Below are 90,072 nucleotides of genomic sequence, written 5' to 3'. Positions count from 1 at the left end.
TATATAGCATGACTACTTCTGTTATAACTCTCCATACTTATCACCTCTAGCTAAAGTATGGACATTTTACAATAATAATAAGGCTAAAAGCGTATACCGTCTAAAGACGGTGGAGTTAGACCACGCCCCTGTAATTTAAAAATATTATATATTATTTTACAATACTAATATACCGCAATATTCGACATTATAAAAATTAATTATTCATTTATAATATTAGCTTTTAACAGCATTACAGATATTATTGCGGTAACAGGAACAGTCAAGACAATCCCAATACTCCCTGACAAACCTTGGATAATCTCAGTGCCTATAAAAGGAATGTTCATGAATTGTCTTCTTCCCATTTGATATCCCCATATAAGCATGATACTATTAAGTGAGCTACCAGCAAAAGCCAGAATAAGTGTGTTGGACATGGTTCCCATAACATCCTTACCAATATTCATTCCTGATTTGAATAATTGTTTCTTTGATAATCCTTTATTCGTTTGATGTATCTCAAAAATTGATGATGTGATAGACATAGCTACATCCATAACTGCTCCCAGAGAAGCAATTAATATAGCTGAAAACATTAATCCCCTTACCTGTATTTTATAATCCTGAGCTACATATACCAATTCCTTACCTTTATCCATAGTAATTCCCGATAGATGTGCCAGATTACCAGATACATAAGAGATAACCCCTGCAATAACTACTCCTATAATCGTACCTATAATAACAGTCAATGTCTTTAGATTAAATCCACTTATCAATAAAAATGATACTATTATTATAATTGATGCAGTCAGTATGGTCACTACGATAGGATTATTTCCTTGAAAAATTAGGGGAAGCATGAAAAATATTATCATGATGCCTGTAAATATCAGGGAAATAATTGAATATACTCCTTGCATGCCTCCAAGTAGTATTAACAGAATGAACAGCAAAGCAATCAGAATATATAGTATGTTTTCCCTTTTGTAATTATAAATCCAAACATTAGCCTCTTCCAGTGAATCATCAATACTTGCAATTACCTTGTCATCAGCTTGTGCATAAACGTTATGGCTCCTGCTAAGGGGATTTTTAACCTCAAATATTTTACCTTTATATTTACCTGTCAATATTTCTATCTTAACTACTTGAGTACCTAGATATCTTCCCTCAAAGGTAGGGTCTTCATCAATTTCTTCACTTACAACTTCAACTACTTTAGCATCTTCAAAATCCTGTTTAAAGTAATTAGGTTGTTTTATATTCATTTTAAATATTGGAGATAAGATTATAATTAATGCTGTTAATAATATAAATGAAATAATAGGTAAGTACTTTTTCATAAGCTTGTCCTTTCTTGTATATTATACTAATTAAGATGGTTAAAAGAGGCTGCGTGGCAGCCCCTTGATTTTTACTTATTATGATGCTTTTGGTAACTCCTTGGCTTTATTTTCTTCTAATTTACCTTCTTCAATCAGTTTATTAACATTGATTGATTTTACATTAGGTGTTCTTCCATCTTCGGATCTTGGAATAGTAAGATCACCACTTTTTATCATTTCATATACAGTATCTTTATAAGGACTTTCTAGGTCTATGCCTATTATTTTCCAGTTATTATCAACTATTGGTACAGCTTTACCTTCTTTTTCTTCTTTTATATATTTGACTATTAAAGCACGTATTCTACCAGCGTCTTGCATAGTTTCATAAGAATCGTAGTATACATCTTCATCCGTAACAAGCTCTAATCCCTTTAATGTACCGAATCGATAATTATTAACAGCCAATTTGTATGTTTCATCATCCTTAACTGGCTCACCATTAAATGTCAGGTTTGTAATTCTGTTATTAGGTTCTTTTGAGATATCAATATCATAGTTCACTCCAGCGAACATATCATAATTATATCCTCTGATATCAGGGTTGAAGCTTACTGTTACATCACCTTCTGTATATGTATTATAATATCTGGCTGACCATTCCATATATTTTTTCAAATTCTCACCAGTAATATTTACACCCATCAAAGTATTGGAATATTTATAGATGTTAGCTACATCTTTTTTCTTGAAATCACCTTTTACTAAGTTCATATCATTCTTAAATGCTGCAGCTGAACTTATCTGTGCATCAGTATAGAATAACTGCACCTCATTGATTAAATCCATTAAAGGTGTATCTTCTATTTGAGCAGTAGGCATTGTTGTAACTTTTGCTTCTCCAGTAATATAGTCTACATTTTCTACGTAATCATCTTCAATGTGTCCAACAACAATATTTGCATCTTCTACAGATTTTTTATGTACAAATTCAAACTCAGATAATATTTCTTTATCTTCTTCAATCTCTCTTGTTTCTATATTTTCTACTGTAACATCCTTAACAACATATCCATCTTGTGATTCATCTAAAGTAATTTCAGCTTTTGCAAGCGCCCATCCATAACATCCAGGTTCAATTAATTTTACTCCATTAGCTTCTTTATCAGAAAATCTTGAATGAGCATGTCCACAGAAAATAACATCAAATTCAGGAACGGCTTCAGCAATCTCTAATGCACCTTGACTGCCATACTCGCCATCTGGACCTATATGGAATGCTCCAACTAGAACATCATATTTTCCTTCTAGTTCTTTTACAACTTTCTTAGCTTCTTCCAAAGGTTGTGTAAAACTTAATCCTTCAAAATGTTGTGGTGAACTAGCTTCCCATCTAGGAATATGAGGTGGTAATAATCCAACTACTGCTATACGAATACCATCTTTTTCAAAGATTTTGTAAGGCTCTACAAAACGTGTATCATCTGTTTTATAAATATTTGCAGCCAATACAGTATTATTGAATGCTTCAATATTTCTATCTAGGAATGATTTATCAAAATTAAACTCATGATTTCCTAGTGTCCATACATCATAACCCATAGTATTCATGGCTTGTACCATTGGATGTATTGGTAAATCATTGAATAGTTCAGCGCTATTATCTTGTACTGTATCACCACAGTCTAATAATATCGCATCTGGTGCTTCTGCTTTTTCTTTATTAATAAGTGTTTGAAGCTTAGCAAACCCTGCATCAGCATCTTTGCTATCAGTTGCATATTCATATGCATATATACGTCCATGTACGTCACTAGTTCCAAGTATTGTTACTTTTTTAACTTCAACTGCTAAATCTTCTTCCTCATTTTTTGTAACTGTCTCAGCTTTACCAGGTATTTCTAATTCCTGTTCTGGATAAATCATATGTGGATTAGATAATTGATTAACTTCTGCAAGTTCTTCCCATGTTGTGTCATATTTTTCAGCAATCTTCCATAAAACATCTCCTGGTTTCACAGTATACACTTCATTAGCTAATGCAGATGTTGCCAAAATGCTTACTAGCATTAATACAACCAGTAGAAGTGTAAAGGGCTTTTTGATTTTCATTAAAAATCATCTCCTTCAATATTTATTGATTACATAAACCTTTATACTTTTTTGATAGTTTTCGCTATCATTCTAATTATAGTACTAATTTTAATATATATCAATGTTTTGTTGTTTTATCTGACGATATTTTTGTATATATTTCATCTTATTTTGTTATATTTCGACTTTTTAACTTTAAGTTATATTCTTTTCGACTTAATTTCTTTTTAATTTCAAAAGACGAATATATTATTATATTAATATATTCGTCTTCTAATTATTATAATTTTACATCTACACTTTTCCCTATAATATGTTTATTTTGTTTCTCTTCTACATTTTTCTCAGGATTAGTGTAATTTATTTTTTCTTGTTTTTCATCTTCTTCTACCTGACTATTAATCTCTTCATTCTTCTCTTTGACTTTTTCTAATTTTTCACCTGCTTTTTTGATTAATTTATTAACTTTTCCCAAAGTTTCTATTGCTTCTTTTTCTATTCGGTCTGCTTTTGTCTTAAATGATATTGATTGTTTAATCCTAAAATCACTTACATCAACATCTTGACCTCTACCTCTATCAGCTTCAATCTGCTTATCTAGTATCTTCGCATCTTGTCTCATCTTTCTTGCTGTATTAAATCTATTATTTGCAATATCTAATGCTCTAGAAGCTTTTATCATTGATTTTGAAGATATTTCTATTCCTAATTCAGCTTTTATTTCATCTAAAGGAGTAGGAGGCTTTTCTGCTTTTTCTTTTTTCTTAGCTTCAATTTCTTCTGTCTTTTCAATTTTTTTCTCTACTTCATTCATTTTTTCTTTTATTTTCTCTTCATAGATTTTTTGTAGTATTTCTTGTTTTTGCTCTTCTAGTTCTTGTATTTTCACTTGTTTCTCTTTAGCAGTCAATTTTTTGTTTTCTCTTATATCTGCGATGTTCTTATCAACTCTTACTATCTGCTTCTGCAATCTAGTAATGGGAGTTTCCTTTTTCTCATTATTCCTAATAGCGTTATTATATACATTAAATCCACTATTAGTATTTGTATTGATATTCATATTTTTCACCTCTTAATAAATTACATTCATCTTAGTAACAATACACTTCATATATATATATCGTCAATTGTTAAAAAAACTTAAGCTTCTAGCTTAAATAATAAGATTTAAATTATGAAATCCTCATCAAAAAAACAGTCAATATATAAAATTTATCCAAATAACATTGATATAAACAGTTAATTATGTTATTATTTATTTAAAATTATTATATATATAGTTTTTTCTAATAATCGAACTATATATTATAAAGAAGTAGTGTTATTATAAGAAAGATATTTGGTATATTATTAATTTCAGTATTAATAATGTCAAATGTAACTATTTCCAGAGCTGATACAGGACCTATTGTAGTTAATAATTTAATTAATATTGGTAATGGCTATGAAGATGAAGCTTTTTGTGTAACAACAACTATCTATAATGATAGTGTAGGTTATAGAAACGTGCCTATATCGTTACTTGGGATCCAGTAGATCATGCTATACATTACTATCTAAAATCCCTACAATTTAATACTGATGGTGAATGTAAATGTGTAAAACAAAAATTAGTATCTACTAACAAAGCTGAATTTGAAATGGATAATCCAGATGTTGGATTCGTATTAAGACTACAGGCTAATGGTAAAAATTATTTATCTAATAATGATTGCGTAGCCTATCTGCAGCGACAAAGTGGAAGAAGAGGTTACAAAACTGTAACAACAAGTTATGATAAGTTTATAGAAGAGCATATTAACAGACGTCATGTTACTCATAGAGATAGTAGAAGACGTGATTATACTAGACGTAATAGAAATTAGTGATTTGAAATAAGCCCAAAATGGTATTATCAACCACTAAATAAATAAGTATTATTTATGTATAATAGGTAGAGCGTAGAACGCTAGATAATTAATAGATAATTATAAGTGGCTATTTGATAGTTGTTAACATTTTTCTATAAACATTTAATTTATCTTTCTGTTTTATGCGTTCTCTTTTGGGAATACTTATTTCTATTTCTTTTTTGATTTTAACTGGTCTGCCATCTAATATGTATATCTTGTCTGATAATAATAAAGCTTCATCTAAATCGTGGGTTACAAATATAACAGTTCTATTATCCTCTTCCCATAATTCTAGAAAAGCATTAATCAATTCAATCTTCAGATCATAATCCAACCCTTGAAATGGTTCATCCATAAGTAGTATTTGTGAACCATAAGCAAAAGCTCTTGCTATAGAAACTCTTTGTTTCATACCACCACTTAATTGTTTTGGATAATAATCACTGAACTTACTTAACTTAACAATATCTATATACTTCTTAGTTAATTGATCAACATTTATATTCTTATTACTTTTTAGTACAAACTTTATATTATTCTCTATTGTTGCCCATGGTAGCAGCCTAGTATCTTGAAAAATATAGGATACATTACTATCAATACCTTCAATAGATCCCCTATCATATTCAAGAGTTCCTGAAATAATATTAAGAAGTGTAGTTTTACCACACCCTGAAGCACCTAAAAAACATACTATTTTATCTTCATCAATAGAAAGATTAAAATCTTTCAGTATAGTCAAATCATCAAATGTCTTATTAATATTGTTAAGTTTAATCATTATTATTACACCTACTTTTGTATGCGTACTGGCAGCATTTTTCTAAGTAAATACTTGAATAAATATTCTAACATTAAGCTCAAAATAATAACAACTATTGTGAGGGCAAATAGCTGTTCTGACTCTATATATACTTTTGCGTTATATAGGTTTGTACCTATAGAAAACTTAGGACTACTAAGTACTTCAGCAGCAACTGTTACTTTCCACCCTAGACCAAGAGATGTTATCATAGCAGTTGTTATATATGGAATGATTGAAGGTACATAGATATCTTTTATTATATATCTTTTATCAACCTTATATACATATGCCATTTCTATCAATCTTCTATCAATATGTTTGATTCCCCCAACAACCGAAGTCCATATAATAGGAAAGCACATCAAAAAGCATATAAAAATAGGTACATTCTCTGATTTGAACCATACCAATGCAATAAGTATAAAAGACATAACGGGTGTTGATTTTACTGCAACTATTATCAGATTAAGAATTTCATACATGAAGTGGTTAATTCCACATATTATTCCTACCAATATTCCCACAATACATGCTATTATAAAACCCACAGCAACTCTGAATATTGTTGCAAAGATTGTCTGCCAAAACATAACTGTTTTGATTTCTTCCAATAATACCTTAAAAGTATTATAAGGAGTAGGAAGATATATTTCCTTATTAATAACTACGGCAATAATCTCCCATACTATTATCCAAAATATTAAAGCTATTATTTTATATACTCGTCGTCTATTTTTGGTAATAGAAGTCTCCATCAGGTAATTTTCCTCCTAATGACTTTGGATTGAAGTCAAATAGTATTTCATATAAGTTCTGTAATGTATCTTTTGCATCAGTAGCACTCATATAAACTATATTACAATTAGGTATAGCTTTTTGTGCAATAGCAGCACTAGGTAAGATTCCATGTTTTTCAATTAACTTACCAGCTTCTTCATTATTAGTATTAACAAAGTCTACTGATTCTTTATATTCTTGTAGAAATTTATCTACTAGTTCTTTATTATTAGTGGCAAATTCTGCATCTACTATGATACACCCCATTGCAAGCGGACTATCTTCACCTTGTATCTTTTCCCACTCTTTTGTAATATCAAGTGCAATTCTAGCATCTTTGTTTTTCATTAATACAGTAGTTACAAATGGTTGTGGTAATAAAGCTATTTTGTTATCTCCTGATATTACAGTCGTAGCAACTTCTGCATGTTGCATAGAAAAATTAATATCTACATCTTTTTCAGGGTCTATAGAGTTTTCCTTCAATACATATTGTAATATATAATCTGGAACTGATCCTTTTCCACTTGCATAGATTTCTTTCCCCTTAAGGTCATTGATATTATTAATCTCATTACCTACTTCCATAATGTATAGTACACCAAGTGTATTAACTGCTGCAAGTTTCATACCACCTTTTGTTTTATTATATAAAACAGAAGCTAAGTTTGTTGGTAAGCATGCAAAATCTACTTCTTTATTAACAATTTTACCTACCAATTCGTCTGGTGCACCAGTTATAGTAAATTCGCAATTAACATCTGATTCACCTGTAGTTATATCTTCCATTAGTTTTACCATACCCATTCCTGTAGGTCCTTTTAAGGTAGCAACTCTTATAGTTGTATCTTTTAAACTTGTTTCATCTGAGGATTCAGCTTCGTTTTCTTCTTTATTATCTACTGATTCTTTATCTTCATTAGCTTCTTCATTATTTTCTTGTCCCTGTGTATATACATCATCCTCAACGTCTTTCTTCTTATTGGATTTACACCCCGCAAATAAAGCAGTAACTAGTACTAGTGTCAGCATCAAACACAATATTTTACTCAAATTCTTCATTATTATTTATCCTTTCTTATCTCTTATCAATTTTTTAATTAGTAGCTATTATATGATTAATTATTATAACATAAATTTACTCTTTACAATATTAATTTTAAAAATTTTTCTGTTTTATCATTAACATAATAAAATAATTAACTATATTATTTTACAGCAAAAAAATATAGCTCATCTTATTATTATAAGGTAAGCTATATTTTCTATTATATTATTGTCTACCCATAGTTTGACCGCTTGATCTCAAAACGTTACAAGCTTCAATAACTCTTTCAGCCATACCTGTTTGAGCTTTCTTTAAATATGCTCTTGGGTCATATGCTTTTTTATTCCCTACTTCACCCTCAACCTTAAGTACTTCATCATAATGCTTAAACATATGTTCAACTACAGGTCTAGTAAATGCATATTGAGTATCTGTATCAATATTCATTTTGATTACACCATATTCAAGTGTTTCTTCGATTTCTTCTTTTGTTGATCCTGAACCACCGTGGAATACTAAATAGTAGTTAGCATCTTCTCCATGTTTAGCTTTTAATGCATCTTGACCTTCTTTTAATATGATTGGCTTTAACTTAACATTACCTGGCTTGTATACACCATGTACGTTACCAAATGTTGCAGCTAACATATAACGATCACCAACATCTTTTAACGCTTCTTCAAACATAAGCATATCTTCTGGAGTTGTAAATAATTTATCTGCTGCTACATCTTCGTTATTAACTCCATCTTCTTCTCCACCAACTACACCAGCTTCAACTTCTAATATAATCTCATTCTCTGCACATAGAGCCATAAGTTCTTTAGATATTTTGATATTTTCTTCTAGTGGGATATCAGAACCATCAAACATATGGCTATTAAATAGATTAGGTAACCCTTGTGCTCTTCTTCTCTTAGTCTCTTCAATAAGAGGTTTCATAAATGGCTCAACATTAGCCGCTGTACAATGGTCTGTGTGTAAAGCAATGTTAATATCATATTTTTCAGCCATGAGATGAATATGATTAGCAAGTGATATAGCACCAATTGCACTATTGGCAACCATACCTGATGCATGCTTTCCTCCACCTATGGATACCTGAATAATCCCATCTGATTTCGCCTTAGCGAACGCCTCTAAAACTGCGTTAGCTGTTTCAACATTTGAAACATTTACTGCTGGATAAGCAAACTTATTTTCTAAGGCCCTATCAAGCATTTTACAATAATTTTTGTAATCAACTACTGGCATGAAATTTCACTCCTCATATATTTATTAATACTTTGCCAATTCAAAGTATTCTTCTATTGTTGTGTTACACATTCATAATAAGATATTATTTATAATCCGTCAATGATAATGACAAAAATATTTTATTTTATCATCCATATAATATTACAGATAGTAAATTTTTATTATATTTTTTCAAAATAAGTTAATTTATATTGTTTAGGTGTCATATTATACTTATCTTTAAAAAGCCTTATAAAATATGAAATATTAGCATATCCCAGATTAAAAGCTACATCTGTTACACTTTCATTTCTTAGAAATTCTAATGCTAACTCTAATTTTTTATTCTTAATGTATTCAACTGGTTTAATACCAACGACTTTCTTGAATAGATGTGAGAAATTTGATTCTGACATATGCAAATCTTTTGCTAGCTCTTTTATATTAATCATTTCTTCAATATTCTCATTAATATACTTTACCGCAATATTTATTGGATGAGAGCTGTTTTTATTAAGTATTTGATATGTGGACTTATTCTTTATCAAATCAAATACTAATTTTTGAGCATATAAGTCAATCAAAAATTCATTATTGCTATCTTTACTCTTAGATGCAGCAAATATATTATTAATGTCTTCTAATATATTATATTTATTTTGCCCTAAGAAATAGTTGTTATCTGTTTTGACCTCTTCCTTTATATTATCTTCTATATTCACCTTATTTAGTACATTGTTTACTAGTTCATCATTTAATTCGAATACCAATGCTTTTGTATCTGTATGTATATCCATATGCACTTTTGAATTAGAAGGTAATAATAGATAGTTATCATTTGTATACATGAATTTTCTATTATTATTTAATGTTACATGCTTTCTTCCACTTAGAATTGTACAAAAGCGAGAATAATTATATGTTTTATATTCACCAGAAAAATTCTTTGGTAAATCATAATATAGTATTTTTACATAATCTGTCTCAAAACCATCAAGTTTTTCTAGTTTTTTATCAAAGAGATTCAACATATCTTCACCTACCTTTGTTAATATTTTGTCAATATCAGTCAAAAAAGTACTACTTTTTAAAATTTAATGTTAGTTTTTTTTAAAATTTCATATTATAATGTTTCTCATAAGTGCATTAAGTACATGATAACTAAAACTTAGAAGAATGTCAATGCTAGTATCCCGCCATTTTTTTGAAGTAATTTAGAAGGAATGAAAACTAAATGTCTAATTATTAACAATCACAATATTATAACGAGGTGTCAGAATGTACAAAATCTTAGCTAAAAGTAAGTTAAATGATTTAGTTGAACTTATGGAAATCCATGCACCATATGTCGCAAGAAAATGCGAACCTGGTCAATTCATCATTCTAAGGGTTGATGAAGAAGGTGAACGAATTCCTCTAACTATAGCCGATTATGATAGAAAAAAAGAAACAGTAACTATTGTATATCAAGTTGTAGGATATTCAACTAAGAAATTAAGTCTAAAAAAAGAAGGAGATTCTATAGAAGACTTTGTTGGTCCTCTAGGTCAAGAAGCACCTCTTCATAAAGTAAAAAGAGTTTTAGGTATTGGTGGCGGTGTTGGTATTGCTCCACTTTATCCTCAGTTGAAAAAAATGAAGGAATTAGGTGTAAAAGTAGATACTATACTTGGTGGCAGAAGTGAAGAATTCATAATTCTAGAAAATGAAATGGAATACATAAGTGATAACGTTTATTATGCTACAAACGATGGTTCAAAAGGAATCAAGGGTTTTGTAACAGATAAACTTAATGAACTAATAGAAAATGGCGAAAAATATGATTTGGTTATTTCAATTGGACCTTTAATCATGATGAAAGCCGTTTGTGAAATAACAAAGAAACATGATATCAAAACAAATGTTTCCTTGAATCCTATTATGATTGATGGTACAGGTATGTGTGGCGGATGTCGTGTAACTGTAGGTGGCGAAACAAAATTTGCATGTGTTGATGGTCCTGATTTTGATGGTCACCAAGTTGATTTTGATGAGGCCATGAGACGTCAAGGTATATATAAAGAAGAAGAAAAAGAGCACGTATGTAGACTAGGATTGGAGGACTAGAAATGATTAATAAATCACTAACAAAAACACCCATTAGTGAACAAGAACCTTTAGTCAGAAATAAAAACTTCAAAGAAGTAGTTCTCGGTTACACAGAAGAAGAAGCAATCCAAGAAGCAAGAAGATGTTTACAATGCAAACACAAACCATGTGTAAGCGGATGTCCTGTTAATGTACCAATTCCAGAATTCATTAATGCGGTAAGCCGTGGTGAATTCGAAGAAGCTTATAAAATAATCACTACTGAAAACTCACTACCTGCTATCTGCGGAAGAGTCTGTCCACAAGAAAATCAATGTGAAGGTAAATGCATAAGAGGTATAAAAGGTGAACCAGTAGCAATTGGTCGTTTAGAAAGATTTGTAGCAGATTATCATATGCAAAATACAACCGCTAATGAATCTGTAGACATTGAAAAAAGCAACATCAAAGTAGCTGTTGTAGGTGCTGGTCCTTCTGGACTTTCATGTGCATCCGATTTAGCTAAAAAGGGTTATGACATTACATTATTTGAAGCTCTACACAAAACAGGAGGAGTATTATCTTACGGTATTCCTGAATTCAGACTTCCTAAAAAATTAGTTAGTAATGAAATTGAAACTATAAAAAAATTAGGTGTAAATATTAAGACTAATGTACTTGTTGGTCGTTCTATCACAATAGATGAATTACTTGAAGAAGATTACAAAGCTGTTTTTATCGGTAGTGGTGCTGGTCTACCAAGATTCATGAATATTGAAGGTGAAAATCTTAATGGAGTCTACTCTGCCAATGAATATCTAACTAGAGTTAATCTGATGAAAGCCTATGAAAAAGATTCTCCAACACCTATCAAAGTTGGTAATAGTGTTGCAGTCATTGGTGGCGGTAATGTTGCTATGGATGCAGCTAGAACAGCAAAAAGACTAGGTGCAGAGAATGTATATATAATCTATAGAAGAAGTGAAAACGAACTTCCTGCAAGATTAGAAGAAGTTCATCACGCAAAAGAAGAAGAAATCATATTCAAGCTTTTAACAAATCCAACTAAGATAATTGGTGAAAATGGGTATGTTACTGGTATTAATTGTATAGAGATGGAACTTGGTGAGCCAGATGCGTCTGGAAGAAGAAGACCATGTCCAATAGAAAATAGTGATTTTGTAATTGATGTTGAAACAGTTATAGTAGCAATAGGTCAAACCCCTAACCCACTTATCAGACAAACAACTGAAGGACTTGATACTCAGTCTTGGGGCGGATTAATTGTTGAAGAAGAAACAATGGAAACCAGTAAAGAAAATGTTTATGCTGGTGGTGATGCTGTTACAGGTGCAGCAACAGTTATACTAGCCATGGGTGCTGGAAAAAAAGCTGCTGCTGCAATAGATAATAAATTAAAAAACAATTAAATATAAGGAGGAAATTATAATGAGTTTACAATGGTTCAGAGTTCCAAAAGATATCGTATTTGGTGAAGGTGCATTAGAATATTTATCAACTTTAGAAGGTAAAAAAGCTACACTTGTTACAGGTGGTAGTTCAATGAAAAGATTTGGTTTCTTAGATGAAGCTAAAAAGCAATTAGAAAAAGCTGGTATGGAAGTATCTATAGTTGATGGTGTTGAACCTAATCCATCTATTGATACTGTAGTTAGAGGTGGAAAAGAAATGGCTGAATTCAAACCAGATTGGATTATTGCAATCGGTGGTGGTTCTGCTCTTGACGCTGCAAAGATTATGTGGGTTTACTATGAATATCCAGAAACAAAATTCGAAGACTTAGTTGCAGGTAAATTCCCAAGACTTAGAACACAAGCTAAATTTTTAGCTATTCCTTCAACTAGTGGTACTGCTTCAGAAATTACTGCTTTCTCAGTAATTACTGATACAGAAAATCATATTAAATATCCATTAGTATCTTATGAAATAACACCTGATATTGCATTATTAGATGCAGCACTTCCTGCAAAAATGCCTGCTCATATTACAGCTAATACAGGTATGGATGTTATGACACATGCAATTGAAGCTTATGTCTCAACAGCTGCAACTAGCTATACAGATCCACTTGCTATGGAAGCAATTAAATTAGTGTTCAAACAAATTCCAGTAGCTTATGCTGATGGTAGTAACATGAAAGCAAGAGAAGATATGCACAATGCTTCTACTCTAGCTGGTATGGCATTTACAAACGCTTCACTAGGACTTGTTCATAGTTTAGCTCACAAAATTGGTGGAGAACTTGGTATTACTCATGGTTTAGCTAACGCTATCTTATTACCATACATTGTAGAATACAATATGAAAGCTACAGATAAATTTGCTGAGATTGAAAAACAACTTGAAATTAAGGACTTAGTAACTGAATTAAAAGAATTAAACAAAAAAGTTGGTATCCCAACTACTCTAAAAGAAGTTACAGAAGTTGAAATAACAGAAGAAAAATTCAATGAAGTTTTAGATAGAATGAGTAAAAACGCTTTTGCTGACCCATGTACCCTTACTAACCCAAGACAATCAAGTGCAGAAGATGTAAAAGAAATATATAAAGCAGCATTCTATGGTACAACTGCCAAAAATATTTAATCAATTTATTAACTAGCTTACAACCTTATATATAATGTAAAACCTCTCTTGAGAGCGAAAATCAAGAGGGGTTTTTCTGATAAATTAAAATTTGATATTGACAATCATTATCATTTTTAGTATAATATAAGAAAATAAGTTAAAAAGGTGATTATTATGAGTATAGTATTAATTGGTGGCCACGACCGTATGCATAGAGAATATAAAACAGTCTGTAAGAATGCTGGACACAAGTTAAAAGTATTTACCCAAATGTCAGGTGGATTAAGTAAGAGTATTGGAACTCCAGATGCTTTACTTATATTTACTAGTACAGTTTCACATAAAATGGTTAAGATTGCTAACAAAGAAGCTAAAAAGAAAAACATCCCCGTTTTAAGATGTCATTCCAGTAGTATTGATGCCCTACATAACTCTATAAAAAACTTAGAATCTGTTGTTTAATAGATTCTAATAATAAAAAGGCTGTATAATAGCCTTTTTATTATTGCTTAAATATCTATCGCATTAAACCCTATATCTTTTCTTTTCACCCATACCAAAGAACTTATCAAGTATAATTTTATTACCATTTTTATCCTTGATGTATCCTCGAAATGTTCCCATAGGACCTTCATAATCTGAATAAATGATACCATAATTAAATTTCAGCTTAAGTTTGGCTAATGGATAAAATAATATATTTACCATACCATACTCATCCCTTATTTTCCACACTTCTTTATCATCTTTAACTAATCTTTTAAATTTGATTGGTGGTAGTACCTGCATATTACCATTCATCCACAAACAATTCTCATTATATTTTTCATGATCCTTGATTTGATTATCTGTTAGATTAAACCCTATAAGTCCTGTATCTTTGTTATTAATACATCCTGTAACCCAGTCATATTTTACACTATTTGGATAATATCCTTTGTGGTCATCAATGATAGTAAAAGCTGTATTCTTATCAAAGAGTATTTTCTCCTTTCCAAGATAGAGAGTTCCCTCCATATTCATTAGTGCTTTATGAGAATATAGCCCTCTATTAGTATCAAAAGGTTGACAAATAACAATAGGTTCTGTTAAATGAAAAGCGGTGATATTAAGTTTTATATTTGGCAATTCATTCTTACTTCTTATTTTCACAATTATGTTAATCTTACCTTCTTCAAGATTGTTATATATTGCCATCATAAAATATTTTGATATATATTTACTTTCACTCTGATACATGCTTGTACTTAATATTTGTTTCCATGGAATACAGTATTTTCTATAATTATAGAGTTTATTATTTCTTTTATCATAGATAGATAATTGATTAAGAGCAGAAGTTTTAGTATTATAAACAGCTCCAAGCATAAAAACATCCTGATTCCCTGCTTGAAATGCTTCCCATTCCTTTAATCTTAGATTTTTGAAATGCTTACCAAATGGAAATCCTAATGGTTTCTTAGCATCTAACATATTTAATTTTTTGATTGGTTTATTGTATGTTCCAAATTGAAATTTTCCATCTTGATCCACTAAACTACTGATTTGATTTTTTACTTCCCTTGTATAACCTTCCATAATAGAACCTCCCAAAGAATATATTATCTTTACGTAATACTCTATTGATGTCATAAATTATAGCAAATACAAGTCAGTGTTTTATAATGATATTATAAAAGTCATCATGAAATTTATCAAATTCACAACAAATCACATAATAGTCCTTAACTTTAATTATATTATATAATTATTTCATCTTTTAAACAAGCAAATTATTTACATACGAAAAACAATACGTATACTATCTTACTTTCAACTCATATATTAGTTATGAGTATAATTCTATGGAGGATATATGGATAATAAGGATATATACTATAACGAAATGCCTTTCAAGAAAATCATGGATAAAATGAATCTTAAGAATTACCAAGATAAAATGGTCATGATAAAATCAAAGATGGGGTTCACTCATATGTTTCGTCTCAAAGAATGTAAAAAAGATTGTATTACTGGTGTAATGTATACTGGCAAAGAGTTTGAACCTGTTAAAATCCCCCTTAAAAATATTGATTGTTTTTATGCTGCCAGATCAGATTATAATAATATTAAATAAATCCATTATTCTACAAGAAAAGAGGCTACGCCTGATTTCTGTATAAGATAAAAAAAGCTTTGTATATAAAATATGGCCTATGGTTTTATATGCAAAGCTTAATATATATTAATTCTTAGCTAGTTCCTTCAATGTCTCCAAAATGATATTATAAGCCTCTTCAATATCCTCAATGTTAGAAACTGCATTCTCAATTGGACAAGTACCTGTACCTGTACGGTTAATTATTCCTGGAACAACGTCCTTATATTCTACATAAACATTATATTTATTGGCTAATTCTAATGCTTTTTTACTGATTATAGGAGTAATTATTTTCTTAGCTTTACTTTTTATAGCTAAACACATGGCACCTTTACCTATAATCCTATCAATAACCGTAATATCCATATATTCATGATTTTCATCAATATAATCTAATAAAGGTTTCACTCCTCTTTCAGTTGAAGTAAATACCACTTCATCACTATTTTTCACAATACATGTGTAATTGTTTTCATTTAATGTATTACTATTAAGCTGTTGCATATTGATATCCTACTTTCTTCATTATAAGCATCACTGATGGAATAACAACTATCTGTAAGGCTATGCCTGGTAAACCTGCTATTGTCATCCCAACTACATTAATAAATGGTGGAAGGGTTATACCAAATAAACTTGTTGCACATATAATCATTATTCCAACAACTATTCTACCTGCTACCATTGCTAAAATCAATGATAATATCATGTTCAATCTGAATTTATTAAATAATAGACCTGCCATCAATCCATATACAGGTAACTCCGCAATCATAAAAAATAAAATTGGTACAGGTGGCATTCCTGTGAAAACATGACTGACCAGTACAGATATTAATCCAACAAGCAACCCGCTGATAGGTCCACATACGAATCCAGCTAATAAAACAGGTATATGCATAGGTAACAAAACTCTACCAGAAACACTTCCAAAAACATGAAACATCTGAGGTAATATAACCCCTAAAGCTGCAAATAATGCTGTATAAACTAATTGTTTGCTCTTCATAAAAATTCTCCTTCCAAGTTATATGTGATATTTATCATTACTCTCTATTAAACAAAAATAAACACCAAAAAAGTATAACAACCTTCTTGGTGTTTAAATATATCTTAGTACTTCTTGCACTAATTCTTCAATAATTTTATTTAATTTTTTACCTTGTACTCCTGCAATAACCATATTGCACTTATTAAAGGGTAAAAGTATTTTTTTTGCTTCGCTGGATGAAATTGATAAGGCAATTTCAGTTGTTATTTCACCCATCATAGAATCAGGCACCATGATTGCAAGTGGTCCTAAAATAATATCAACTCTTTTACTCATTACTTTTATAGCATTTTCACCAGTAGCACCGGAGTTCGCTCCAGCTTTTATCATACCAGTAGTTGCAGTTGAATTCGTTCCAAGTGCAATTAATTCATGAGTTTTATCAATATTATTTTTTAACTTATCAATAATAATCTTCCCAATGCCGCCGCCCTGTCCATCAACTACAGCTATCTTCAATTAACCACCTCTTCTCCTATTAAGACTCTTAGTAAATTCTTTATAGGTAATTTCTTTTTACCTGAACCATAACCAATCTTTCTAATGGTCATTTTAGGCATTGAAATAAAATCTTCTGCTATGGTTTTAATAATAGCAGCACCAGTTGGTGTTACTAATTCAGTTTTTATATTAGTCTGATACACTGGCACATCTCTCAATACTTCCATTGTAGCTGGGGCAGGTATTGGTATAATACCATTTGCACATTCTATGAATCCAGTACCTAAATGAATAGGAGATGCATATATTTTATTAATATCAAGTAAATCAATACAAATTGAAGCTCCAATTATATCTACCATAGAATCCAATGCACCTATTTCATGGAAGAAAATATCTCCTATAGGCTGCCCATGAACCTTTGCTTCACTCTCAGCAACTAAGATAAATATTGATTTACTGATTTCTTTCGCTCTTACACTAATTGAACTATCATTTATAATATTAATAATATCATTTAAATTCCTTTTTGGATAGACTATATTTTCATCAATATGTACATAAACATCTGTCGCACTAATTCCATCTTTTCTTTTTTTATTAATATCAAGGCTGAATCCCTCAACACCAAGCTTATTCAATTCTCCAATTAGAATATCTTTATCAACACCCAAATCAACAAGTGCTCCTAATGTCATATCGCCGCTTAGACCACCTAAACAATCAAAATAAAGTACTTTGTTCATGTCTATCACCTCCGTTGTCCAAATTTGTACCAAACGTTTGGAACAACTATACTTTATCATATGATACTAATTTAGTCAACCTTTTCTAACATAAATTTAACCATTTTACTATAAATAAGTGAAATGGTTAAATAATATTACTAAGAATTATTTTTTGTATATTTTATTTTAGATACCCTTTTTCCTTAGCCCACTTTTCTTTTGAATCCAATATATCTTGGTATTCCTGTGGCGCTTCTCCATATATCTTTTTCAGATAGTATTCTGCCCTTTTAAGATCATTATATGTCACTAAGGGATAATCATCTATCTTATACTTACCCTCTTCTGTAATACAATAATATAAATCTCCATTATTCTTTATCCAACCATCTTTTGTATTCAATATACTCTGTAAGAATTTCTCTGCCAACTCCAACATTTCTTTATCATCATATAATAAATAATATCGATATAATACCGTCATTTCTGAAAGCATGTGGTTCAATGAGCAATGAGGCATCTTAATGTTACCATTATAATCCATATAGTCAGCTACAAAAATATTTTCATCAACATAAAAACTATTAGCATCAACAAAATCAGTATAAAACTTAAAATAATTATCTAATACTCTCTTGATTTCTTCATCAGGATATACTTCCTGCATATGTAAAAAACTACTTACAGTATCTGTATTGAATCTTGTATCATAAAAGTACTCGTTTATACCATATTCTTCATATATCCAATTTGACCTTGGTTCAGTAGGAATGTAATTCTTATCATTATATAACTTGGCATAACTATACATTAGACTTATTCCATAAGTTGTAAAAATACTTCCTTGATCCAATACCCAATAACAAGCTCTCATATGTGTTGCACAAGGTGCTCTAAAAAAATCATTTTTAGCAGTAGGTCTATAAGTACTAGGATTATCATAATATACACCATCAGTCCATATATATTTTATATTAGCCAAATCCATTGCAATCAATGTGTCAATATTAAATTTGACTTTCTTATCAATAATTAGCTTCTTTAATGATAGAACTCCTTCTACTTTTGTTGAATAACCTTTTTTAACAGGTAATTCATATCTATAGGTTGTTTCATCATCAATGACCATATTGATATTTTGTTCTATTTCACTAACAGTTTTTACACTTCTTCCCAGCTTTTTCTCATGAAATACTCTTCCCAGTTTAATATGACTATTCTCTCCATCAATAAAATTAATTATATTTGAAAGAACTGTACTTGATATCACATCTTTATCATCAAACTTTAAAGTCTTATCTTCATAATATCCTTCAAAAATATTATAGCTATCTGACTTACCTGCTTCTACACTAAAAGATAGTGCTTTACTTGAACTACTGTTAGGAATATACTCTACATAATATATCATCCCACTATCAAATACTTCATGGAAAGTTAATAATACCTTACCATAATCACTGGATAAATTTACTTCATATTCATACTCATTCATATACTTATGCTCTATACACTTTCCACTAGAAACAGTAGGTTCTATCTTATCTCCACTACCACCATCAAACATAAGAACATAATCAATATTGTCATCATTATCTAAATCCAAATCCAATTTTAATGATGTTTCACTTAACTCTTTTTTAACTGTATTAGTTAAAATCTTGCCAATATTTTCATCAACACTTTCATCAATTAATGACTTATCATTTAATTCATTATTCTCTCTTATATTATTACTAACAGCACTAGTATCATTACCAAAACCATGAATAACCAATACAACTGCCCCAGCAATTATACCCATAATTAATATAACTCCAATAATCTTACTAAAAACATTTCTTATCATTTATAACTCCCCTCTTGTCATATAACGTTATAACATATTAATCATCCTTATAATTATACATATTTACTAGAAAAGTTACAATACTATCAAACCATATAGCACTTTATTTATAAGTAGCTGGCGTAACATACTATATAAGAACCTAAACCCGCTGAAAACATCACTGACAAGGCTATAATAAAAATTACTAATGGCATGATAAGTGCTATTGAAGCAAGTACAACAGAACTGATAAAAGCCACAGCTATAATATCATTACAAATCTTATTTAGTATTTGTAGATTATCACAAATTGATTCTGTAAGTTAGAGGCATAAAATAAAAGGTACAAGTCATAAAATCTGTTTTTATGACTTGTACCTTTTACAACTTTTCATTAGATATGTATATGATAACATCATCTTTTTTTATTTTCCTGTCTTTATCTGGATTTAAAGATACTTTTTCATTAGCGATACCAACTACAATTGTATTATAGTCATTAATATATTTCATTGATAATTCTTTGAACGATATTCCGATATCATCTTCTTTAACTTTACATTCATACAATTCATTACCGTAAGAGTTAGTCAATAATTCTTTTAATACAGAACTTACATTCTTATAGACTGCACTCCTAACCATAACTCGGCTGCTCATTTGGTTACTGACAATAATATCATTTACATTAGCTCTTTCAAAATGAGGTATATTCTCTTCATTAAGGACTTCTGCTATTAGATGAATATTTGTATTGAATTTATCAACAGCTAGACATACAAGAACTGATTTGGCATCTGCCATTCCATCATTAATCATCAAATTCTCATCAGCTACAACCATAACAATATCTGCATAAGCAATATTTGCTCTTATAAGTGTCTCATCTATAGTAGGATCTCCATGAACAAAATAGGTGTTTTTATATGGGAGATTCAATCTTTCAACATCAGAAACTATAACTATTTTACGTTCTTGACTATCTTCAACTAATTCCTTTAACATAGTTTCACTTTTTTTATTCCAACCAATGAGTACGATATGATTTTCAAACTTGATGTCCATAAGTCCCATACCTTCTTTCATTTTATTATCTATAAAAATCGATGCAATAGCTGCTGTTACAAAACCAAATGTACTAATACCTATTAACATTAAAGCTATGCCGAATAAACGTCCAAGAACAGTTATAGGAAAGTAATCACCATATCCAACCGTTGTGGTTGTAACAAATCCCCACCATAAAGAATCACCATAGCTTAAATTAGCATTAGCCTTACTTTCAAAAATATAAAATGCCGTTGAACAAACAAATAATGCGACTAAAAAAATTCCTATCAATTTATATATCTTGCTTTTTTCCATTGATATATGAAGAACCTTAATTGCATTTATTAATACTGATATCATTTCATCGTCTCCTATATCTTATTAATAACTGTCCCATGCTTTTTGATAATATCCAAATAAAACAGGATTGGTGAGGCTGTTTATCTCTACTTTATCTTTAGATTTTTTCTCATCATCCCCAAAAACAAATAAAGCTTTTACCATATCATCATTTAGATACTTAGTTGGGACTGATAGATTAATATCATCTTTATCAAATTCCTGATTCGAAGCTAAAGTAAATCCCCAATCTCCAAAAGAAGGAACATACAAATGATATCCAGTAGTATATAATCCTTCAGACTCAACAGTTTTACGAATGCACCAATAAGCTTCTTCAGCATAATAAGGACTTGTTGACTGAATAGCAATCATACCTCCATCATCTAATCTACTATATATTAGTCTGTAGAATAGATTAGTATATAATTTATTTAAAGCTTCATTGTTAGGATCTGGTAGATCCACAATGACAACATCATATTTATTGTTTGTTGTTTCAAGAAACTTGTAAGCATCCTGATTAATGACATTTACTTTATCATTATCCAATGATTTATTGTTCAATGATTTTACTAAGGGATTGGTCTTACAAAAATCTACTACTTCTTTATCTAAATCAACTAGAGTAATTCTTTTAACACCATTATATTTCAGAATCTCCCTAGCAGCTAAACCATCACCGCCACCAAGGATCAAGATTTCTTTACGTTCTTTTGCAAGGCTCATTGCAGGATGAATTAGAGATTCATGGTATCTATATTCATCCTGTGAACTGAATTGCACATTTCCATTGAGAAACAAACGTAGGTCCTCACGATGTTTTGTTACAACTATTCTCTGATGCTTGGTTTGCTTTCTATATATGATTTGATCTCTATAAAAACTATCTTCAATTCTATTTGCAGTCGAATCAGCTGTTATAAACCCTACAATAATAATTAGTACAAATAATCCAGCTATAACTTTAAGTATATCAATTCTCTTAATATGCTCGCTATACTTATATATAATAATATTAGCTACTACTATATTGATAAAACCTACTAGAAAAGCAGTTTTTATATACCCTAGATGTGGTAATAGAACCAAGGGAAATGCAACGGAACCTATTAGTGCACCAATATAATCAAAACTAAGTACATTAGCAAGTGTCATTCTAAGATTGTTTTCTTTTTCTTCAATGATACGGGTTAGTATAGGGATCTCTAATCCTACTAAAATACCAATTGTAATTATTGTCATATACATAACAGGCATATATACTTTGGTATACCCATATGCAGCAAATAACAACACTGCCGATATACCACCTACTAGACCTATTGTTAACTCAATGATTACAAAAACATCAAATAAGTTACGCTTGAACTTCTTAGTTATATATGATCCTATACCCATAGCACTCATATATAATCCTATAGTAATAGAATACTGCTTAACACTATCTCCCAATAAATATGAACTGATTGCACCAATAATCAGTTCATATATTATTCCACATATAGCTATAATAAAAACAGCAAACATTAGAGGGGCAGCATTAATTTTTCCATTACTCATATTTTTTTTAATGCTATTTTCCTTTGCCATATTAACCTCCATAACTTTTCACAAAGCTATAAAACCTTATATTATTGCAGCACTTACAACTATTGCCACTCCAATAAATATTCCTGCTACAGCTAAACCTGCAGCAACATTGTGATCATCAATCTCTTTATTCAAATCAAATGGTGTAATTATATCAAACACTTTATATCCTATTGCACAGAAAAACATACCTATTGCAAAATATATAATACTAGAAATGATAGGATTCATTTTTCATACCTCCTTTAATTATTAATTAAAAATTCATATTGTTCTATATGTATTAGATAACTTATGCTATAGCAGCTTTTATGATTATTGCTACTGCAATAAAAATTCCAGCTATTACTGCTCCCACAGCAGGATTTTTTTCCTTAATCTCTTCAGCGAAATTATAAGGTGTAATCATATCAAATACTTTATATCCTACAAACATTAATACTAGTGCTAGAATAGCATAAATAATAGTCGCTACAAATTCATTATTTAAGAAATCCATTATTGTCTCTCCTTTCTTCACATGTTTAATTTATTTACCGAAACTTGTTCCTCCACCTAATCTTGATTTGGAACCTACACTTCCTGAACGGACAGATTTTGTTCTTGATGAACTACTATTACTAGTTGAGCTACTTGTTGAAGAGCTTTTACTAGTTGAACTACTTTTTGATGTTGTATTACTATTTGTTGTCTTACTGGATGAATTTGGTTTAGAATTATTTGTCCTAATTTTACTAGATGCATTTTTATCTGTTTTGATCTTGGTTGAACTAGGATCAGTTTTATTAGTGGTAGTTTGACTTTTAGTTGATGTAGTATTCACATTATTAGCTGGTTTACTATATCCATTTCCATAACGATGATTATCCTTAGTATAATATCTACTTGAAGTATAACCAGTATCGTAGAATAATATAATGTTATTTCTATATGGTCTATACAGCCCGTAATATCCATTATTATGTATGTACTTTCTTGATGATATCTGTGTATATGTCTTTCCATCTTCACTTTGATAGATTAATATATAATAATCATCATATGTTAATTGTATAGCTTCTTCATTATCTAAATCAGTATAATCTTCAGGTCTGTCTTCATTAATTAGATACAACGCAGTTTCTTTTACACTCATATCCGATGAATAAACCTTTGCTTTATCTGATTTATCATAATTACTTGTTAAGCTAGTGGAATACTCAAAATTAGAATTATTATCTAGCTTTTTCGTTATAGATTTATGGGAACCCAATGAACTGATTGTCCCAATAATCAATATACACACAAGAATACCCAGAAATATCTTTATACCTTTGCTCATGCAATCTCCCTCCTTCCTATACTATTAACAAGACTAACTTCTTGGATAAATTACAACATTGTAATCTTCAATTTCTCTACCAACTGCCATTTCTACTTCACCATTCCATATCTCTAGAGAAAGAAGATTTTCTCCATCTTCATCACAATACTCATAGTAATCAACTTCTTCACCTTTTACAGCATTTACTTTACCTTCTACATATTCAACTTTGGCATCGCTACCTTCTTGCATATAATATGTAACTCCCTTATATTCGTATACTCTTGGAGCGTCAGTGATTATAGCAACTACTTCCTTATAAAAACATATTTCCACACCGTCATCTTCTTCTACACTTAACCAGTAGTTTTTTCTAGAATCTTTTAATTTGTACTCTGTCCATCTCCATCCATGATCATTGAACTTCAATATACCTTTTACTTCATAATCAACTTCTTCAATAGAAACTATATCACCAACCCTCATATTAAAAACTGTGATTTCAGTACTTTCCTTTTCCATCTTGGCAGTTTTGTTGGCTCGTGATATATTTTTAATTCTATCAATAAATCCCATTAATATTCACCTCCTTAATTACATCTAGTCTATATTATCACATATTTTATTATTATAAAAGTTATATTGCAAAACTTGTATTATTTTGCTTAAAATATGTCTTTATTGATAAGTTACTATTGAAATTTATATGTTATAATGTATATAATATATAGAGTTAACTTATTTATAATATTTAATGAGTATACTACTTAATATTTAGAACCAATAATACATAAGGAGGTTATTACAATGGATATAAAACAAAGAATTGAAAGTTTCATGCTAGACATGAATTTAGTTTTTGAAGAGTTAGATGAAAGCACATGGAAATTAGAAGATGATTTATCTCATATAGATAATATCGTAGTAAAATTAGTAGAACCAATAGTTTTATTTAGAGTAAAAATCATGGAGTTACCAAAGACGAATAAAGAAGAATTCTACAGAACAGTCTTAGAATTGAATGCTAATGATTTAGTTCACGGAGCTTACGCTATTGAAAATGACAGCCTAGTAATAATAGATACTTTACAGGCAGAAAATCTTGACCAGAATGAATTTCAATCAACAATAGACAGTATAGGTCTAGCTCTAATACAACACTATGATTTATTAGCTAAATTTTCAAATTAATGACTATAACACTATAACCTAAAAATATCTAAAGGAGGTAACTTATAATGGGTATATTTAATCGTATAAGTACAGTATTTAAATCAAATGTTAATGATCTTATTTCAAAAGCTGAAGATCCTGAAAAAATGTTGAATCAATTGATTATTGATATGGGTGAACAGTATAACAAATCAAAAGGAGCTGTTGCGTCAGCTATAGCTGATGAGAAAAAACTCAAGAAATCTTTAGATGAAGAAGTTGCAAAAGCTGCTCAATGGGCTAAAAAAGCTGAATTAGCTGTTGCTAATGGTAATGATGCTCTAGCATTACAAGCTCTTAACAGAAAGCAAGAATATGATAACCTTGCTGAACAATATCGCCAACAATGGCAGGCTCAAAAAAATGCAACTGATAATTTGAAAGCAGGACTTAGAGACCTTAGTAATAAAATAGAAGAAGCAAAACGTAAAAAAGGCTTATTGATCGCCAGAACAAAACGAGCTGAAGCTCAAAAATCTATCCAAAAAACTATGTCAAGTGTTAATGATACAAGTGTATTTGATACTTTTTCTAGAATCAGTGAAAAAGTAGATACAATTGAAAGTGAAGCTGAAGCAGCTACAGAATTAAATAGCTATATGGCTAATGATGATTTAGACAGTCAATTTGCAGAACTTGAAAATTCAGATTCTGAGGTAATGGATGAACTTGCTGCACTAAAAGCTAAACTTGGTAAATAGTAATATATAATCTTAATGAATGAATATGGGGCTTGGGGATAATACATCTAAAAATGTATTATCCCCCAAGCCCCATTAATATTATTTTTGTCCATAAAATATAGAATTCAATTCATTTTTAATTTTCTCTATTATACATTTGACTTTTTTATCTTGTAGATCTTGTTCTTTTAAGTTAAATAAATGTTTATCTATTTCAAAATCATCATTTCTCATTTTGGTATAATATATATTTTCTTTTGGTAAATTAAAATCAACCAACTCACAAAATAACTTATTATCATCTGAAATAAACTCTTGTATAGACTTTATATTATTATCATTGTAACGTTTTCTTCCGTTAATATCTCTGTTAAATCCTCTAACCCTAAAATCTAGGGTTATAATATCTGAACCAAATTCTTCAATTAAGTAATTGATAGCCTCTAAAGGTGATATTTCACCACAAGTACTAACTTCAATATCTATTCTTACTACAGATATATCACTATTATTATTTTCTGGATAAGTATGTACAGTAACATGACTCTTATCTAAATGTCCTACTACATGCCCATTATTAGGTATGACATTTCCTCTGTTACATGAATCATCAATCTTAACAACTGGTATCTGACCTTCTGAAATCAGTAAATTGACACTAGCTCCTTGTGGGTCATAATCTTGCTTTGCAATATTTAATATATTAGCACCAATCATTTTAGTAACTTTTCTAAGTACTTTTGTTAAATTATCAGCACTATAGTTACAATTAATATAATCTATATATTTTTCTTTTAACTCATTACCATCTATATAATAAATATTATAAAAATTCATATTGAGAGTTTTAGTCAGGTTATTAAAACCATATAATTTATATTTTTTACTCAATTAAATGCCTTCTCTCTAATGTAAAACTAACATATTAAATAATTTGTTTCTTCTTATTTTTTTGTACTATGTATATATATACCATCCCTACAAGAGCACCTAATATATGACCTAATTCTGAAATATTATTAGTTACAAATAGTCCATTATATATTTCTTTAGCCAAGAATAATATAGCTATAAAAATAAATGTTAGGGGAACTTTTCCATCTTTCATATTAGTGAAGGAAGTTAATATTATCATCATGAATACAATACCACTAGCTCCTAATATTCCACCACCTAAAATAATTGCTTGAAAAAATCCTATCACTACTGTTGCTATAATAATTAGTATTAAAACTGTTTTTGAAGAATATTTCTCTTCAAGCATTGGTCCTATCAATAGAATTAAAGTAATATTTCCTAGCAAATGATCTATAGAAGCATGTCCCAAAGGCCATAAAATCATCTGAATCAAACTTATTAAAGAAAATCCACCTCTATAAACAAATAAGGAATTTATAATATTAAGAGGTATAATTTTATCAATAAAGAAAATTGCTGTTGCTAATAAAGAAAATGTGAGAACCACTGGTGAGTTATATTCTATTTTGTTTAATATGTTTTTCAAGTTACTCCTCCTCGCTATTTCATATACCATTGTTATTATTATAAACATTTATGTAGGTTCCTGCAAGATATTCTTGATTTATGGTAATTAAAATTTTCTAATAATAACTTTAAACCTAAATATATGATAATTGTATACCAAAGCTTATAATTACAAATGAAATATTTCATAAATTATATTATTCTAATATTAAAATATGTATTGTAAATATTACCAATTTATGAATTAGTTTTTATATTTAAAATAACTAAAAATAAAATTGTCTATAACCTTTTAGATATAATGAATCTTATATAATAATATTTATATATAAAAATATACTGAAAATAAAATTTTTGATTGATAAAATGTATATCAATGGTATAATATCTATTGTCAGATCTGATAAAAATTATAATATTAAAAAGAATCATGAAACTATGAAAAAAATAATTTTATCATTAACACTAGTTTTTGCTTTACTTGTACTACCTGTTAATGCTCATGCTCAACAAAAAACAATCAAATCAGAAAAAACTCCAGACGAACTAGGATACAATTAATATTATTAATTCTAATAAATATAGGAATAACCTAGTCAATACAATTACTATTGATGTAAAATAATAAAATAACACTCACATCTAATCTTCATTCTGCAAAAAAACGAGCTAAATTTAAACGTCAAAAAATAGAAGCTGGAAAAAACGTGATGAAGGATTAGATAAAGATTCTAAAGGGTATAATTCTATTGTACCTAAAAACTAAAAAACTAGGTGAACTTATAATTATAACTAGTTTCAGACTATCGACAAAGCCTATTATTCACTAATGGAATAATGGGCTTATTTTCATTTATTAAGCTAACTGATAAATTATCATCAAAATTTACTTATATTAAAATAATAACCTCTTATCTTTTTGCCAGTTTTTTGAGACTCATACAAGCATGGATTATCACTATATATGGTTTCAATATTCGACTGTTGTCTGTTTTTAGCTTAATACTTTGTCGACAGTCTGAAACTAGGTTCATTTACAATTATTAGTTCCCCTAGTTTTATAAAGATCTTCAATACAGCCTTTTTATAAATTTATTGAGCTACAATCTCTTCATAACTTCTGACAGTATACTCCCTTCCTTCATCAGTCAGTTTAAAAATTCCATTAGTCTCAATAATGTAATTATTATTTTTTAATCTCATTACAATACGTTCCAAGAAATCTTTCTGCCAATTCAAGTGATTACATATACTTACTATACCATTTTCTATATATTCATTTTCATTACCTTCGTGATTATAAACATGGAATAACATTGTTTTTGCAGCAAAATCAATCTCTTGGTACTTACGCCTTCTCATTATAGTTATTATTCCACGTTTTGGTGCAAAAACAAATACTAACATGAAAGTTAAACCAGTAACAGCTGCCATACATCCTGCAATAGATACATCAAAAAACTCAGCTATCTGATACCCTACAACAGCATTAACAGCACCTATTATACCACTTAATACCAACATTTTCTTAAGATTATCAGTTATCAAATATGCCGATATAGGTGGACCTACCATAAATGCAATCACCAATATTGATCCTACTGCTTCAAAAGCTCCTACTGCCGTAACTGAAACGGAAGTCATCAATCCGTAGTGAACCAGAAAGGGTGAAAAACCTAGAACTGCTGCCAACCCTTTATCAAAAGTAGCCAACTTTAATTCCTTAAAAAATACAATTACCAATACTAGATTTATCAACAATATTGTTCCCATAGAATAGATTGCTTTTGCTCCAATGTCAACTGAGCCAATAACCATTCTGTTAAATGGTGCAAAAGCCAACTCTCCTAATAGTACTGAATCCGTATCTAAGTGAACTGAACTAGCATATTTTGAAATAATGATTATTGCAATGCTGAAAAGTAATGGAAATACAACACCTATTGCCGAATCCTCTGATAATAATTTAGTTGAATTAAGAAGTTCCACCAAATACACTGTTAGTAATCCAACTATTGCTGCACCTATTATTAAAACAGGTGAACTCAAATCAAATACTATAAAATATGCTCCTACTATTCCTAATAATATTGTATGGGTTATAGCATCTGACATCATAGCCATACTTCTAAGAACTAAAAATACCCCTGGAATAGAACAAGCTATTGCAACTATTACTGCTATTATTTGAATCTCTAATTGTGGTGTCATATCTACTGCCCCCTAACAACTAAACAATTTTTTCTATTGTTATGGTCTTTTATCTTTTTCCATATTAATCCTCTGTTAGGTGCAATTAAAATACTGACTATTACTATTATACTTATGACTAGTACTATAGATGGTCCTGTAGGCATATTGGAGGTAGATGAACTGATAATAGTTCCAAGTATACCACTTACTGCACCAAAGATAGATGCAAGTATAATCATAATAGACAGTTTATTAGTCCATTGCCTTGCAGCTACACCTGGTGCTACTAACATAGCACTCATTAAAATTACTCCTACTGTTTGCAGTCCTATGATTATTGTAGTAACTATCATACTAGCTAACAGAAAATCTAATTTTTTTGTTGAGAAACCAATACTTCTTGCAAACTCATAATCAAATGAGATTATTTTAAGCTCCTTCCAAAAAATAATTACCAATGTAATAACAACAATACCAGCAATAAATATTATCTTAACATCTCTACTAAGTAATGTTGAAGCCTGCCCGAATATAAAATTTTCCAGTCCTGCTTGATTTGCATTTGGTATTTTCTGAATATATGTCAATAAAGTTAGTCCAATACCAAAAAATACTGATAATATAAGTGCTAGAGCTGAATCAAATTTTATTCTAGAATGCTTATCAATTAATCCCACTAGCCATGTAGCTAATAACCCTGTTATTAATGCTCCAATCAAAAGAATCAATGTATTTTTACTTCCACTGAAAATAAATGCAAGAGTAATTCCTGGTAATGCCGCATGTGATACTGCATCCCCTAACAAACTCTGCTTTTTTAGAACAGCAAAACTTCCAACTACTCCGCTTATTATTCCAAGAAGTGCAGAACCTAATGAAACTATTTGTAATGTGTAATCTGTAAATATCATTCTAAAATCAACCATAACATTACCTACCTTTTAACAATGTGCCAGTACTATGATATGTTTTAACTAAATTCTCTTCTGTAAATACTTGCGAAATGGGACCACATGCTATAAGCTGAATATTAAGTAGAGTTACCCAATCAAAATATTCTTTTACTGTTTGCAAATCATGATGGACAACTATCACAGTTTTCCCTTGTTTTCTCATTTCTTTCAATATGTCAACTATTGCTCTTTCTGTCTTAGCATCTACTCCTTGAAATGGTTCATCCATAAAATATATATCTGCATCTTGGACTAAGGCTCTTGCCAAAAAGACACGTTGCTGTTGTCCACCAGATAATTCGCTTATTTGCCTATGTGCAAAATCCTCCATCCCTACTTTGATTAAAGCTTCCTCAGCTAATTCTCTTTCTTTTCTTCTAGGTCTCTTTATCCATCCAATATGGCCATATCTTCCCATTAGAACTACATCTAACACAGTGGTAGGAAAATCCCAATCTACACTACCTCTCTGAGGTACATACCCTATATTCTTTCTCTGCTGTCTATAAGAGAGTCCATTAAAAAGTGTACTACCTGAAATAGGTTTTATTAACTCTAGCATAGCCTTAATCAAAGTAGATTTCCCTGCACCATTAGGTCCAACTATAGCCATTAAAACTCCTCTTGGAATTCTTAAATCAATATCCCAAAGCACAGGTTTTACCCTATATGCAACTGTCATATCTTCAACTTCTATTACATAATTATCTGTTTTAACCATATAATTACCCTCTTTTTTTTGGTGTATATTGCTTAACTTTCCCACCTTTAATTTACATCTATATTATTATTCTTCAAATCATTTTATTATGACTCATAGTTTTTTATAGTGAGAAAGTAAATATATTATTTTAGTGCATCAACTATAGTATTTACATTACTTTTAACAGTTCCTATATAGGTTTCTGCTTCTGTTCCTTCACTTCCTAGTGAATCAGAGAATAGTTCTCCACCTATTTCAACTTCAAAACCTCTTGCTTTTACTGCCTCTTGTAGAGCTTCAACATTTTTCTTAGGAACTGATGACTCAATGAATATAGCTCCTATCTTATGCTTGACAATAAACTCTGCCAATTCCCTTACATCTGCTGTACCAGCTTCAGAAGCTGTTGAAATTCCTTGCAATCCTTTAACCTTAAACCCGTAAGTACTTCCAAAGTATTCAAAAGCATCATGAGCAGTAATCAATATCCTCTTGCTTTCTGGTAATTCTTCTACTCTTGATTTTACATATTCATGTAGTTCATCTAATTCTTTTATATAAGCTTCATAATTATCATTATATGTGCTCTCATTTTCTTTATCAAAATCTATAAGACCATCTCTGACTACTTTCGCTGCATCTTTCCATAGTAGAACATTGAACCAAATATGTGGGTCATGCAAATCATCTTCACTTACTATTAAATCCTCCTCATCAATACCAGATGCTATTTCAATAACTAACTTTCCATTTCCGTTTAGATTCTCAAAAACTTCACCCATCTTACCTTCAAGATGTATACCGTTATAGAAAACCATGTCTGCATTCTGCATCAATGATACATCTCCAGCACTAGCTTTATATAAGTGTGGGTCAACCCCTGGTCCCATAAGACCTTTAACATCTACATTATCTCCACCGATAATATTTACTAAGTCAGCAATCATAGTAGTCGTTGCAACTATATTATATTTTCCATCAACCTTTGATACTTTTTTGCTATTATTACAAGCAGTAACTCCTATTGATAATACTAAAACCAAAAACATAATAAACAAATTTTTTTTCATTAATTTGACCTCCTAATTATTATTTGTTCCCGACTAATCACTAAGGATAGGTATATAACTACCATGGGGACATTGCTCAGGTTTACCTAAAAATTCATAGAGTCGTTCTTCTAATAAAAATGAAGTTACATGTTCTAATTTTTCTGCTTCTTCATGTACTTGATCCCAAGTATATCCTAACTTTTCATATAAAAAATACTCCCATATCCTATGAATTCTGATTAATCTTATGCCTATCTCTCTGCCTTCTTTCGTTAATTTACAGCCTTTATACGGTACATATTCTACTAAATTTTTATTGACTAATTTTTTAATTGTTTCATTAACAGTTTGTGGTGTATGACCAAATTTTTTTACAAGTTCTTTGCTACTAAGATATTCTTCTGTGTTTTTATCTTCTAGGACTATTATTACTTTTATATAATCCTGTTCTGCTCTGTTTAACATTTCATCACCCCTTGATTGTTAAGGTTAACCTTAACATTTGTTAATACTATTATATACTTAATGATAATGATTGTCAATATCATTTTGTTAATAAACTAATAATTTTTTTATATTATTATTATCATAATTAATACGATATATGTTTCATTTTACAATCCTTGACATAATATAATAGCTGGTCCTGTCTTTTGTAGAAACTTTTCTATAAATAAAAAAAGCTCTCAACAATATTGTCAAGAGCATTATCTTTTTGGTTATTCTCCTGCTACAGACAAACTACTGATTTTTAAGGATGGTGAACCAACATATCCTCTACTAGGCATTGCGAATTCCAAATCATTTCCTATGTCTTCAATGTTCTTCATCATCTCTATATAATTACCGGATATGGTAATCTGATTAACTGGTCTATTAATTTTACCTTGTTTAATTTCATAACCATAAGCAGAAACAGAAAAATCTCCTGAAATAGTATTCAATCCTGAATGCAAACCTTGCACATTAATAATTAACAAACCTTCTTCTACACTTCCAATCAACTCATCTAAGTTCTTCTTACCTATTTCAATATACATGTTAGTAGGTGCAATATCAATAATGGAATTGTAAGCTGCTTTATATGCATTACCTGTAGACTCCACACCATCTATGGCAGCCGTCTTAAGATTATGAAAATAAGTTTTTAAAATACCCTTACTAACCAGTTTCTTATACTTACTAGCAACTCCTTCTGCATCAAATGGCTTAGTATATGCTCCACATTTCATAAAAGGATCATCTACAATAGTAATTGATGAATTAGCTATCTTTTCCCCTATCTTTCCTTTTAATAATGATAAATCTTTATGTATATTATCAGCTGAAAAAATTGGTGAAAATGCTCTTAGAATTTGTGCTGATACATCAGCTCTAAGGATAATTGGATATTTTCCTGATTTTATTTGAGTGGCTCCAAGCATTGATATTGCTTCATCTACCATTTCTGTAGCTATACTCTTACCATCTATTTTGTTTAGATTATCAGCAACTTTATATCTATATGCTGCTTTTACATCTTCATTTTCTTTTACATCAATGAATGCATATGTTTCTACACGGTTAGATTTATATTCAAGATCCAGTCCTCTAGTATTACTGATTATTGTACGATTAGTAGTCTCCTCAAGTATATTATAAGGCATGGCAATTACTCTATTATCTTTTTTGAATATTTCTTTTTCTAACTGAATCAAATAATCAATCTTTTGCTCATTACTAATTTTTTCTGAATCCCTATTATAAGTAATTATATGTTTATATTCCTTTGAACCTTCAAATATGATATCAACATCATCGTTATCAATTATCTTAGCATTTTCCATGGCTTCAGCTATAAGCATGTCAATACAGCTTTCATCTAATTTTTCTGTATACGAGTAACCCATTTTATTATTATACAATCCTCTAAATGAAAGTCCTTCTTCAACGGAATTTTCAAAGGTATCAACATCGCCTTTGAATACCTTTATACTAAGCCCTTTTTTATTAAAAATGTATACTTCCATTTCCTTGAATCCAGCTTTTTTACCTTTATGAAATAACATTTTAATCATTTTCTTATTATCCATTATTTATCACCATCCCTTCCACCAACAGTCATTTTACTTACTCTAATTGTAGGCTGCCCTACATTGACTGGTATACTACCACTTATTGAACCACACATACCTTGACCATGATCTACATTATTTCCAACCATATCAATTTTTCCAAGAACTTCTATTCCAGTTCCGATCAAAGTAGCTCCACGAACAGGTCTATCAATCTTACCATTTTTAATAATATAACCCTCAGTTACAGCAAAATTAAACTCACCTGTCGATGTATTTACTGAACCTCCGCCCAGATTTTTAGCGAATAATCCATATTCGGTATTGGCTATTATCTCTTTTCTTGTTGACTTACCTGCTGCAATGTATGTATTAGTCATTCTTGAAGTTGGAGCAAAGCGATAGGATTCTCTTCTTCCAGAACCTGTAGACTCCATATTCATACGACGTCCATTAAATTTGTCTATCATATAACCTTTTAGAATGCCATCTTCTATTAATACGTTTTTCCTAGCCTTTGTACCTTCATCATCTACATTTATTGAGCCCCAAGCATTAGGAATAGTTCCATCGTCAATAGCAGTAACTAATTTTGATGCAACCTGTTCACCAAGTCTGTCAGCGAATACTGATGATTTTTTAGCTACACTTGTAGCTTCTAATCCATGACCACAAGATTCATGGAATAATACTCCTCCAAAACAATTATTAATTATAACTGGTATTTTACCGCTAGGACAATAATCAGCTAATAACATTGTTTTTGCCATCCTAGCTGAATCTTCTGCGTATGCATTCACATTAGTCTTATCAAAAAATTCATAGCCCATTTGTGCTCCAGGACCATGTATCCCCGTTTGCATTTCTCCATTTCTAGACGCTATAGATTGAATCATAATTCTAGAACGAATTCTGTTATCTTCTACAAAAGTACCTTCTGTGTTAGCAATAAGAACCTTTTGCTGATGGTCTAGATACTGTACTTTTACTTGTGAGATAAGAGGGTCATATCCTTTTGCAGCTTCATATGCTGATCTCATTAAATCTACTTTATGGAATTTTGATATTGAACTTGGATTAATTTTTATAGAATGGATATTATCAAATTCACCTCTATTAAAGTTAAGTACCAAATTATATTTCGCACCCTTAATAGCAGATGCTGCTTCTTTAGCTACTTTTATCAGATTATCTCTAGTAGAGTTATTAGTATAAGCATAAACACAATTTAGTCCATTGAATATTCTTATCCCTATACCATATATCTTACCCGAAACACTTTTTTCAAGTTTTCCCCCTACTAAGGTTAATTGTGTATCATTCCTGTCCTCTGTAAATATCTCTGCGAAGTCTCCTCCAGTAGAAACTGCTGCTGTCAATACGTCCTCAATTAACGTTTTACTTAACACTTAATTCCCTCCTCATATTAAATCTAATATTATAATTAATTATTATATACCATATATATGGTGAAATTAAAAAAATTATATATTTTATATTATCATATTTATTAAATTAGTGGAAATATAAGTACATTATTCTAATTCAACTAAACTATTCTCGCATTTTACTTTTATTAATATTGACATGATAATTAACTAGTGTTACCTATTATTTATTATACCTGCAAATTCATTGATGCTTTCTATAATCATACCGTTATTTCTATGAGTGCTGGAACTATCAGTTTTTGATACCATCTTTACAATTAGTCTATGAAAAAATCCAGCTTTTTCCTTATTGATTTCTCCTCCAAAACACCCTTTTACAATAGTTTTTCTACATAACTCATTAGGGAAAGCATCATTCAATTGCTTAATCGCTATATCCCCACCTACAGAACACGTTACAAACAATCCAATTTTTTTATCTAACAGAATCTGCAGATTATCCAAACAAAATCTCCGTAGTTTTTTCTGGAGTCTTCCTACATATATAGGTCCTCCAATAATAATCTTATCATAGCAGCTTATGTCTTTAATTATTTCCTGTTGAATATTAACTATCTTCACTTTACCTTGCAAATCATTACGTAAAACTTTAATACATTTTTCTGTAAAACCATATTTGGTACTAAAGACTATTAAAACACTCATATATGTATCTCCCACTCATAAAAATTTTAATATATATATTATATCTTAATATTACAGATTAGATTCTATCTATTTGATACACAGCCATTTGATTATAACACAAAAAAATTAATGGTAAAAGAAGTTGTGAATAAATAGTTCTTCTTTCACCATTAAATATAATTACTATATACTATTAACAATTATTTATAGCATCTGCAAATCTTTTTACGTTATCTATACATATTCCATTATTCCTATTTGAGGTATTATCATCAGATTTTGATACCATCTTAATGATTAGGCGATCAAAAAAACGTGCCTTTTCTAGATTGACTTCTCCACCAAGATAGTCTTTAATTACTGCTCTATTATACAGCGTCTCTGGAAAAGCGTTTTTTATTTGTTTTCTTGCGTCATCACCTGTCATTGAACATGATATATATAATCCTATTTTTTTACTCAATAACATGTTAAGGTTATCTACACAGAATTGCTTAACATTTTTACGAAGCTGACCCGCATATATAGGACCTCCAATAATGATTTTTTCATAATCAGATAAGTCCTTTATACTTTCATTCTGTAAATTGATAATATCAACTTTACCATTTAATTCATTCTCTAGAGCTTTTGCACATTTTCCTGTAAATCTGTATTTTGTTCCATAAACTATTAAAGTACTCATAACAAACCTCCCTAATTATATTTATTGTTGGTCTTTACTCAATGCATCTTCTATGGCTTTTTTTATAGTATTACTACTAACTGTAGCTCCAGTTATACCATCCACCTGTAACGATTGTTTTTCAATAATCTTATCTGTCATAGCTTCAGCTTTTTTCCCTAGACCTGTTTGATGTTCATCAATAACGATAGTTTTGATAGTATGATTTTCAACTTCCACACTAACCCGTACCTTGACTAATGTAGAATCATGACTTCCTTTATATATACCATCTTCCAATGTATTAAGGTCAATATTACTAACCTCAATCTCCTTTACCTGAATTGATTTTACTGCGAAAAATGCTATAACAAGAATGCCTAATATTATCAATAAAATTTTACTGCGTTTTTTTAGCTTCTTCATCAAATCACCTCTTATTATTTTTTGATTCCACTTATTAGAATATCTAATTGCTGATTGATTAATTTTTCTTTTTGCTCTATATCAATCTCCCCTTCAATAATCAATCGCACAGTTAATCCAAAAATGGAAACCCATAAAGCTTGAGCTGTAAGTTCAACGTTACATTCTTTGAACTGATTTAATCGTATCCCCTTTCTAATGCTGTTACATAATATCTTAATTGATTTTCTGTCTTCACTGACCCCTTTATGAAGTATACTTGTATATTGCAATATAGATGCCTTGTCACTTAGGACTATTGCTAAGTAGTAATCGGAAAACTTGAGAACAGCATTAATATAACTTATAAATCTCTCTCTTATTTCTTTCTCTGGCTCCTTTTCAGAGTCTTTTACATCCCTAAGACTGTTTAAGATTTCTCCATAGCCTTCTTTTAATAGTATTTCTGTAATCTCATCTTTATCCTTGAAATAGTGATAGACAATACCTGGAGAATAATCTAATGTATTGGTAATCTTTCTTATGGATATTTTATCAATTCCCTCTTCTACCATTATTTCTCTTGCAACATTCAATATTAATTGTTTTATTTCTTCTTTTTTATTTATTTGCCTTTGTCTACTCATAATTACCTAACTCTTCCAAATTATATTAAACAATATTTAATTATTAAACACTGTTTAATTTTATTATATATTTTTATACCCCTGTAGTCAATAGGAAGAGGTATAAATTTTATAATATTAATATCTATTATTTAATTTGAACTTTTTTTGCCACAAATAGATTGACAAGGGATAAGGTAGCAGCAAAAAAGAATATGTACTGTGGTCCCCATGCACTCCATATTATACCACCAATATAAGCGCATAATATAGAAACAACATGGTCCATACTAATTCCCATTGATAAGGTGGGTGTTATATCTGACATATCAACTGCTATTGAGCGTAAATATACAGTCTTTACCATTCCCATTTGCATGGACATCTTATCTATTATTATTAGGCTATAAGCTAGGATAACTGGCAAACCAATAAGCGGAAGTTTTCCTGTATCAAACCCAGTAGTAATCAAACCATACGCAACATATACACCAATAAATGATAATGCATCAGCATATAATAATTTTTTCACTCCAAAACGGTCCAGCCATCTACCAACTGCTGGTATAAAGAAAATTCCAATGAAGCTGCCTATCATCATGAGAATAGCTAATGTATCCGCTTTTTTATTGAGAATGTCTATAAGAACCCATGGACCATAAACTACCATTATTTGTTTCTGAACCCCGTGCATAATAGCTAATATATAATAATATTTATATTCTCTACGAAATACGAATTTTAAATTTTTCTTTTTCACCAAAGGTCTTTTCAATAATTTCAATAGATATACGAATAAAACAATTATCACAAGAAATATTACAGCATCAATAACAAATATGTACTTTATCTTAGTAGTAAAACTAAAAACATTGGTTCTAAAGCCTACAAACACCATAATAGCTGCAACCATACTGAAAGCAGTAAATACCCCTTTATACTGCCCCATTCTTTTACCTATCTTTTCATCATCAATCAAAGAGATTCCAATACTGTCTTGTAAAGGAAAGAATAAATGCATCCCCATAGAATTGATGAATAGAAATATTAACATCACAGAAAATGTTGGTGTAATGAATCCTAACACTGTAATACCTATAAAGCTCAATATCTGTGCAATGATAGAAAGTCTTATATCTCCCATGAAAGATAATGCAGTAACAACAAAAATACATAACATTCCAGGCAATTCTCTAGGAAATTCTATTATACCACGTTGATAAGCTGTAATATTATACGCATCCTTAAAATAATTAGAAAAAATATCATTGGACAATCCTAAACCAAGTGCAGTGAGTGCTAAAATAATAAAATATAGAGCCATTTCTTTTTTTATTGTAAAAAGTTTCGTCATAACTTATCTCTCTTCCTTTAATTTAGTTTAGATATGTTCATAAATAATAGTATCGTACTTTTATATAAATATTTTCAATGATTATATCATAAATCTGTATAATAATAAACATAAATAAGTTATAAGGATTCAACATAATAATTTAACATAATCCATCATGTTAATTGATAAACTTTTTAACAGTAATGTCTATTTTAGATTATGCCAAATTACTTAGCAGAATCTATACCATTTTATTTCATACTTGACTTAAAAAACCTATTAATTTATAATAATACCTAATTAATAATAATTATTATTTATTCTCATGAATAATATATTAATATTTACTTAACTATAATATAAGAGGTGATAGATATGTTGAAAATAGCATTTTTTGATACTAAACCATATGACAAAGAAATATTTGATGTTTTAAATAAAGATTATGGTTTTGAAATAACATTCTTTGAAGAACGTTTAAGTGATAAAACAGTAAAACTTACTGAGGGTTTTGATGTAGTTTCTATATTCGTACAAGACAAAGCTTCTTCCTTTGTTGTAAATAAACTACATGAATATGAAGTTAAATTGATTGCACTTCGTTGTGCCGGTTATAACAATGTTAATTTTAAAGCAGCAAAAGGAAAAGTACATGTGGTTCATGTTCCAGCTTATTCACCCCATGCAATAGCTGAATTCACAATCTCTATGATGCTGACATTAAATAGGAAAATACACAAATCACACAATAGGACAAAAGATCTTAACTTCTCACTAAGTGGTTTATTAGGATTTGATATGTACCAAAAAACAGTAGGTGTCATTGGTACAGGTAAAATAGCTAAGATTCTAATTAAGATCCTAAAAGGCTTTGAGTGTAATGTTATCGCTTATGACATATATCCTGATAATAATTCAGCAGAAGAGTTAGGTTTTAGTTATGTTCCTCTTGATACTCTATTTAAAGAAAGTGATATCATTACTTTACATTGTCCTTTAACAAAAGATACTGAATATATTATTAGTGACAAAAGCATTAATAAGATGAAGGATGGGGTTATGATTGTTAATACTGGTAGAGGTAAATTAATTAATTCCAAAGATTTGATTGAAGGTCTTAAAGAACATAAAATAGGTAGTGCTGCCTTAGATGTCTATGAAGAAGAAGATAAATATTTTTATGAAGATTTCTCTGTAGAAGGGGTTAATGATGATATATTGTCAAGACTTATAACATTCCCTAACGTATTGGTTACATCACATCAAGCCTACTTCACAAAAGAAGCTCTAAATAACATAGCCACAACTACTTTTAATAGTATTAAACAGTTTAATGAAGGCAAATCATTAGAAAATGAGATAGCCTATATATGCGATGAAAATGGTTGTGTAATTAAAAAAGTTAACTAGAAGTAAGAGGGGCTGCTAAGCCCCTCTAGGTTATTCTACTACTTGTACTTTCATCAAGTTAGTTTTACTTCCTTCTGCAAGAGGAACACCTGCTGTTATTACCACCAAGTCTTTTGAATTAACTATGCCTAGTTCTCTTGCCATGATTACTGATTTGTAAAATAATATGTCTGTAGATGTTTCCTGTTTTAAATATAACGGTGTAACACCCCATAATAACTGCATCTGTCTTCTAACTTTTTCATCACTTGTCACAGCAATTATCTGCACATTAGGTCTGTACATAGAAATCATTCTAGCAGTATTACCACTATAAGTAGGACATATTATTGCTTTTGCTTTTAGATGTATTGCAGTAGTATAAGCCGAATAACTAACAGCATGTGTAATACTTGTCTTACTTTTTTGGCAGATATTTCTCTGTTCGTGGTCAGTCATGCTTTCAGAAGCATATGCAATCTTACTCATAACTTTTACTGCTTCAACTGGGTATAGTCCAGCAGCTGTTTCCCCTGACAACATAATAGCATCTGTTCCATCAATAATAGCATTAGCAACATCAGAAACTTCAGCTCTTGTTGGTCTTGGATTTTTTATCATAGAATCAAGCATCTGAGTAGCTGTAATTACAGGTAACTCATTTTGATTACATTTATCTATTATCATTTTTTGTACAATAGGTATTAATTCAGTTGGTGTTTCCACACCTAGATCACCACGAGCTATCATAATCGCATCAGATACTTTTATGATTGAATCAATATTGTCTACTCCTTGCTGGTTTTCAATCTTAGATATTATCTTAACATCCTTACCACCATTATCATCAATAAATTTTCTGATTTTTAGAACATCTTCCTCTTTTCTAATAAATGAAGCGGCTATAAAATCAATATCATGTTCAAGACCGTAAAGAATTTCCTCTTTGTCTTTTTCCGTAATAGCAGGTAGATTAACATTTACATTAGGAACATTAATACCTTTTTTATTTTTTACTATACCACCATTTTTTACAATACATTTAATAGTTTTCTCTTTGGCATCAACTTGTAGTACTTCAAGTTCAATTAAACCATCGTCAATTAATACTTTACTACCTTTTTTGACATCCTTATATAGTGTAGGATATGTTATACAAAAACCTTCTTTGGTACCATCAAAATCCCCATTGCATATTGATATTTGTTGACCTACTTCAAGCTTCAATTGTCCGTCAACAAAATTTTTAGTTCTTATTTCAGGACCTCTTGTATCCATTAAAATAGCTACTGGAATATCTAACTCTTTTCTTACTTCTTTTATTATATTAATAATCTTCTTATAATACTCTTTTGTTCCATGAGATAGATTAAGTCTAGCGATACTAAGTCCATTCTTTACAAGCTCAGTAATAGTTTCTCTATTATCACTGGCAGGTCCTATCGTACAAATAATCTTTGTTTTTGCTTTATACAATATTAAACCTCCTAAATTTATATTAATATTATTGTTCTATATAATCATGTAAATTTGCAAAAAAAATTTGTAAAAATATATTTGTGGAACAATATTTATTAACTACTATATATTTTGTTATATACAAAAGTTTTTCCCATTATATTATACGCACAAAAGTTCCATTTGTAAAGCGATTATTTTTCTATAATAATATTAATTATAGTTTTTCTATTGCGAGGTCCATCAAATTCGCAAAAATATATTCCCTGCCAATTATCTTAGTTATCATATAATCACCTATATTCTATTATTTTTTATTTATTTCAGTTTAAACCAATCATTAGAAATAATCAATAAAAAGAGAATAATACATCAACCAATTAAAGGTACGCATTAAAAAAAGAGATCTAATTAAACTCCCTGTTTTAGATACCATTCTTTATAAAAAATATTAAATTAAATTGTTCCAAAAATAAATAGCCAAAGAAAAAAACACACTAATTAATAATATATGTATAATGATATCTGTTATAAAAATCCCTAGGAAAACCCAGTTATAAATAATAAATCTTTTTTTCATTATTGCACTGTTGCAATTTCAGATCCTAAACAGATTACCCAGATGATAATTAGTACTATTGCACATGCATTAAGCACTATTCCTGCAATACCCATACCTTTTGATTCATTGTTTTTTGCTCTTCTTAACTGTTTCAACTATCCCTAAGACTATTATGTTACTATGTTATAATTACTCATTAACCATTGAATGTTTTTAATTCTATCTTTATCTAAATCTTTTATAAAATCATCATAATATATTTCCCATTCTTTTTCCCTATCACCTATATCAATCAACAACAGGTCAATTCCTTCTCTATATCTTAATTCTTCATCATAGACTACCTTACCTAAAATAGCTAATTCCATATCATTCAATATATTAAATATACTATAAAACGTTTCTTCACCAAAAAGACAATCCGCTTTTAAAATATCTATAAAATCAATTAACGATTTTACATTATTCTTAATAATATTAATAATATCTTGTGTATCATTACATTCTTGAATTGTATTAACCAATTCTTTGAATGAATCATCATCCATCCTATCATCTGTGTCCAATAAATTTATCTCTTGCAGTTTTTGTGTATCATCAACTATAACCATATATTTTAAGCTACCATGCTTGATATTACTAATCAGCCTGTCACTAAAAACGCTCTTATACTCCTTAATATAATGTATAAGCGCCTTATCTTTAATATCTAAATTAACAGCTATCTCCTTAAAAATATTATCCAACAGCTTATTAAGATCTTCACTTTCTAAATTACTGATTTTACTTACTATCATTTCATAATCAACCTTGGATATATGGATACTAATTCCTTCATTTTCAGCTATTAAGAAAAATATATAATTATTGATTACTATTTCAAACACATTTATTAACGCTTCTCTATAATTCAACTTGTATAACTCTCCATAACAACTTAACACTTCATCTATATCATTAATAAAATAATTGCAGAATTTATTTTCTAACATAATTGTCTCTAGATACTTTCTAATATAAAAAACTCCCTGTATATCCATATCATCAATTGCTAATGGATAATCAATACAGCAAATAGTTTCATGAGCATTATACAAACAATTATAATCCCTTAAAAAATATGGTATAGCTGTGTGTAAAGTATCGTTATAAGCTTGTATATTTATTTGTAGCTTATTATCAATGACATTTTTGTATAGCTCTTTACATTCCTCTAAAAATAATTTTACTATATTTAATCCTTTTTCATATATTTCTGTAATTCCTTCACTTTGTAAGGTAATTAATCCCTCTTTCTGTGAACATTCACTTACATAAGCATCAATTGAGTAATGAATAGACTGTAAAAGATTCTCCGCAACTTCTACTTTCACCGACGAACTTTCACCAAAAGTGTATTTCGCTATTAATTTCTTTAATATAACTAATGTCTCTATATTATTTTTATTAATTAGCTGTAAAGACAAATCATTATTCATTAAAATGTCACCCCCTTCAAAAAATCAGACTCTTGATACTTGATTCGCTGATTCCTTGCAAAATTCTCAATTTCCCTTCCTTGCAACAACTCAATAGACCCCTTACAATAATCCTCAAAAAACTCTCTTAAGATCTCTATAATCTCATCATCACTCAGATTATCTTCTGTCTCATTCTTCATATAATAAAAAACTTCTTGTAATTCCATTAGAGTCGACATATACATATCTTGTTGTATATAAGAAGAATTATAAAAACTCTTAATTAATTTATTAATAACTTCTGTACCTAATTCAATACGTCCATATCCTCTTAACAAATCATTCCTAACATCAATAATCTGCATAATCTCATGCTTAGAAAGTGTAAGACCATATTTTACAGTCTCTTCATTAAGTCTAATAATCTCATTGACCTGCTGCTCCGTTGAACTATTAATAATCATAATCGGTAATTTCATAACGACCTCCTAAATAAATTCATCCAAAAACCTTGACAAAAAAACCAAAATATGATATAGTAAAGTTGATTTATTATGTCTTTTTGTATAATTAAGCTTTAAATTTTATTATATATCATTCTTTAATTCTTGTCAACATAAAATATTTACCCATAATAATTAAAATTTGATACAGCCAAGAGTTATGAACACAGAAGAAAAAGGATTTTGTGATTCGTATTGAACGTCACTACGCGCAAAATAGTATATGTATATGTGAAGTAGTGAGGCAGGACGCCGAACCCAGCTTTTAATCTGACAGCTCTACTGGACTGTCAGAAATAATAATGGACTCGATGTCCATTATTATTTGTTGAGCTCAGGACGAGCAAGTAGCTGGCGAAACATATACATATACTATTTTGCAAATACCACGTTAGAACAAAACACTTTTTCTGACTTACTTACCATAGAACTTCATACAATTTCCCAATAAAAAAAAAGGCATATACCTATACCTTTTTTATTTTTTATATCAAATCATATTTTATTCTTCATCAATACAATCACTATTCACTATTCTAATAACTAAATAACTCAAGAACAATAGAAAACATGAAAGAAATCCATATTTAATTAGTTTTTTAATCATGTCCATTCCCCCTTTGGTAATAACATATTTATATTATACCAAACACCAACCTATAAAAACATTCATTTTCCTTACAAAATTTATGTACAACCTTACAAGTATGTAAGATTCCATATCTAATAGGTTTACTCAGTTATTGTAACATGTTCCTTCTCAACATCAGATAAAGCTTTGAAGATTTTTTTGATACTATCTGGAACCTTATCAAAATAACGATCATAAAATGCAATTGCATGTTTCTCTCTTTTATTAGCTTCCATCAATAATAATTCATCAGTATTATGCTTTGTATAATCCATTTTTCTAAGACTTGGTAATGCAGCAAAACCTCCAAAATTTTTATGAACTCTTGCATGCATCATCTCAATATTACTCAAGTCCTTAAACATTTTTTTCAATTTCTCATCCTTTGCTTGTTTACTAGCTTCAGCATAGAAATCACCATTAAACATTTCTAATTTCATACCCATATCCAATACTTTCCTAGTTTTATCATCTAAGTCATCTGGATTAAGATTGATGTATTCCTCATCATCACTTAGATATTCTTTTGAAACACCACAAAAAGGACACCTAATTATATAGTCTGCTTCATTTTTATCAATAAATGTAGAATCATTCATATTATAGTTTTTATCATTTATGATCATTCCACATATTAAACATCTCATTTTTTTCACAGTAAATCATCTCCCATGTTATAACTAAATAATATTATATCATACTTTGTTTCAAATACAACGAGCCTTTTACCTAATACTTAATATCGACTTCCCTACAAGAAATATTTAACTATTTCATCTTTCTTCAAAGTATTTATAATATCACTTTTTTCTAACCAACCTTTTCTTGCTACATTTATACCATATCTCATATAATCAAATTCTTTGATGCTATGTGCATCTGGAGATATGACAAACTTACACCCTTTTTCTTTTGCATTTTTTATATGTCTCCAATCCAGATCTAATCTATAAGGATTAGCATTGATTTCAATAACAACACCATTCTCACTACAAGCCTCAATAATCTGCTCTATATCTATTTTATACCCTTCCCTGCTAAGAAGCAATCTACCAGTTGGATGTCCTAATATACTCATATATGGATTAGAGATTGCCTTAATTATTCTGTCAGTCATCTTGTTTTGTTCCATTTTAAAAGCACTGTGAACAGAACCAATGATAAAATCAAAGGATTGTAAAATTCGTTCATCATAGTCCAACCTACCATCTGGAAGAATATCTGATTCAATACCTTTTAATATCTTAAAATCTTGATATTTTTCATTAAGTAGAGCTATCTCTTCGTGTTGTCTTTTTATATCCTCTTCTGTAAGACCACCTGCATAAATGGCTGTTTTACTGTGGTCAGTAATTCCTAGATAAGAATATCCTCTATTGATACAATCTATTACTAATTGTTCAATTGTAGCATTACCATCACTATAATTAGTATGTGTATGAAAAACTCCTCTTATATCTTCATTAGTTACAAGAACAGGCAATTCATTACTCCTAGCAGCCTCAAGTTCTCCATAATTCTCTCTTAATTCTGGCGGAATATACTCCATACCAAACACATTAAAAATATCTTTTTCATTATGACATATAATTAATTCATCATCTTTGAAAAGACCATATTCATTCATTTTTATCCCTTGTTTCTTAGCTAGATGCCTAAGTGCTGTGTTATGTTCTTTGCTGCCTGTAAAATGATGAAGTGCATATGGAAATTGTGAATCGCTAACAACCCTAATATCAGCATTCATTCCATTTTGCAACACTACACTAGACTTTGTTTCTCCCTTGCCAGTTATTTCTTTTATATAATGATGAGAAGTAAATAAATCCATGACTTTATTAGTTTGATCACTACTTACTAATAGGTCTATGTCTTTTAATACTTCTTTTCTTCTTCTTAAACTCCCTGCTACTTCACATCTTTGCACAATACCACTTTCTCTAATATATTTTAACAACTCGGAGGATAAAACTTCACCAATAGGGTAATGGAACTTTTCAGAATATTCATTATAACTCTTTATCCCTTCTAAAATCTTATCTTGAGTTTTTTTACTGAATCTTGGCAAATCCAATAATCTATTATTCTCACAAGCTTCTTTTAACTCTTCTATAGTACTTACACCGAGACTATTATATATAGTCATTATTTTTTTTGGTCCTAATCCTGATATACGAAGCATACTCACGAGTCCCTTAGGTACGGTCTCTTTCAATTTTGTATAATATTCCAATTCACCTGTATTAACAAGTTCAGTTATTTTACTAGTTAATGCTTTTCCAAAGCCTTCTATACTTCCTAATCTATTCTCTGAAACCAAAGTCTGTATATCTTCTTGAATGACTTCCAACTTGTTAGCTGCATCATAATAGGCTCTGGATTTAAAGAAATTTTCACCTTTCAATTCTAATAACAACCCTATTTCATTGAGAACTTTTATTACTTCACTTTTTGTCATTATGATACCGCCTTTTTATCTATCAATTTCAGCTTATAAATTAGTTCCATCTATAATTAAACTTGTTTTAAATATTAGTATTGGCACTTAATAAAATATATATACTGATGAGTAACTAAAACAGATATAATGTATTGTGTAATCAATCTAATCCCTTGAATCTATAATTTTATTTGATATAATGTACAATATATGATTATAAATCTAATAAGAAAGAAGGATTAATATGTGTGGTCGTTTTGTTTTAACATTAGATTATGACATGTTGGTTGATATCTTAAAAGGTAGATTCGACATAGAAAACATAGCTTCCAATCTTGACTATATTCCTCGTTATAATATTGCTCCCAGTCAACAAGTTCTATCTGTTGCATCAAATGGCAAAAAAGATAGAATAGGTTATTTACGATGGGGTTTTGTTCCTTCTTGGGCAAAAGATACAAAAATAGGATATAAAATGATTAATGCAAGAAGCGAGTCTGTAGAAACTAAACCATCATATAAAAAATCCTTTATAAACAATAGATGTGTTATATTATCTAATGGGTTCTATGAATGGAAAAAAGAAGAAAATAGTAAAAAGCCAATGTTTATCACTATGAAAAACAACAAACTATTTTGTATGGCTGGTCTATATAGTATATATTATACTAAGGACAAACAAAAAATAAGTACATGTACAATATTAACTACTACACCCAACACTTTAATGTCCAATATCCATAACCGAATGCCTGTAATATTGAATAAAGACGATGAAAAAAGTTGGCTGAATCCTAATATAAAAGATATAGCTTATCTAAAATCATTACTGAAACCATACCCAACTTCAGAAATGGAAGCTTATGAGGTATCCAGTCTAGTCAACTCACCGAATAATGAAAGCCCGTTATGTACAAAACCTGAATCTTCTTGACTTCGAACAGACAGTAAAAAGAATTAGTAATTAGTTTTTTATAAGGCGTCGGATAATACTTTTTTGGAGATAACATATTATCCGACAGTCCCATCAAAATATATTTCTATATATTCTTCAACCAATTTTTTAATTTGTTAACAGACTCAGTCTTAGCTTTTAGAGGATCTTTTATTTCAATTTCTCCAATGAATCTGTTGCCTTTTAATCTCTCTTTATAATGTTTAAAAGCTTTTCCTTCGCCTCCACCAGCATGGCAACAGAAAAGGGCAATATTTTTATTTAGTATTGCATTCTCTGATAAAAAAGTATTAACTGCTGGTGAAAAATGACTAGCCCATATAGGTGAACCTATAAGAATTGTTTTATACTCATCTAGGTTAACATCATATGGTAATAATTCTGGTTTTTTATCCGTTATTGCTTGTTTTCCCCCTATTAAATATTTCAGGAATCCTTTTGATTTAATGTCTTTTTTTAGTTTTAGTTCTAATAAATCAGCCTTTTCTTCTTTTTTTATTTCCTCGGCAATAAATCTTGTGTTTCCACCTAGAGAGTAAAATACAATAAGTTTCTTTCCATTATCCATAAATATTTCCACCTTTCGTTTTTTATAATCTTGATAAAAGAATCCTTTTCATTTGTTCATAACTTAGAGTAATAGGATTATTTTTATTACTAGTTGCTTTTACAATACTATCTAAATCTTGTTCTATGATACCAAATTCCTTAAGTCTTGGTATCTTTAGTTCATTTATCCAGTACTCTAAGATATTTATTAGTTCTTTACAAGATATATCTATATCTTTCTCATCACTTCCAGTAAGTATGGCACCTACTTTAGCATATTTCTTCAGATAAATCTTATCTTGTTGTTCTTGTAGTAATTTGATATTAAGTTTAACTGCCTCAGGCAATAATGTACCGCATAAAACTCCATGTGGTATATCTACATAACCACCTACACTTGAAGCAAACCCATGTACAATACCAAGGCCTGCATTTGCTAATGTAATCCCTGATATATAAGAAGCATAAGCCATACTAGCACGTTTTTTTATAGAATCATATTCGTCCTTACATACTGATAGAAAAGATTTACCAAAGTATTCTATACCTGAAACAGCTAATGCATCTGTCATGGGATACGCTTTGGTGGATACGTAGGAACCTATTAATTGAGTCAGTGCATCTAACCCACTAGCAGCTGTTATATTAGATGGGCAGTTAATCATTAGTTCTGGATCTAACATAACTATATCTGGTACAAAATTCTCGTGACGTATGGATTTCTTGAATCCTTTATTACCCACTTTACTTAAAACAGCATTTTTCGTTGTCTCACTACCAGTTCCTGAAGTAGTAGGTATTGCAATCAGAGGTATTTTATCCCCATTATGAATCTTTCCTTCCCCTACTCCTTCTATATATGCCATGACTGAGTCTTTTTGAGTCAACATTGCAGAAATAGCTTTACCTGCATCCATGACACTGCCTCCGCCAATGGCAATAACTAATTCAATATTATGATCTCTATGCTTGTTTACTTCATTATCTATACTTTCTGGAGAAGGCTCTCTTACTACTCTTGTCTCATATATATTAGTATTTACCATCTTATCCAATAATTTTCCATAATGATTAGAATTTCTAAAAGAACTAGCTCCTGTGACAAGCAATATATTTTTTGCACTTTTTGCAATATTCAAAGAATCTATCTCGTTAATACTTCCTGGATGAAAAATCGTTTGTGGTACTTTAGCAAAATTGAAGTTTACCATATAATTCATTCCTTTGCAGTGTATTTATTATCTTATTATTCATCTGTTAATGTTGTTTAAAACGTGTAGTTCTATTAATTATATTCTATATCAAAATATCTATTTTGTCATTTTTTATTTCAGGAATATTTTACTAAATATTAAATATTCTAAATAATTTTTATTATTTTTTTCTCTTGACAAGCATATAATATGAGCATATAATCTTAGTTAATTCAATTTGATTGTTAAATATATTTAAAAACTGTGATAAGAATTAGTAGGATCAGTAGCGTTTTCAAGAGAGTTGCCGGTTGGTGAGAGGCATCAAACAAGCTGATTTGAATACATCTTTGAGTTTCCTATCGAAAGTTATCGAGTAGACTAGTGACGTTAGGTATACGTTATAATACCAAGGCATCCTTTTGGAATTACCAAACAGCGTGCTTATTAAGATTGTCATAGTAATATGACAATGAATCAAGGTGGTACCACGTGAGATTATACTCTCGTCCTTTTATTAGGATGAGAGTTTTTTTATTTGCATTTTTTATATATTTTAATCAATTTGAATATTAATGAGGATATATCTTAAGGCCTAAAGATTATTTATAAATATTTTATTTTATGGAGGTAAGAAAAATGGATAGAAATGTTTTTGAAACTTTACTAGAGAGAGGTTATGTATACCAATCTACACACGAAGAAGATATTAGAGAATCACTGAACAGCGGTTCACCTGTTACATTTTACTTGGGTATTGACCCTACTGCTGACAGCTTGCATATAGGACACTTTTTTGCGTTAATGATGTTTAGATATTTACAAGATGCTGGACACAGAGGTATTCTAGTTATCGGTGGTGCAACTGCACTTATTGGTGATCCTAGTGGTAAGAGTGATATGAGAAAAATGCTTACGAAAGAACAAGTAGCACATAATGTGGAAGAAGTTAAACGTCTTGCAAGTAGATTCATCAAGACTGATGGTGATAATAAAGCATTAATCCTTAGTAATGCAGAATGGATTAATCCTTATAATTTTATTGATTTCATGAGAGATATAGGTGTTCATTTTAATGTTAATACTATGCTGTCAGCGGATGCTTATTCTAAGAGATTAGAAGAAGGCGGACTTACATTCTTAGAGATGGGTTATATGCTTATGCAGTCCTATGATTTTGTTTACTTGAATAAAAAGTACGGTTGTACTTTGCAAATCGGTGGCAGTGACCAATGGGGAAATATTGTTGCTGGAACTAATCTTGGAAGAAAACTTAATATAGCTAATAATGATGAAAGAGATATTATGTTTGGACTTACTTGTCCTCTCCTTATGACAAGAGAAGGTAAAAAAATGGGTAAAACTGAATCTGGTACATTATGGGTAGCTAGAGATAAAACTACTGTTTTTGATTTTTACCAATACTTTTACAATGTTAATGATGATGATACTGAGATGTTATTGCGTTTGTTTACCAGAGTACCTATGGATGAGATTGTAGGTTTATGTAAAGAGGATATTCGTGGTGCTAAGAGGTTGATGGCTTATGAAATAACTAAGTTGGTTCATGGTAAGGAAGAGGCTGATAAGGTTCTTAAGACTATTACTGAATTATTTGATAAGAATAAGATTTCTAGTGATATACCTGCTATTGAGATTGAAGAGAAGTTGATAAAAGATGGTATTTCTGTTATTGATTTATTGTTTGAGTGTGAATTTGTAAGTACTAAGTCAGAAGGCAGACGATTGATTAAGCAGGGTGGTATTAGTATTAATGGAATTAAGGTGGAAGATGTTGATTTAGTTGTTGGTGAAGATAGGGTTGAGAATGGTGAGATTGTTTTGAAGAGGGGTAAGAAGAAGTATTTGAAGGTTGTAGTGAAATAAGTATAATACAACTCAAATTCATGTGGCTAAATTAGCTTTGACCACATGAATTTGAGTATTATACCAATTGACTTAAGTCCCACAAATTTTTATATATTCCATTTTGCATAATAAGTTCTTTATGATTTCCTGATTCTACCATTTTACCATCATCAATAACCAAAATACTATCTGCTTCTTTTATACTTGATAATCTATGGGCAATCACCACCAAAGTTTTATTTTTTACAAGCTCATTAATTGCCTCTTGAATAAACAGCTCATTTTCTGGATCGACACTTGATGTTGCTTCATCTAGCAGAATAATAGGGGAATCCTTTAGTATTGCTCTTGCAATTGATATTCTTTGTTTTTCACCACCAGAAAGGGTTGCACCTCCTTCTCCCACCACTGTATCATACCCATTTGCTAAATCCGATATAAACTCATGGCATCTAGCTTTTTTTGCTGCTTCAACAATTTCCTCATGGGTTGCTTGTTCCGCACCAAAAGCTATGTTATTAGCAATTGTATCTTCAAATAAATACACATTTTGAAAAACCATACTTATTTTTGATAATAAGGTATTTAAGGAAATTTCTTTAATATCTACCCCACCAATGGTCACTTTACCATTATCAACATCCCAAAATCTGGAGATTAAATTAGTAATCGTGCTCTTACCTCCACCTGATGGACCAATTAAGGCAGTAAATGTTTTTTCTGGTATTTTAAAATTTATGTCTTTTATTACATCCTTTTTATCATATGCGAATCTTACATTAGAAAATTCAATATCCAAGTTATCAAGTTCAATGTTTTTATGGGTGTCTTTAAGTTCCTTTACCGCCATTATCTCATCATATCTATCTAATCCAGCTTCAAGGATATCAAAACGTGTTACCCCATTTACTATAACCATAATTGAATCTAAGGAAATAGGTGCAAATATCATCATTCCAAGGACAAATTCCAAACTGATATAACTTGAAAAGTAAAGTATTAATGATAATGAAATTAGTAAAGCAATACCTATGTAATGAGAACTTTCTGTTAGTATCCTAGGAAGTAAATATGCTTTTTCAAAAATAATTGCCTTGTTTTTACTTTTTTCAAAATTCTTTTCAAGATCTATATTGTCTTCGTTTTCCATACCAAATGCCTTAATAGCTCCAACTCCTTTAATAAACTGCACTACAGCACTAGATAAATTAGCGAACTGCTCTTGTCTTATGGCTCCATGTTTCTTATTTACTAGATCCAAATAATTAATAGTTAAAAAAGCTATGAAAACTATGATGACAAATCCAAAACCTAACCACATGTTTATATAAAACATAAATATAGAAGTAAGCAACAGACTAATGTACGCCGAAATTAATTGTCCTAGAAAAATCATACCATTTTCTTCTGCAAATATAATATCTGTCGTTAACACAGAAATAATATTCCCAATATTCCCCTCTGAAAAATACCCCAATGATAGTTTTCTGAGGTGTTCAACTAACTTTAATCTTTGTTTTGCAAATATATTTAATCCCTTTGCACTTTGTAATCCATCAACAATTCTTCTAAATATACACCGAAAAATAATGCTTACCAACATTGCTATACTTACGTTCCTTATACTATTATAGGTTAAATCATCATTCAGATAATTATTCAAGGAATAAAATACAAGCATATATGGTACAAATATAGTCATATTTTCAAGTACAGAAAAAATTATACTTATATAAAGACTTTTTCTATCTTCTTCGGCTATGATAAATATTCTTCTTATTATCTTTAACATACTATACCTCCCTTACTTTGAATCTATAATCTAATGTCATATTGTATCTTTCCCAAAGATTTTTATAGATGTCATTATTTAATAGCTCATCATGAGGCGCAAAATCGATTAATCTACCTTTATCTATCAACATGATTTTGTCAGAGTTGCTTACACTTGATAGTTTGTGAGCGACTGTTATAACTGTCTTATCTTTCGTTAGATTCCTTATGGCTTTATTTATAAGTGCATCATTTTTCGCATCTGTAAATGACGTTGCTTCATCAAGAATCACTATATTTGTATCCTTTAATATTGCTCTAGCTATAGTTATCCTTTGACGTTCTCCACCAGAGAGTTTATTCCCACTATCACCTACATTCGTATTATATCCATTGGATAGGCTCATAATTACATCATGACAACTTGCAGCCTTACAAGCTGCAACTATCTCATCTTCAGTAGCATCTGACTTTGCAATTAACAAGTTTTCTTTAATAGATATGTTAAATAGAAAATTATCCTGTGACACATAACTGATATTTTCCATTAGCTTTGTTAACGAAATCTCTCTAATGTCTATACCGCCAAGTTTAATTGCGCCATTATTCACGTCCCAATAGTGCATAATTAATCGACCTATCGTACTCTTACCACTTCCACTTTCACCAACAATACCAATTTTCTCTCCCTCATTAATTGTAAAAGTCATATTATCTATAACACGTACCTTATCATAAGCAAAAGTAACTTGTTCGAAATCAATTTTTGTAGACACTATGTCTTTATCTCTAGGGTTTTCAACAAGCTCAGCCTCATCAAATTCTACTTCAAGTTTTTCAATTTTTTTCACAACATTATACATCATAGGCACAAAGTTCATTATCTTTAATAATGGCGTACTTATACTTAATGCGAGAATTATACCAAACAATAATGTTGATAGTTCCATTGTATTGTTTAAAACCATCATCATACCAACTGGTAGCATAAAAGCAATTGTTGATGGCAATACAGATTGGAACACAGCCATATAATTAAAATTAACCTTATACCATTTTTTTGTAAACTCTTTGTATTCGCTTATTGAATCATCAATTTTCTTATTAGATATTGAAGTCTTATTAAATATTTTAACAACTTCCATTCCCGATACATACTCTACAATAGATTTATTAAGCTTAATAAGACTATTTCTATATTGTTTACTTTGTTCTACTCCATCTTTTACCATTCCAACCATTGCAACTACAGCAATAGGAATCGTAACCAAACTTAGTAGTCCCAACCTAACATCAACAATAAACAAAACTACGTATACACTAATACTTGAAATCACATATGGTAAACCCTCTGGAAAAGCATGAGCAAGTAATAGTTCTATACTTTCTATATCATCAACAAAGTTTTGTCTATACATACCTGCTCCCTTATTTGTTATTGTACCAAGTGGCATTTTCTTCAGCTTTTTAGCTAATGCCTTTCTAATATTACATAAGGTATTAAATGCAAATACATGAGACTGATCAAGACCAAAGGAAAACAACGTTGATTTTAATAAGTAAGCAATAAAAATTCCTACAATGTATATTGATACAGAGTTAAATGCACTTAATCCACTAATTAATTCTTTAATGATGCAATACACTAAATAAAATGCAGTAATTTCACTAAGTACACTTAGTAGAATTAAAATTACAGCAGTATATCCATTTCTCTTGTATTTTCCTGCATAAGAAAATATTTTTTTCAGCATATAATTAACCTCCTTTAAAAACCAAACACCTTACTCCAATTAAAAAATTCTGCTATAGTTTCGGATTTTTTTAGTGCCACTTCCCTTGAATCACTGTGAATAATTGATTCAAATATTGTAGTCCAATAAGCCGTTAATAGCATATGAAGTGTATCCTTGTCCATCAAGGAACAACTTAAACCTCTTTTATAAATTTCTTCAGTAATCTCATAAGTTAGATTTGTAATCTTTGTAACAAATCCATGTAAAAACCCACTATGCTTGGTTCCTTCTGATGAACACAGAAGTAACCTCATACCTTCATAATGATCATATAAATAATTTATTTGATACTTATATGTTTCAATTGGATTTGACCAAAATTTTTCTAGCTCTTTGCTCTCTAATATTTTCAAGGTATTGCTTATCCTATTATCTGATAGTTTCTCAAGTTTGTCATATATAGGCTCTATAATAGAATCGAATAAATCTTCTTTCCCCTTGTACCTCTTGTATAATGCACCTGTAGTCACTCCAGCATTCTCACATATTCTTTTCACTGAAGCATTAAGATAGCCGTACTCTAAAAATTCTTTTATAGCACTTTCAGTTATTTTTGGATTTAAGCTAGTATCCTGTACAGACATAAAAAACCTCCTTCTATTCGATAATTTGATTACCGATAATCCGATTATCTATTTGTTAGTATATTCCTATTCATACTATTTGTCAACTGTGTTTTGCTATCATTTCAACATAACGCTTACACAAGAATTAATGAAATCTCATTAGTATTTAATGATTTAATTGATTTTGTTTATTGAAGAATGTTTTGTATCCTAGGTGGAGCATTATTATGACGGTTAATGATACAGATCCGAAAATGCCTAGCATGATGGCTATTTGGTATGTTATAGCGGTTGTTGGTATTACTCCTGCTAGTATTTGACCGGTCATCATACCTGGGAGAAAGATTATTCCCATTCCCAGCATTGAATTGATTGTTGGGAGTATTGCGGAGTCGAAGGCTTTATTTATTACATTTTTGGAAGCTAGTTGTGGGGTTGCACCTAGGATTAGTGCTTCTTCTATTGTGGCTTTATTGGTTGTCATTCCTTCTATCAGTGAGTTAATTCCTAGGGAGATCCCTGTCATTGAGTTTCCTATGAGCATTCCGGCTATGGGGATAAAGTATTGGGGTTCATACCATTTTGGAATACGGATGACTACAAATAAAAAGTAGGTCAGGCATATTAATGTGCCGATGCTCATGGATAGTGCTATGACTTTTTTTAGCTGAGTTGATAATTTTGCTTTGAATTTCTTGAATATTGTGTATACTGCAAAAATCTCCATTATTATTATTATGGCTATGGTAATGTAGGGATTTGGATTGTTAAAGACAAACAGTAGTACGTGACCAGTGAGGATAAGTTGTAGGGTCATTCTTATTGATGAAATTATTATTTCTTTTTCTCTGCTAATTCCTCTGAGTCTAACTATGACAAGTACGAAAAACACAAATATATAGGCTAGTGCTACTTGTATAACTGTTAAGTCTATGATTCCATCCATATGTCTCCCTCCATTCTGTGTTTTCCTTTATTTATTTTTATTATTGTATCAGAATATTTGTTTGCTATTTCTTTGGAATGAGTTACCATTATAAGGGTTTTATTATTTTCTTTTACAAATCCTGTAACCATCTGTATTATAATGTCTTCTGTACTGTCGTCTAAGGCTGAAGATGGTTCATCTAATAGATATACAGGTGAATCAAGGAGAATGATTCTTCCTAATGATAGTCTTTGTTTTTCTCCACCAGATAGAAGTTCTACATTATCATTAAGGTTTTTATTCAATTGGAGTTTTTGTAATATTTCTTTTAGGTAATTATCATTCGGTAATTCTTTATCTTGGAATTTTAATCCAATTAATAGATTATCTTTGATATTACCTTCAAATACTATAGGGGTTTGGGATAGCATTGAGACTTGTCTGCGATGTGTAACTGAATCTATTTCGTCAAGCGGTTTACCTTGAAATAAGATTTTACCTTCTGTAGGTGAAATCATTTTGTTTAACAATTTTAGTATTGTTGTTTTTCCTCCTCCACTTTCCCCTACTAATGTTGTAATCTTATTTTCTTGGATTTTTAATGATGGTAAATCTATTATGTGTTTAAATTTCACACCTTGTAGTTCAAACATTTTTATTCCTCCTCTTCAACCCTATATACGCTATAAGTTCTACCATATTTTGCAAAAGACACACCAGAACCAATCCTGGTTCTACATGCATCTTTTCAACCCCTTTAACTTATTCTTATACACAAAAATTTACTGTTCAGCTATACTTCTTGCACTTTTCCTTTCGATTAATGTTGTCCCAATTTCAACTTTCTTAACTAATGCTCTATCACCTTTAATCTTTTCTAACAAGCATAATACTGCCTCCTTACCCATTTCCCTTGTATTGACTTTCAATGTTGTTAAAGGTGGATAAGTATATTCTGTTGTATAATCTCCATTAAAGCCTATAATAGACATATCTGCTGGTATCATAATACCATTATCTTGTAATGCTTGTATAACACCAATTGCTGTAGGATCATTGGCTACAAATAATGCTGTAGGAAGATTATCTAATTTAATTAGCTTTTCAGCCATCTCATATCCTCCTTGTGTTCCTTTATGTCCAAATATCACCCATTCATCTCTATATAAATTATTTTCTGTCATGTATTTTGTAAATATCTTTTTTCTAGAATCCTCGTCCTCTAATACTGAGAATTCATTCGCACCTAAACATCCTATTTTGGTGTGTCCTAAAGCTATTAAATAATCTAAAACTTTGTATACGGCAAATCTAGTATTAAATGAGATATGATCATATTCATCTGGAAAAGGATTATATAAACCTACAATAGCAAATTTATTTGTACTTGCATTATTTCTTATTAATTGGTGTTGGTTTTGAGTTAAATTCCCAAAAATTATCGCACCATCATACTGTTGTTTTGTTGTTGGCAATTGAGTAATTGGTACACTAAACACATTAATTTTTTTCTTAATACATATTTGTTCAATACCATTTCTAATTGAAAAATAAAACGCTCTATCAACTTTACTTGTAAAAGCTTCATCATTATGTATCATTACAATACTAAATGTCTGTTTTTGTGTTTTATTTTTTCTTTTTCTTAATGGTTTATACCCCATTTCCATTACAACTTTTTGAATTTTTTCTCTTGTTTCATCAGTAACAGATAGAGTATCATCATTATTTAAAACACGTTAAACTGTAGTCTTTGATATACCAACTTTTTTTGCGACATCTTCTAATTTAACCATAGCATAACCCTCACTTTTTTCTTATAGCTATATAAAATATATCATAAATTCTCATAAAATATTTAATAGAATATAAATTATAAACTATAATAATAATAAGAGCAAGATATACTTATCACTTTCACTTCAATTTATTAATAAAAACTTGTTCCAACTAAGACATCATGGTTATCAGAAATCTCAACCTGCACACCTACCATTTCTGCAAATATAACAGCAGCCTTATAGTCCCATACTTCTTGGTTTTTTCTATAAAAGCAACTAGCCTCACCTATTGCAACCCTTATCACTTCAATAGTACAAACCTCTAAATATCTAATACCCATAAACTTTTTAGAAAACTCATCATATTTTCTTTCTTTTAGATATGATGGTGTTAAATGAATAATTCCAAACTCTGGAGTCTCTGGTCTCTCAAAAGGGACTCCGTTAATAAAAGCACCCATTTTAGAATGAGCACTATAAAGAATATCATCCTTAACATCATAAACCAGCCCAAATTTTTCACTTTCACCCTCAAATGCAATAATAATCTTTTTTGTATTCTATTATACAACATTGTTTTCCCTCATTTCTTTAATTTTTTATTAAGTAATTTACCATATACTAAATACATTCTTGATGATGCAATGATCATCAATATGGTTGAATAAACAAAAATTATTGCTTGGGCATCCCCACTTGCTCTTTCAGTGGTATATCGTTTTATCATCAATCCTAAAGGTTCTTTTAAAGGATGAGATAAAAATGCAGCTACATTATAATCAGTTAATAGAGCATTAAATCCTAAAACCACTAAAGAAAGTACTGAAATGCTCATATACAAACTGCCAATCAATATCATGTACACTTAATCGTTCCATAAAAGCTTTTAACTCTCCACCAATAGCATCAAGCGCTTCCTTATTTGCAGGTGCATTTCCAAAAGCACCACCCCATTTTGTTTGTACTTCTTTGGAGCCCCACCAGTTTACAAATTCCTCTGCATATTTCATCTTATTTTGTTTACCTGTATTTATTATTGCTATATTAGCTGGTAAAAATGGTGTCCCTACAGGAGTCTCCATTACATCTAATTCAATACCTTTACTTTCTGGAATAGTAACTACTCCTCCACCCCAAATAAATCCACCTACAACCTCACCTTTTAATGCCTCACGAAAATCATTTGGGAATGGATTAATAGCATTTGCATGAATGTCCTCAATCAACTTCCACCCTTCTTCTGAAACCCCTAGAATCCCATTATCATCCCTATGACGTACAAGCATGGAGGCAAACATAACCCCTCCCGTGGTTCCTGTAGAGCCAAATACATAGTACTTCCCTTTATATTCAGGTGATGTTAAGTCATACCAATCATTGGGAACTGGTAGTTGACCTTCTCCACCAATCAAAGCTGTATTATATGTGAAGTGAAATGTATCAATCGCCCATGGCCAAAACTTATTATCTACTCCCACCAAACTTGTATCAACAGTATCTGACCAATCCGGTGTAAACGGTACTAATAAATCATTTTCGACTAAAGCTAAATGTTCCAGAGTTGATGCTCCCAAAACAACATCGGCTATAGGATTATTCTTTTCCGCAATCAAACGATCTCTTATATCCCCTCCACCTGATTGAACAAATACGACATCAAAATTGAAATTCTGTTCTTCTACTAAAATCTTAAACAACTCTTCTCTGTCTCCATCGATTTGATTTGTGTAAATAACAAGTTCAACCTTATCTTCTGATTTAGTAGTTTCTATTTTTTCTTTTTCTTGTGGTTTTGGTATCTCATCATCCTTAACGGAATTAGAAGTTTTTGACCCACATCCCACTAATATAAGTACAAAAATCAAAATAACTAGAAAAAACTGTTGCTTTTTCATCTTACCAATCTCCTTTTCTTATAATTTAGTATGATTAATTGAAAAATAAGATTACTTAAAAGCCATATCTGTTGGATAGTTTAAATGATATTGACTATTCCTCTAGTTTTTACCACTAGACTTAGAATTATTATGCTTATTCATGATCACATAATCACTTAACAGTAAAAATTAAAATATTATATTGGAATTCAACAAAATCTTTCATATAAAAAAGGAGATTGTATCACAAATATTAATTTCATGGTATAACCATAAAAAATATTTACGATACAACTCTCCTTTAATATTCAAATGTAGCTTCTACCATAGCTACTATACTCAGCTTACCTGATTGAATAGGTATTCCACCATCTCTATAAATAGCGGTTTCATAAGGTTTTATCTTATCACGCTTTGTCTTTTCTATAACTTTTATAGGACGTGTATTAATTCTTGTTCTAATTGTCATTCCTATATTTTCAGCTTTATCCCTAGCGTTAATTACTGATAATTCCAATGCATCTTCATAGTATTTATCTGGATCATCCACGGTAAAACTTAGTCCTTGTTGATAGTTTACCCCATTTTTAACTGCATTTTGTATAATCATACCTACTGTATCTATATCAGTAACTGTTATTTCAATTACATGCCTTACTTCATAACCTCTAAAATCTTGTTTACCTTCTATATAATCATATTGTGGTACTACTGTGTATTGGATGGTCTTAATCTCTGTTTTGCTAACACCATCATCTACAAGCCCTTTGATTACTTGATCCATGATATTTTTATTTTCATCTTGTGCCATCACTACATCTTCATTTTTTGTAATAACACCTAATTTAAGAATTGCTGTATCTGGTTCTACTTCAATCTTACCAATTCCTACTACAGTTATCAATCTCTTATCTTCACAGTTTATCTTTTCTTGATAGGTGGGAGGATATCTATCGTAACACATATTTGGTACCATATTTTCTCCTCATAATATTATTCTTATATATAGTATGTTATGTTGTAATGAAATGTACTTATTGCTTTATGTGTTTTTGCATTAAAAAAGATTGCCATCAGGCAACCTTTTTTTAATATATGTTATTATAATTTTAGATCGTTTTATTTTGCTGTAATATATCCTTCAGCTGTTAATAATTCAGCGATTAAAACTGCTCCACCTGCTGCACCTCTTAGAGTATTATGAGATAAACATATGAATTTGTAATCATACAAATTATCTTCTCTAAATCTACCAACTGTTACACCCATACCATTTTCATAATTACGGTCGATTTTTGTTTGTGGACGATTATCTTCTTCCATGTATTTCATAAATTGTTTTGGCGCTGATGGAAGTTTCAATTCTTGTGGTTTACCTGAATAACTATTTAGTATACTAATAACTTCATTAACTTCAGGTTTTTCCTCAAAACTTATAGAAACTGCTGCTAAGTGACCATCAGCTGCTGCAACTCTAATACACTGTGCAGAAATTACAGGCTCTGTAGCTGAAACAATCTTATCATTCTCGATTTTCCCCCATATTTTCATTGGCTCTTGTTCACTTTTTTCTTCTTCTCCACCAATATATGGTATTACATTGTCAACCATTTCTGGCCAGCTGTCAAATGTTTTACCAGCTCCAGATATTGCTTGATAAGTACACACATTAACTTGTGTAGGTTTATATTTCTTTAATGCATTGACAACAGGAACATAACTTTGAATTGAACAGTTAGGTTTTACTGCGATAAATCCTCTTTTTGTTCCAAGTCTTTTCCTTTGAGCATCAATTATTTTTAAATGCTCATCATTAATTTCTGGAATTACCATAGGTACGTCTTCAGCCCAACGATTAGCTGAGTTGTTAGAGACAACAGGTACTTCAGCTTTTGCATAAGCTTCCTCTAATTCACGTATAGTCTTTTTATCCATATCTACTGCACAAAAAACAAAATCAACCATTCCACTTATCTCTTCAACATTAGATGCATCCATCATAGTCATATTACCGAATTTTACTGGTATTTCTATTGATTGTGCCCAACGACCTTTTACTGCTTCATTATATGACTTGCCTGCTGATCTTGGACTTGCAGCTAAACATACTACATCATACCAAGGATGATCATGCAATAATGAAATGAATCTTTGACCTACCATACCAGTAGCTCCGATTATACCAACACGTAATTTACTTTCCATATTTTTATACCTCACTTTTTTAATGTTTTTATTGAATTAATTAAATATATCTTATATAATAAATAAACATAAATAATCATTTGTCTTTCTGGTGTAAACATTTGTTTTTACTATGCGTAGATTTTATCACGATTTTAATAAAAAATCAAGCCTTTTAATAATTTATCTCTGTATTTTAGTAAAGTATTTTATTCTTATAATATATATATATTCTCAGACATCAAAAAATCACTGAAAATTATCAGTGATTTTTTTTAATTAAACATACATACTTGTAGTTATAATTTTATCTTCAATTTACTTACATTAGATAAGTAATTCAAATATATATACCGTTAGTATTGCACTAACTGCTACTTTTATTAAACTTTTATCAAAATAAGCTACTACCAACGCTATTATTAATCCTGCAATGGCAGAATACAAATGTTGTGTTGAGTACAGAATGCTTGGAAATGTCATAGCTCCCAATACTGCATACGGCACATAACTTAAAAAAGATCGAATGAATCTAGATTTTATCTTATGTTTAAAAATCACTAAAGGTGCTACCCTTGGTATGTATGTAACAAAAGCCATAACTATTACTGCTATGAATTGTTTGGTAACCGTCATCTAATCATCCTCCTTAGGAAACAAAAGAGCACCAAAAGATGATGCGATTATAGTTGCTATAATTATTCTCCAACCTGATGATATATGATTAAATACAGGAAGCCATGTCAAGACACAATTAATTACTACAGCTATAACAACTACTTTCAAAGCTGACTTGGATTTTTGGGAAGCAGGGACTATTAATGCAATAAACATAGCATATAGTGCTATCCCCATAGAGTTTTGAACATTTTCTGATAATACAGAACATGATAAAGCTCCTAATGCCGTTCCTAGTCCCCATCCCAAAAAAGGACCTGTAATCAGACCTAACATATAGAGAAAAGAAATTTCTCCATCTTCCATAGCTGCTAAAGTAAATGTTTCATCTGTAATTCCAAATGCTATTAAATACCTTCTGAAAACACTCATAGGTTTTTTGAGCTTTTGAGATAGAGCTAATGACATGAGCATATAACGTATATTTATAACTAATGTTGTCACTCCGATTTCCAAATATGATGCTCCTGCTATTATTAATCCAGTTCCAGCAAATTGTCCAGCTGAAGTAAGATTTGATAAGGATATAAAAATAGTCAGCCATATAGGTATTCCACCAGTTACTGCCATCAATCCAAATGTAAATGAAACAGGTATATAACCTAACGCTATAGGCATTCCCTTTTTCAACCCACTATAAAATTCATTATCCGTTACGTCTTTGTTGCGTATCTCATTATACTGTCTTGTTGCTGCATAATCTTTCAGTTTTCTCACCCACTAATTAAAATACTGTCATTTTACTGTATACATTGTAACAATATATATATTAATGGATGGATTATATTTGTCAAGATTTTGAGAGGAATTTATGCATTATTATTCCATAACTGTTAATATACTTCCAAGAGTCATCATGACTGATGATGATTTTGTTCTTTTTGCAAGTCCAGGTCGTTTTTCACCAACCACTTTTAGAACTGTATCTGCCATAGTTATAGCAGCTCCAGATTTTTTCCAATACCGGCATTCCTGCTGCTAAAGCAATCCCATAAGAAGTAATTAATAATGCGATAAAGGGGTGATTTTAATTTTAGATGTAGCTAATACAATAAAAGCAATACCTAGTAGTAAGATTAGAATTAATACTGGTCCTTGAACCATTCAAAACCCTCCTAATATTAATATATTTTTATTTAGATAATAAACAATTATAGTCATTATTCTACACTTATATATACAAATAAAATAAAGCTGTTAGTTTGAATAATCAATTATATACCTTTATTACCTTCATGATTCTTTCTATTGCTTGAAATAATAATATATCTGCATTTTTCATTGCATAATAAAGATTATTTGGTCCGTCCATAATTGTAAAAATAGAATCAATACCATATTCATAGACTCTATCTGCATCCTTACCAATTGAACCTACTACAGCAATAACTGGTACATCATATTTTTTTGCTGTTTTTGCAACACCAACAGGTAATTTACCATTGACAGTTTGATAATTGATTTCACCTTCACCTGTAATTACTAAATCAAATTTGAAATCACTGAAATACTTTTCTAGATTGATTATATCCTTAATTATTTCAAATCCTGGTTTTAACATAGCATCAAAAAAAGCTAAAAGTCCCGCACCTAATCCTCCAGCTGCTCCAGAACCTTCAATATCCTTCACATCTTTACCAAAATCATTTTTAATAATTGAAGCAAAATTAGCCAATGCATCATCTAGTAATGGTAATTGCTCCTTAGTTGCACCTTTTTGAGGTCCATAGATGTAACTTGCACCATTAGGTCCACACAAAGGATTATTAACATCACAAGCTACAAGAAAATTAACATCATCAAGTCTCTTATCCTTATTACTTGTATCAATATGGTGTAAATCTTTTAAACCTATAGCACCTCTTTGAATCATATTACCTTTTTCGTCCAATAGCTTGAAGCCTAGCGCTTCCATCATTCCTGCTCCGCCATCATTAGTAGCACTACCGCCAATACCTAATATTATTGTATTACAACCTTTATCGATAACTTTTTTTACTAATTCTCCTGTTCCATAAGTAGTTGTGTATAATGGATTCTTTTTGTCTACAGGTACCAGTGGTAAACCTGAAGCACTTGCCATTTCTATAACTGCCGTTTTATCGTCACCTAATAATCCGTATTTAGCTTTTACTGGCTTTCCGATAGGATCAGTAACTGTTTCGTATAATATACTTCCTTTTGTATTATAGACTAGAGCTTCAACTGTACCTTCACCGCCATCTGCCATAGGACATGTAACAACATTGGCATTAGGAAAAATATTGGTAACCGCTTTTTTGCTATTTCACAATATTTCTCTGCTGACAAACTACCTTTAAATGAATCAGGAGCAATAAGAATATCCATTTCCCACCTCCTTTACTTAATTATATTTTTTTAAAACAATTAACAAAACTATCATTCGTTCTCTAATATTATAATACATTTTTACCAATTATTCTTTATGCACCCATTATAAAAAAGCACATAAATTTTGTTTCTTGGGTACAAATATTTAATGGTCACATAAGATGATATGTCTTGCTTATTATGTTTTTTGTTCCCACTTGCAATGATGACACCTGATTCATTCATAATATTTATGTTATATCCAAGATTTTTCATAATGTTATCTATTAATTAATATCTAGTCAAGAACTTAGAATAAAAAAAATCCATTTACACATATTAAATAATATTATTAATAATACCTAAGGAAGATTTCATGAAAACAATTATATTTATTATTATTTTACAACTACTATACGTTCCCCTACTTACTATGAGAACTATTTTTATGGTCAAACATAATAGTTTTATAGCCTCAGCATTTGGTTTTTTTGAAGCCGCAGTATATATCTTTGGTCTATCCCTTGTTATCAGCGGTAATCAAACATTTTTAACCATGTTCATTTATGCTCTTAGTTTTGGCGTGGGAATATACATCGGTAACCTAATAGAAAAAAAACTGGCAATCGGACATATCACCTACAATATAAGCTTAAAACACGAAAACCAACTATTCATTGACAAACTCCGAGAACAAGGATTCAGAGTCACCATCTTCGAAGGTATAGGAAAAGAATGCAAACGCTACAAATTAGAAATCCTCATAGACAGACATCTGGAAGACGAATTATGGAAATTAGTAAAAACATATGAACCCGAAGCCTTTATAACATCTTACGAACCCCGAAAATTCAAAAGAAGACACAGCCAACTCCTAAAATAATCATAGTCAACATATCTACTATCTCACCTCACAAATAAAACGTCTATAAATCAATAACGCTGTACAAAATAAAAAGTGTTATATGGTTCTTACCAACATCATTCAATATATTATAATTACCTATAATTATATTAAAATTTTGGCTAGTCCTAATTATATTATTAAGACTAGCCATATTATCTAATCATTTCTATCAATTAAATCTACCAACATATTAATATCGTCTTCTATCATTCCCAGTCCGCCTCTGAAGAATCGGACATTAGTTAAGTCAATTCCAACACTCTGACCTATACCATAGATCGAATTTTTGCCCGTTTCTCTAAGCAATGTATCATATTTTGATAAGAAACTGTCTCCTTCATTCTCATACATAGCATATAATCCTTTTGCCAATAATAGTCCAAATGCATAAGGGAAGTTATAGTAGTTCCTGCTAGCATAATAATAATGAACTTTATTTACCCACATATATGGGTGATTAAACCTATAGTCTAAAGCATCACCATATGCTTTTTCCTGAGCATCAGCCATAAGGTCACATATTTGTCCAACTGATAATGTAGCGTTTTTTCGTTTTTCAAATAATGCTTTTTCAAATACGAATCTACTATAGATATCCATAATAATACCAACATATCTTATAACCTGATCATTAAGTATTTCAAATCGTTTCTTATCATCCCAACTGGCTAATGCAGATTTTATGATGATTGTTTCACAGAAAGTTGATGCTGTTTCAGCTATTGGCATAGTATAACTTCTATTTAATAACTCTTCATCTTTCAAACAATGTCCATGATAACCGTGTCCAAGTTCATGAGCAAGAGTAATAACATTAGTAAGAGCACCATCAAAGTTTAGTAATACTCTACTCTCCCCTATTGGAAGATTAGAACAAAATGCTCCTCCTCTTTTACCAGCTCTTGGCTCCACATCAATCCAGTTCTTATCAAATGCCATCTGAGCAAAATCAGCAAGATTAGGATTAAAGGATCTAAAATTGTCATAGACAATATGTTTTGCTTCTTCATATGTAATCTTGGAAACCTCTTTTCCTAATGGTGCATACAACTCATACCATGGAAGTCCGTTATCGTATCCTAAGACTTGAGCTTTTTTCTTAAGATATTTACGAACAATAGGTAACCCTTCTTCTATAGCTTTTAATAAAGCATCCAATATCTTATTATCCATCCTAGAATAGAATAGTGTCATATCCAATGGTGATGAAAAACCTCTAAGTTCTGTTTGTGTAATAGCCTCACCTTTGATACCATTAAGACACGCTGACATAGGAAGAGTAATCTTCTTATAAGCTTCTAACTCACTCTCATAGGCACGTTTACGTACATTCTCATCTTGTGAATAAGCCATGTTTCTTACAGCACTAATAGGCTTAATTTCTTCTTCCAAACCATATTTAGCTGGTAGTTCAACTTGCAGTGTAGATAGTAACTGCTGATGCAGCTTAGTCCAAGCTGAGGAACCTGTATTCTTCATTCTTGCAATAATACTCTCTGTATCACTATCTAAGCTATGTTTATTGATTTCTACCATTTCTTGCAATATGTATTTATGTTCTTGTAGATATGAAGAAGAAGATATTATCTTATCAAATTCAACTATTTTACTTATATAATCTCCAAACATCACTTCTAATTGTGTATAATCTGGATATAATGCTTCTATAGTATTGAGTTTTTCCAATGCTGTCTGGTTAGTTGTATCTGTAGCAGATTGCAGACGTGCATAAGCAGCATATCTATCCATTTTATAATCTATGGATGTCATTTGTCTAAGTATATATGTTATTTTATCAGTATCATTTAGTTTATTATCATTTAAATCTTTATCAAACCATTTTTTTAATGATTGTATCTCGTCTTTTACATCTTGTAGGTCCTTATCCATCTTAGGATCATCAAAGGATGTATATAGAGATGTCAAATCCCAATGTGTACTCATTATTTTACTCCTTTCACAATATATTATCTTTTATATCCTCATTATAAATTAAATAAAACAATTTATCTATAGAGAATTGTTATTATTATATATATTTTTTGTATAACTTAATTCCTTAATAAAAAAAGACCATCGAATTTGATAGTCTCTTTGTTCTTATTCATATGCTTCTCTTTTTAAAATTCCTACAAAAGGTAGATTCCTATATTTTTCATTAAAATCAATACCATATCCAACTACAAATTCATCTGGTATATCAAACCCTTTATATTTTACATCAATATGAGTCTTCCTTCTATCTGGTTTATCTAATAAAGTACAGATATCTATGCTTTTGGCACCTCTTGATTTTAGATTTTCAGTTAAATAACTTAATGTAAGTCCTGTATCAATTATATCCTCTACTACTAAAACATGTCTGCCTTCAATATCTTCATCTAAGTCTTTTAATATCTTAACTACACCAGAGCTTACTGTAGAACTTCCATAACTAGATATTGCCATAAAGTCTAATGCCATGGGAATGTTAATCTTTCTAATTAAATCTGCAACAAATACATTAGCTCCCTTCAATACACCTATTACAACTAAGTTCTTTCCAGTAAAATCCTTAGTAATTTTATCAGCAAGTTCAGTAACTTTCTTGTCTAAATTTTCTTCTGATACAAGTACTTCTTTTACATCGTTTAACATGATTTTTCCTCTCTTTCTCAATCTGGGTCAAAGACATTATAACATCTATCAAGATAAAAGTGAACATATTTTTTAATTTAAACACTAATGTTCGATGTTATTATTTGTTTAGTTTTTCTATAAATATCATCTTATTTTATAAGAATACCTTTAAAAAAACTGATGAACCCAATTAAGTTCATCAGTTAGTTCATTAGTTTTTTGTTTTATTTACCTTGTCCATATTTATATTTTGCAAATTGTGCCATTGCCTTAATATTATCTTCTGACAAAGGCATAAAATCTTTTCCAATTGATCTTATCATCTGATATATTTGTGCAGTTACTTCTAAAACATTTGCAACTTTGAAAGCAGCTTCCATATTTTCACCTATGCATACTGCTCCATGAGATTGAAGTAAACAAGCATTCGCTTCTTTGCCTAGAGCTTTTATACATTCTTCTGCAAGTTCTTTAGAACCAGGCAAAGCATAATTAGCAGTTTTAATTGGTGCTCCTAATGCTTGTGCTGCCTCATCAATTAACAATGGTATACCTTCTCCTATACAAGAAAATACAGTTGAATATATTGGATGTGTATGTACAATAGCTTTTACTTCTGGTCTATTTATGTAAACGCTAAGATGTAATTCTGTCTCTATTGTTGGCTTTCTATGTCCTTCAACAATCTCACCATCAAGATTACACACAACAACATCATCTGTAGTACAATTACAATAATCCATTCCACTTGGTGTTACATAAACAAGTCCTGTTTCTTCATCTTTAGCACTTATATTCCCCCAAGTTTCAATTGTAAATCCCGAATCAATTAATTTTTTCCCGGATTCGATAATTAGTTTTTTATAGTCCATTTCTTTCATCCTTTCACCTATTATTTTAATTGCTTTTTATATTAAAAAGTTTTTTGTTAACAATGTTATACTAATCTTGAATACCTATCCACTATACCGTTATCTTCTATCTCAACTTGATATTTTTCTAGAACAATAGATTTTTCAACAATCTGTCTCATATCTTTTAGAGCTATTTCTTTTTCAAAATACTTTATTTGAACAACAATATTACCAAGAGATGTACTTTCTTTACTACAAGCAATAATTTTTTTACCAGTTCTTTTTGCAGTCAATTCATTTACTACAATATTTTTGGAGCCTCCTCCTACAATAAATATCTCTTTGAACTCTTTTCCTATTACTTTTTCAAGACTATTTATTGTTTGAGCATAACAACAAGCCATTGATTCCTGAACTGCTTTTATTACAATACTCCAATTGAATTCACCTTTATATTGATTTGTTTCTATTAAATAACTATGTATTTCATTACCCATATGCTCTGGATTAAAGAATCTGTTATTATTAATATTAATAAGTGGTACTTCACCAATGTACATATCTGCAATATTATTTATTTCTTCCCACGAATTATCTCTTTTTGTAATTTCATCATATTCTTTTTTTATTCTCTGAATAATGAACATTCCAGCACTATTCTTTAATATGGTAATCTTATTGAATGCACCTAATTCATTTGTCAAGTTACTTTCTAACACTTCTTTTGTTACTACCGGTTGGTCTAATTCTGCACCTATTAATGACCAAGTACCTGAACTTATGAATGCAAAATTATCTTCCATTGACGGTATTGCAACAACCGCTGAAGCTGTGTCATGAGAAGGTACAAGAATAACTGGAATATCATAATCAATACCTATTTTATCCTTTATTGAAGGAAGTAAATTACCTATAGTATAACCATGTACACCTATTTCACTAAACAACTCTTTTGGGATACTGAATTTGTTACATACTTCTTGGCTGATATCTTTTGTTATAGAACTTAACAATTGTGTTGTACTTAACTCGCTAGGTTCATTTATCATTACTCCTGTCAACATATAATTAAGAATATCGGGTATCATAAGCAGTTTATCTGCTTTTTCAAAAATATGTGGCATTTTTTCTTTTATTCCATTAAGCATGAATACAGAATTAATTTTGTCACATAATATACCAGTGTCATAAAACATTTTATTCTTTTCATCTTGTGAAAGATTGTTCAATGATTTTTCACCGATTGTATTTCTATAACTTAATGGATTACTTAGCATATTTTTATCTTTATCATATAACGCAAAATCCACACCCCAAGTACAAACACCAATAGAATCTATTTTATTTACTTTTTTAAGTACTTCTTTTAAACTTTTTATAAAAAAATCAAATATCTTATGTAAATCCCAATAATAATAATCCTGTACTTTGTTCATACCATTGGACTCTTGTGTAATAACTTCAGTTGTAATTTTATTACCGTCGTATTTACCAAGAACAACTCTATAAGAAGAATTACCACAATCTAACGAAATAATATTTTTGATAGTATTCATATTAACCTCCCTTGTATTTTTATGTTATACGATTTTTACATGAAAATCATAATCTTTAAACATATGACTAATACATTTTAGAGCGTTTGTCGTTAATGACTTCATATCACCCATCTCGTATTTTCTTCCTAACCCTTCATATTTTGGCATTCCTAATCTGTGATAAGGCAAGAAAACAGCTTCTTTAATATTATCTAATGTTTGGATGAAATCTAAAAACAGTTTTATTGAATCAGCATCATCATTGCATCCTGGAATGTAAGGATATCTTACAGATAATTTACCTTTATAATTATTTGATAGCCATATTAAATTATTTATGATAAGTTCATTATCTATACCTGTCAATTCCTTATGTTTATCACTATTCATGTGTTTAATATCATAGAAAATGTAATCCACGAAATTACATATTTCTCTTATATTCTTATTATCTATATGTCCACAAGTTTCTACTAGTGTGGTGATATTATATTCTTTTAATATTTTGCTACACTCTTTTATGAATCTACTATAGAATAATGGTTCTCCTCCGCTGAAAGTAATACCGCCACCTGACATCTTATAGTATTTTTTATCTTTTAGAACTTCCTTAATTACTTCATCAACACTCATATCTATACCCACTACACACCTTGCATTATTGATACAATAATCAACGCATCTTTCACAGTAATTGCATAGACTAGTATTTGTTATGAAACCAAACCCTTCTCTTAGATCTATAGCTTTTTGATTACATACTTCCATACATTTACCACAATTAGTACATGGAGCTTTTTTCAATAATATTTCTCTTCTAAATGCTTGCGATTCAGGATTAGCACACCATTTACACCTTAACTCACAACCTTTTAGAAAGACTACTGTTCTTATACCTTCGCCATCTTCTGTTGCAAATCTTTCAATATTAAAAACTCTTGCTGTCTCCATATAAATCAGCTCCATAACTTAACATTATATTTCTAATTCCGTTCTATTAATCACATCCAACTGAACTTCTGGTACTAATGTAGTAAATAGTGCACTATAACCAGATACCCTTACCATTAGATCATTATATTTTTCTGGATTTTTCATTGCTTCTTTATATATCTCACCATCAACAACATTAAATTGAATCTGCTGACCATAGTTATTAAATAATACTTTAACCATATCAATGATTCGCTTTCTATTTTCTTTTGTTGCAAGTGCTGATTTGGTAAGTCTCATATTGAATATTGCACCTTTTTGGAACCATATACTAGGCAATTTAGCTATTGAATTACATGCTGCTGTTGCTCCATTTTTTTCTGTACCATTAGCAGGAGATATGCCATTATTTACTGGTTCTCCACTTTTTCTTCCATCAGGAGTTGCTCCTATACACCTTCCAAATGCAATATTTCCAGTAACAGGACTCTGACTATACGAGTAACAGCAAGGTATAGGTCCTTTTCCATGCTTTGAACTTTTATAATCATTTCTATATGAAGAACCTATAAAATCTTCTAATTTAACTACCCAGCTATCGACAATATCATCATCATTACCGAATTTTGGAGCTTTATTTTTTAATATTAATCTGATTTCTTCTCCTTTTGGTGAAGTGTTATTATCTTGAAAATTAGTTTCTAGTGCATGTAATAACTGTTCTATTGTTAATAATTTTTTATCAAAAACAATGGTATCAATGGCTGCTAATGCATCACCCGCACTAATGGTTCCTGCTGTTGGTCCTCCATCTGCCGAATATAGTGAACCACCTTCAACAAGATCTAATCCCCTGCCAATACAGTCTTCAACTAGAGAAGCTCTGAATGCATTAATATCATTAAGCACATGAATCTCATCGTTAATATGTTCGGTAATTACTTGAAGGTCCATAAAAAACTTAAGCATTTGTTTATATTCATTAAATATTTCTTCTGTTGATTCACAATTTCTAATGTTCTTAGAGGTTTTCTTAAACAATATTCCTGTTTTTTTATCAACACCATCGTTCAATGTTATTTCTAATATCTTTTCAACATTTAACCAAGGTCCTTTTGCAGCAAAATCCCATTTACCAGGTATTGAAGCTTCAATACAGCCATCTGGCGACCAATCTACCAGATCTTCTTTTGCTATACCCATATTTTCTAAAGTCCTCATGAATGCTTTATCATTATAAAATGCCGGCTGTCCTCCTTGATGTACCATAACCGCTTCCAAAGCTTTCATCATAAATTCATCATCAGTCTTATTAAACCATTTTATTGAAATAGAAGGTGTAAATAACTTTACATCTTGACATGCCTCAACACATAGATATGAAATATCATTTACTGCATCTTTACCATCTATAGTCTGCCCTCCTATAGCTAAGTTAATAAACATTTGATATCCTAGGAAAAATTCAGTATCAGGCCATGAACGAAGTTTATTGAGCTCATTACATTTAATGAAAAATGCTTCAATAATTTCTAACCCTTGTTCTCTTGTCAAAGTACCTTTTTCTATATCATTTTTATAAAACGGATAAACATATTGGTCGAATCTGCCTAATGAAATAGCGTGACCATTTGATTCTAGATGCACTGCCAATAATATTAAATATATACATTGAACTGCTTCATGAAAAGTTTTTGCTGGATTTAATGGAACGTTTCTACATATATTTGCTAAATCTAATAATTCTTTTTTTCGATTTTTATCTTTTATCTCATTTGCTTTCATCTCACATTGGTAAGCAATTCGATTAGAAAAGTTAACTACTGCCTGATTTCCTTTTAATGCTCCTTCCAAGAACCACTTTTTCTTGATATTTCCAGGTTCTTTTAGGTCTAGTTCAGATATTTTTTGCTCTATCCTTGCTATAACATCTTTTAGACCTTTTTCCAAAACTAAATTATAATCGACAATGACATTACCCAATCCTGCTGCCGATACCCAAGTATCATCAATTATACCTGCATTCCAAGTATCGTTGATCTCCTTAGGAAGTGTTTTCCTAAAATTCTCATATAATGATTTACCTTTCCAATAATCAATACATGTGAGAATTTCTTGTTTTGTTTTCTCTTCATAATAGAATTTATCTCCAGGTCTTTCATTAAAATAATAGGGACTACCATGAAACTCATCTATCAACCATTCATATGAATACTCAAGATAGATTGGTGATGATTTTGGCCATTTGGCTTGATTACCTACAATAATCTCATCATCAGATATAACAATTGACATTTTATCCAATACCTCATAGAATCCATCTGCTCTTCTTATGGCAATAGGTAATCCTTCAGATTTTTTCATTGAATCAGTAAAAATAACACATCTCTCAGAACAAATCTTTGGCTGAGTTTCAAATAATCTTTTTCTCAATTTTGTTATTCTATCATTCACATAATCAGCACCTTCATATGTATTTTATTTTAATGTAACTTGTTACAATTATTATTATATGCTTATTTAAATGTGTTGTCAACAATTTATTGTGTATTACTATATATTATTTTCTTGCTACCCAGTTATTTTATACATTTCGATAAATGATATGCTAAATGTTTCTATTTTAATTGGATTATTATCAATAATTTAATTTCCCCCAAATCCACTTGCATTATCACTATTTTTATAGTAAACTTGTTACATAATTAGAAATTAAATAGGGATGATGATTAAATTGAGTAGTAATGAAAAGAAATATTTCGGTATTAGAGACGTAGCTAGAATTGCAGGTGTTTCAACAGCAACTGTTTCAAGGGTTATCAATTCACCCGATTCCACATCTGAAGCAGTTAGAAAAAGAGTAATAGCAGTTATTCAGGAATATAATTACGTTCCAAATCAGATGGCAAAAAATCTTTTTTCCAAGACTTCAAATTCAATAGCCATTTTTGTTTATGATATGGAAAATCCATTTTTTACATCTTTAGTAAAAAAACTTAATAAGATTGCCTTCAAAAACAAATATACTCTATTAATCTGTGATACAGAGAATAATATTGATAAAGAACGTGAATATCTTAATTATTGTAAAAGCATACGTACTTCAGGAATAATACTTACTGAAGGAGTTAATTATGATCTTTATTCATCTTCTGACAGCCAGCAGACCATTGCATGTTTGGATAGATCAGTAGATACCAAATTTTCAACTGTACGTTCAGATAATGTGAAGGGTATTAGGATGTTAATTGATTATCTATATAATCTTAATCATAGAAGAATTGCTTTTGCTGGTGCTATGGATGAACTTCAGACAGCAACCGAGCGTAAGAACAGTTATATCAAATCATTAGGCTCTCATGATATATATATTAATGAAGATTATATCTTTACTGGTCACTTCAATTATGAAACTGGAGTTAAAGCACTTAATTATTTTTGGTCACTTAATGAAAAACCAACCGCCATTGTATGTGCTAATGACCAAATTGCAAAAGGACTAATTATGGAAGCCTATAAACTAAATATTTCTGTTCCAGATGATTTATCTGTTGTAGGTTTTGACGGTATCGTATCACCGTATTTTTATCCAAGAATTACAACTGTTAAACAAGACATAAAAAAAATAGCTAAGTCATTATTCGAAGCTATAACTTTAAAACCATCTAATCCTGTTCATGATATAATTGATGTTTCAATTGTAATTGGGGAATCTTGTAAGAAGATTGATTTCGAATAAAATCCAGCCATAAGCTGGATTTTACTCTTTTCACAATTATTATGGTGCAATATCGAATAGATTAGCATATATTCTTGGGAATTCTCTCTTTTGTGTGTATGTCAATATACCTTTATTAGCAGTATCTAGTGTACCATCTGAGTTAATAGGTATTATTTCTCCAGTAACTTGATATGATTTTAAGATTATTTTATAAATTTTCTTTATTAATAATTTTTTATGGCATTTATATATTTCCAAATAAAAAAAGCACCTAATTGATACAATATATGTATGAATAATCATAAATAATCTTATCTCAACTTATAGGTGCATTTTTTATAGAATATGTATTAAATTAAATCTAACTTAGAGTAATCTATACTTCCATCTTCATTTACAATATTTTCATCTGCATTAATATTTTCTATTTTTCCTATGAACATTTCATGTGAACCTGTCATTATTGAATCAACAACAGTACATTCAATATTTACTGGACAATCTACTAATATAGGTGCATTAACTTTGCTGGCATCAGCTGTTTTTATATTCATATTAGCTAATTTATCTTCGTCTCTTGCACTTACACTGCCTAAATAATCAAATTCTTTTTGATAATCTTTTGTTGGTAAGTTTACAACAAAACATTTAGTATCTTTTACCATTTGATATGAATGTCTTGATGGAACAATTCCAACCATAACCATTGGTGGATCATAGCTGCAGTTACCACAATAAGCAACAGCAAGAGCATTATCCTTACCATCTTTATCTCTACAAGATACTAATACCTTAGGTGCAGGTTGTAAACTGGATTTTGTTACAAATTGTTTTTTTCTCATATTATAATAACTCCTTTTCTAATTAAAATGCGTAAATATTAATTTACTTTAAATATAATGTTACTCCTTTAGATATTTATTGTCAATTTGTATTTTATCCATAATTTCTCATATTATATAGGCTAGATTTATTCAAATAGGTAGATAGTTATTTAACTTAGTTATATTAGTTATAATTTTATTATATTTTTCAGCAGATTTACTAGTTAAATAATACCAGTTAATAATTGATATTGGATGTCATTATTTAAATTGTACTAATTTGATAATTGAAATAATTGCAGGAAATAAAATTTTTTATTTACTTTTATAGTTTATCATTGTATAATTTTTTATAGAAGATAAGTGACTATGTTGCATTTTATAGTAAGCATCATATGTCATAAGCAATAAAATTTGCTACGGTTATATAAATTAATAACATAAATCAAGGAGGTATATATGAAAAATATAATTAGAATCGGTATTGTTGGATACGGAAATCTAGGAAGAGGCGTTGAATTTGCAATTAAACAAAATCCAGATATGCAATTGACTGCTATTTTCACTAGAAGAGACCCAAAAACTTTAGAAGTCGCTGATAATAGTGTAAATGTATTATCTATTGCTGATGCAGAACAATATAAAAATGATATTGACGTATTAATACTTTGTGGTGGTTCAGCTACAGATCTTCCTGTACAAGGTCCTCAGTTTGCAAAAATGTTCAATACAGTTGATAGTTTTGACACTCACGCTAAGATTCCTGAATACTTTGAATCAGTTGATGAAGCAGCAAAATCAAATAATAATCTAAGTATTATTTCAGTTGGATGGGATCCAGGTTTATTCTCAATGAATAGATTATTATCTCAATGTGTTCTACCTGAAGGTAATGATTATACTTTCTGGGGTCGTGGTGTCAGCCAAGGTCATTCTGATGCAATCAGAAGAATAGAAGGTGTACAAGGTGCTGTTCAATACACTATTCCTATTGATAGTGCTTTAGAAAAAGTTAGAGCTGGTGAGAATCCTGAACTTACTACTCGTGAAAAACACATTAGAGACTGTTATGTTGTAGCAAAAGAAGGCGCAGACAAAGCTAAGATAGAAAATGAGATTAAAACAATGCCTAACTATTTCTCTGATTACGATACTAATGTTACTTTCATCAGTGAAGAGGAGTTAAAAGCTAACCATTCAGAAATGCCTCATGGTGGATTTGTAATCCGCAGTGGTAAAACTGGAGAAGATAACAAACATAATCAAATCATTGAATTCTCATTAAAATTAGATAGTAATCCTGAACTTACTGGAAGTGTTTTAGTTGCTTATGCACGTGCCATTCATAGATTGAGTAACGAAGGGGCTACTGGAGCAAAAACTGTTTTTGATATTCCACTAGCTTACTTATCACCTAAATCTGGTGAAGAGTTAAGAAAACAATTACTATAATTCATAGAACAAAAATTGTTATAATAAGTATTCATGTATAGTTACATTATACTATGTATATGTAGCGGAAGGAAGATGGTTATCGTTAGCCATCTTTTTTCTTTATATTGAAAAGCCAGCATAACTCTTACGAATTATACTGACTTTTGTTGGGGCTGTCTGTTTTCCCACTGCCCCGTTTTTCTTCATTACACTTATTAAAATCCTTAAATATATTTAAAGATTCTATTGAATTGGTATTATCATTTCAAACCAGTCATATTCAACGTTGTCAAGATAAAACATTTCAAATTCATCTTCTCTTCCAGCATAAAGTTTTTTTATCACTGGATTATTTTGAATAGTGTTTAATTTAGTTTGCATGTCCTCTTCAATAACTACATCGCCACTTATTCTCAGTGTTGATGAATTTTTAGACTTTGTTATCCATTCTGCATAAGGATTAACTTTTAGCTGCTTAATAGTCCTTCTCTTGTTTGATGTACCGAAAAGTATTCTATTATCCTCGGTAATCATAAGCCCAAAGCCTCTTACTCTAGGCTTTCCATTTTCATCTACTGTTGCTAAGAATCCCATAGGGTTTTCTTTAATAAAATTTAATTCTTTACTCATAATATTAATCTCCTTTTTTATTTTTTGGTTTTTTATCTAATTATATTTTCACTTTCTTACGTAACAATGCATCTTGTACAATTCATATTCTTATATACCCAGAGTAATCATAAATTACATACTTAAATTTGTAATTATATTAATTATTGTATAGAATATAGATATAATATACAATGGTTAATATAAGTCAAAGTGATATATAATAGACATATATATAATTAGTGACTATTAAATAGGAGGAATTTATGGGTAACAAGATAGATTTAAGGATAGTACGAACGAAAAAATCTATAAAAAGAGCATTTTTAGATTTGCTTAAGGAGAAAAACTATAATAAAATCACTATTCAAGATATAGCAGAAGAAGCAATGATTAATCGGAATACTTTTTACCTACATTATTTAGATAAAGATGATTTACTAGATCAGCTTACATCGGAGTGTTTAATCAAGTTAAAAGAAAGTATGAATGCTAAGAGTAATATTGATACAATTGACACTTTAGGGTATGATGATTTCTATGAATTGATTAAAAAGGTTTTTGAGACTATTGAAGAAGATATTGATTTTTATAAAATTATACTAGGAGATGAGAGTATACCGTATTTATCCATAAAATTCACAAATGTAATCAAGAATCATATGAGTGAAGGATTAGATAAATCTACACAATTAAAAACTGGGGTGAGAAATGTAGACAATAGAAAAATCTACGTTGAATACATGGCAGCGGGGCTTATAGGCGTCATTCGTTTTTGGATTAATAATATGAATAAATATTCTATAGGAGAAGTATCAGAGATAATAATTAATATGTATTCGAAAGATATACTAGAATTACTAAAAAACTGTTAGAACTTAAGATAGACTAGGTGTAGCTAATTTATTATTGATAAAATGTATTTTTTTTACAATAACATAAATACTAGTGAATAATTACCATCAAAGGCGCAAATAATAATCTAAAACTTTATGTAAAAGGGTGATTATATGCGTCAAAGGAAAAGAATGTCTTCAGATGTTTCAATAACTCGTAATGCAAATGAAAGTCAGGCTATAACAGAAGGACTTAATAATATTACTGCCAATCAATTGATTAATAACAATGATGTCGTTGTCATAACACCTAATTGGGTTAACCTAGATAAACCTAATCCTTCATTAGGCGTTGTTGTTGGTGGAGACAGTCTTAGAACTATAATACAATATGTCAAAGGTTCTAATCCCAAGAAAATTATTATTGCAACTGGTTCTGGTGGTCAACCTACTAGTGATGTAATGAAAAAAGTTGGGTACGACCAAATAATCCAAAGCGAAGGCATAGAGTTTATTGACTTAAATTATGGTCCATATACTACTATAAGCCTTAATAACGAAAGACCTTCATCAACAAAGATTAATCAGATAATAAATGAAGCTACCGTTCTTATATCTTTCACACAGTTAAAACATCATGAATCAGCTACCATGTCAGCATGTATAAAAAACATTGCACTAGCATGGCCTCCAGCAGAAATCCATGGCTACCCTAAAAAAGCTCTAGGGATACATGATAATATTCACAGCTTCATAACAGCTATGGCAGAAGCAGTGCCTATAGATATATCAATCTTGAGCTGTAATCCTACTATGATTGGAACAGGTCCAACTGGCGGAATTCCTAGACATACTGAGCTTGTTATCTGTGGAACAGATCCTGTTTCTGTAGATACTATCGGCGCTAGATTCTTAGGTTTCAAAACTGAGGCAGTTGGGTACTTAGATAAATGTGATAGACTAAAAATCGGAGTGACTGATCTAAAACAAATGAATATGACTGGCTTGGATTTAGTTAGTGCTGAGCAGCAATTCAGCAAGACTGTCTATGGTGAAACAATAGCTATAGATAGCAAATAATAAGAATTAAAACTAGACTATGTAAAAAAAAAGGACTTACACCTAATAGCTTTAGCTATCTTGTGCTAGTCCTTTTTAATTATTCTATTTTTTGTTGCATTTTCGATTATTCCTCTACCTAATTCCAATACTCTACTTAACTGTCTAATACTAGCACCAGTTTCTTTTCTAATCTGAAATATCATCATATCTCGATTACTCTTAGAGATGTTATTTATGTCTTCTATATCATATTTTAATTCTAACTGTTCCCTTAATTCATTATCAGTTAACTTTGTTTTGTTATAATACTCAAGACATTCATCAGCATTAGATTTCATCATATATTCTTCAAACTTTTCTATGTTATTAAAGTAATTCAGTATGTTGTCCGTATCTAGTTGCACATTATCACCGTAAAACTTATCTATATATTTATTGTAACTGCTCCAAATATATACAGATGGTGATTTTATAATATTTGCTTTCACAGGGTTTTGGTGTATGTATCTAGCAACCTTCAAGAGATAATTATCACTTTCTACAACCTCACTTTTATACCTGTTTTCAAATAAATGTCCTGATCTACCATACTTATTGTTATGCCACTGAACATAACTTACAGTTATTCTTTTAATGCTATTCCCTATCACTTCATTTTCTTTGATTAATAGATGTACATGATTATCCATAAGACAATAAGCGTATAAAGAAAATCCTCCTGATTGTTTGGCTTTTAGTAAAGTATATAAGAATTTCTCTCTGTCCTCATCATCTAAGAAGATATTACGCTTGTCTATTCCACGTAACATAATGTGATATATACCTGACTTACTTCTTTCTCTTCTTTGTCTCGCCATTTGACATCACCATAACAAATATATCATATTTACGGGAATGTGTCAAAAGAAACGTCCCCTAGTCATATAATTACATATAATATCTGTAATACAAAAAAAGGAGATAATTCTATCATTGAATAATCTCCTAGGATATTATTAATTAGCTTTTGCATTAACTCTGCAATTTTTACAATAGCCAAATATTTTTAATTTGTATTCTGTACACTGAAATCCCTTCTCTTCCAATAATCTCTCATAAAAGTCATCCTTTATCAATCCTGAAGCTTCAATAACTTTACCGCATTTTTTACATATGAGATGATGATGATTTCTAGTATTCTCTATCTCTATTTCATATTTAGCCGCACTATCACCAAAATCATGTTTTATGACAACGCCTTTTTTTAATAACATATCAATAGTCCTATATATTGTAGCCATTCCTATTATATTTTCTTTATCTTTTATTAAAGTATAGATTTCATTCGCAGAAAGATGTTTGCCAACATTGTCAATCAAAGTATTAAGTATTATTTTTCTCTGATATGTCAATCTTATGTCCATTTTTTCTATTAAATTATTCATAATAGGATTTACTTCTGTACGCATATAAACCCCTCCATTTTCTTATCACTATTTAATTTTATGTTTAATAAATTCAATTATTAACAAAAAATTCTGCTACCATATTTGTTAACTTATAATTAATCTATTACATATACTGTTTTGATTGAATGTTACTTCCATCAATAACTATTTCATCTTCCTCACCTAAGAAGCCTGTCACAACTAAATCTATAGCTTGATCTTCTGTTAATCCTCTACTTCTAAGATAGTTAAGAATATCTTCTGAGATTTTACCAACTGATGCCTCATGTGTCAGAGATGCATCTTTGTTTCTGTTAACTAGTTTTGGTTCTGCCACTATGCTACCTGAATCAGATAAAAGCAATCCCATACAATCCAGATGCCCTGTTCCTGCCTCATTACCAATCATATTACTATAGGCATTAATCTGTGATTTATATCTTGAAATCATCCTTACTCTTGAAATACCGTTAGCATCTTTTCCATTTAGATAAGTATCATCATACATATCCACTTTTCCACGTTCAGCTAAAACTGTAGTTACAAAGTTAAGAGAGGCTTTTTTATCTAGATAGTTAGAATTTCTTATATTCATCTGCATAGGAACTTCATGGCATTTATTATTATATGAAACTTGTGCATTTTCTTTTAAGATAAGTTCCATACTTGATTCAACAGTGTCATATTTACCCCATGAATGATAATTATTGATTTCAATCATTGCATTTTCTTTAGCAACTATTTTTGTCTCACCGATGTGCTTACCATATAGATATTTCTTTTTTGCTGCACAAACACTTTGTAACTTAGCCTCTACATTTTTTTCTACTACAACTAGATTATTTGTATTCTGAACAACATACATAGAACACATAAGTATATTAGTTATTATAGGTTTATCAATAGATTTCTTTACCCATATGAAATATCCATTTTCCGGTTTCTTGCAGTAGAATCCTTTAACCCAGTCATAGGCATCAAAAGCTTTAACTATAGGCAGAATAATTAAATCTTTTTCTTCATGTATCTTTACATCATTATCTATCTGATAATAACTTACATGATTTGCATTTTTCATAGCCATTCTCCTCAATTAATCTCCATATTTTTTCCCAGTCCTTTGATGAGCAACTAATTTTCCCATCTAGCATTACATGTGCATAATCAGGTTTAAAATAGTTAAGTGCCTTACCTCTATGAGTAATCAATAGTATCGTTTTGTCGTTTAACTGTTCTTTTATCAACAAGCTTAATCTTGCTAGATTCTCTACATCCAATCCAGCATCTAATTCATCTAATATGATTAGATCTGGATCTAAACTTATAACTTGAATTACTTCTGAGAATTTTCTTTCTCCACCAGAGAAACCTATATTTACATCTCTCTGCATCAAAGATTCTATTCCTTCTATCTTAACGTTTTTTTTTCTTATTTTGTCCAAGAGTTTAGATAATTTCACATTTATTGCAGGTGGATTCTGATAGACTGCCGCTATACCTCTTTGTGCTCTTTCTTCAATCTCTATATCTGATATATCCTCATCTTTAAAAAGAATCTTCCCTGCCTTTATTTTATATTTAGAAAATCCTAATAATGTACATAGTAATGTTGACTTACCTGAAGCATTAGGACCTAATAATACATGGGTTTCTCCTTTTCCTATTTCTAAATTTAATTTATTCAAAACTTTTTTTCCATCTACCTCAACTTCTAGATTATCAATCTTAAGTAAACTCATTATATCACCTCTTTCTTTAGTTTCTATTAATTTATAAATAATCAATAAGTTAGCTAGTGGTTAAATCTTAATTAATAGCTATGAATATTAACTATGCTATTATTTTTAACCTTTATATTATTAGTATTAACTATAAATGGCTAATTAAACTTATTGTTCTTTTAATAATGATAGTCATTATCACTTAATATTATAAATAATAGGCTTGAACATATTCAAAGCCCTTTATGATAATTACTTATAACTTCTAATTATAGAATATTTACTATATTTTAACATATCACATAACCTTATTCAACTATTCCCCCGCAAAGTTTTTTACTACTATCTTTTATAATTTCAGAAGACCTCCTAAATCATTTCCATATTTTATAAATATTTCCTCTCCAAAGTCAGATAGCATCTTATTCATATAAATATCATGTAATATATAATTATTTAATATTCTTATGACCCCTTTGTTATAAGTATAGTAGCCTTCTCTTTTATTCTCTTGGTTTTCAAAAACAAACACTCCATATATGTTATCTACTACTAGAATAAATTCTGAACTATGAATATCCTCTGCTATTCCTAATGGTGCATGTTTGTACACTTTACCTAGTTCAATTATTTGATTATTCATCTGATTGCTTATTATCTCAACATTACGTTTTGAAGCATCCTCTAATTGGTCTTTTACTATAAGCCCATCTTCATACCAGAAACTAATAATTATTTTTTCTTTGGCTTCATTAATAAATTCTTTAGCTTTATCCATTATATTATCATAGTTTTGCATTTGCCATAGCCAATTGGGATATTTGTTCTCGCTAATTACATCTTTATATTTTAACAGATAATTATTGATGTTATTATGTCGCTTATTATTAATATTAACAAAGTCTTCAAGTGGTAGAGGCTGATATCTTATAGGTCTATCTCCTGAAGGGTATACCAAGCCCTTATCTATTAAGGAATTTATGGTTTCATACACTTTAGGTCCAGGAACACCTGATAACTTCTGAATTTCACTACCATAACTAAGATTATTTCTTAACAGAGCCAGATAAACTTTACCTTCGTATTTTGATAATCCAAGCTCATTAAAACAATTAATCACTTCATCATTAGAATAACTACACTTACTATTAATAATTAACACCTCATTCTCGTTAACTACTACCTAAGTAGTAACTTCTATATATATAATATATAACATGTTATAAATAGTCAAGTTTTTTTATCAATTATATTCAAAGATAACGTATATACGATATACGTTATCTTTAAAAAATTTTTATGCACTACATAAATTTCTTGATTCTGCACTTTTCTGCGCATCCCATAATTCCTTATATAATCCATTATTGTTAAGTAGTTCATCATGGCTACCAGTTTCAATTATTTTACCTTTATTGAATACCACTATTTTATCTGCACTCCTAATAGTTTTCAGATGATGGGCTATTACTATGACTGTCCTATTAGCAGCTAGATTGCTAATAGCTTTTTGAATTTTTCTTTCATTTATAGTATCAACATTACTTGTCATTTCATCAAGAATTACAATAGGAGCATCTTTTAGAAAGGCTCTAGCTATAGAAAGTCTCTGTTTTTGACCTCCTGATAAACCCACACCATTTTCTCCTAATCTTGTTTCATATCCCTCTGGCAGAGTTTCAATAAAATCATGTATTTCAGCTTTCTTAGCCACTTCTATTATCTCTTCTCTTGTTGCATCATTCTTACCAACTTTAATGTTTTCATATATTGAATCTGAGAATAATATCACGTTCTGCATTACAATACTTATATTAGATAGAAGATCATCATAATCGATTTCTCTTGTATCAATTCCTCCAATTCTAATTTCTCCTTTTTGAGGGTCCCAAAATCTTAATAATAAATTAGTGATAGTTGTTTTTCCTGAACCAGAAGGTCCTACTAATGCAACCATACTGCCTTCATCAATGCTTAGATTAACGTTACTTAATTGAAATTCATCTTTCTCATAATTGAAATACACATTACCAAAGCTTATATCAAACCCATTCATTTTCTTAGGTTGGTCCACTGTCTCAATAACCTTAGCATTCAATATTGTCATTACTCTGTTATAACTATCTTTGACTTTAATATAATTAAGCCAATGAGATTCAATATTAGTAAATGGCTTATAAAATTCTTTGCTAAAAATTATAAAAATTATATAGTTAGATATATCTAGCTGTCCATAGTACACCATAAATGCTCCTACAATCGCTAATACCCCAAATGATAGTTCTAAAAACACAAAATATTTTCCTATATATTTTGCTATGGATTTAGATAATCTCTTACTGCTTTCACTAAACCTATTAGTACTGTCTTTTAGTTTGTTTTCAAATGTTTCACTTTCATTGAAAGCTTTTAATAGAGGAATTCCTTTGGTATACTCTACAAATAAACTAACCATATCAGCAAGATTATCCTGAGTATCTTCTTCTAATTTACTATTAGATTTTATTCCTGATATTAATAATAATAGACCTATCGGCAAAAATGAAATCATTGCTAATCCCATCTTCCAATTAATAGCAAAAAGTAATCCTCCAATAATGATAGCAGTAATAAAATCACTAAACATTCTTGACCACATATGAGCTGCAATACTTTCAATATTATCTACGTCTTTATGAATAACCGTACTAATCTCTCCTAGCCTTTCCTTAGAATAAAACCCTAGAGAAAACTGCTTTAATCTTAATGTTATCTTGGTTCTTATTTTGGTAGCAATTTCAAATCCACTGAAATGTTTTGCAACGTCTGCGATTGTATTAAACAATCCATTTAATAATATTATACCTAAAAGAGCTATCCAATACATATGAAGATTATCTGTCCTACCATCTATTATTTTATTAAGCATATCCAAAATGACTAACATCATAGATGCACCTAATAGAGATTTTATAGTAAAAGATACTATTGATAATATAAGCATACTTTTACCTTTTTTAGTCATATATTTAAAAATAGTTGATATCATGAATTTACTACCTCCTTAATAGCCCAATTGTCAACACAGGCTTGTTCTTCAATCATCTTTTTATACAGCTCACTATCTAGAAGTAGTTCTTCATGACTACCATTACCTACAATCTTACCATTTTCCATAACAATAATTTGATCTGCATCTATTACAGTATTGAGATGATGAGCAATTGTAATGATTGTCTTATTTTTACCTAAGTTATCTAATGCTTCCTTTATCAGATGTTCATTGGCTGAGTCTATAGCTGAAGTTGCCTCATCTAATATAATTATGGGAGAGTTTTTGAGAATCATTCTTGCTATTGATAATCTTTGCTTCTCTCCTCCTGACAACTTAGCTCCTGATTCACCAACTATTGTATTATAACCTTTTGGAAGATTCATAATCATATTGTGAATCTGCGCTTTCTTAGCTGCTTCTATAATTTCTTTTTTGGTCGCATCTTTCTTACCTATTCTAAGATTTTCTCCTATACTAATGTTAAATAAAAAAGCTTCCTGCTGAACAATTGATACTAGTCTAGACAAATTATGTTCACTAATATTACTAATATCTTTACCATCAATATTTATTAATCCACTAGTCGGCTTCCAAAAACCCATTATTAGATTAGCTATAGTTGTTTTCCCTGAGCCAGACGCTCCTACTATTGCATTTATTGAATGCTTTCTGAAAACTAAGTTAATATCTTGAAGTATTTTTTTATCCTCATCATAACTAAAATTAACATTCCTAAATTCTATATCACCAGCTTTTATATTATTACTTATTATATTAGCATTATTAGGTCCTACTCCCATTACAGAGTTGATTTCTCTTAGAGCATTTTTAAAGATAATACTCATATGATGGAATATAGGAAGTTTAGCAAAAGTATTACTAAAGATTCCTCCTAAGATTATTGCTAAAACAAAAGTATTAACATCTATTTTATTATCTTTTAGCAATATAGAACCGATAATTGCTAATACTACAAGACCACCTTCCATAAGCATTGTTGAAAAAGTCATAGGAAAAGAGATACTGACAGTCATTTTCTTTACCCATGAGATATAATCATTTATTCCATCTAGTAATTTTTTGGTTCTTTTCTCTTCCTTACTAAATGCTTTTATCACTGGAATGGTAGCTATATACTCTATTAAATCTTCTGACATCTTTTTAGTACTTTTAGCATAATGCATAAATTTACCTGCAATAAGTTTGTTAAGTACTTTTTGGTATAAAAACACTATTGGTACAGTTGATATCAAAGCTAATCCCAGACGAACATCCATAATAAGTAAACTAATCGCTATGACAAAAGGTATTAGCATAGCTATAGTTATTTCGGGCAATCCATGTGCCAAATATAATTCTGTCTGATCAACATCATGATTTATAATATTGGTTAAATCTCCAATTTTTCTTTTCTGAAAAAATTTGAATGATAATTTTTTCAGATGTTCAATCATGTTTATTCTAATTTCTGATAATACTGAATATGCAAAATCATGTGCTTTCCACATAGATAACGCATAAAAAACTGCTTTCATAACTTGACAACAACATATAATTCCACCAAGTATAATGATCATCTTTGTTGTAATTTCGTTACTTGAAAGTAAACTCACCATCTTCATAACTATAATTATAGGTATTATACCAACTGTTACACTTACAGCTATCAATATTCTTGATGGTAAACTTCTCCTTTTGTACTCATTTACTGAAACGCTACTATCTTCTTTCATACTTGCCTCCTTATAATCTTAATATTCTCTCGGAATCTCTAAGCCAGTAAATTCAACGCTTCTAGATTCCTTTTTATTAAAACCCCCCACTTTTTTGTCAAAAACCATTGACATATTCATCGAAAAATGTGCGCTTCGCGCCTTGATTATGAAATATAT

General features: G+C 30.0%; 90 protein-coding genes, 2 pseudogenes and 1 other annotated feature. Of the genes and pseudogenes, 18 read left to right on the top strand and 74 right to left on the bottom strand.

The genetic code is table 11. The annotated features are described in order from the left end of the window. Positions 1–200: 200 nt before the first annotated feature. The 3 genes from N4A55_RS06640 to N4A55_RS06630 form a co-directional block, all read right to left on the bottom strand. Positions 201–1,328 (bottom strand): YibE/F family protein, encoded by a 1,128-nt coding sequence (locus tag N4A55_RS06640; protein WP_293754777.1) that lies wholly within the window; start codon positions 1,326–1,328, stop codon positions 201–203. A 78-nt stretch (positions 1,329–1,406) separates the two neighbouring features. Beyond that, a complete protein-coding gene (locus N4A55_RS06635) occupies positions 1,407–3,422 on the bottom strand; it encodes a 5'-nucleotidase C-terminal domain-containing protein (RefSeq protein ID WP_293754776.1) in 2,016 nt (671 codons plus the stop codon). 262 nt (positions 3,423–3,684) lie between these two features. Beyond that, complete coding sequence (locus N4A55_RS06630) at positions 3,685–4,464, bottom strand: hypothetical protein (RefSeq protein ID WP_293754775.1); 780 nt, start codon at positions 4,462–4,464, stop codon at positions 3,685–3,687. A 308-nt stretch (positions 4,465–4,772) separates the two neighbouring features. On the opposite strand from N4A55_RS06630, the gene N4A55_RS06625 reads away from it, so the two are divergent. Together N4A55_RS06625 and N4A55_RS06620 are read left to right on the top strand one after the other, a co-directional pair. Beyond that, positions 4,773–4,940 (top strand): hypothetical protein, encoded by a 168-nt coding sequence (locus N4A55_RS06625; protein WP_293754774.1) that lies wholly within the window; start codon positions 4,773–4,775, stop codon positions 4,938–4,940. A gap of 104 nt (positions 4,941–5,044) precedes the next feature. Further along, positions 5,045–5,269 carry a hypothetical protein gene (locus N4A55_RS06620; protein WP_293754773.1) on the top strand — a complete coding sequence of 75 codons (225 nt, stop codon included), beginning with the start codon at positions 5,045–5,047 and terminating at the stop codon, positions 5,267–5,269. 112 nt (positions 5,270–5,381) lie between these two features. Here N4A55_RS06620 and N4A55_RS06615 read toward each other — a convergent pair whose 3' ends face one another. The 5 genes from N4A55_RS06615 to N4A55_RS06595 form a co-directional block, all read right to left on the bottom strand. Beyond that, entirely contained in the window at positions 5,382–6,077 is a 696-nt protein-coding gene (locus N4A55_RS06615) for an ABC transporter ATP-binding protein (protein ID WP_293754772.1), read from the bottom strand. Positions 6,078–6,088: 11 nt separating this feature from the next. Further along, the gene (locus N4A55_RS06610) at positions 6,089–6,856 is read right to left on the bottom strand and encodes an ABC transporter permease (protein ID WP_293754771.1); all 768 of its coding nucleotides are present in this window, start codon (positions 6,854–6,856) and stop codon (positions 6,089–6,091) included. Beyond that, positions 6,831–7,940 carry an ABC transporter substrate-binding protein gene (locus N4A55_RS06605; RefSeq protein ID WP_293754770.1) on the bottom strand — a complete coding sequence of 370 codons (1,110 nt, stop codon included), beginning with the start codon at positions 7,938–7,940 and terminating at the stop codon, positions 6,831–6,833. Before N4A55_RS06605 ends, N4A55_RS06610 begins: the two co-directional genes overlap by 26 nt. Positions 7,941–8,151: 211 nt before the next feature. Continuing rightward, the gene (gene fbaA, locus N4A55_RS06600) at positions 8,152–9,180 is read right to left on the bottom strand and encodes a class II fructose-bisphosphate aldolase (protein WP_293754769.1); all 1,029 of its coding nucleotides are present in this window, start codon (positions 9,178–9,180) and stop codon (positions 8,152–8,154) included. Positions 9,181–9,344: 164 nt separating this feature from the next. After that, positions 9,345–10,235, bottom strand: a complete 891-nt coding sequence (locus N4A55_RS06595; protein ID WP_293754768.1) for a helix-turn-helix transcriptional regulator — start codon at positions 10,233–10,235, stop codon at positions 9,345–9,347. Positions 10,236–10,440: 205 nt separating this feature from the next. Here N4A55_RS06595 and N4A55_RS06590 point away from each other — a divergent pair, with 205 nt between their 5' ends. From N4A55_RS06590 to N4A55_RS06575, 4 genes are all read left to right on the top strand, one after another. Beyond that, entirely contained in the window at positions 10,441–11,268 is an 828-nt protein-coding gene (locus tag N4A55_RS06590; RefSeq protein WP_293754767.1) for a sulfide/dihydroorotate dehydrogenase-like FAD/NAD-binding protein, read from the top strand. 2 nt (positions 11,269–11,270) lie between these two features. After that, on the top strand, positions 11,271–12,659 hold the full coding sequence (gene gltA / locus N4A55_RS06585; RefSeq protein ID WP_293754766.1) for an NADPH-dependent glutamate synthase: 1,389 nt from the start codon (positions 11,271–11,273) through the stop codon (positions 12,657–12,659). A 19-nt stretch (positions 12,660–12,678) separates the two neighbouring features. After that, complete coding sequence (locus tag N4A55_RS06580; RefSeq protein ID WP_293754765.1) at positions 12,679–13,836, top strand: iron-containing alcohol dehydrogenase; 1,158 nt, start codon at positions 12,679–12,681, stop codon at positions 13,834–13,836. A gap of 156 nt (positions 13,837–13,992) precedes the next feature. Further along, the gene (locus tag N4A55_RS06575; RefSeq protein ID WP_293754764.1) at positions 13,993–14,280 is read left to right on the top strand and encodes a DUF2325 domain-containing protein; all 288 of its coding nucleotides are present in this window, start codon (positions 13,993–13,995) and stop codon (positions 14,278–14,280) included. A 63-nt stretch (positions 14,281–14,343) separates the two neighbouring features. Here the strand turns inward: N4A55_RS06575 and N4A55_RS06570 are convergent, their stop codons facing one another. Next, a complete protein-coding gene (locus N4A55_RS06570; RefSeq protein ID WP_293754763.1) occupies positions 14,344–15,396 on the bottom strand; it encodes a DUF2804 family protein in 1,053 nt (350 codons plus the stop codon). Between the two features lie 277 nt (positions 15,397–15,673). On the opposite strand from N4A55_RS06570, the gene N4A55_RS06565 reads away from it, so the two are divergent. Next, positions 15,674–15,934 carry a hypothetical protein gene (locus N4A55_RS06565; protein ID WP_293754762.1) on the top strand — a complete coding sequence of 87 codons (261 nt, stop codon included), beginning with the start codon at positions 15,674–15,676 and terminating at the stop codon, positions 15,932–15,934. 108 nt (positions 15,935–16,042) lie between these two features. On the opposite strand, the gene N4A55_RS06560 is transcribed toward N4A55_RS06565, so the two are convergent. The 11 genes from N4A55_RS06560 to N4A55_RS06510 all read right to left on the bottom strand — a co-directional run bounded on the left by N4A55_RS06560 (position 16,043) and on the right by N4A55_RS06510 (position 24,870). Further along, positions 16,043–16,462 (bottom strand): DUF1893 domain-containing protein, encoded by a 420-nt coding sequence (locus N4A55_RS06560; protein WP_293754761.1) that lies wholly within the window; start codon positions 16,460–16,462, stop codon positions 16,043–16,045. Next, positions 16,449–16,967, bottom strand: a complete 519-nt coding sequence (locus N4A55_RS06555) for an ECF transporter S component (RefSeq protein ID WP_293754760.1) — start codon at positions 16,965–16,967, stop codon at positions 16,449–16,451. The genes N4A55_RS06560 and N4A55_RS06555 overlap by 14 nt, the downstream gene beginning before the upstream one ends. A 93-nt stretch (positions 16,968–17,060) precedes the next feature. Further along, on the bottom strand, positions 17,061–17,468 hold the full coding sequence (locus N4A55_RS06550) for a DUF3842 family protein (RefSeq protein WP_293754759.1): 408 nt from the start codon (positions 17,466–17,468) through the stop codon (positions 17,061–17,063). Continuing rightward, complete coding sequence (locus N4A55_RS06545; protein WP_293754758.1) at positions 17,465–18,196, bottom strand: LarC family nickel insertion protein; 732 nt, start codon at positions 18,194–18,196, stop codon at positions 17,465–17,467. Before N4A55_RS06545 ends, N4A55_RS06550 begins: the two co-directional genes overlap by 4 nt. A 163-nt stretch (positions 18,197–18,359) precedes the next feature. Then, the gene (locus N4A55_RS06540) at positions 18,360–20,027 is read right to left on the bottom strand and encodes a hypothetical protein (protein ID WP_293754757.1); all 1,668 of its coding nucleotides are present in this window, start codon (positions 20,025–20,027) and stop codon (positions 18,360–18,362) included. Positions 20,028–20,390: 363 nt separating this feature from the next. Continuing rightward, positions 20,391–21,419 carry a potassium channel family protein gene (locus N4A55_RS06535; RefSeq protein WP_293754756.1) on the bottom strand — a complete coding sequence of 343 codons (1,029 nt, stop codon included), beginning with the start codon at positions 21,417–21,419 and terminating at the stop codon, positions 20,391–20,393. 21 nt (positions 21,420–21,440) lie between these two features. Then, positions 21,441–22,991, bottom strand: a complete 1,551-nt coding sequence (locus tag N4A55_RS06530; RefSeq protein ID WP_293754755.1) for a polyamine aminopropyltransferase — start codon at positions 22,989–22,991, stop codon at positions 21,441–21,443. Between the two features lie 36 nt (positions 22,992–23,027). Further along, positions 23,028–23,222, bottom strand: a complete 195-nt coding sequence (locus tag N4A55_RS06525; protein ID WP_293754754.1) for a DUF350 domain-containing protein — start codon at positions 23,220–23,222, stop codon at positions 23,028–23,030. Positions 23,223–23,283: 61 nt separating this feature from the next. After that, complete coding sequence (locus N4A55_RS06520) at positions 23,284–23,490, bottom strand: DUF350 domain-containing protein (RefSeq protein ID WP_113671497.1); 207 nt, start codon at positions 23,488–23,490, stop codon at positions 23,284–23,286. Positions 23,491–23,520: 30 nt separating this feature from the next. Beyond that, positions 23,521–24,312: a hypothetical protein gene (locus N4A55_RS06515; RefSeq protein WP_293754753.1), complete on the bottom strand. Its 792-nt coding sequence runs from the start codon at positions 24,310–24,312 to the stop codon at positions 23,521–23,523. Between the two features lie 33 nt (positions 24,313–24,345). Then, the gene (locus tag N4A55_RS06510) at positions 24,346–24,870 is read right to left on the bottom strand and encodes a DUF4178 domain-containing protein (RefSeq protein WP_293754752.1); all 525 of its coding nucleotides are present in this window, start codon (positions 24,868–24,870) and stop codon (positions 24,346–24,348) included. A gap of 231 nt (positions 24,871–25,101) precedes the next feature. On the opposite strand from N4A55_RS06510, the gene N4A55_RS06505 reads away from it, so the two are divergent. Beyond that, on the top strand, positions 25,102–25,485 hold the full coding sequence (locus tag N4A55_RS06505; RefSeq protein WP_293754751.1) for a hypothetical protein: 384 nt from the start codon (positions 25,102–25,104) through the stop codon (positions 25,483–25,485). Positions 25,486–25,532: 47 nt separating this feature from the next. After that, positions 25,533–26,207: a PspA/IM30 family protein gene (locus tag N4A55_RS06500; protein WP_293754750.1), complete on the top strand. Its 675-nt coding sequence runs from the start codon at positions 25,533–25,535 to the stop codon at positions 26,205–26,207. Between the two features lie 81 nt (positions 26,208–26,288). Here the strand turns inward: N4A55_RS06500 and speD are convergent, their stop codons facing one another. Both speD and N4A55_RS06490 read right to left on the bottom strand, forming a co-directional pair. Continuing rightward, positions 26,289–27,080: an adenosylmethionine decarboxylase gene (gene speD / locus N4A55_RS06495; protein ID WP_293754749.1), complete on the bottom strand. Its 792-nt coding sequence runs from the start codon at positions 27,078–27,080 to the stop codon at positions 26,289–26,291. Between the two features lie 34 nt (positions 27,081–27,114). Then, positions 27,115–27,693, bottom strand: a complete 579-nt coding sequence (locus N4A55_RS06490) for a rhomboid family intramembrane serine protease (protein WP_293754748.1) — start codon at positions 27,691–27,693, stop codon at positions 27,115–27,117. Between the two features lie 419 nt (positions 27,694–28,112). Between N4A55_RS06490 and N4A55_RS06485 the strand changes: the two genes are divergently transcribed. Next, entirely contained in the window at positions 28,113–28,235 is a 123-nt protein-coding gene (locus tag N4A55_RS06485; protein WP_293754747.1) for a hypothetical protein, read from the top strand. A gap of 531 nt (positions 28,236–28,766) precedes the next feature. On the opposite strand, the gene N4A55_RS06480 is transcribed toward N4A55_RS06485, so the two are convergent. The 12 genes from N4A55_RS06480 to N4A55_RS06425 all read right to left on the bottom strand — a co-directional run bounded on the left by N4A55_RS06480 (position 28,767) and on the right by N4A55_RS06425 (position 39,756). After that, positions 28,767–29,885, bottom strand: coding sequence for a metal ABC transporter permease (locus tag N4A55_RS06480; RefSeq protein ID WP_293754746.1), 1,119 nt, complete (start codon positions 29,883–29,885; stop codon positions 28,767–28,769). A 2-nt stretch (positions 29,886–29,887) separates the two neighbouring features. Continuing rightward, entirely contained in the window at positions 29,888–30,793 is a 906-nt protein-coding gene (locus tag N4A55_RS06475) for a metal ABC transporter permease (protein ID WP_293754745.1), read from the bottom strand. 4 nt (positions 30,794–30,797) lie between these two features. Further along, positions 30,798–31,541, bottom strand: a complete 744-nt coding sequence (locus N4A55_RS06470) for a metal ABC transporter ATP-binding protein (protein ID WP_293754744.1) — start codon at positions 31,539–31,541, stop codon at positions 30,798–30,800. A gap of 125 nt (positions 31,542–31,666) precedes the next feature. Further along, positions 31,667–32,593 carry a metal ABC transporter solute-binding protein, Zn/Mn family gene (locus N4A55_RS06465; protein WP_293754743.1) on the bottom strand — a complete coding sequence of 309 codons (927 nt, stop codon included), beginning with the start codon at positions 32,591–32,593 and terminating at the stop codon, positions 31,667–31,669. 33 nt (positions 32,594–32,626) lie between these two features. Continuing rightward, on the bottom strand, positions 32,627–33,040 hold the full coding sequence (locus tag N4A55_RS06460; RefSeq protein ID WP_293754742.1) for a metal-dependent transcriptional regulator: 414 nt from the start codon (positions 33,038–33,040) through the stop codon (positions 32,627–32,629). Between the two features lie 254 nt (positions 33,041–33,294). Further along, positions 33,295–34,647, bottom strand: coding sequence for a TldD/PmbA family protein (locus tag N4A55_RS06455; protein ID WP_293754741.1), 1,353 nt, complete (start codon positions 34,645–34,647; stop codon positions 33,295–33,297). Beyond that, positions 34,647–36,038 carry a TldD/PmbA family protein gene (locus N4A55_RS06450; protein ID WP_293754740.1) on the bottom strand — a complete coding sequence of 464 codons (1,392 nt, stop codon included), beginning with the start codon at positions 36,036–36,038 and terminating at the stop codon, positions 34,647–34,649. The genes N4A55_RS06455 and N4A55_RS06450 overlap by 1 nt, the downstream gene beginning before the upstream one ends. 195 nt (positions 36,039–36,233) lie before the next feature. After that, complete coding sequence (locus N4A55_RS06445; protein ID WP_293754739.1) at positions 36,234–36,725, bottom strand: flavodoxin domain-containing protein; 492 nt, start codon at positions 36,723–36,725, stop codon at positions 36,234–36,236. A gap of 175 nt (positions 36,726–36,900) precedes the next feature. Next, the gene (locus tag N4A55_RS06440) at positions 36,901–37,392 is read right to left on the bottom strand and encodes a flavodoxin domain-containing protein (protein ID WP_293754738.1); all 492 of its coding nucleotides are present in this window, start codon (positions 37,390–37,392) and stop codon (positions 36,901–36,903) included. A gap of 21 nt (positions 37,393–37,413) precedes the next feature. After that, positions 37,414–37,797, bottom strand: a complete 384-nt coding sequence (locus N4A55_RS06435; RefSeq protein WP_293754737.1) for an FMN-binding protein — start codon at positions 37,795–37,797, stop codon at positions 37,414–37,416. 14 nt (positions 37,798–37,811) lie between these two features. Then, positions 37,812–38,423 carry a TetR/AcrR family transcriptional regulator gene (locus N4A55_RS06430; RefSeq protein WP_293754736.1) on the bottom strand — a complete coding sequence of 204 codons (612 nt, stop codon included), beginning with the start codon at positions 38,421–38,423 and terminating at the stop codon, positions 37,812–37,814. Positions 38,424–38,550: 127 nt separating this feature from the next. Beyond that, positions 38,551–39,756, bottom strand: a complete 1,206-nt coding sequence (locus tag N4A55_RS06425) for an MFS transporter (protein ID WP_293754735.1) — start codon at positions 39,754–39,756, stop codon at positions 38,551–38,553. Positions 39,757–40,113: 357 nt separating this feature from the next. On the opposite strand from N4A55_RS06425, the gene N4A55_RS06420 reads away from it, so the two are divergent. Next, entirely contained in the window at positions 40,114–41,148 is a 1,035-nt protein-coding gene (locus tag N4A55_RS06420; RefSeq protein WP_293754734.1) for a 2-hydroxyacid dehydrogenase, read from the top strand. Between the two features lie 30 nt (positions 41,149–41,178). On the opposite strand, the gene pyk is transcribed toward N4A55_RS06420, so the two are convergent. The 7 genes and pseudogenes from pyk to polX form a co-directional block, all read right to left on the bottom strand. Next, a complete protein-coding gene (pyk, locus tag N4A55_RS06415; RefSeq protein ID WP_293754733.1) occupies positions 41,179–42,603 on the bottom strand; it encodes a pyruvate kinase in 1,425 nt (474 codons plus the stop codon). Between the two features lie 176 nt (positions 42,604–42,779). After that, a pseudogene (locus N4A55_RS17030) lies at positions 42,780–42,854 on the bottom strand (secondary thiamine-phosphate synthase enzyme YjbQ); the annotation flags it as partial. A 310-nt stretch (positions 42,855–43,164) separates the two neighbouring features. Then, on the bottom strand, positions 43,165–43,302 hold the full coding sequence (locus N4A55_RS06410; protein ID WP_293754732.1) for a hypothetical protein: 138 nt from the start codon (positions 43,300–43,302) through the stop codon (positions 43,165–43,167). 15 nt (positions 43,303–43,317) lie between these two features. Beyond that, positions 43,318–44,625, bottom strand: a complete 1,308-nt coding sequence (locus N4A55_RS06405) for a DUF6179 domain-containing protein (protein WP_293754731.1) — start codon at positions 44,623–44,625, stop codon at positions 43,318–43,320. Beyond that, positions 44,625–45,086, bottom strand: a complete 462-nt coding sequence (locus N4A55_RS06400; RefSeq protein WP_293754730.1) for a DUF6323 family protein — start codon at positions 45,084–45,086, stop codon at positions 44,625–44,627. The genes N4A55_RS06405 and N4A55_RS06400 overlap by 1 nt, the downstream gene beginning before the upstream one ends. Before the next feature lie 756 nt (positions 45,087–45,842). Further along, complete coding sequence (locus N4A55_RS06395; RefSeq protein ID WP_293754781.1) at positions 45,843–46,388, bottom strand: ferritin family protein; 546 nt, start codon at positions 46,386–46,388, stop codon at positions 45,843–45,845. A 104-nt stretch (positions 46,389–46,492) separates the two neighbouring features. Continuing rightward, positions 46,493–48,199 carry a DNA polymerase/3'-5' exonuclease PolX gene (gene polX, locus N4A55_RS06390; RefSeq protein WP_293754729.1) on the bottom strand — a complete coding sequence of 569 codons (1,707 nt, stop codon included), beginning with the start codon at positions 48,197–48,199 and terminating at the stop codon, positions 46,493–46,495. A gap of 226 nt (positions 48,200–48,425) precedes the next feature. Between polX and N4A55_RS06385 the strand changes: the two genes are divergently transcribed. Then, complete coding sequence (locus N4A55_RS06385; RefSeq protein ID WP_293754728.1) at positions 48,426–49,115, top strand: SOS response-associated peptidase; 690 nt, start codon at positions 48,426–48,428, stop codon at positions 49,113–49,115. Between the two features lie 106 nt (positions 49,116–49,221). On the opposite strand, the gene N4A55_RS06380 is transcribed toward N4A55_RS06385, so the two are convergent. Together N4A55_RS06380 and N4A55_RS06375 are read right to left on the bottom strand one after the other, a co-directional pair. After that, positions 49,222–49,704 carry a flavodoxin family protein gene (locus N4A55_RS06380; protein WP_293754727.1) on the bottom strand — a complete coding sequence of 161 codons (483 nt, stop codon included), beginning with the start codon at positions 49,702–49,704 and terminating at the stop codon, positions 49,222–49,224. A 22-nt stretch (positions 49,705–49,726) separates the two neighbouring features. Beyond that, positions 49,727–50,896, bottom strand: coding sequence for an iron-containing alcohol dehydrogenase (locus tag N4A55_RS06375; RefSeq protein WP_293754726.1), 1,170 nt, complete (start codon positions 50,894–50,896; stop codon positions 49,727–49,729). A gap of 237 nt (positions 50,897–51,133) precedes the next feature. Beyond that, positions 51,134–51,395 (top strand) — a binding site (T-box leader). 122 nt (positions 51,396–51,517) lie between these two features. Between N4A55_RS06375 and tyrS the strand changes: the two genes are divergently transcribed. Beyond that, positions 51,518–52,765: a tyrosine--tRNA ligase gene (tyrS, locus tag N4A55_RS06370; RefSeq protein WP_293754725.1), complete on the top strand. Its 1,248-nt coding sequence runs from the start codon at positions 51,518–51,520 to the stop codon at positions 52,763–52,765. A gap of 58 nt (positions 52,766–52,823) precedes the next feature. On the opposite strand, the gene N4A55_RS06365 is transcribed toward tyrS, so the two are convergent. From N4A55_RS06365 to N4A55_RS17025, 15 genes and pseudogenes are all read right to left on the bottom strand, one after another. After that, positions 52,824–54,539: an ABC transporter ATP-binding protein gene (locus N4A55_RS06365; protein WP_293754724.1), complete on the bottom strand. Its 1,716-nt coding sequence runs from the start codon at positions 54,537–54,539 to the stop codon at positions 52,824–52,826. 1 nt (position 54,540) lies between these two features. After that, the gene (locus N4A55_RS06360) at positions 54,541–56,274 is read right to left on the bottom strand and encodes an ABC transporter ATP-binding protein (protein WP_293754723.1); all 1,734 of its coding nucleotides are present in this window, start codon (positions 56,272–56,274) and stop codon (positions 54,541–54,543) included. Positions 56,275–56,288: 14 nt separating this feature from the next. Beyond that, positions 56,289–56,900 carry a TetR/AcrR family transcriptional regulator gene (locus N4A55_RS06355; RefSeq protein ID WP_293754721.1) on the bottom strand — a complete coding sequence of 204 codons (612 nt, stop codon included), beginning with the start codon at positions 56,898–56,900 and terminating at the stop codon, positions 56,289–56,291. A gap of 148 nt (positions 56,901–57,048) precedes the next feature. Further along, complete coding sequence (locus tag N4A55_RS06350; protein WP_293754720.1) at positions 57,049–57,828, bottom strand: ABC transporter permease; 780 nt, start codon at positions 57,826–57,828, stop codon at positions 57,049–57,051. Beyond that, positions 57,813–58,463: an ABC transporter ATP-binding protein gene (locus N4A55_RS06345; protein WP_293754719.1), complete on the bottom strand. Its 651-nt coding sequence runs from the start codon at positions 58,461–58,463 to the stop codon at positions 57,813–57,815. Before N4A55_RS06345 ends, N4A55_RS06350 begins: the two co-directional genes overlap by 16 nt. Positions 58,464–58,592: 129 nt before the next feature. After that, a complete protein-coding gene (locus N4A55_RS06340) occupies positions 58,593–59,474 on the bottom strand; it encodes a substrate-binding domain-containing protein (RefSeq protein WP_330666339.1) in 882 nt (293 codons plus the stop codon). Positions 59,475–59,740: 266 nt separating this feature from the next. Next, on the bottom strand, positions 59,741–60,052 hold the full coding sequence (locus tag N4A55_RS06330; protein ID WP_330666338.1) for a hypothetical protein: 312 nt from the start codon (positions 60,050–60,052) through the stop codon (positions 59,741–59,743). Positions 60,053–60,174: 122 nt separating this feature from the next. Next, a complete protein-coding gene (locus N4A55_RS06325) occupies positions 60,175–60,426 on the bottom strand; it encodes a hypothetical protein (RefSeq protein WP_293754717.1) in 252 nt (83 codons plus the stop codon). Then, a complete protein-coding gene (locus N4A55_RS06320) occupies positions 60,386–61,486 on the bottom strand; it encodes an extracellular solute-binding protein (protein WP_293754716.1) in 1,101 nt (366 codons plus the stop codon). Before N4A55_RS06320 ends, N4A55_RS06325 begins: the two co-directional genes overlap by 41 nt. Positions 61,487–61,769: 283 nt before the next feature. Then, entirely contained in the window at positions 61,770–62,444 is a 675-nt protein-coding gene (locus N4A55_RS06315; protein ID WP_293754715.1) for an SIMPL domain-containing protein, read from the bottom strand. A gap of 143 nt (positions 62,445–62,587) precedes the next feature. Next, entirely contained in the window at positions 62,588–63,673 is a 1,086-nt protein-coding gene (gene asd / locus N4A55_RS06310) for an aspartate-semialdehyde dehydrogenase (RefSeq protein WP_293754714.1), read from the bottom strand. A gap of 306 nt (positions 63,674–63,979) precedes the next feature. Further along, complete coding sequence (locus N4A55_RS06305; protein ID WP_293754713.1) at positions 63,980–64,288, bottom strand: AzlD domain-containing protein; 309 nt, start codon at positions 64,286–64,288, stop codon at positions 63,980–63,982. Then, on the bottom strand, positions 64,289–65,047 hold the full coding sequence (locus tag N4A55_RS06300) for an AzlC family ABC transporter permease (RefSeq protein ID WP_330666336.1): 759 nt from the start codon (positions 65,045–65,047) through the stop codon (positions 64,289–64,291). It lies immediately after the preceding gene. 493 nt (positions 65,048–65,540) lie between these two features. Next, positions 65,541–66,599: pseudogene (locus N4A55_RS06295) on the bottom strand (glycerate kinase family protein); the annotation flags it as partial. A 161-nt stretch (positions 66,600–66,760) separates the two neighbouring features. Continuing rightward, the gene (locus tag N4A55_RS17025; protein ID WP_443083821.1) at positions 66,761–66,937 is read right to left on the bottom strand and encodes a sugar diacid recognition domain-containing protein; all 177 of its coding nucleotides are present in this window, start codon (positions 66,935–66,937) and stop codon (positions 66,761–66,763) included. Positions 66,938–67,037: 100 nt separating this feature from the next. Here N4A55_RS17025 and N4A55_RS06290 point away from each other — a divergent pair, with 100 nt between their 5' ends. Next, positions 67,038–67,544 (top strand): DUF5698 domain-containing protein, encoded by a 507-nt coding sequence (locus N4A55_RS06290; RefSeq protein ID WP_293754712.1) that lies wholly within the window; start codon positions 67,038–67,040, stop codon positions 67,542–67,544. Between the two features lie 180 nt (positions 67,545–67,724). On the opposite strand, the gene N4A55_RS06285 is transcribed toward N4A55_RS06290, so the two are convergent. The 6 genes from N4A55_RS06285 to N4A55_RS06260 form a co-directional block, all read right to left on the bottom strand. Continuing rightward, a complete protein-coding gene (locus tag N4A55_RS06285; protein ID WP_293754711.1) occupies positions 67,725–69,512 on the bottom strand; it encodes a M3 family oligoendopeptidase in 1,788 nt (595 codons plus the stop codon). Positions 69,513–69,668: 156 nt separating this feature from the next. Continuing rightward, complete coding sequence (gene hpt / locus N4A55_RS06280) at positions 69,669–70,205, bottom strand: hypoxanthine phosphoribosyltransferase (protein WP_293754710.1); 537 nt, start codon at positions 70,203–70,205, stop codon at positions 69,669–69,671. Between the two features lie 206 nt (positions 70,206–70,411). Further along, a complete protein-coding gene (locus N4A55_RS06275; RefSeq protein WP_293754709.1) occupies positions 70,412–71,059 on the bottom strand; it encodes a class II aldolase/adducin family protein in 648 nt (215 codons plus the stop codon). Positions 71,060–71,124: 65 nt separating this feature from the next. After that, positions 71,125–72,597, bottom strand: a complete 1,473-nt coding sequence (locus tag N4A55_RS06270) for a rhamnulokinase (RefSeq protein ID WP_293754707.1) — start codon at positions 72,595–72,597, stop codon at positions 71,125–71,127. A 24-nt stretch (positions 72,598–72,621) separates the two neighbouring features. Continuing rightward, a complete protein-coding gene (locus N4A55_RS06265; RefSeq protein WP_293754705.1) occupies positions 72,622–73,530 on the bottom strand; it encodes a glycyl-radical enzyme activating protein in 909 nt (302 codons plus the stop codon). 24 nt (positions 73,531–73,554) lie between these two features. After that, positions 73,555–75,966, bottom strand: coding sequence for a glycyl radical protein (locus tag N4A55_RS06260; RefSeq protein WP_293754704.1), 2,412 nt, complete (start codon positions 75,964–75,966; stop codon positions 73,555–73,557). A 280-nt stretch (positions 75,967–76,246) separates the two neighbouring features. On the opposite strand from N4A55_RS06260, the gene N4A55_RS06255 reads away from it, so the two are divergent. After that, the gene (locus N4A55_RS06255; RefSeq protein ID WP_293754702.1) at positions 76,247–77,251 is read left to right on the top strand and encodes a LacI family DNA-binding transcriptional regulator; all 1,005 of its coding nucleotides are present in this window, start codon (positions 76,247–76,249) and stop codon (positions 77,249–77,251) included. 39 nt (positions 77,252–77,290) lie between these two features. Here the strand turns inward: N4A55_RS06255 and N4A55_RS06250 are convergent, their stop codons facing one another. Both N4A55_RS06250 and N4A55_RS06245 read right to left on the bottom strand, forming a co-directional pair. After that, positions 77,291–77,491 (bottom strand): hypothetical protein, encoded by a 201-nt coding sequence (locus N4A55_RS06250; RefSeq protein WP_293754701.1) that lies wholly within the window; start codon positions 77,489–77,491, stop codon positions 77,291–77,293. Between the two features lie 92 nt (positions 77,492–77,583). Then, entirely contained in the window at positions 77,584–78,075 is a 492-nt protein-coding gene (locus tag N4A55_RS06245) for a flavin reductase family protein (RefSeq protein WP_293754700.1), read from the bottom strand. A gap of 441 nt (positions 78,076–78,516) precedes the next feature. Here N4A55_RS06245 and N4A55_RS06240 point away from each other — a divergent pair, with 441 nt between their 5' ends. Continuing rightward, the gene (locus N4A55_RS06240) at positions 78,517–79,509 is read left to right on the top strand and encodes a diaminopimelate dehydrogenase (RefSeq protein ID WP_293754698.1); all 993 of its coding nucleotides are present in this window, start codon (positions 78,517–78,519) and stop codon (positions 79,507–79,509) included. Between the two features lie 225 nt (positions 79,510–79,734). Here the strand turns inward: N4A55_RS06240 and N4A55_RS06235 are convergent, their stop codons facing one another. Then, the gene (locus N4A55_RS06235; RefSeq protein WP_293754696.1) at positions 79,735–80,121 is read right to left on the bottom strand and encodes a pyridoxamine 5'-phosphate oxidase family protein; all 387 of its coding nucleotides are present in this window, start codon (positions 80,119–80,121) and stop codon (positions 79,735–79,737) included. Positions 80,122–80,366: 245 nt separating this feature from the next. On the opposite strand from N4A55_RS06235, the gene N4A55_RS06230 reads away from it, so the two are divergent. Both N4A55_RS06230 and N4A55_RS06225 read left to right on the top strand, forming a co-directional pair. Next, positions 80,367–80,975 carry a TetR/AcrR family transcriptional regulator gene (locus N4A55_RS06230; RefSeq protein WP_293754695.1) on the top strand — a complete coding sequence of 203 codons (609 nt, stop codon included), beginning with the start codon at positions 80,367–80,369 and terminating at the stop codon, positions 80,973–80,975. 135 nt (positions 80,976–81,110) lie between these two features. Continuing rightward, entirely contained in the window at positions 81,111–82,016 is a 906-nt protein-coding gene (locus N4A55_RS06225) for a DUF362 domain-containing protein (protein WP_293754694.1), read from the top strand. 65 nt (positions 82,017–82,081) lie between these two features. Here the strand turns inward: N4A55_RS06225 and N4A55_RS06220 are convergent, their stop codons facing one another. The 7 genes from N4A55_RS06220 to N4A55_RS06190 all read right to left on the bottom strand — a co-directional run bounded on the left by N4A55_RS06220 (position 82,082) and on the right by N4A55_RS06190 (position 89,913). Further along, the gene (locus tag N4A55_RS06220) at positions 82,082–82,855 is read right to left on the bottom strand and encodes a transposase (protein ID WP_293754692.1); all 774 of its coding nucleotides are present in this window, start codon (positions 82,853–82,855) and stop codon (positions 82,082–82,084) included. Between the two features lie 138 nt (positions 82,856–82,993). Beyond that, a complete protein-coding gene (locus N4A55_RS06215) occupies positions 82,994–83,446 on the bottom strand; it encodes a Fur family transcriptional regulator (RefSeq protein ID WP_293754691.1) in 453 nt (150 codons plus the stop codon). A gap of 103 nt (positions 83,447–83,549) precedes the next feature. Continuing rightward, the gene (locus N4A55_RS06210) at positions 83,550–84,503 is read right to left on the bottom strand and encodes a SufB/SufD family protein (protein ID WP_293754689.1); all 954 of its coding nucleotides are present in this window, start codon (positions 84,501–84,503) and stop codon (positions 83,550–83,552) included. Further along, complete coding sequence (locus N4A55_RS06205) at positions 84,463–85,164, bottom strand: ABC transporter ATP-binding protein (protein ID WP_293754687.1); 702 nt, start codon at positions 85,162–85,164, stop codon at positions 84,463–84,465. The genes N4A55_RS06210 and N4A55_RS06205 overlap by 41 nt, the downstream gene beginning before the upstream one ends. A 331-nt stretch (positions 85,165–85,495) precedes the next feature. Beyond that, entirely contained in the window at positions 85,496–86,308 is an 813-nt protein-coding gene (locus N4A55_RS06200; protein WP_293754685.1) for a TrmB family transcriptional regulator, read from the bottom strand. A 135-nt stretch (positions 86,309–86,443) separates the two neighbouring features. Continuing rightward, positions 86,444–88,174, bottom strand: coding sequence for an ABC transporter ATP-binding protein (locus tag N4A55_RS06195; RefSeq protein WP_293754683.1), 1,731 nt, complete (start codon positions 88,172–88,174; stop codon positions 86,444–86,446). Next, entirely contained in the window at positions 88,171–89,913 is a 1,743-nt protein-coding gene (locus tag N4A55_RS06190) for an ABC transporter ATP-binding protein (RefSeq protein WP_293754681.1), read from the bottom strand. Before N4A55_RS06190 ends, N4A55_RS06195 begins: the two co-directional genes overlap by 4 nt. Between the last annotated feature and the right edge of the window lie 159 nt (positions 89,914–90,072).

Origin of the sequence: Vallitalea sp. (assembly GCF_025211055.1) — a bacterium.
Taxonomy (GTDB): Bacteria; Bacillota; Clostridia; order Lachnospirales; family Vallitaleaceae; genus Vallitalea.
The sequence above is the reverse complement of the archived record's forward strand: the minus strand, read 5'-3'. Positions and strand labels throughout refer to the sequence as shown.

What these genes read in the sequence shown, in the direction of transcription:
- N4A55_RS06340 (WP_330666339.1), bottom strand. Translation starts at nt 59,474, where the DNA reads ATGGGGTATAAACCATTAAGAAAAAGAAAAAATAAAACACAAAAACAG.
- N4A55_RS06445 (WP_293754739.1), bottom strand. Translation starts at nt 36,725, where the DNA reads ATGAGTGTTTTAATAGTCTTTAGTACCAAATATGGTTTTACAGAAAAA.
- N4A55_RS06610 (WP_293754771.1), bottom strand. Translation starts at nt 6,856, where the DNA reads ATGGAGACTTCTATTACCAAAAATAGACGACGAGTATATAAAATAATA.
- N4A55_RS06330 (WP_330666338.1), bottom strand. Translation starts at nt 60,052, where the DNA reads ATGGGTGCTTTTATTAACGGAGTCCCTTTTGAGAGACCAGAGACTCCA.
- gltA (WP_293754766.1), top strand. Translation starts at nt 11,271, where the DNA reads ATGATTAATAAATCACTAACAAAAACACCCATTAGTGAACAAGAACCT.
- N4A55_RS06500 (WP_293754750.1), top strand. Translation starts at nt 25,533, where the DNA reads ATGGGTATATTTAATCGTATAAGTACAGTATTTAAATCAAATGTTAAT.
- N4A55_RS06210 (WP_293754689.1), bottom strand. Translation starts at nt 84,503, where the DNA reads ATGAAAAATGCAAATCATGTAAGTTATTATCAGATAGATAATGATGTA.
- N4A55_RS06325 (WP_293754717.1), bottom strand. Translation starts at nt 60,426, where the DNA reads ATGAGCATTTCAGTACTTTCTTTAGTGGTTTTAGGATTTAATGCTCTA.
- N4A55_RS06615 (WP_293754772.1), bottom strand. Translation starts at nt 6,077, where the DNA reads ATGATTAAACTTAACAATATTAATAAGACATTTGATGATTTGACTATA.
- N4A55_RS06275 (WP_293754709.1), bottom strand. Translation starts at nt 71,059, where the DNA reads ATGGACTATAAAAAACTAATTATCGAATCCGGGAAAAAATTAATTGAT.
- N4A55_RS06320 (WP_293754716.1), bottom strand. Translation starts at nt 61,486, where the DNA reads ATGAAAAAGCAACAGTTTTTTCTAGTTATTTTGATTTTTGTACTTATA.
- N4A55_RS17025 (WP_443083821.1), bottom strand. Translation starts at nt 66,937, where the DNA reads ATGAAAAATCTTGGATATAACATAAATATTATGAATGAATCAGGTGTC.
- N4A55_RS06220 (WP_293754692.1), bottom strand. Translation starts at nt 82,855, where the DNA reads ATGGCGAGACAAAGAAGAGAAAGAAGTAAGTCAGGTATATATCACATT.
- N4A55_RS06540 (WP_293754757.1), bottom strand. Translation starts at nt 20,027, where the DNA reads ATGATAAGAAATGTTTTTAGTAAGATTATTGGAGTTATATTAATTATG.
- N4A55_RS06465 (WP_293754743.1), bottom strand. Translation starts at nt 32,593, where the DNA reads ATGAAAAAAAATTTGTTTATTATGTTTTTGGTTTTAGTATTATCAATA.
- N4A55_RS06570 (WP_293754763.1), bottom strand. Translation starts at nt 15,396, where the DNA reads ATGGAAGGTTATACAAGGGAAGTAAAAAATCAAATCAGTAGTTTAGTG.
- N4A55_RS06625 (WP_293754774.1), top strand. Translation starts at nt 4,773, where the DNA reads ATGTCAAATGTAACTATTTCCAGAGCTGATACAGGACCTATTGTAGTT.
- N4A55_RS06640 (WP_293754777.1), bottom strand. Translation starts at nt 1,328, where the DNA reads ATGAAAAAGTACTTACCTATTATTTCATTTATATTATTAACAGCATTA.
- N4A55_RS06285 (WP_293754711.1), bottom strand. Translation starts at nt 69,512, where the DNA reads ATGAGTACACATTGGGATTTGACATCTCTATATACATCCTTTGATGAT.
- N4A55_RS06425 (WP_293754735.1), bottom strand. Translation starts at nt 39,756, where the DNA reads ATGACGAAACTTTTTACAATAAAAAAAGAAATGGCTCTATATTTTATT.
- N4A55_RS06420 (WP_293754734.1), top strand. Translation starts at nt 40,114, where the DNA reads ATGTTGAAAATAGCATTTTTTGATACTAAACCATATGACAAAGAAATA.
- N4A55_RS06230 (WP_293754695.1), top strand. Translation starts at nt 80,367, where the DNA reads ATGGGTAACAAGATAGATTTAAGGATAGTACGAACGAAAAAATCTATA.
- polX (WP_293754729.1), bottom strand. Translation starts at nt 48,199, where the DNA reads ATGACAAAAAGTGAAGTAATAAAAGTTCTCAATGAAATAGGGTTGTTA.
- N4A55_RS06350 (WP_293754720.1), bottom strand. Translation starts at nt 57,828, where the DNA reads ATGGATGGAATCATAGACTTAACAGTTATACAAGTAGCACTAGCCTAT.
- N4A55_RS06365 (WP_293754724.1), bottom strand. Translation starts at nt 54,539, where the DNA reads ATGTTAAAGATAATAAGAAGAATATTTATCATAGCCGAAGAAGATAGA.
- N4A55_RS06580 (WP_293754765.1), top strand. Translation starts at nt 12,679, where the DNA reads ATGAGTTTACAATGGTTCAGAGTTCCAAAAGATATCGTATTTGGTGAA.
- N4A55_RS06435 (WP_293754737.1), bottom strand. Translation starts at nt 37,797, where the DNA reads ATGAAGAAGCTAAAAAAACGCAGTAAAATTTTATTGATAATATTAGGC.
- N4A55_RS06245 (WP_293754700.1), bottom strand. Translation starts at nt 78,075, where the DNA reads ATGAGAAAAAAACAATTTGTAACAAAATCCAGTTTACAACCTGCACCT.
- N4A55_RS06360 (WP_293754723.1), bottom strand. Translation starts at nt 56,274, where the DNA reads ATGCTGAAAAAAATATTTTCTTATGCAGGAAAATACAAGAGAAATGGA.
- N4A55_RS06535 (WP_293754756.1), bottom strand. Translation starts at nt 21,419, where the DNA reads ATGATATCAGTATTAATAAATGCAATTAAGGTTCTTCATATATCAATG.
- N4A55_RS06355 (WP_293754721.1), bottom strand. Translation starts at nt 56,900, where the DNA reads ATGTCTGTACAGGATACTAGCTTAAATCCAAAAATAACTGAAAGTGCT.
- N4A55_RS06345 (WP_293754719.1), bottom strand. Translation starts at nt 58,463, where the DNA reads ATGTTTGAACTACAAGGTGTGAAATTTAAACACATAATAGATTTACCA.
- N4A55_RS06205 (WP_293754687.1), bottom strand. Translation starts at nt 85,164, where the DNA reads ATGAGTTTACTTAAGATTGATAATCTAGAAGTTGAGGTAGATGGAAAA.
- N4A55_RS06635 (WP_293754776.1), bottom strand. Translation starts at nt 3,422, where the DNA reads ATGAAAATCAAAAAGCCCTTTACACTTCTACTGGTTGTATTAATGCTA.
- N4A55_RS06430 (WP_293754736.1), bottom strand. Translation starts at nt 38,423, where the DNA reads ATGAGTAGACAAAGGCAAATAAATAAAAAAGAAGAAATAAAACAATTA.
- N4A55_RS06305 (WP_293754713.1), bottom strand. Translation starts at nt 64,288, where the DNA reads ATGACGGTTACCAAACAATTCATAGCAGTAATAGTTATGGCTTTTGTT.
- N4A55_RS06385 (WP_293754728.1), top strand. Translation starts at nt 48,426, where the DNA reads ATGTGTGGTCGTTTTGTTTTAACATTAGATTATGACATGTTGGTTGAT.
- N4A55_RS06235 (WP_293754696.1), bottom strand. Translation starts at nt 80,121, where the DNA reads ATGAGTAAAGAATTAAATTTTATTAAAGAAAACCCTATGGGATTCTTA.
- N4A55_RS06590 (WP_293754767.1), top strand. Translation starts at nt 10,441, where the DNA reads ATGTACAAAATCTTAGCTAAAAGTAAGTTAAATGATTTAGTTGAACTT.
- N4A55_RS06395 (WP_293754781.1), bottom strand. Translation starts at nt 46,388, where the DNA reads ATGAGATGTTTAATATGTGGAATGATCATAAATGATAAAAACTATAAT.
- N4A55_RS06620 (WP_293754773.1), top strand. Translation starts at nt 5,045, where the DNA reads ATGGATAATCCAGATGTTGGATTCGTATTAAGACTACAGGCTAATGGT.
- N4A55_RS06485 (WP_293754747.1), top strand. Translation starts at nt 28,113, where the DNA reads ATGAAAAAAATAATTTTATCATTAACACTAGTTTTTGCTTTACTTGTA.
- N4A55_RS06575 (WP_293754764.1), top strand. Translation starts at nt 13,993, where the DNA reads ATGAGTATAGTATTAATTGGTGGCCACGACCGTATGCATAGAGAATAT.
- N4A55_RS06630 (WP_293754775.1), bottom strand. Translation starts at nt 4,464, where the DNA reads ATGAATATCAATACAAATACTAATAGTGGATTTAATGTATATAATAAC.
- fbaA (WP_293754769.1), bottom strand. Translation starts at nt 9,180, where the DNA reads ATGCCAGTAGTTGATTACAAAAATTATTGTAAAATGCTTGATAGGGCC.
- N4A55_RS06460 (WP_293754742.1), bottom strand. Translation starts at nt 33,040, where the DNA reads ATGTTAAACAGAGCAGAACAGGATTATATAAAAGTAATAATAGTCCTA.
- N4A55_RS06190 (WP_293754681.1), bottom strand. Translation starts at nt 89,913, where the DNA reads ATGAAAGAAGATAGTAGCGTTTCAGTAAATGAGTACAAAAGGAGAAGT.
- asd (WP_293754714.1), bottom strand. Translation starts at nt 63,673, where the DNA reads ATGGAAAGTAAATTACGTGTTGGTATAATCGGAGCTACTGGTATGGTA.
- N4A55_RS06400 (WP_293754730.1), bottom strand. Translation starts at nt 45,086, where the DNA reads ATGAAATTACCGATTATGATTATTAATAGTTCAACGGAGCAGCAGGTC.
- N4A55_RS06405 (WP_293754731.1), bottom strand. Translation starts at nt 44,625, where the DNA reads ATGAATAATGATTTGTCTTTACAGCTAATTAATAAAAATAATATAGAG.
- N4A55_RS06605 (WP_293754770.1), bottom strand. Translation starts at nt 7,940, where the DNA reads ATGAAGAATTTGAGTAAAATATTGTGTTTGATGCTGACACTAGTACTA.
- N4A55_RS06520 (WP_113671497.1), bottom strand. Translation starts at nt 23,490, where the DNA reads ATGGATTTCTTAAATAATGAATTTGTAGCGACTATTATTTATGCTATT.
- N4A55_RS06240 (WP_293754698.1), top strand. Translation starts at nt 78,517, where the DNA reads ATGAAAAATATAATTAGAATCGGTATTGTTGGATACGGAAATCTAGGA.
- N4A55_RS06530 (WP_293754755.1), bottom strand. Translation starts at nt 22,991, where the DNA reads ATGGCAAAGGAAAATAGCATTAAAAAAAATATGAGTAATGGAAAAATT.
- N4A55_RS06315 (WP_293754715.1), bottom strand. Translation starts at nt 62,444, where the DNA reads ATGGTACCAAATATGTGTTACGATAGATATCCTCCCACCTATCAAGAA.
- N4A55_RS06545 (WP_293754758.1), bottom strand. Translation starts at nt 18,196, where the DNA reads ATGAACAAAGTACTTTATTTTGATTGTTTAGGTGGTCTAAGCGGCGAT.
- tyrS (WP_293754725.1), top strand. Translation starts at nt 51,518, where the DNA reads ATGGATAGAAATGTTTTTGAAACTTTACTAGAGAGAGGTTATGTATAC.
- hpt (WP_293754710.1), bottom strand. Translation starts at nt 70,205, where the DNA reads ATGTTAAACGATGTAAAAGAAGTACTTGTATCAGAAGAAAATTTAGAC.
- N4A55_RS06380 (WP_293754727.1), bottom strand. Translation starts at nt 49,704, where the DNA reads ATGGATAATGGAAAGAAACTTATTGTATTTTACTCTCTAGGTGGAAAC.
- N4A55_RS06565 (WP_293754762.1), top strand. Translation starts at nt 15,674, where the DNA reads ATGGATAATAAGGATATATACTATAACGAAATGCCTTTCAAGAAAATC.
- N4A55_RS06440 (WP_293754738.1), bottom strand. Translation starts at nt 37,392, where the DNA reads ATGAGTACTTTAATAGTTTATGGAACAAAATACAGATTTACAGGAAAA.
- N4A55_RS06195 (WP_293754683.1), bottom strand. Translation starts at nt 88,174, where the DNA reads ATGATATCAACTATTTTTAAATATATGACTAAAAAAGGTAAAAGTATG.
- N4A55_RS06560 (WP_293754761.1), bottom strand. Translation starts at nt 16,462, where the DNA reads ATGCAACAGCTTAATAGTAATACATTAAATGAAAACAATTACACATGT.
- N4A55_RS06215 (WP_293754691.1), bottom strand. Translation starts at nt 83,446, where the DNA reads ATGCGTACAGAAGTAAATCCTATTATGAATAATTTAATAGAAAAAATG.
- N4A55_RS06265 (WP_293754705.1), bottom strand. Translation starts at nt 73,530, where the DNA reads ATGGAGACAGCAAGAGTTTTTAATATTGAAAGATTTGCAACAGAAGAT.
- N4A55_RS06455 (WP_293754741.1), bottom strand. Translation starts at nt 34,647, where the DNA reads ATGGATAATAAGAAAATGATTAAAATGTTATTTCATAAAGGTAAAAAA.
- N4A55_RS06515 (WP_293754753.1), bottom strand. Translation starts at nt 24,312, where the DNA reads ATGAGCAAAGGTATAAAGATATTTCTGGGTATTCTTGTGTGTATATTG.
- N4A55_RS06225 (WP_293754694.1), top strand. Translation starts at nt 81,111, where the DNA reads ATGCGTCAAAGGAAAAGAATGTCTTCAGATGTTTCAATAACTCGTAAT.
- N4A55_RS06480 (WP_293754746.1), bottom strand. Translation starts at nt 29,885, where the DNA reads ATGACACCACAATTAGAGATTCAAATAATAGCAGTAATAGTTGCAATA.
- N4A55_RS06475 (WP_293754745.1), bottom strand. Translation starts at nt 30,793, where the DNA reads ATGGTTGATTTTAGAATGATATTTACAGATTACACATTACAAATAGTT.
- N4A55_RS06375 (WP_293754726.1), bottom strand. Translation starts at nt 50,896, where the DNA reads ATGGTAAACTTCAATTTTGCTAAAGTACCACAAACGATTTTTCATCCA.
- N4A55_RS06290 (WP_293754712.1), top strand. Translation starts at nt 67,038, where the DNA reads ATGAAAACAATTATATTTATTATTATTTTACAACTACTATACGTTCCC.
- N4A55_RS06470 (WP_293754744.1), bottom strand. Translation starts at nt 31,541, where the DNA reads ATGGTTAAAACAGATAATTATGTAATAGAAGTTGAAGATATGACAGTT.
- N4A55_RS06505 (WP_293754751.1), top strand. Translation starts at nt 25,102, where the DNA reads ATGGATATAAAACAAAGAATTGAAAGTTTCATGCTAGACATGAATTTA.
- N4A55_RS06555 (WP_293754760.1), bottom strand. Translation starts at nt 16,967, where the DNA reads ATGAAGAGCAAACAATTAGTTTATACAGCATTATTTGCAGCTTTAGGG.
- N4A55_RS06525 (WP_293754754.1), bottom strand. Translation starts at nt 23,222, where the DNA reads ATGAATCCTATCATTTCTAGTATTATATATTTTGCAATAGGTATGTTT.
- N4A55_RS06510 (WP_293754752.1), bottom strand. Translation starts at nt 24,870, where the DNA reads ATGGGATTTATTGATAGAATTAAAAATATATCACGAGCCAACAAAACT.
- N4A55_RS06270 (WP_293754707.1), bottom strand. Translation starts at nt 72,597, where the DNA reads ATGAATACTATCAAAAATATTATTTCGTTAGATTGTGGTAATTCTTCT.